The sequence below is a fragment of the Variovorax sp. J22R115 genome (assembly GCF_030317005.1).
Classification (GTDB): domain Bacteria; phylum Pseudomonadota; class Gammaproteobacteria; order Burkholderiales; family Burkholderiaceae_C; genus Variovorax.
The window spans coordinates 1-111,843 of record NZ_JASZYM010000002.1 but is presented as its reverse complement, the minus strand read 5'-3'; the positions used below and the strand labels follow the sequence as shown (position 1 = coordinate 111,843).

Here is a 111,843-nt window from a genome sequence, read left to right as displayed (position 1 = left end):
CGCGCCGAGGCCGAGCGCAGCCTCACGCAGGCCTACGAGCTCGATGCCGCCAATCCGGTGATCGGCTACAACCTGGCGTCCGTCCTGGCCCAGCGCGAGGAATGGTCGCGTGCGCAGTTCTACATTCGCCGAGTCAACAACAGCCCCTCGGCCAGCGCCGAGACCTTGTGGCTCGGCATCAAGATCGAACGCCAGCTCAACAACCGTGAGGCGATTGCACAGCTGGCTGGCCAGTTGCAACGGCGCTTCCCCCAGTCGCGGGAGGCGATTGCGTACGAGCGCGGGAATTTCAATGATTGAGCGGGCGAGTGAATTCGGGGCTTCCGCAGCGGTGCCTCTGGTCGCCGGTGACAGCACTCACATGACGGCGGGCGACATGCTGCGCGAAGCGCGCGAGGCACACGGGCTGCACATCGACATGGTGGCGGCCGCACTCAAGGTGTCGCCGCAGAAGCTCGCGGCATTGGAAGCCGACGACATCGCGTCCTTGCCGGATCCGGTGTTTGCGCGGGCGCTTGCGGCGAGCGTGTGCAGGGCCCTGCGAATCGATCCGGCGCCGGTGCTGGCCAAGCTGCCGGGTGCCTTGCGCCCGGGTCTCGCAGACGCCGATCAGACGATCAGCCGGAACCTCCGTTCGGCTGCGCCGCGTTCGGGCGCAGGATCCAACTGGCTGCCGCCCTCGCGGCCCCTGTTGATCGTTGTGATGCTGCTGTTGGCTGGCGCTGCCGTCCTGTTCTGGTTGCCGCAATCGATCTTCGACCGTGTCGGTGCGTCGATTGCACAACTCACCGCCTCGGAAGCCAGCGACCCCAACGCTTCGACGGGTTCGCCCGCTCCGGCCGGCACCGCGACCGAGGCCGTCGCACCCGCTGCGCAACCCGTGTTGCCGCCGCCCGCGGAAATCGCCCCGGCCGAGCCGGCAGCCGCGGCCTCGGACTCGGCCGCCAGCAACGACTTAATCGTGTTCGTCGCGCGCGAGGAATCGTGGATCACCGTGACCGAATCGGGCGGCAAGCAATTGCTGCGGCGCACCGTCAAGGCGGGCGAAACGGTCGGGTTGAACGGTACTTTGCCGCTGCAGGTGGTCGTCGGCCGTGCTTCGGGCGTCGACGTGCGCGTGCGCGGCAAGGCCTTCGACCTCGCGCCCGTCACGCGTTCCGGAGGTGTGGCACGCTTCGAGATCAAACCCTGAGGCCCCAGACACCATGACGGACATCATCGACTCCATCGGCTGCCTCCCGATCGAACCCGCCGCCCCCAAGGCGCGCCGCAGCCGCCAGGCGAGCGTGGTCTGGGGGCCCCGTAGCGTCACCGTGGGAGGCGATGCGCCGGTGCGTGTCCAGTCGATGACGAATACCGACACGGTCGACGCGATCGGCACGGCCATCCAGGTCAAGGAACTGGCACTTGCCGGATCCGAGATGGTGCGCATCACGGTGAACACGCCCGAGGCGGCGGCGCAGGTGCCGTATATCCGCGAACAGCTCGACCGCATGGGCGTCGACGTGCCGCTGATCGGCGACTTCCACTACAACGGTCACCGGCTGCTCACCGACTATCCGGCCTGCGCCGAGGCGCTCAGCAAGTACCGCATCAATCCGGGCAACGTCGGCAAGGGCGACAAGCGCGACCGCCAGTTCGGCCAGATGATCGACGCGGCCATGCGCTGGAACAAGCCGGTGCGCATCGGCGTCAACTGGGGCAGCCTCGACCAGGAATTGCTGGCCAGCCTCATGGACACCAACAGCCGGCGCGCCGAACCCTGGGACGCGAAGCAGGTGATGTACGAGGCGCTCGTGACCTCGGCCATCGATTCCGCGAAGCTCGCCGAGTCGATGGGCATGAATGGCAACCAGATCATTCTGAGTTGCAAGGTCAGCGGCGTGCAGGACTTGATTTCGGTCTACCGCGAACTCGCGAAGCGCTGCGACTACACCCTGCACCTCGGCCTGACCGAGGCCGGCATGGGCACCAAGGGCACGGTGGCGTCGGCCACGGCGCTGTCGATCCTGCTGCAGGAAGGCATCGGCGACACGATCCGTGTCTCGCTCACGCCGCAGCCGGGCGAATCGCGTACCCAGGAGGTGGTGATTGCCAACGAGATCCTGCAGGCGCTGGGCCTGCGGGTGTTCGTGCCGAGCGTCACCGCGTGCCCGGGCTGCGGCCGTACGACCAGTACCACCTTCCAGGAACTCGCCAAACAGATCGACGATTACCTGCGCATGCAAATGCCGGTCTGGCGTACCAAGTTTCCGGGCGTCGAGAACCTGAAGGTCGCCGTGATGGGCTGCATCGTCAATGGCCCGGGCGAGAGCAAGCATGCCGACATCGGCATCAGCCTGCCCGGCACCGGCGAAGCCCCCGCGGCGCCGGTCTTCATCGACGGCGAAAAGGCGCTCACGCTGCGCGGCGACAACATCGCCGGCGAGTTCCACCAATTGGTCGAAAACTATATTGAAAAGCGCTTTGGCAGCGAGTCCGCTGCACAGGTTGCCTGATCTCATCCATGGCTGAAAAACTCAATGCCGTCAAAGGCATGAACGACATATTGCCGCCCGAATCGGCGCGCTGGGAGTGGCTTGAGGCCACCGTGCGCGAGCTGATGGCGCGATATGCCTACCGCAACATCCGCACCCCGATCCTCGAACACACGGCGCTGTTCGTGCGCGGCATCGGCGAGGTGACGGACATCGTCGAAAAAGAGATGTACTCGTTCGAGGACAAGCTCAACGGCGAGGCACTGACACTGCGGCCCGAGAACACCGCGAGCGTGGTGCGCGCGGTCACCGAGCATTCGCTGCTGTACGACGGTGGCAAGCGGCTTTGGTACATGGGGCCGATGTTCCGTCACGAGCGTCCGCAGCGCGGCCGCTACCGGCAGTTCCACCAGATCGGTGCCGAGGCCCTGGGCTTTGCCGGCCCGGACGTCGATGCCGAACTGATCCTGCTGGCGAACGCACTCTGGAAGGCACTGGGCCTGACCGACGTGCGCCTCGAACTCAACAGCCTGGGCCAGCCTGCCGAGCGGGCGCTGCACCGGGCCCAGTTGATCGCCCACTTCGAGAAGCACGCCCACCAGCTCGACGAAGACGCCAAGCGCCGCCTGCACACCAACCCGCTGCGCATCCTGGACACGAAGAATCCGGCGATGAAGGACATCGTCGAATCGGCGCCGAAGCTGATCGACTTCCTTGGCGAGGAATCGCTGGCGCACTTCGATGGGCTGCGCGCCATCCTCGACGCCAACGGCATCGGCTACACCATCAACCCGCGCCTGGTGCGCGGCCTCGACTACTACAACCTCTCGGTCTTCGAGTTCGTGACCGATCGCCTCGGCGCCCAGGGCACGGTTTGCGCGGGCGGCCGCTACGACGACCTGATCGTGCAGATCGGCGGCAAGGCCGCTCCGGCTGTCGGCTGGGCGCTCGGTGTCGAGCGTGTGCTCGAACTCGTGAAAGAGCAGGGCACACAGGTCCCGATGCCGGTGCCCGACGTCTACGCCGTGGTGCCTGACACTGCCGCGATGCCCGTCGCTCTGCGCACGTTGCAGCAGTTGCGCGATGCCGGCGTGCGGGCGCAGATGCATGCCGCCACCGCCGATGGACTGGGCAGCTTCAAGTCGCAGTTCAAGAAGGCCGACGCCAGCGGAGCAGCCTACGCACTGATCTTCGGTGCCGATGAGCTCTTGCGCGGTGAGGTCACCGTCAAGGCGTTGCGGGATGGCAGTGGTGCGCAAAGTACCCGGCCGCTCGCCGATGTGCCCGCATGGGCCGCCACCCTACAATCCTCGGCTCCCAACAACTGACAGCGCATGGCCACCCATCTCGACCTCGAAGAACAGGAACAGCTCGACCAGCTCAAGCATTTCTGGAACACCTACGGCACCCTGATCACCTGGGTCGTGCTGCTTGCAGCCGGCGCCTTCGTGGCGTGGAACGGCTGGCAGTATTTTCAGCGCACCAAGGCCGTGCAAGCGTCCGCGCTCTATGACGAAGTCGAGCGCAGCGCGCAGGCCGGCGACACCGCCCGCACCGAACGCGCTCTCGCCGACATGAAGGACAAGTTCGCCGGCACCGCCTATGCGCAGCAGGCCGGTCTGCTGGCCGCGAAGACCTTGTACGAGAAAGGCAACTTGGATGGCTCGCGCGCCGCGCTAGCCTGGGTGGCGGAGCATGCGGTTGATCCCGGCTACCAAGCCGTCGCCAAGCTGCGCCTCGCGGCCGAGTTGCTCGAAGCCAAGTCGTATGACGAGGCGCTCAAGCAGCTCTCGGGCGATGTACCCAAGGAATTCGAAGCGCTGGTCGCGGACCGCAAGGGCGACATCTATCTTGCTCAGGGCAAGCGTGACGAGGCGAAAGCCGAATACCAGAAGGCCTGGGCCGCTTTCGAGCCGCGCACGGACTATCGCCGTCTCGTCGAGATCAAGCTCAATGCCGTTGGCGTCGACCCGAAGAGCCTGGCTGCTGCCGGCGCTGCTTCCCCAGCCAAGACCAAGCCATGAATTTCAAGCGTTACCTGCCTTCTGCGCCCGTTCTGCGCTCAGGCGCTGCAGTGGTATTGATTGCCGCACTGGCCGCCTGTTCCGGTACATCGAGGCCCAAGCCCGCCGAACTTCCCGCCAATCCGGCGCTGATGGGCGTGCGCCAAGCCTGGAGCGTGCGCATTCCGGCGGTGGAATTCCCCCTGTCGACGAATGTCAGCGGTGACCTCGTCGCGGTCGCGAGCAGCGACGGCACGGTGGCCGTGATCGACGCGCGCGCCGGCCAGGAAGTGTGGCGCGCCAAGGTCGGTGAGCCCCTGGCAGCCGGTGTGGGCAGCGACGGATCGATGGTCGCCGTCGTGACGGCCAACAGCGAGCTCGTCGCCCTGCAAGGCGGTAAGGTGCTGTGGAAGCAGCGCCTGACGGCCCAGGCCTATACGCCGCCGCTGGTGGCTGGCCGCCGCATCTTCGTCCAGGCCGCGGATCGCACGACCAGCGGCTGGGATGGGCAGAGCGGCCGCCGCCTCTGGTCGCAGCAGCGCCCGGCAGAGAATTTGGTCTTGAAGAAGCCCGGCGTGCTCCTCGCCGTCGGCGACACGCTGGTGACCGGAGTGGGCGGCCGGCTGGTCGGCATCAATCCTGCGAACGGCACCTCGCGGTGGGAGTCGTCGATTGCCGCACCACGCGGCACCAACGACGTTGAGCGCCTCGTAGATCTGACAGGCTCCGTGAGCCGCATCGGCGACGTCGTCTGCGTGCGCGCCTACTACGCCAACGTGGGCTGTGTCGACGCCTCGCGCGGCGCGCTCCTCTGGACCAAGCCGGCCGTGAGCGCCGAAGGCCTGGGGGGCGACGACCGCTATGTCTTCGGCACCGAGGAGAACGGCACCGTCATCGCTTGGCGCCGCTCCGACGGCGAGCGCGCCTGGCAGCAGGCCGACCTGCTCAAGTACCGCATGCTGACCGCTCCGCTCGCGGTCGGCCGCTCGCTGATCATCGGCGACAGCACCGGCCTGGTGCATGTGCTCTCTCGCGAGGACGGTTCGCAACAGACTCGCCTTACGCCCGATGGATCAGCCATCGCTGCAACGCCGGTTCTGGCGGGCAATACGGTCGTGGTCGTCACCCGCAATGGCGGTGTGTTCGGCTTCCGGCCTGAGTAATCACGTGAAAGGACGCCTTCAATGAAGCCGGTCATTGCACTGGTCGGGCGTCCCAACGTCGGCAAGTCGACCCTGTTCAATCGCCTGACGCAGACGCGCGACGCCATCGTCGCCGACTTTGCAGGCCTGACGCGCGACCGTCACTACGGCAATGGCCGGCAGGGCAAGCGCGAATTCATCGTGATCGACACCGGCGGCTTCGAGCCTGACGCGGGCAGCGGCATTTTCAAGGAGATGGCCAAGCAGACGCGGCAGGCGGTGGCCGAAGCCGACGTGGTTATCTTCGTGGTGGATGCGCGCGAAGGGCTGTCGGCCCAGGATCACGACATCGCGAACGAACTCCGCCGGCTAGGGAAGCCCTGCGTGCTCGTGGCCAACAAGGCCGAAGGCATGCACGACGGCACCAAGCTGGTCGACTTCTACGAACTGGGCTTCGGCGAGGTGTATGGCATCTCCGCGGCGCACGGGCAGGGGATTCGCGACCTGGTCGAACTCGCGCTCGGGCCACTCGACCTCCCCGAAGAGGACGAGGCCGAGGAAGAAGAGGCCAACAAGGCGATCAAGCTGGCTGTCGCCGGCCGTCCCAACGTCGGTAAGTCCACGCTGATCAACACCTGGCTCGGCGAAGAGCGGCTGGTTGCCTTCGACATGCCCGGCACCACGCGCGACGCCATCATGGTGCCGTTCGAGCGCAACGGGCAGCGTTTCGAGTTGATCGATACAGCGGGGCTGCGCCGCAAGGGCAAGGTGTTCGAGGCGATCGAGAAGTTCTCGGTGGTCAAGACACTGCAGGCCATCGAGTCCGCGAACGTGGTCCTGCTGCTGCTCGACGCGACGCAGGGCGTGACCGACCAGGATGCCCATATCGCAGGCTATATCCTGGAGAGCGGCCGCGCGGTCGTGATCGCCATCAACAAATGGGATGCGGTGGACAGCTACCAGCGGGAGCAGATCCAGCGCCAGATCGAGACACGCCTGCCGTTCCTGAAGTTCGCTGCGCTGCATTTCATTTCGGCCGTCAAGCGGCAGGGGCTCGGCCCGGTCTGGCAGGCCATCGTGCAGGCCCACAAGTCCGCGACGCGCAAGATGTCTACGCCGGTGCTGACGCGCCTGTTGCTGGAAGCGGTTCAATTCCAGGCGCCGAAGCGCTCGGGCATGTTCCGGCCGAAGATGCGTTATGCGCACCAGGGTGGTATGAACCCGCCAGTGATCGTTATTCACGGCAATTCGCTGGAGCACGTCACTGACGCCTACAAGCGCTTCCTGGAAGGCCGGTTTCGCAAGGAATTCGATCTGGTCGGCACGCCCTTGCGCATCGAACTCAAGACTTCGCGCAATCCGTACGCCGACAAGGACGAGTGAACGGCATTCTTGCGGCTTGGCCGCCAATAGCGTCCAAAGAGCAGCATCGGCAGCCGAAGTTCCGGCTTTTAACTGCCGTTTTTTTACAAGGCCATTGGACTTTCTTGCTGCAGCGCGGAAACGCTGTGTTAAGGTGATCAGTCCAACAACTACTCTTGAACACGGAGAATATCGTGAGCAATAAAGGGCAACTTCTACAAGACCCCTTCCTGAACACCTTGCGTAGAGAGCACGTGCCTGTTTCGATCTATCTGGTCAACGGCATCAAGCTGCAAGGTCAGATCGAGTCGTTTGACCAGTACGTCGTGTTGCTTCGCAATACGGTGACCCAGATGGTCTACAAGCATGCCATCTCCACCATCGTGCCGGGTCGGGCCGTCAACTTCTCGGCTGCCGAGAACGACGACACTGCCGCCTGAACGGCACGGAGCGCGGCGGTTCGTCCGCCGCGCTTTTTCCAATTTTGACTCCGCTTGTCTGAACTGATTCCCCGCAAGGAAGGCGCCGTCGTTCTTGTCGGCGTGGACTTCGGGCTGCCCCATTTCGACGGCGAACTCGAGGAACTCGGACTGCTTGCGCAGACCGCGGGCCTGGAGCCGGTCGCTCGCCTCGTGTGCAAACGCAAGGCGCCCGACGCGGCATTGTTCGTCGGAAGCGGCAAGGCCGACGAAATCCGCGAACTCGCCGAACTGCATCGCGCGAGCGAAGTCGTCTTCGACCAGGCCCTGAGCCCGGCGCAGCAGCGCAACCTCGAGCGCCAACTCGGTGTCGCGGTCTATGACCGCACCTTCCTCATCCTCGAAATCTTCGCCCAGCGCGCGCGTTCGCACGAAGGCAAGCTGCAGGTCGAGCTGGCCAGGCTGCAATACTTGAGCACGCGCCTCGTGCGCCGGTGGTCCCACCTGGAGCGTCAGCGCGGTGGCATCGGCACGCGCGGCGGCCCCGGCGAAACCCAGATCGAACTCGACCGCCGCATGATCGGCGAAGCCATCAAGCGCACACGCGAGCGGCTCGCCAAGGTTCGGCGGCAGCGCGGCACCCAGCGGCGGCAGCGTGAGCGTCGCGACACCTTCAACATCTCATTGGTCGGCTACACCAATGCCGGCAAGTCTTCGTTGTTCAATGCGCTGGTCAAGGCCCGCGCCTATGCGGCCGACCAGCTCTTCGCGACGCTGGACACGACGACGCGCCATTTGTACCTGGGCGACGCACGCCGGAAGGTGTCGATCTCCGACACGGTCGGCTTCATTCGCGACCTGCCTCACGGTTTGATCGACGCCTTCAGGGCCACTTTGCAGGAGGCCGTCGATGCGGACCTGCTGCTGCACGTGGTGGACGCGTCCAATCCCCATCATCCCGAACAGATGGCCGAAGTGCAGGGCGTGCTCAAGGACATCGGTGCCGACACGGTTCCGCAGCTCCTGGTCTTCAACAAGCTCGACGCTCTTGAAAGCGCGCAGCACCCCCTGCATCTCCAGGACGAGATCGACGTCGACGGCGTGCAAGTGCCTCGCATCTTCCTGAGTGCCCACACCGGCGAAGGCGTTCCGGCGTTGCGCGCCGAACTCGCCCAACGATCGCGCCTGCTGTCTGAAGACATGACCCCAGAAGCCAGCGCCGAATTGCACGATGCCGCCAACTGATTGGGCACAATCCCCGTCACTGACTCAAGAACAGAATCGAATGAATGCAAAGCCAGTGTGGAGACGGTTTTCCGGCATGTTCAACCTGAACGATGGCCGGTGGGGCCGGGGTGACGACTCCTCGTCGAACGGCGACCGTCCCGCCGCCAACCGTCCCGACGGCGAGCCTCCCGCTCCGCCGCCTTCGGGTAACAACAATCGCCCGCGCGGCCAAGGCCCGAACCAGGGGCCACCGGATCTCGATGAACTCTGGCGCGACTTCAATCGAAAGCTCGGCGGCCTCTTCGGCGGCGGGCGCGGCGGCGGCGACAACAACCGGCCGAACGGTGGCAACGGTGGCGGCCTCAAGCCCGACATGAAGAACGCGGGCTTCGGCCTCGGGCTGGTTGCGGCAGTTGCAGTCCTGATCTGGCTGGGCACCGGCTTCTTCATCGTGAACGAAGGCCAGCAGGCCGTGATCACGCAATTCGGCCGCTACAAGGCGACCGTGGGCGCCGGTTTCAACTGGCGGCTGCCGTATCCGATTCAGCGCCACGAGATCGTCGTCACCACGCAGATCCGTTCCGTCGACGTCGGCCGCGACACCATCGTGCGCTCGACCGGCCTGCGCGAGTCCGCCATGCTGACCGAGGACGAGAACATCGTCGAGATCAAGTTCGCCGTGCAGTACCGCTTGAGCGACGCCCGTGCCTTCCTCTACGAGAGCAAGTCGCCGGCCGATACCGTGGTGCAGGTGGCCGAGACAGCCGTCCGCGAGGTGGTCGGCAAGATGCGCATGGACGCTGCGCTCGCTGACGAGCGTGACCAGATTGCGCCACGCGTGCGCGCGCTGATGCAGACCATCCTCGACCGCTACAAGGTCGGCGTCGAGGTCGTCGGCATCAACCTGCAGCAGGGCGGGGTGCGTCCCCCGGAGCAGGTGCAGGCGGCATTCGACGACGTGCTCAAGGCCGGCCAGGAACGCGAGCGCACCAAGAACGAAGCGCAGGCTTACGCGAATGACGTGGTTCCGCGCGCGACGGGTACCGGCTCGCGTCTCAAGGAAGAGTCCGAGGCCTACAAGGCGCGGATCGTTGCACAGGCGCAAGGTGATGCGCAGCGCTTCAGTTCGGTGCTCTCCGAATACCAGAAGGCGCCGCAGGTCACGCGCGACCGCATGTACACAGATGCCATGCAGCAGATCTACAGCAGCACGACGAAGGTGCTGGTCGACTCGAAGCAGAACTCGAACCTGCTCTATCTGCCACTCGACAAGCTGATGCAGTTCTCCGGTCAGAACGCGGCTGGTACGCCGGTGGACGCTGCCAATCCCAATGTCGCGGGCACGGCCGCACCACAGTCGTCGGTGATTCCGGTTGCCCCATCCGCAGGCGACGCGCGCGCCCGCGATGGCCGCTCGCGCGACCGCGACGTGCGCTGAGGACACAAGAATATGAACAGAATCGGATTCATCGTCTCGTCGGTCCTGGTGGCGCTCGCGCTGCTGAGTTCGACCCTCTTCGTGGTCGACCAGCGCCAGTTCGGCGTGGTGTACGCGCTCGGGCAGATCAAGGAAGTGATCACCGAGCCGGGCCTGAACTTCAAGCTCCCGCCGCCGTTCCAGAACGTGTCGTACATCGACAAGCGCTTGCTGACGCTGTCGAGCCTCGACCCCGAACCCATGCTCACCGCGGAAAAGCAGCGCGTGGTGATCGACTGGTACGTGCGCTGGCGCATCACCAATCCGTCGGAGTACATCCGCAACGTTGGCCTCGACGAGAACGCCGGTGCCGTGCAGCTCAACCGCGTGGTTCGCAACGCGTTCCAGGAAAACATCAACAAGCGTACCGTGCGCGACCTGATCTCCGTGCGCCGCGAGGCCGTCATGTCCGACGTGCAGCGCGAGGTACTGGCGGTGGTCAAGGGTGCCAAGCCGTGGGGCGTCGACGTCGTGGACGTTCGCATCACGCGGGTCGACTATGTCGAAGCCATCACCGAATCGGTCTACCGCCGCATGGAAGCGGAGCGCAAGCGCGTCGCCAACGAACTGCGCTCTACTGGTTTTGCCGAGGGCGAGAAGATCCGTGCCGACGCCGATCGCCAGCGCGAAGTGATCGTGGCCAACGCCTATCGCGATGCCCAGAAGATCAAGGGCGAGGGCGACGGCCGTGCCGCCAGCATCTATGCCGACGCCTTCGGCCGCGACCCGCAGTTCGCGCTGTTCTATCGCAGCCTCGATGCCTACAAGCAAAGCTTCAACAAGAAGAGCGACGTGATGGTCCTGGATCCGTCATCGGACTTCTTCAAGTCGATGCAAAGCTCCGGCTCGACGAGCAATGCACCCCGTCGCTGAGGATGACAGCGCGCCTGCCTGCCGCCTGCTGAGATCGGATCGTCGTGAACGTCGATACCTTCTGGAGCGCGCTGGCGCTCGTCCTGGTGATCGAGGGGCTGCTGCCTTTTCTCTCGCCCGGCGGCTGGCGGCGCGGCTTCGGCCAACTCATGCAGTTGCGCGACGGGCAACTCCGCTTCTTCGGTCTTTGCAGCATTCTTTTGGGCCTGGCGCTCCTCTGGGTATTGGGGTGACGCGGTCCCGGTAGAATCCCGGTTTAACCACGCCCCCGATCCCCATGTCCGCCTGGGTCCTCCCGGATCACATTGCCGATGTGCTGCCTTCCGAGGCGCGCCACATCGAAGAACTTCGACGCGAACTGCTCGATACCGCCCGTGGCTATGGCTACGAGTTGGTCATGCCGCCGCTGCTCGAGCACCTGGAATCCCTGCTGTCCGGCACGGGCGAGGCGCTCGGCCTGCAAACCTTCAAGCTGGTCGATCAGTTGTCGGGGCGCAGCATGGGCTTGCGCGCCGACACCACGCCGCAGGTCGCGCGCATCGATGCCCACCTTCTCAATCGCGCGGGTGTGACCCGGCTCTGCTATTGCGGCCCGGTCCTGCACACGCGCCCCGATCGTCCCCATGCAACGCGCGAGCCGCTGCAGTTCGGCGCTGAAATCTACGGCCATGCCGGGCTCGAAGCCGACACTGAAGTCCTGCGCCTGGCGCTCGATTGTCTGCGAGCCGCCGGCGTCACCGGGCCCGCGCAAAGTCCGGTCATCGTCGACCTGGCGGACGCGCGCATCGTGAGCTCTCTGTTTGCCGGCATGCCGGTCGATGCCGCCGTCATTGCGCGTATCCATGCGGCCCTGGCGGCCAAGGACGCCAGCGCCCTGCGAGAACTCACGGCCAACTTCCCCGCGCCGTCGCGTGAGGGTCTGCTGGCGCTCGTCCAGCTGTACGGTGACGCGTCCGTGCTCGACGAAGCTGCCAAGGCCCTGCCGGACTCTGCCGGCGTTCGTGCCGCGCTGTCTGACCTGAAGCAGCTGGCTGGCCACCTCGAAGGCGCCAGCGTCAGTTTCGACCTGGCCGACTTGCGTGGCTATGCCTACTACAGCGGCATGCGCTTCGGCATCTATACCGAGGGCGCCAGCGACGCCCTGGTGCGTGGCGGCCGTTATGACGAGGTGGGGGCCGTGTTCGGCCGCAACCGTCCAGCGGTGGGCTTCAGCCTCGACGTCCGCGAACTGGTCGGCGTGCTGCCCGCAAGGCCCCTGCGCGCCGCCATCCGAGCGCCGTGGAGCGATGCCGAGGCCCTCAACAAGACCATTACCGCCCTGCGCGGCGAAGGCGAAACCGTCGTGTGCGTCCTGCCGGGCCACGACAGCGAAATCGACGAATTCCATTGCGACCGCGAGCTCGTCGAGCGCGACGGCCAGTGGCGCGTTCAAGCCATCTGAATCCTGAAAAGCGAAAAATCATGAGCGTAACCACCGGAAGAAATGTGGTCGTCGTCGGAACCCAGTGGGGCGACGAAGGCAAGGGCAAGTTGGTCGACTGGCTGACGGAGAGCGCGCAGGGCGTCGTGCGCTTCCAGGGCGGCCACAACGCGGGCCACACGCTGGTCATCAATGGCGTCAAGACGGCGCTGCATCTGATCCCGAGCGGCATCATGCGGCCCGGCGTCAAGTGCTACATCGGCAATGGCGTGGTGTTGTCGGCCGGCAAGCTGTTCGAGGAGATCGAAGGGCTGGAGAAGGCCGGCGTCGAGGTCCGCTCGCGGCTGCGCATCAGCGAGGCCTGCCCGCTAATCCTGCCGTTCCACGCGGCGCTCGACATTGCGCGCGAGGCCTACCGCGAGAAGGGCGGCATCGAGAAGATCGGCACCACCGGCCGCGGCATCGGCCCGGCCTACGAGGACAAGATCGCCCGCCGCGCGCTGCGCGTGCAGGACCTGAAGCACCCCGAGCGCTTCGCGACCAAGCTGCGCGTGTTGCTCGACCTGCACAACCACGTGCTGACGCAGGTGCTGAGCGCACCGGCCATCGACTTCGACACCGTCTACGACGAAGCGATGCGCCACGCCGAACTGCTCAAGCCCATGATGGCCGACGTCTCGCGCGAGCTCAACGACGCCAACCGCGCGGGCGCCAACCTGCTGTTCGAAGGCGCGCAGGGCACTTTGCTCGACGTCGACCATGGCACTTATCCCTATGTCACCTCCAGCAACTGCGTGGCCGGCAATGCGGCAGCGGGGTCCGGTGTCGGGCCGGGCATGCTGCATTACATCCTCGGCATCACCAAGGCCTACTGCACGCGCGTCGGCGGCGGCCCGTTCCCGACCGAACTCGACTGGGAAAAGCCGGGCACCGTGGGCTATCACCTGAGCACCGTCGGTGCGGAGAAGGGCGTGACCACGGGGCGCAGCCGCCGCTGCGGCTGGTTCGATGCCGCGCTGCTGAAGCGCTCGGCCCAGGTCAATGGGCTGAGCGGCCTGTGCATCACCAAGCTCGACGTGCTCGACGGTCTCCAGGAACTGCAACTGTGTACTGGCTACCAGCTCGACGGCGAATACACCGACATCCTGCCCATGGGCGCAGACGAGATCGAGCGCTGCACACCCGTCTACGAGAAGCTCGAAGGCTGGACCGAGAGCACGGTGGGCGTCACGCAATACGAGAAGCTGCCCATCAATGCGCGCCTCTATCTGCAGCGCATCGAACAGGTCACGGGCGTGCCGATCCACATGGTCTCGACCAGCCCCGATCGCGATCACACGATCATGATGCGCCACCCTTACTTGGCCGACTGACCCCCACTCGCAGGAGACGATCTTTCATGTTGACCGAAGACGGCAAGCACCTTTACGTCAGCTACGACGAGTACCACAACCTGATCGAGAAGCTCGCGATCAAGGTGTACCAGTCGGGCTGGCAGTTCGACACCATCCTGTGCCTGGCGCGTGGCGGCATGCGCCCCGGCGACGTGCTCTCGCGCATCTTCGACAAGCCCCTGGCGATCATGTCGACCAGCTCGTACCGCGCGGACGCCGGCACGATCCAGGGCCATCTGGACATCGCGCGCTACATCACCACGCCCAAGGGCGAGATCGCAGGCAAGGTGCTGCTGGTGGACGACCTCGCGGATTCCGGCCACACGCTCCACGCCGTGGTCGAGAACCTCAAGAGCAGCTACAAGCCCATCACCGAGTTGCGCAGCGCGGTGATCTGGACCAAGGCGCTGTCGACCTTCACGCCGGACTATTCGGTCGAGTTCCTGCAGACCAATCCGTGGATCCACCAGCCCTTCGAGGGCTACGACTCGCTCGGCGCCGAGAAGCTGATGGAGAAATGGTCGGTCTGAAGGCCGCGGCCTTCGTGCTCACTTGAGCATCTCGGTATAGCGCCGCTGCATTTCGTCGGTCGGCACATCCTCGATGCTGTGGCCGACGTTCCAGCGGTGACCGAAGGGATCGAAAAACGACCCTGAGCGCTCGCCGTAGAACTGATCCTGCGCCGCCATGTGCAGCGCGGCGCCGGCTTTCAGCGCGCGTTCCATCACCGCGTCCGCATCGTCGACGTGCAGATGCAGGGTGACAGGCGTGGCGCCGATGGTCCTGGCGCCGCGGATGCCGTATTCAGGAAACTCGTCGCACAGCATCAGCGTCGTGCTGCCGAACTCCAGCTCGGCATGCCCGATGCGGCCGCTGGGCTCGGTGAGCCGGAATTTCTCCTTCGCGCCGAATACCTCGCCATAGAACGCGATGGCCGCAGCCGTGTCGTGCACGCAGAGGTAGGGGAAGAACTCATGGATGGTCATCGAAGCGTCCTCATCAAAGGTCTGGAGGCGATTCTGGGCTGGCCGGGCGCGGGCGTCTTGAAGGAATTTGACCCTCAAGCGCGCACGTGGTTCGGCGAACTGGGCGAAGCCCGGCGATAGGCCTGCGGCGTCATGCCGGTGATTTCGAGAAAGTCGCGATTGAAATGCGGCTGGTCGCTGTAGCCGGACTGAAGGGCGAGATCGGCCCAGGGCAGGGTGCCCCGGGCGGGCTCCGCTGCCATCACCCGCTGGAATCGCAGGACGCGTTCGAGCCGCTTGGGTGGCAGGCCGGCGGCGTCCCTGAACAAGGCGATGAAGCGCCGGTGGCTGTAGCCGCTGGCATCGACCAGATCGCTCACCATGGCGCCGCCTCCCAGCCGAAGCAGGGCCTGCGCGACGGCGGGGTGCATCGCGCGCGGCTGCGGCTCCAGTCGTTCGTTCAGCAAGTCTTCCAGGACGGTCAGTCGGGCCGCAGGCGTTCCGGCCTCGTGCACCCGCTCCAGCGCCTCCGACGCCTGGGCGCCCCAGAGCGCGTCCAGCGGTGTGTGGCGCTCGGCCAGTTCATCTGCCGGCATGCCGAACAATGCCCTTGCGACGCCGGGCCGGAACTGCACGCCCACCGAACCGGTAGCGACAGACACATCGCGCGCATAGAAAGCAGACCTGGCACCGCCCACGATCGCGTAGCCCACCGTGTATCCGACCGAATCCACCGCATCGACGAAGAGCCGAAGCGGCGGCCCCGAGAGCCGGAACACCAAGTGCATGTCACCTGTCGGCAACACGTGTTCCCGCAGGGACGCTTCGCCCGCCGCCGCGCCGACCGGACCGGGATCGGCCGCCCACATCGACCGGACGAACGGTCGCAGCGAAGGTCTGGGTACGCGCGTCAGCAGCATCGGCGCATTGTGTGCCGACCGGCCGATCCGGTCGACTAGCATGGAGGCATGCGCAAGCCCATCACCGACCTGATTCACCATCCATACACCCCGCCGGCGAACTTCGCAGCGCCCCAGCGCGGCGTGTACAAGGCCTCCACCGTCTTCTTCGCCGACGTCGCCGCGATGCGCGCGAGGGACTGGAAGACCAAGGCCGGCTACACCTACGGCCTGCACGGCACACCGACCACCTTCACGCTCGAGGAGCGGCTCGCCACGCTGGAGGGCGGCACTGAGTGCCTGCTGGTGCCCAGCGGCCTCGCTGCGATCGCGCTGGTCTCCTTTGCGCTGCTGAAGGCCGGTGACGAGGTGCTGATCCCCGACAACGCCTACGGCCCCAGCAAGGCACTGGCGAACGGCGAACTGGCGAATTTCGGCATCACCCACCAGCTCTACGATGCGATGAATCCGGCGGATCTCGCCGACAAGCTGTCGAGCCGCACCAAGCTGGTCTGGGTGGAGGCCGCCGGCTCGGTCACGATGGAATTCCCGGACCTGCCCGCACTCGTGGGCGTCTGCCGCGCTCGCGGCATCATCACGGCGCTCGACAACACCTGGGGCGCCGGTCTGGCCTTCGCGCCCTTCGATTTCAACGGCAGCGGGCAGGGCGTCGACATTTCCATCCACGCACTCACCAAGTACCCGAGCGGCGGCGGCGACCTGCTCATGGGTAGCGTGGTCACGCGCGACGAGCGCCTGCATCGCGCAGTCAAGCTCACGCACATGCGCATGGGGTTCGGCATCGGCGTGGGCGATGTCGAGACCCTGTTGCGTTCGCTGCCCAGCATCGCGCTGCGCTACCAGGCGCACGACCACAGCGCGCGCGAACTCGCCCGCTGGCTCGAAGGGCGCGCGGAAATCGCACAGGTGCTGCACCCCGCGCTCGAAAGCTCTCCGGGTCACGCGCACTGGCTGCGTCTCTGCGGCGCCACCGATCTGGCCGCCGGCCTGTTCTCGGTGGTGTTCGACGAGCGCTACGGCACCGAACAGGTCGATCGCTTTTGCGACAGCCTGGAACTTTTCCGGCTCGGCTATTCGTGGGGCGGACCGATCAGCTTGGTCGTGCCATACGACATCGGCCTGATGCGCGACGCCAGCGTTGCGAAGTGGCCGCACAAGGGCACGCTGGTCCGATTTTCGATCGGCCTGGAGGATGTCGGAGACCTTCGCGCCGACCTCGAACAGGCCCTTGCGGCACTCTGAGAGCCGGCGGTTATCGCGTACAGTCGGACCACGTGCAGTCACCCTGACTGCCTCGCCCGAAGGAGAAGCAGTGGCAACACCAAATTACGGCTATGAAAAGCGCCAGAAGGAATTGGCAAAGAAGAAGAAGAAGGAAGACAAGCTGAGGGAGAAAGCCAACCGCAAGCTCATGCCCAGCAGCGATGGGCTCGCCCCGGGCGATCCGGAAACCGACGTGGCCTCGCTGGAACGCGATCCGCCGACGGTCCCGGAACTACCCACGAAGAACGGCTGAGCAGCCGTTTTCAGCAACGATCCAGAAGAAGCCGCCGCGGCCCGGGCCTGCGGCGGCTTTTTATTTGGCTCTGTCGGGCCGTCACTTGGGCAGCAGCTTGCGCAGCGTTGGCCACACGTTGTCCAGCATGCGCGGCTGCGCGGCCGCCGTCGGATGGATCCGGTCGGCCTGGAAGAGCATTGCTGCGTCCGGGCTGTCCGCCACCCCCTTGAGAAGAAAGGGCACGAGCGGTGCCTTGGTCGCGCCCGCCACCTTGGCGAAGAGCGTCTCGAAGCGCCGCGTGTAGTCGCTGCCGTAGTTGGGCGGCACCTGGATGCCCACGATCAGCACTTGCGCGCCCACGGCCTGCGCGGCCTTGGTCATCTGCAGCAGGTTGTCCTCCGTGCTGGCCAGCGGCAGGCCGCGCAGCGCGTCGTTCGCGCCGAGTTCGAGCACTACGTGCGTCGGCTGATGCTGCGCGAGCAGGTTGGGCAGCCGAGCCCGGCCGCCGGACGTGGTGTCGCCGCTGATGCTGGCGTTGATCACCGTGGCCGCCACCTTCTGATCGACCAACCGCTTTTCCAGCAGCGGCACCCAGCCTTCGCCGCGCTTGAGCCCGTATTCAGCAGAAAGCGAATCGCCGAGGATCAGAATCACGGGCCGTTTGGCGGCGGCAGCCTGGGCCTGCGCGGCGATCCATGACCCTCCGCTGCCGGCCAGCGCACCACTCAAGATAAAGTGACGTCGATTCACCACGCGAAACCTTTCAATGTCCTCAATCCAAATCGATGGCCGCTCCGAACCCATTGTTGCCGTCGAGCATGTCTTCAAGTCCGTCACCGACTCCACCGGAACGCTGGACATTCTGCAGGACATCCATTTCACGCTGGGCGCGAAGGAGACGGCCGCCATCGTCGGCGCTTCGGGCTCGGGCAAGAGCACGCTGCTGTCGATCGTCGCAGGCCTGGACACGCCCACCCGCGGCACGGTGAAGCTCGCCGGTGAGGATCTGTTCGCCATCGACGAAGACGAACGTGCGGCCCTGCGCGCGCAGAAGGTCGGCTTCGTGTTCCAGAGTTTCCAACTGCTCGGCAACCTGAGCGCGCTCGAGAACGTGATGCTGCCACTCGAACTGGCCGACCGCAAGGATGCCCGCAAGGCCGCGACCGAGATGCTCGGCCGCGTCGGCCTGAGTCAGCGGCTCGGTCACTATCCCAAGGTCCTGTCGGGCGGCGAGCAGCAGCGGGTGGCGCTGGCGCGAGCTTTTGTCGTACAGCCCGCATTGCTCCTCGCCGACGAGCCAACAGGCAGTCTCGACTTTGCAACCGGCGAGCAAGTGATGAAACTGATGTTTGATCTGAACCGTGAACTGGGCACTACCCTCGTGCTTGTCACGCACGACCGGGGTATCGCCGAGCGGTGCGAGCGGCGGATCACGATCGAGGCCGGCCGCGTGGCGCTCGACGGTCACGGCGCCTGAGCGCTTTTTCGGACGGCGGGCCGCGTGAATGGCCTCCACGCATTGCAAGAGGAATTGCCATGCAGAAGCCGCGACCCGGTATTGACGAAGAAGACGACACCGCCTTCGGTGGACTGGCGCCCCGCAGCGGGCCGCGCACTGAAGTTCATTACGCCCGCTACGGTGGCGCCGGCAAATGGGTGGCTGCGATCGTTGCCGCGGTCGTGGTCCTGCTGATCCTGCTCTACATCACCGATCGGCTCTGAACTCGATACCCCGGGGCTCGATAATCCCCCGATGTCTTCCCCCAAAGTGATCTTCGGCTTCCATGCCGTGGGCGTGCGTATCAAGACCGCGCCGAAATCGGTGATCGAGGTGCTCTTCGATGCAAGCCGGCGCGATGCCCGCATGCGGCAGTTCGTTGCCCGCGCGCAGGAGGCCGGCGTCCGGCTGATCGAGGCCGATGGCCTGCGCCTGGCCAAGCTCGCCGGCAGCCATGGCCACCAGGGTGTGGCCGCGCGCGTGGAGCCCATTCCCCAGACTCATTCGCTCGATGAGTTGCTCGAAGGGCTGGAGGCCGCCGGCACCGTGCCGCTGCTGCTGGTGCTCGACGGCGTGACCGATCCGCACAACCTCGGCGCCTGCCTGCGCGTGGCCGACGGCGCGGGTGCTCATGCGGTGATCGCGCCCAAGGACCATGCCGCCGGCATCAACGCGACCGTCGCCAAGGTGGCGAGCGGAGCCGCCGAGACCGTGCCGTACTTCATGGTGACCAATCTCGCGCGCACGCTCGGCGAACTCAAGGAACGCAACATCTGGTGCGTCGGCACCAGCGACGACGCGCCTGGCACGCTCTACCAAAGTGACCTGAAGCGTCCGCTGGCGATGGTGCTCGGCGCCGAGGGCGAGGGCATGCGGCAACTCACGCGCAAGACCTGCGACGAGCTGGTGAGCATCCCGATGGCTGGTGCGGTCGAAAGCCTCAACGTGTCGGTGGCGAGCGGGGTGTGCCTCTACGAGGCGATGCGCCAGCGGCGCGCCTGAGCTAGTTTCGCGGTGTTCGATGCAGCCGACGCTCACCTACAACCCGCATTCCTCCGCGCCGCAGCTGCGGCTGCCGCCCGGTGCTTGTGACGCGCACGTCCACGTGTTCGGGCCGGCAGCGCGCTTCCCCTTCGCGGAAGGCCGCAGCTTCACGCCCGCAGATGCCCCGAAGGAAACCTTGTTCGCGCTGCACCGGCACCTGGGCATCGAGCGCTGTGTGATCGTGCAGTCGCTCTGCCATGGCTACGACAACCGCGTGGTGGAGGACGCGATCGTGGCCGGTGGTGGCAACTATCTCGGCGTGGCACTGTTGCCTCTGGGTGTGGCCGACGAAGAACTGGCGCGGCTCGCGTCCGTCGGGTTTCGGGGCGTGCGCTTCAATTTCGCGAGGAATTCGGCCGCCGATTTCGACGTGGAAGGCGTCGTTGCGTTCAGCCGGCGTCTCGAACCATTTGGCATGCACCTGCAGGTGCATTTCGAGCGCGGGCTGATCCATGAACTCGCTTCACCACTCGCGCGCAGTGCCGTGCCGGTGGTGGTCGATCACATGGCGCGCGTCGATGCTTCGGCAGGGACCACGGACCCCGACTTCGTCGCACTGCATGCGCTGATGCAGAACCCGCTGTTCCGCGTCAAGGTGAGCGGCGTGGACCGCATTTCTCGTGCAACGGACTACGCCGATGGCGCAGCGATCGCACAGAGGCTGGTTCGCGAGTTTCCAGAGCGCTGCCTGTGGGGCACGGATTGGCCGCATCCGCTTCACGATCATGTGCCGGACGATGGCGCTCTCGTCGACGCGCTCTTGCGCATTGCGCCCGATCCCGACGAGCGGGAGCGCCTGCTGGTGGGCAACCCGCGAGACTTCTATCGTTTCGACGGTCTTTGACGACTAGAGCAGAGTGAAGAAGCGCATGACCACTTGCGCCGGACGTCGAACGCCGACGCCGACGAACATGCGCTCGCCGATCCAGCGGAGCGAAGGTGACGATGTCTCGAAGCGTGGGTTGCAGCGGAAATAGATCTGACCGGGGTCCACCGGCTCGCCGCGCAGGAGCTTCGCCATCGCTTCCGGGGGCGCGGCGCGAACGGCATGGTTCTGCACGTAGATCAGATCACCTGCATCGGTCTCGAGCCCATAGCGGGCATCCAACTCGGACAGGGTGTCGCTGACGATCAACTGAAAGTCGGTGCCACCTGGAATGACTCGCGCCGTCCAACCATTCCCGCGTGCAGAGCCGCCGGTGATGGGCACTAGCCGGCGCATGCCGCGCGGCCCTTGGCTCAGCACCTGCGGTGCGCCGACTTCGACTTGAAGGTCGGCGAAGTATTCGAGCGAGGGTGGGGCGAGCGGGTCGGTCGGATTCATCCGCCGAGGGTAACGCCAATGGCGTGGTTGGGAATCAGGAAGGGTCCTTGCCCCGGGTGCGGCCCACCGCGCTGAAGATCCCGATGCCGAGCACGATCAGCGTTCCGATGCCGATGTAGAGCGTCGGGACACCCGCGACCGATGCACCCCAGATCAGGCCGGCCAGGAAAATCAGGAAACCGATCATGTAGAGGGCAAAAGACATGTTCTCTCTCCGAAACTGCGAATCGGGCCAGTCTCCATGACCCCGATGGCCGCAGCGGCGGTCTGGGCCGCCAATCCGTGTCGGAGCGTGCCTACCGCTGGGCGGCCGTCTCGGCGCTCGCCGCATCGAGCGCCGCGATGGTTTCGGGCGCCAGTTGGAGACTCGCTGCGGCGATCAGCTCGTCGAGTTGCTTCATCGAGGTGGCGCTCGCAATGGGCGCCGTGATGGAGGGGCGCGCGATCTGCCACGCGATCGCCACTTGGCCCTGGGTGGCGCCGTAGGCGTGAGCGGCCGCGTCCAGCGCATCGAGGACGCGAAGACCGCGCGGGTTCAGGTATTTCTTCGTCGTGTTGACGCCGCGCGCGCTCTTTGCAGCATCCGCCTCGGTCCGGTACTTGCCCGTGAGAAAGCCGGCCGCGAGCGCGTAGAAGTTGATGACGCCGATGCCGCGTTCGACGCACAGCGGCTCCAGTTCTTTCTCGAAGACATCGCGGTCGTACAGGTTGTAGAGCGGCTGCAGGCTCTCGTAGCGTGGCAGGCCCTGCTTCTCGGCCACATCCAGCGCTTCGGCCAGACGGGGCGCGCTGAAGTTCGATGCGCCGATCGCCCGCACCTTGCCGGCCTTGATCAATGCGGCAAAGGCCTCGGCAGTGTCTGAAAACGGCGTCTCCGGGTCGTCGTCGTGCGACTGGTAGAGGTCGATGTGATCGGTCTTCAGGCGCCTGAGCGACGCATCGACAGCCTCACGGATATAGGCGGGAGAGAGGCCCTTCTTGCCTTCGCCCATCGGCTTGCCGACCTTGGTCGCCAGCACGATGCGATGGCGTTTGCCGGTCTGCCGGAGCCACTTGCCGATGATGGTTTCAGATTCGCCGCCACTGTGGCCCGGCACCCAGCTCGAATAGACGTCCGCCGTGTCGACGAAGTTGAACCCGGCGTCGACCCAGGCGTCGAGCAGACGGAACGAGAGCGTCTCGTCGACAGTCCAGCCGAAGACATTGCCGCCGAAGGCGAGCGGAGAGACTTGCAGGCCGGAGCGGCCGAGCGGACGAAACTGCATGAGTGGATTCCTCGAAGGTTCGGATCAGACGACGCCCAGGGCGCCGAGCAGGGCGCCGGCGCCGAGCAACCACAACAGATGGATGCGGGTGCGCCACACGATAAACGCCGAGACGCCGGTCAGCAGCCAGAGGTGCCAGGCGGGCGCGTCGCCGGAATGGTTACCTGAGGCCAGCACCCAGCCGGTCGCGATCAGCAGGCCGACCACGACCGGCGCCATGCCCTGCTTGAACGCCCGCACCCCGCGCCGCTCGCGGTTGCGATGGCCCCAGCGGGTCGCGAAGTAGGTCAGCGTGGTGCTGGGCAGCATGATCCCGACCATGGTGACAGTCAGGCCGAGCAACCCGAGCAGCCACGCATGCGGACCGGCGCCGATGCCTCCGCCAGCGTTGAGCCCGACGTTCCAGCCCATCAGCGCGACGAACAGCACGTTCGGCCCCGGAGCGGCCTGGGCAATGGCGACCGAAGAGCTGAACTGCGCGTCCGTCAGCCAGCCATGCTGCGCCACCAGGTAGCGTTGCATGTCGGGCACGGTGGTGATGGCGCCACTGATCGACAGGAGGGAGAGCATGAGGTACTGGCCGAAGAGAGCCAGCCAGTCATGCCAGTGCATCACGATCGTCATGGGCTGATCTTTCGCCAGGTCCAGACGCAGGTCACGCCGCCGACGGCGAGCAGGACCCATCCGAGTGGGACTCTTGCGAAGGCGATCGCGCCGAACACCAGCGCTACCAGGCCGAGGCACACACCGAAGCCCAGCGGATGCCTGCGCAGCGCCGGGATCAGCTTGATGCCGGTCGCGGCGATCAGGCCGCCGGCCACCGCACCCATGCCGCGCAGTGCACCGGCCACCTGCGGATTGCCAGCGTAGTGCGCGTAGAGCACCGCCAGGGTCAGGATCACGCCGAGCGGCACGACCAGCATGCCGGCCACCGCGCAAATGGCGCCGCGCAGGCCGAAGTAGCGGTCGCCAATCATCAGCGCGAGGTTCACCACGTTCGGCCCCGGCAGCACCTGGGCCACGGCCCAGTCCTCGAGAAATTGATCGGGCGTCAGCCAGCGCTTCTTCTCGACCATCTCGCGCTGCACGACGGCGAGCACGCCGCCAAATCCCTGCAGGGCAAGCCAGGTGAATGAAACGAAAAGGTCTCGCGGGGACTGGGGTTGCGGTCGGTCGGGTGCCGATGCCGCGCTGGGAAGGGGCGGGTGCATTGCGGGCGATTATCGTAGGCAAGGCGCGCCGGCGTTGCCGCGCTCCGCTCGACTTGCGCGGCGGGGCCATGCTGCGACACTGCGCCAATGAATGCAGCACGCGCGCTCTTCGATCTCTGCAAGCAGTCCTTTGCGTCCTGGCGGGCGGACTACGCCCCCAGCATGGGCGCGGCACTGGCCTACTACACCGTTTTCTCGGTGGCGCCGCTGCTGCTGATCGTGATCTCGGTCGTGGGCCTGGTGTTCGGGCGCGAAGAGGCGCGCGGTGAGATCTTCGAGCAGCTTTCGGGGCTGATGGGGGCCGAGGGGGCACGCGCGGTGCAGATCATGCTCGAAGCGCTCAACAAGCCCAGGCAGGGCATCGTCGCGACGGTGATCGGCGTCGCCCTGCTGCTGGTCGGCGCGACCACGGTCTTCGGCGAACTGCAGGACGCCTTCGACCGCATCTGGCGTGCACCCGCGAGGGAGGACGTCAACGGACTGCTCGACCTCATGCGCGCGCGGCTGCTGTCCTTCAGCATGATCATGGGTATCGGCTTCCTGTTGATCGTCTCGCTGGTGGTCAACGCGGCACTGGCGGCGCTTGGCGAATGGTGGGCGCCGGTCTTCGGCGGCTGGGCCACGCTGGCGCAGAACGTCAACTCCGTGTTCGGCTTCGTGATCGTCACGGTGGGCTTCGCGATGATCTTCAAGGTCATGCCGCGCGTGAGAGTGCAATGGCGCGACGTGTGGATCGGCGCGGTGGTCACCGCCGTGCTGTTCACCATCGGCAAGTACCTGATCGGCTTGTACATCGGAAAGACCGGCATCGCCTCGGGCTACGGCGCGGCCGGTTCGCTGGTGGTTCTGCTGGTGTGGGTCTACTACTCGGCGCAGATATTCCTGCTGGGCGTGGAGTTCACCTGGGTCTACGCGCACGCCTACGGTTCTTTCAAGGGACGGCCGCGGCCGGCGGCCAGGGCGTCGCCGACGCGCGCTGAGCAATCCACCTGATCAGCCGGTGAAGCCGCCGTCGTCGAGGAACTTCTGCTCTTCGGCCGTCGTGCGGCGGCCGAGCACCGCGTTGCGATGCGGAAAGCGGCCGAAGCGCGCAATGATGTCTCGGTGCAGCACCGCGAAGCGCTGCGTATTGGCATCGAGTGCGGCATTGAGTGCGACCGAACGCTCCTGGTCCGCCAGCGATTCCGAATGCATGAAGGGCAGATAGAAAAAAGGCCGAAGCGTCGGCTCGACCTGGCGGTCCAGGCCGGCATCGATGGCGGCGCTCGCGATGGCCCGGGCTTTTCCGTCGGTGGCGAACATGTGGCCGCTGCCGCGCCAGGTGTTGCGAGGAATCTGGTCGAGCAGCACGAGCAATGCCAGCGCACCCTCGGCATCGGCGGCCCAGGGGTCGAGCGCACCGGTCGCGGCGGCGTGGTGGGCGGCTTCGAAGCGCGATTTGCACTCGGTGTCGAATGCATCGTCCTTGTCGAACCAGCGGTCGGGGCCAGCGTCTCGCCAGAACCGGACGACGTCGTGGGCGGAGGGAAAGGCGTTCATGGCGTCAGGATCATGCCACCGCATCCCGCAAGACGGGTTGCTGGCCGACAGCGCCACCCCGCAATGCTTTTTATCCTGTGGGATTGCCAACTACATGGAGATGCCTCATGACCCGATATGGCGCCACTTTGCGCATGGCCCTCGTGGCCGGCGTTGCGACCGCCGCTCTGGCGGGCTGCGGAATGATGTCCAAGTCCAATACCGCGACCTTCAGCGGCAGCATGAACGCGGCGAGCCAAGTGCCGCCCAACATGACGCGCGGCAGCGGTCTCGCCGAGGCGACGCTCAACAAGGACACGAACGTCCTCAAGTACAAGATCACCTACGACGGCCTGAGCGGGCCGGCCACGGCGGCGCATTTCCATGGACCGGCCGCTGCCGGCGCGAACGCAGGTGTGGTGCTGCCTTTCGCCAATGCGGCGAGCCCGATCGAGGGGCAGGCCACGCTCACCCCGGCCCAGGCGGCTGATCTGTTGGCGGGCAAGTGGTACGCCAACATCCACACGGCGGCCAATCCGGGCGGCGAGATTCGCGGGCAGATGCTGCCCAAGATGTAGTCCTCCGGAGAGAGGCGGGAACGGTGGCCCATGGTGTCCAATGGACGTCATGGGAACCACAGCAAATGCCAAGTATTCCGCCTCGCGCCCGTCCGGCCCCCGCGTCGACATCACCAGCGCCCGCAAGGCGCTGGTGCTCCAGGGCGGCGGCGCGCTGGGCGCGTACCAGGCCGGCGTCTACGCGGGCGTTTTCGAGAAGCACAAGGCGCTCGACTGGGTGGCCGGTGTTTCGATCGGCGCCATCAACGCCGCGCTGATCGCCGGCAATGCGCCCGAAGTGCGCGTGCAACGGCTTCGCGAATTCTGGAACATCGTTTCTTCGGGCCCGGCGCAGCGCGTGCCGGCGTGGTGGAGCGACCGGGCGATGTTCAACCAGTGGAGCGCCACATCGGCGGCGGTCTTCGGCGTGCCCGGCTTCTTCGAGCCGCGCCGCAGCCCCGCGCTGCTGCTCGGTGGCGCGGCGCCGGTGCTGAGCTATTACGACACCGGGCCATTGAAGTCCACGCTGGAGCGGTTGGTGGATTTCGATCGCCTCAACCACCCCGAGATCCGCTTCAGCGTGGGCGCAGTGAACGTGCGAACCGGCAATTCCATCTATTTCGACAACACCGTCCAGCGCATCGGCCCGGAGCACATCATGGCCAGCGGCGCGCTGCCGCCAGGCTTTGCGCCGGTGCACATCGACGGCGAGGATTACTGGGATGGCGGCATCGTCTCCAACACGCCGCTGCAGTACGTGCTCGACATGCATCCGCGCAGCGAACCGCTGATGGTGCTGCAGGTCGACCTGTTCAGCGCCCGCGGAGCCATGCCGCGCACGATCGCCGAGACATTGGAGCGGCAGAAGGACATCACATATTCGAGCCGCACCCGTATGAACACCGACGCGCTCGCCTCGAACCTGAATCTCCAGCAGGCGATCGCGGACCTCATCAAGAAGCTGCCCGCGCCATTGCGCAAGGACGCCAGCGTGCAGGCGGTGTGCGATCAGCTCTCGCACAAGCCGATCGAGATCGTGCATCTGATCTACCGCGACAAGCCCTACGAACTCGAATCGAAGGACTACGAGTTCTCGCGCGCTTCGGTCGATGAGCACTGGGAGGCGGGCTGGCGCGACATCTGCAACACGCTGGACCATCCGGAATGGCTCAAAAGCGCTTCGCAGGCCAATGGCGTCACCACCTTCGACCTGACCGAGCCCAACGCCCGGCGCGTTCGCCGTCCGATGAAGCTGCCGCACATTCCGGCCGGCGCCTAGCCGGCAGATCAGGTTCGTTTAAGTCTCCCGCGCCAATCTGCTGCCATGGGCACGCAGCTTGCACGCATCCTCCAACCTCCGTCACGCAAAGGAATCTCCATGCAACTCAAGGACAAGGTCGCCTTCATCACCGGCTCGGCCAGCGGCATCGGCAAGGAAATCGCCATCGTCTTCGCCAAGGAAGGCGCCAGGATCGTGATTGCCGACCTCAACAAGGAAGCAGCCGACGCCACCGCCGCCGAACTCAAGGCGACGGGCGCGCAGGCGATCGGCGTTGGCGTCGACGTCACCAGCGAAGAGCAGGTCAACGCATCCGTCGAGGAGGCCGCCAAGGCCTTTGGCGGCATCGACATCCTGATCAGCAATGCGGGCATCCAGATCGTGCATCCGGTCGAGGAGTTCAGTTTCGCCGACTGGAAAAAGATGCTGGCGATCCATCTCGACGGCGCCTTCCTCACCACCAAGGCCTGCCTGAAGCACATGTACGCGCAGGGCCGCGGCGGCAGCGTGATCTACATGGGCTCGGTGCACTCCAAGGAGGCATCGCTGCTCAAGGCGCCCTACGTCACCGCCAAGCACGGCCTGATCGGACTGGCGAAGACCGTGGCGAAGGAGGGCGCAAAGTACGGCGTGCGCGCCAACGTGATCTGTCCCGGCTTCGTGCGCACACCGCTGGTCGAGAAGCAGATCCCGGAGCAGGCGAGGACGCTGGGCATCACCGAGGAACAGGTCATCAAGAACGTGATGCTCAAGGAGACGGTGGACGGCGAGTTCACCACCACCGACGACGTGGCGCGCGTTGCGTTGATGTTCGCTGCGTTCCCGACCAATGCCCTGACCGGTCAATCGCTGGTCGTGAGCCACGGTTGGTTCATGCAGTGATCGCGGCAGGGGTACTAACCCTGAATTTCATGCCGGCTGAATGACAGCTTGACGGCCTAGGATTCCATCAACGGGCGCGATGGTGCACCCGACAGAACACGGAGACCCCAGGCCATGGCGACATCTCTTCATTTCATGGGCCGGCGCGCGGCCATCGCGGCGACGGCGTTGCTGCTGGCCGCTTGCAGCGGCCTCGGCACCCAGCCCGCGGCGACGGACGTCCATGTGATGACCTCGGGCGGCTTCACCGCGGCCTACAACGACCTGCGCCCCGGCTTCGAGAAGGCGAGCGGCCGCACGGTGAAGACCGCCTATGGCGCCTCCATGGGCAATGCGGACGATTCGATCCCTAGCCGGCTGGCGCGTGGTGAGCCAGCCGACGTCGTGATCCTCGCGCGGCCGGCGCTCGACGCACTGGTGGAGCAGGGCAAGGTCGTGCCCGGCAGCCAGGTCGACCTGGTGCGCTCCAGCATTGGCTTTGCGGTCAAGAAAGGTGCCCCCAAGCCCGACATCAGCACGGTGGACGCGCTCAAGCGCACCCTCATTGCCGCGCCCTCCATTGCCTATTCGGCGAGCGCCAGCGGCACCTACTACGAGACCGAGATGCTGAAGAATCTGGGCATCGAGGCGCAGGTCAAGCCCAAGAGCAAGCGCATCCTGAGCGAGCGCGTAGGCACCGTCGTCGCGCGCGGCGATGCGGCGCTCGGCCTGCAGCAGGTGAGCGAGTTGCTGCCCATCGAAGGCATCGACTATGTCGGACCCTTGCCGGCGGAAGTGCAGCGCGTCACCGTGTTCTCGGCTGGCGTCGCGAGCGCGTCGAAGCAGCCCGACGCAGCCCGCGCACTGATCCGCTACCTGAATTCACCGGAAGCCGCGCCGACCATCGCCAAGACGGGTCTCGAACCGCTGGCCGCTCCCTGAGTCGTCATCGAGGCAGCAGGCGCGCTGGCTTCGCCTTCACGATCGCTGAAGACCTCTTGCCCCGGGCGCACTGGCGCTCGGGACGCGGGCTGCCTAAAGTCGCTCCTCTCACGAGGAGACAACGCATGACGACGCCCGGCACTCTGGCCTTTCCTTCCATGAAGAACCGGTGCTCGCCCGCCGAATGGCAAGCTCGGATCGATCTGGCTGCCTGCTATCGGCTGATCGAGTTCTACGGCATGGCCGACATGATCGCCAACCACATCTCGGCGCGGGTGCCGGGGGAGGACGGCGCCTTCCTCATCAATGCCTACGGGATGATGTACGAGGAGATCACGGCGTCGAGCCTGATCAAGGTCGATCACGACGGCAACATCCTTTCCAAGCCGGATTTCGGCGATCTGGAATACGGCGTCAACAAGGCCGGCTACGTGATCCACAGTGCAGTGCATGCCGCGCGGCCGGAAGTCGCATGCGTGATCCACACCCACAGCTGGGCATCGATGGCCGTGTCGTCGCTGGATTGCGGACTGCTTCCGCTGACACAGACGGCCATGCGCTTCCTGAAGATCGGCTATCACGAGTACGAGGGCGTCGTGCTCGATACCGCCGAGCAGGCGTCGCTGGTCGCCGATCTGGGCCAGTCCGAGGCGCTGATCCTCCGCAATCATGGCGCGCTCGTCGTCGGAAACACTGTCGGCGAGGCCTTCAACTGGATGCATCGGCTGGAACTGGCCTGCCGGTCGCAGCTCGCGGCGATGGCCTGCAACAGTCCCTTCCGCCCGGTGCCGCCTGCGGTGCTGGAAGCGACCTGGAAGAACTACCAGCCTGGCACGCGCCGCCCCTACGGCGTCATGGAGTGGCCCGCCTTGCTGCGCAAGCTGGACCGGATGGACCCGAGCTTTCGCGACTGATTCATCGTAAAAAAGGAGACATCCCCATGAGCCCAATCCCTCCCGCCACCGTCTCCGATCGACCAACCCGCGCCGCGTGGCAGCCGAAGCGACGCGGCGCAGCGCTGGCGATGGTCGCGCTGTCCGCGTCGTTGATGGCCCCGCCCACGTTCGCGCAGGCGTACCCGGCCAAGCCGGTGCGCATCGTCATCGCGTTTTCGGCGGGCGGCACCACCGACATCCTGGCCCGCTCGGTGGCGCTGAAGCTCGGCGACCAGCTCAAGCAGCCTTTCGTGATCGACAACAAGCCCGGCGGCGGCGGCAACATCGGCACCGAGGCGGTGGTGCGCTCGGCGCCGGATGGCTACACGCTGATCGTCAACTCGGTCGGCCCGATCGCGGTCAACCAGACGCTCTACAAGAACCTGCCCTACGACCCCTTGAAGGACCTGGTGCCGATCGTGCAGATCGCCGACGTGCCGAACGTGCTGGTGGTCCATCCTTCGGTGCCGGCCAACACCTTCGAGGAATTCGTCGCGTACGCCAAGGCCAACCCGGGCAAGCTCAACTACGGCTCCACGGGCACCGGCACCTCCTCGCACCTGTCGAGCTTCATGCTGAGCCAACGCATTGGCACCGAGACGACCCACGTCCCCTACAAGGGTGCCAACGCGCTCAACGACCTTCTCTCCGGGCGCCTGCAATTCATGTTTGCCACGATCCCTTCGGTGATCCAGCACATCCGCGCCGGCAAGCTGCGAGCGCTGGCCGTCTCCAGCGACAAGCCCTCGCGCTCGCTGCCCGGTGTTCCGACCGTGGCGGAAAAAGGCTTCCCCGGCTTTGCGGCAGGGTCGTGGTTCGGCTTCTTCGCGCCGAAGGGCACGCCGGAATCGGTCATCGTGCTGCTCAACAAGTCAGTCAACGATGTCCTGCCTTCGCTGGAAGAGCAGATGATCCGCGAGGGCGCCGATCCGGTGGGCGGTACCGCGGCGCAGTTCGGGCAGTTCACCCAGCGCGAATACGAAAAATGGAAGGTGATCGTGCACGAGTCCGGCGCCACGCCGGAATGAGCGACGACCCCACGATGGCCCCGCTGCGCATCCTGCTGTCGGATGCTGCGCGAGAGCGCGTCGGGGCCGCCATTGCATCGGTGATGGGGTCGCGCGCGCATTGCTTCGTCGCACCGCGGCCGGGCATCGACGCCGATCTCGCCTTCGTGACACGCGACGTCACGGGCCTGTCGACCAAGCATGCCGTGCTGCCCGCAACGCAGGTGTTCTACGACGCGATGCTCGGTTCACCGGGCCTGCGCTGGGTGCACGTGCACTCGGCGGGCGCCGACCGGCCTGTCTACGTGGCGCTGCATGCCCGTGGCGTGGCGGTCAGCACTTCATCGGGCGCCAATGCAGCCGTGGTGGCCCAGACTGCGCTGGCCGGACTTCTGGCGTTGGCACGGCGCTTTCCCCAGCTCATGCGTGCTCAGCGCGAGCGCACGTGGGCGCCGCTGATCGGCACCGGCATGCCGCGCGACCTTGCAGGGCAGACCGCGGTGATCGTCGGGTGGGGGCCGATCGGCCAGCAGATCGCGGCCTCGCTCCGGCTGCTGGGCCTGCGCGTCTCCGTGGTTCGCAGCAGCGCCGAGCCTGCGGCAGCGGACGTCGAGACGCTGGCCTTCGAGGATATAGGGCACGTTCTCCAGCACGCCGACTGGCTGTTGCTGGCCTGCCCGCTGACGTCGCGGACGCGAGGCTTGATCGACGCCAGTGCGATCGCGCTATTGCCGGATGGGGCGCACCTGATCAATGTGGCGCGCGGCGAGTTGGTCGACGAGCCGGCGCTGATCGAGGCGCTCGCCGGTGGGAAGCTCGGCGGCGCCTTCCTCGACGTCTTCGCACACGAACCGCTGCCGCCGGAATCTCCCCTGTGGGGCTTGGACAACGTGATCGCCACACCTCACAGCGCGGGCTTTTCGGACGGCAACGCGGCGAGGGTGACCGAGCTTTTCATCGACAACCTCCGGCGCTGGCTGGCCGGCCAGAAGCTGCACAACGAGGTTGCCTGAGAATCGCCGGCGGCGTCAGGCTGCCGGTGGTGCGAACTTCAGCTCCCAGGTCTCGCCGACCAGCTGCAGGCCGAAGCCTTCGTAGGGCTCCGATTTGACCAGCCTGAAGCCGCGTGCCGCATAGATGCCTCGTGCCGCGGTGAGGCAGCTGTTAGTCCAGAGCACCATCTTCTTGTAGCCCTTGTTGCGTGCAAAGGCGATGCATTCGTCCGTGAGCCGTGCGCCCAGGCCCAGCCCGCGCGCCTTAGGGCTCAGGATCAGCATGCGCAGTTGCGCCGTCGTGGGCGACTTGCGCACCACGAACACGGCCCCGACACGCTCGCCGTCGAGTTCGGCGATCCAGCAGCGCTCCCATCCGGGCTGGAACTTGCGCAGGAATTGGCTGGCGATGTCGGCCACCAGCGCTTCGAAGTCGCTGTTCCAGCCGTATTCGCGTGCATAGATCTCGCCGTGCTGTTGCACGACCCAGCCCATGTCGCCCGGCCCCGGGTCGCGCAGGACAGCGGCCTTCGTCTTCGTCGGTGCGGCCGTGGCCGGGTCCAGCAGGTTTTGCACGGTTTGCATGGCTTCGATCAATTGCAGCCTTTGCGGCGGGGGGAGCGGTGCGAGGAGGGCGGCAGCCTCGTCGCGCGACTTCTGCTGCAGCGGTGCGAAGGCCTGGTGCCCGCCCTCGGTCAGGCGCAGCAGACTCTGCCGCGCGTCGCGTGGATCGGGATCGCGTCGGAGCCAGCCATTGGCTTCGAAGCGGCGCAGGATGCGGCTGAGGTAGCCGCCGTCGAGGTGCAGATCCTTGCCGATCTCGCTGGCCACGGGCGCTTCGCGGTGCGCGAGTTCGTACAGCACGCGCACGTCGGTCAGCGACATGTCGCTGTCGAGATACGGGTTGAGGACGCCGATGCAGCGGGTGTAGAAGCGGTTGAACTGGCGGATCGCCTTGATGGCGGCGACCCCGGGCAAGGTGATGGGAGCGGTCGACATGCTTGCCATTGTCATTTAAATAATTGACAAAAGCAACTAATAGGCAGAACCGCCTGCTTGTGTCCTTTACCCTTTAGGGCGACAGCACCACTGGAAAACCCTAAAATCTAAGGTTGCCCACCACGGGCCCACCCGGCCCGCAGGCCTGCGCGGCACCCTTGCCGTCCTATCCCCGATGAACGCCCCCGTCGACGTCTCCTTTTTCGCTCGTGCCGCCAAGCCGCTGACCAGCTACCGCAAGTACTGGGCAGCTCGTTTCGGCACGGCCAAATTCCTGCCGACGTCGAGGGCCGAGATGGATGCGTTGGGCTGGGACAGCTGCGACATCATCGTCGTCACTGGCGATGCCTACGTGGACCACCCGAGCTTCGGCATGGCCGTGATCGGCCGCATGCTGGAGGCGCAGGGCTTCCGCGTCGGCATCATCGCGCAGCCCGACTGGCAGAGTGCCGACCCCTTCAAGGTACTGGGCAAGCCGAACCTGTTCTTCGGCGTGACCGCCGGCAACATGGATTCGATGATCAACCGCTACACGGCGGACCGGAAGATCCGCAGCGACGACGCCTACACGCCCGGCGACGTCGGCGGTCACCGGCCGGACCGCGCGGCCATCGTTTACTCGCAGCGCTGCAAGGAAGCCTGGAGTGACGTGCCGATCGTGCTCGGCGGCATCGAAGGGTCGCTGCGCCGCATCGCGCATTACGACTACTGGCAGGACAAGGTGCGCCGCTCGATCGTGGTGGACGCCAAGTGCGACCTGCTGCTCTACGGCAACGCCGAGCGCGCCATCGTCGAGATCGCCCATCGGCTGGCCGCGCGCGAGCCGGTGCACCAGATCACCGACGTGCGCGGGACGGCCTTCGTGCGGCGTGAGACGCCCGAGGGCTGGTTCGAGATCAACTCCACCAGCGTCGACGAGCCCGGCCGGGTCGAGGCGCACGTCAATCCGTACCTGATGGTGTCGGACCAGGCCAAGGCCAACGGCGCGACCTGCGCCAAGGAAGACGAGGCGCAGGCTGTCGCGCAGGCGGCCGAGGCAGCTGGTTCGGTCAACCTCGCGATCAAGCCGCTGAAGTTCGTTCCCAATCCAGCCCTGCAGAGCCGCGAGCGCATCAAGGTGCCGCCACGTGATCGTTCGGTGATCCGCTTGCCTTCGTACGAGCAGGTACGCGCCGATCCGGTGCTCTACGCCCACGCCAACCGCGTGCTCCATCTGGAGACCAACCCCGGCAACGCGCGCGCCCTGGTGCAGGCCCACGGCGAAGGCACGACCGCCCGCGACGTCTGGATCAATCCGCCGCCCATTCCGCTCACCACGGCCGAGATGGACCACGTGTTCGACCTGCCGTACGCGCGCAGCCCGCATCCGCGCTACGCCGACGAGCAAGGCAGCCACGACGGCGCGACCAAGATCCCGGCCTGGGAAATGATCCGCTTCAGCGTGAACATCATGCGCGGCTGCTTCGGCGGATGCACCTTCTGCTCGATCACCGAGCACGAGGGGCGCATCATCCAGAGCCGGTCGGAAGAATCGATCATCAAGGAGGTCGAGGCGATCCGCGACAGCGTGAAGGGCTTCACCGGCACCATCTCCGACCTCGGCGGCCCAACGGCCAACATGTACCGCATCGGCTGCAAGTCCCCCGAGATCGAATCGGCCTGCCGCAAGCCGAGTTGCGTGTATCCCGGCATCTGCCCGAACCTCAACACCAACCACGATCCGCTGATCAAGATCTACCGCCGGGCGCGCGCGCTCAAGGGCATCAAGAAGATCCTGATCGGCTCCGGCCTGCGTTACGACCTGGCCGTCCAGTCGCCGGAATACGTGAAGGAGCTTGTGCAGCACCACGTCGGCGGCTACCTCAAGATCGCGCCCGAGCACACCGAGCAGGGCCCGCTCACCAAGATGATGAAGCCCGGCATCGGCAGCTACGACAAGTTCAAGCAGATGTTCGAGAAGTTCAGCGCCGAGGCGGGCAAGAAGCAGTACCTGATCCCGTACTTCATCGCTGCGCATCCGGGCACCAGCGACGAGGACATGATGAACCTCGCAATCTGGCTCAAGAAGAACGGCTTCCGCGCCGACCAGGTGCAGACCTTCTACCCGTCGCCGATGGCCACCGCGACGACGATGTACCACACCAACAAGAATCCGCTGCGCAAGATCACGCGCGACAGCGAGACGGTGGACATCGTGCGCGGCGACAAGCGCCGTCGCCTGCACAAGGCCTTTTTGCGCTACCACGATGCCAACAACTGGCCACTGCTGCGCGAAGCGCTCAAGTCGATGGGCCGCGGCGACCTGATCGGCAATGGCAAGCACCACCTGATCCCGACCTGGCAGCCGCTCACCGACGGCAGCTACCAGAGCGCTCGCCGCAAGAACTCGACCACCGTCGCGCTCACGCCGGTGAAGCCCGCCAAGGGCCGCATCCTCACGCAGCACACGGGCCTGCCGCCGCGCGAGACCGGGGCGGGTCGCACCAGGCCTTCCGCCGGCAAGCCGATCCGCAAGAGCCGTTGAGCTGACCGGATTGCCGCGCCGGCCACCGCTGCCTCGCGGTGTATGGTGTCGGCATGAGCAAGTTTCTGGTCGCGCTTTCGCAGTGGTGCCGTATCGGTCTGTGGCTATCGCTCTGCGCGATGGCGTCGGGCTCGCAGGCGGCGACTCTGGAAGCCGGATCGGCGCAAGCCATGCGGGAGCTGCATCGCAAGCTCGGCGATCAGCTCGCCCAGAGCCCATTGAAACGGCCTGTCGTCCTCGACTCCACCGAAACCGATGGCGGGCTCCAGGGCGACGTCTATGCGGTCGTCGATCATTCGCTCGAAGACGTGCGCCGGGCGCTCGAACGTTCATCGCAGTGGTGCGAGATGCTGATCCTGCACATCAACAACCGCCGTTGCCGCGCGGAGCATGGCGCCACCGGCGAGAAACTCACACTCAGCGTCGTGCCGCGTTATGACAAGCCGATCGAGCAGGCCTTCGAGCTGGCCTTCGTCCACCGCGTTGCAAGCGCCACGCGCGACTACCTCCTGGTCGACCTTTCCGCTGAATCGGGGCCGATGGGCACCAGCCACTATCGCGTGCTGCTCGAGGCCATGCCGCTCGGCAATCGACAGACCTTCCTGCACTTTGCCTATGCGTACGACCACAACATGGTCGCGCGCCTGGCGACGATGGCCTACCTCGCGACCTTCGGCAGCCACAAGATGGGCTTCACGGTGGTGGGGAAGACGTCGGACGGCGGCCCCGAATACATCCGCGGCCTGCGCGGACTCGTCGAGCGCAATGCGATGCGCTATTTCCTCACGCTCGAAGCCTATCTCGATGGCTTCTCGGTCCCGCCGCCGGAACGGGCCGACAAGCGCCTGAATAGCTGGTTCCAGGCCGTCGAGAAGTATCCGACGCAACTCCACGAGGTCGATCTCGAGACCTATCTTGCAGTCAAGCGTGAGGATCGGCAGCGAGATGCCGGAACGGCGCGCTGAACGCTCAGCGCAGAACCAGCACCGGTGTATGCGAATGCGTCAGCACATGCAGCGTTTCGCTGCCCATCAGCAGGCGCTTGATGCCGCGGCGCCCGTGCGAGGCCATCACGATGAGGTCGCACTTGTGCACGCGGGCGGCTTCGATGATGGCTTCGGACACGAGCTCCGATTGCATGACGATCGCCCGGGTGCTCTTCACGCCCTTCGAGTCTGCGGCGGCCTTGACGGCATCGACCACGCGCTGCGCTTCGACGTCGGCCTGCTCGCGCAGGCGCGTGACCTCCATCTGGCTCATCAGCATCGAGCCTTCGAAGTAGCTGGCGGGGTAGTGGTGGACCACCTTGACGGCGATCAGCTCGGCCTGCGTCAGGAGAGCCAGGTCGATGGCGCTGGTGACGGCCAGTTCCGACAGATCGGATCCGTCGGTGGCGACGAGGATGCGTTCATACATGGCGACGCTCCCGGGCGAGAGAGACCCGCCCCCGCTTCAGATTAGTGCGCGAACGGGCGTTGAGCAAGGCGTCTGCAAGCGTCTAGGCGGGGTCGCCTAAGGCCAACAGCCGCGGATCGAGGGCGGTGCCCAGCCTCGCGGGCGTTGGTCCTTTTGGGGAACAATCGCCGGATCTTGGCCCGTCGTGTCGATCCCTACAGCCTTCGATTGTTCGTCTCTGCAGCGCGGGCAGGATCGATCGTCCGCGCCGCCGAACAGGAGCACATCGCGCCGTCCGCGCTGAGCAGGCGGCTGGCCGATCTGGAGCATGCTTTCGGGACGCCGCTCCTGATACGGTCGCCACGTGGCGTCACGCTGACGAACGCCGGCCGACTGGTGCTGGCGCGCGGCGAGAAGATCGACGAGGACTTGCAGGCGCTCGTGCGGGAAGTGCAGACCGAAGGCGACGAAGTGCGTGGGGCCGTGCGCCTCTACGCCAACATGTCCGCAGTGATCGGTTTCCTGCCGGAGCGCTTGCGCGCCTTCATGGCGGCTTATCCCCAGGTCGAAGTCTCGCTGCAGGAGAACGACACGCGCGACGTCATCCGCGCCTGTCTCGACGATCGTGCCGACGTCGGGGTCGGCGTCGACATGGCGGTGCCGCCCGGCCTCGAGTCCTGGCCCTTTGCCATGGACCCGCTGCAGGTGGTGCTGCCGGCCGGCCACGCGCTGGCAAAGCACAAGGTGCTGAGCTTTGCGCAGGCGCTCGAACTCCCGTTGATCGGCGTCCATCAGGGCGGGGCGCTCGATCGCTCGATGCACGAACGCGCCGCCGCGCTGCACCGCCGCTTTGCGCCGACCGTGTCGGTCAGCAGTTTCGACGCGGTCTGCCGCATGGTCGAGGCCGGGCTCGGCATCGCCGTGATTCCCGGGAGCGCAGCCGCGGCCTATGCCGGCAGCCCACGCTTCGTGCGGCGACCGCTCGACGAGCCCTGGGCGGCACGCGCGCTGCGCATGTACGCGCTGCGCAAGACGCCGCGGCCTGGCGCGGTGGGCGCCCTGATCGAGAGCCTCCGGGGGTAAGCGGCGATCTCGCATTTCGCGGGAACCCGTCTGCCGCATCGGCGCTTTGCAGCACGCAGCGCGCCCGCGAGAATTCGGCATGCCAGCCATTTCGCCCACGAGGTTCCCCGCGATTCAGTTCGCGCCAGCCATCCTCTTTCTGAGCCAGTCGGCCGACGTGGTCACTCGCAGCCTGCAGGGCGAATCGATCTCGCTCGACGAGGCGCGTCCCTTGCGCGACGACGTCTCGACCGACGAGATCACGCCGCTGCCGATCCTCACGCACTACGACGACAAGCTCGGGCGCTACCCCTACATCGGCTTCAGGGCGGGCGACGATGCAACGCCCATCGGCACCGATGCGATCCGCACCAGTGGTGTCGAGGTCGTGGTGAGCGGCAAGCGCTATGGCAAGGGCTCCTCGCGCGAGCACAGTCCGGCCGCGGAAAAGCTGGCCGGCGTACGGCTGGTGATCGCCGAGAGCTTCGAGCGCATCTATCGCCAGAACGCGGACAACATCGGACTTTTCACGTCGACCGATTTCAGCCTCGTCGAACGCATCCAGGCAGGAGAGGCGATCCCTCTCGCGGATCTCGTCGCGGGTAGGGATGCGTTGGCGGCTGCGATCCTCCGGAACGGTGGATTGCTCCGCTTCGGCCAGCAGCACATGCGCGACATCACCGTCGCGCCCGAGGTGGCTGACACGCGCCCGCGCACGCTGTTCGAGAAGATCGTGGCGCGCCATGCGCTGGCGACCGATCTGACCGAGGCGCATCCCGCGCCGGGCGATGGTGCCTTCGTGCGGGCCGACTGGCGCTTCATTCACGAGTACTACACCGGCATGGCCGCGCACATGTTGCACACCACTTTCGGCCGCCCGCTGGTGCTGTACGAGCCGGGCTCGATCATCGTGTTCGAGGACCACACTTCCTACGTCGAGGAAAGCCCCGCGCACGTGCGCGGCGGGCTGGTGCCCAACGTGCACCGCATGGTCGAGGCGCAGCGCGAGTTCGCGGCCGCCTACGCGCTGCGCTCGCATCGCACACTGAGCGAGGCCGAGGCGGCGTCCGACGATGGCAGCAACGTCGCAGGCATCTCGCACGCGATGGTGGCCGAGCACTATGCGCTGCCGGGGCAAGTCGTCGTCGGCACCGATTCGCACACGCCGCACAGCGGCGCGCTGGGCTGCGTCGCCTTCGGTGTCGGCACGACCGATATGGCCAATGCCTTCGTCACCGGTGCGGTGCGCCTGACCGTGCCGCAGTCGCTTCGCATCGTGCTGGAGGGGAGGGTGCCGGCCGGCGTGACGGCGAAGGACATCGTGCTGCACCTGCTGTCGCAGCCGATCATCCGCAGCGGCGGTGGCGTGGGCAAGGTGTTCGAGTTCTGCGGCGAGGGCATCGCGGCGCTCTCCACCGACGAGCGGGCCACGCTCACCAACATGACGGCCGAGCTCGGGGGCTTCACCGGCATCGTCGCCCCTGATGCGGAAACCGTGCGCTTCCTGCGTGAGCGGCGCGGCATCGACTTCGCGCTCGAGCCCTGGATGCACAGCGACGAGGGCGCCGAGTACGCTGAAATCCTTCGCATCGATTGCGCCGGCGTGCCTCCGATGGTGGCCCGCCCCGGCGACCCGGGCAACGGACTGCCGTTGGCGGAGGTGCAGGCGCCGGTCCGCATCGACATCGCCTACGGCGGGTCATGCACCGCCGGCAAGCGAGAGGATTTCGATCACTACCACGCGGTGTTGCGCTGGGCTGCCGATCGAGGACTCCGCGTTGCGCCGCATGTGGAGCTGTTCCTGCAGTTCGGCACCACGGCCGTTCGCGATCACTGCATTTCCCAGGGCTACATGGATGCATTCGACAAAGTCGGCGCGCGCATGCTGCAGCCTTCGTGCGGTGCTTGCGGCAACTGCGGGCCCGGTGGCTCGACGAACGGGGATCAGGTCACCGTCAGCGCGATCAACCGCAACTTTCCGGGGCGCGGCGGGCCAGGCCAGGTCTGGCTCGCGAGCCCACCGACCGTGGCGGCCAGCGCGATCGCCGGCGAGCTCGTGTCCTTCGAGACGCTGCAACAGCGGCAGGCCTGAATCCGGCCAGGGCTGACGTTCCCGCATGCCGCCAGGCATGACTCGCCATTTGGGCGCACGCAGCACGGGCACAATCCGCGCCATGAGGCAATGGTTGCGTACGCAAGGTGGCTGGTGGCTCGCATGGCTGCTGGTCACCGGCGTCGGTGCGGTCTGGATCGCGCGCGCCGAGATCCAGCAGTTGAACGAGGATTTCGAGGTCAACGGGCGCATTGCGCATCGCCTGATGAGCCAGCAGGTCGTGCAGTACGACGCGGTGCTCGCGACCCTCGCGTTGCTGGAGCCCGTGCCGGGTGCCAACCAGCCCGAGCGTCGGCTGCCGTCGGTCTATCCCTCCATCCTTGGCGTGCTGCGGCGCGAGACGGGCACGGATTGGTCCGATCCGCAGCTGGCCCAGGCCGAAGCCAGGTCACGCGAACTCCGGCGCCCTGAACTCGCGACGAGTGACTTCGCCAGCGGCCGCTATCGGCTCGTGACCGGCTCGGTGCCGACGAGCTATGCGCTGGACATCGACCTCGCGACGGCCGTGCCTTGGCGCGATTGGCCGATGGATCCGAAGACCAGCCCGGTGCGGGTGACACTCGAGCGGACAGGGCAGTCTTTCGTCGTGCAGCCGGGCGATTCGACCGCGCGCAACGGCTGGCGCTTCGATTTCCGCAAGGCGCTGGCTTCCGAGAGCCAGTCCTTCGACCTCGTGGCGGAGCGCGTCGTGTCTTGGCGGGAACTGCCCTGGGTCCTGATGGCCGCATGGGCGATCGCGGCGGGTGTGGTGCTCGCCGGGGCCTACACCTTGCTGCGCCAGCGCATCGCGCGGCAGCGTGCCGAAGAGCTGCTGCGGCTCGGCCAGGTGGCGCGGCTCAACGCCCTGGGCGAACTGGCGGCCGGAATGGCGCATGAACTCAATCAGCCACTGACTGCGGTGCTTGCAAACACGCAGGCCGCCCAGCGCCTGCTGAATGACGACCCGCCTGAACTGGCGACCGCGCGAACGGCGATGCGGCAAGCTGCGGAGCAGGCGCGTCGCGCCGCGGACGTGATCGGCCGTCTGCGTCGCGTGATCGCGCGTCCGGACCGCCACGCCGAGACGCGGCCCGTGGTGTTGCAGGAGGCCCTGCGCGGCGCATTGCACCTGCTCGCGCCCGAATTCGATCGGCGCGCGGTAGGGCCGGCCTTCGACGACGCGGCCCACGCGCCGGTCACGGTGCATGCCGATCCGGTCGCACTCGAACAGATCGTGCACAACCTGCTGATGAATGCGCTTCAGGCGCTGGAAGACGTGCCCGCAGGCGAGCGCGGCCTTCGAATTTCAGTCGACCGTGAAGGCGGGCACGGCGTACTGGCGGTGACCGACAACGGACGCGGTATCGCGCCGGAATCCTTGCCGCGCATCTTCGAACCCTTCTTCAGCACGCGGGACGGCGGCCTGGGGCTCGGACTCAGCCTGTGCGAGACGCTGGCCGTCGGCATGGGCGGCTCGCTCGCCGCCGAGGCCGCATCGCCGCGCGGCGCCCGCTTCACGTTGCGGTTGCCGCTGGCGAACTCTTCCTCGACGGAGCGGCGCGCATGAACGAACCGCTGTCACCGCTGATCCACCTGATCGACGACGACCTCGCGGTGCGCGAGAGCCTCGCGCTGCTGATCGGCACGGTGGGCCTTCGCACGCACGCCTGGGCGGACCCGCAGGCCTTTCTCGACGGCTTCGACCGCAGCAGCATCGGCGCGATCGTGCTCGACGTGCGCATGCCCGGCATCAGCGGGCTGACGGTGCTCGACACCTTGATCGCGCAGGGCGTGGACCAACCGGTGATCATGCTCACCGGTCACGGCACGGTGGAGATGTGCCGGCGCGTCTTCAAGGCTGGCGCGGCGGAGTTCCTCGAGAAGCCGGTGGATGACGAGCAGTTGCTCGAAGCCTTGCAGCAGGCGGTGCGGCAGCACGTCAACTCGCGCGAGCGGACGCAGGCCGACCAGGCCGCGCGCGATCGCTATCTGCAGCTTTCGGAGCGCGAGCGCGAAGTGCTGGGCTTCATCGTGGCGGGGCTGACCAACAAGGAGATCGCCCGCGCTCTGGCCCTGTCGCCGCGAACGATCGAGACGCACCGCGCCAATCTGTTCGGCAAGCTGGAGTGCGACTCGCTGGCGCAACTGATCCGGCGATACGCCGCATTGGTCGACACTCCGTAGTTTTACGGAGCGGCGGGCGTAGCCGTACGAATGGTCCCGGGGCCGAGCTATTTCTACAGTTGCCATGCGGTCGGCGAAATGCCGGCGCAAGCAACCCAATCACCTCTGGAGAACTCCATGCATTCGACCCTTCGTCTCGGCGGCCTCGCCGTTTTGCTCGCCGCTTCCGCGATGACAGCGCAGGCGCAAACCCAGGCACCGAGCCCGGCCGTGCGCGCTGAAAAGAACATGTCGCTCGAACTCGCGAACCAGATCGCCGCCGCCAGCGTTGCGGCCTGCGCCGCCAATGGCTATGCCGTGGCCGCGACCGTGGTCGACCGCTCGGGCACCGTGCGCGCCGTGCAGCGTGCCGACAACGCCGGTTCGCACACGCTGGGCGCCAGCGAACGCAAGGCCTGGACCTCGGCATCGGCCAAGTCGCCGACGCTCGCCATGATGGAGAACGCGCAGAAGAACCCCGCCGCGGCGAACCTCGTGAACATCCCCGGCTTCCTGCTGCTCGGCGGTGGGGTGCCGGTCAAGGTCGGCAATGAAGTGATCGGAGCCGTGGGCGTCGGCGGCGCGCCAGGCGGCCATTTGGACGAGCAGTGCGCCAACGCCGCACTCGACAAGGTCAAGGGCCAACTGGGCTGATCGCCATGAAGGCCGCGCTGTACCGATCGAGCCTTGCCGCCGCTGTTGCGGCGCTGCTGATGTCGTCCGGCGGCGTGGCGCTGGCGCAGGTGCCGCCGACGGCTGCCGAAGTCCAGGCCTACCAGGGCCTGCACCAGGCCGCGTGGCGAGGCGAGATGAGCAGGCTCAAGGCGCTGATCGCGGCCGGTGCAGATCTGGATGCTCGCGACAGCCTCGGCCGCACGCCCCTGCACGTGGCGACCTATGCGCGCCAACGCGAAGCCATCACCGCGCTGGCAAAGGCCGGAGCGAACCTCCAACGCCTGGAAGACGACCGCTATGACGCCGTCACCATCGCTGCAGTCGCGGATGACGTGCCCACGCTCGCGCTGCTGCTGTCGCTCGGCGCAAGCGCCGGGCAGACCACGAGCCGCTACGACGGCACCGCACTCATCGCGGCGGCCCACCTCGGCCATGACGAGGTCGTGCGGCGCCTGATCGCCGCCGGCGCACCGCTGGACCACGTCAACAACTTGCACTGGACCGCCCTGATCGAATCGATCGTGCTCGGCGACGGCGGGCCGCGCCACCAGCGCACGCTGATCGCGCTCGTCGATGCGGGCGCCAATCTGCAGCTCGCAGATCGGCAGGGCAACACCCCGCTGCAATTGGCCAAGGCGCGTGGCTACAACGCCATGGTCGAAAAGCTCAAGGCCTCGGGCGCAAAGTAGGGCGGCTCGGGGACAATCGGGCGATCCTTTTCGCAGGACTCGCTCCATGTACACACCGCCCCAGTTCAACTCCACGGACCGTGCGACCGCCGCGGAGTTGATGCGCGCGCATCCCTTCGCGACGCTGATCTCGAACGACGACGACGGACTGCCCTACATCACGCACTTGCCGCTGGTGCTGGACGATCGCGGGGAGGACGGTTTCGCGCTGCTGGGCCATTGCGCCAAGCCCAATGCGCACTGGCGTTACCTGCGGGCGCGGCCCACGGCGGTCGTGAGCTTTCTGGGGCCGCATGCCTACATGTCGCCTTCGGTCTACCCCGACCTGGCCCGTGTTCCGACCTGGAACTACCTCGCAGTGAATTGCACGGTCGAAGCCCGGCTGATCGAAACGCCTGCCGAGAAAGACGCCTTGCTCAAGCGCCTGATTGGCCAGCACGAGCCAGCGTACGCACAGCAATGGCGCGATCTCGGCGAGGAGTTCCAACTCAAGATGCTCAACGGCATCGTCGGCTTCGAACTGCGCGTGACGGCGCTGCAATGCAAGCTCAAGCTCAACCAGCACCGCAAGGAGGCGCACGCCGCCATGCATGCGCAATACAGCGTGGGATCGCCTGACGAACAGGCGCTGGCCGGCTGGATGAAGCGGCTCGGCATGAACGTCTCCGACACGCAAGCTGCGGAGGAGACCTGAGATGCGTGTCATCGGATTGATCGGTCTCGTTCTGGCGCTCGTCATCGTCGGCTTGCTGGTCAAGAAGCAACTCGGCGGCATGACCGCACCCGCACTGTCGACCGGCCCGGCACCCGCAGGCAGCGCGCCGGCCGGCGATGCCCGCGCGCAGAGCCAGCAAATTCAGCAGCAGTTCAAGCAATCGCTCGACGCCGCGATGCAGCAGCGGCGTCCCGTCACCGATGACAACTGACGATCACTGGATGGCTCTCGCGCTGGCGGAAGCGAGACAGGCAGCCGAAGTCGGCGAAGTGCCTGTGGGTGCCGTGCTGGTGAAGGATGGCGTGCTGATCGCCAGCGGCCGCAACGCACCCGTCTCGCTGCACGACCCGAGTGCGCATGCCGAGATCAACGCACTGCGAGCGGCGGGTGCCGCGCTGGGCAATTACCGCCTCGATGGTTGCGAACTCTTCGTGACATTGGAACCCTGCGCAATGTGCGCCGGTGCCATGCTGCACGCGCGGCTCGCCCGCGTGGTGTTCGGCGCTGCGGACCCGAAGACCGGCGCGGCGGGATCGGTGATCGATCTGCTCGGGCAGCCGCAGTTGAATCACCACACGCGGGTGCAAGGAGGTGTTCTTTCGGCCGACTGCCAGGCGCTTCTGCAGAACTTCTTCCGCGACCGTCGCAGCGCGGCACGCGAGGCGGCCGAGCCCTTGCGCGACGATGCTCTGCGCACGTCGGCCGATCGCTTCAGCGCGTTGGCCGACTACGCGTTTGCTCCGCATTACATGAGCGATCTTCCGAGCCAGCAAGGCTGGCGCATGCACTATCTGGACGAAGGACCGCAGGATGCGCAGGCCGCCTGCCTGTGCCTGCACGGGCCGGGGGAATGGAGCTACCTGTTCAGGCACCTCTTGCGTGTGCAGGGTCTGCGCGTGCTGGCGCCCGACCTGATTGGCTTTGGGCAAAGCGACAAGCCCAAGCGCGAGGTCGTGCATCAACTCGCGTGGCATCGCGACGTGCTGCTCGAATGGCTCGATCGCTTGCAGCCGGGGCCGCTGGCACTCGTGCATAGCGAGAATGCTTCCGCGCTGGCGTCGCTCCTGGCTGAGGCCGCGCCCGAACGCTTTCCCTTGGTGATGGTCGCGCCGGATGGTGGCGGATCCGTGTCCGATGCATGGCGGGCACCCTTTCCCGATCGCGGCTACGAGGCCGCCTTGCGCGCGCTCGGACCTGTTCCGAAGCGAGTCTCCGGACCCACGGCCGCACAGGCGGCCCAGTTGGCAAAGGATGCAATGGGATACTTCGCCCCGTGAAAAAACACATCTACATCTATTCGCCCTCCAGCGCTGTGCGCGACAAGGCTGCGTTCAAGCGCGGCGTCAAACGGCTCCAGGCGCTCGGTCATGAAGTCGAAGTCGACGAAGCGGCTCTTGCAACACACCAGCGTTTCGCGGGCGATGACGCCACGCGACTGGCCGCGATCTCACGCGCTGCGGCCAGCGGCGCCAACGTGGCGCTCATTTCGCGCGGCGGCTACGGGCTCACGCGCATCCTCGACGCGATTCCGTACAAGGCCGTGGCCAAGGCCATTCACCACGGCACCGAGTTCGTCGGACTCAGCGACTTCACCGCCTTCCAGAGCGCACTGCTGGCCAAGACCGGCGCCGTGACCTGGGCGGGCCCCGCGGTCGGCGAGGACTTCGGCGCCGAAGCCGGGGCCGACGACATCATGGAAGCCTGCTTCGACGATCTGTTGAGCGGGCGAGGCGAGGGCACTGGCTGGCGCATGCCGGCGCGCGACAGCGCCGATCTGCCCAAGCTCCGCAGCATCCACGACGCCGTCCTCTGGGGTGGCAATCTCTGCGTGCTGACGAGCCTGCTCGGCACGCCGTACTTCCCGGCGATCGACAAGGGCGTGTTGTTCCTGGAGGACGTCAACGAGCACCCCTATCGCGTCGAACGCATGCTCGATCAGCTGCGCCATGCGGGTGTGCTCGGGCGTCAGAAGGCGGTGATCCTGGGGTCCTTCACCGGCACGAAGAAGGTGCCGCACGACCGTGGATTCAGCCTGCAGACCGTGACGGCGCGCCTGCGCGAGTTGATCAAGCCCCCGGTCCTGACCGGGCTGCCCTTCGGTCACGTGTCGACGAAGGTGCTCCTGCCAGTCGGCGCGAAGGTCGAACTGGCGGCCGATGGGCGCGACGTCTTCATGGTCTGGGGACATCGGCACGCCCATTGAGCGTGCCGGGAGGGCGCGGCCGCGAGGGCGGCGCGCCAGCTCAGGTGATGATGCGCTGGTGGGTTCTCGGACCCATCGTGCCGGGCAGGCCGCCCTTGAACAGGCGGTTGATCTGGCGCATCTGGCGCCTTGCCGCCACTTCGCCGTCGACGGCGCTGAGTGCTGTCAGCACATCCTGACGCAGATACCAGAGCGCTTCGAGATCACCCGCGAAGCGGACGCGTTGGGCAACGCGCTGGATCGAGTGACCACCGTGCACTTGCAAGAGGGACAACATGGCGGTACGGATCTGGCCCATCTGACGATCCGCGGAACGGCGGAGGCCGAGCCCGGGAAGAGACAGAAAGCGGAAGAACCTGCTGAGGGACACCATGGAGGTAAAGGCGTGTTGCCGAAAGCCTTGATGGCCGCTACGTTAAGGCGACGTCCTCTGCGGCACAAGTGTCGACACAATTATTCATGTTTAAAAACAACATACTTCACGAATCAGTTCGCGTATTGGTGGAAGAATTGATACCTAAGTGTTACTTTTAAAAATGAAACTTGGTGTTCCTGTTGTCACGAAATGAAAAAGCAACAGCTTTCCCCGCTTCCTGCGCGATTTGAGCGTTTGCGACAGGGTTTCTCTGCTGCTTTGCCATAATCGAACAGCGAGAGCTACCAAAAACTGCACAACATGGGCGCCAATTCCACAGTCGTATTTGCTGACTTGACGGGGAGCACCAGGGTTTTCGAGGCCATGGGGAACGCCCGTGCGACCGAGACGGTGACGCGCCTGACCCAGTGGATCGGCGGCGTGTGCGAATCCCATGGCGGACGTGTCGTGAAATCGCTGGGCGATGGCGTCTTTGCCATCTTCGCCAACGGCGTGACTGCCACCCGGGCCGTGCTGGAAATGCAGCGCAATCATCAGAAGCGCTTGCAGACCTGGCCGGCGCCCTTGCGCATGGAACTGCAGATCGGTGTCGCCAGCGGCGAAGTCGTCGAAGTCGACGGCGACTGTTACGGCGACGCAGTCAACCTGGCATCGCGGCTCAGCGATCTGGCCGGCCCCGGCCAGATCTGGGCTACCGAGTCGGTCATCGAGCAGTTGCTTGAGGGCGAAGTGCGCCATCGCAACCTGGGGCCGATCAATATTCGCGGCAAGGTCGAGATGCCCGTCGTCCACCGCGTCGACTGGCAGGACGAGGTTTCCGAGTTCCTGACGATGCCTGCCGCGCTGATCCAGCCGGCGCGTGCGGCGGATTCGTCCTTCGGCCAGATCGAACTGGCATGGCTCGACGTGCGTTCGATGTTTCGCGCGGCTGAATTGCCCATTCACCTGGGGCGGGTCGACGAGGCGCAGTTCGTCGTCAACGATCCACGGGTGTCGCGCCTGCATGCGCGCATCGAAGCGCGGCACGGCAGTTGTGTGCTGGTCGATGTCAGCACCTATGGCACCTGGGTCCGCTTCCACGGCACCGCGGGCGCCAGCGGCGAAATCGCGCTGAGGCGCGACGAGTGCGTGCTGCACGGCAGCGGCGAGATCGGCCTGGGCGCACCGCTCAGCGATTTCAGCGCGCCGACCATCTCGTTCAACACGACCGGTGGCAATGTGCTGCTGGCTCGTCGCGACGTCCGCTGACACGCCTCTCGCCTGCGAGGTTCGATGGATGGCCGACCGGGCGGCGCACCGGCTGTCGAGAGCCTTGTTCGATCCAGCTATATCGAACTGAAGATTGCTTCGTTGTCTTGTCATGTGTCTTGCCCAGAATGCGAGGCTCATCGATACGCCCTACAAGACACGAACCATGAGCTCGCTCTCCCCATCGATCCATCCTGCACAGCGCGTGATCGGCGTGACCGCCAAGGCCTGGGGCATCGCCCCCGCATCGGCGCATGCCATCGCGCGCCGTGCTCACCATGGCTATGTCTCGGTCCGCGCGCTGCGACGACTTGCAGTGGCTTCCGCATCGACAGGGTCGCTCACCATTGCCCATTCATGGTGAGTGGAACTTGAACTTGGATATTTGCGCCATTGGTCGATACTGACGGCCTGTTCTTCCATCTCGCAGGCCGCAGATCATGAACACCCGCACATCGCTGAGTCCGCTCCTCGTGCCCGATATGCGCACAGACCACATCGTGGGATCCGGCGCATCGCAGGTCACCGTGGTCGAGTATGGCGACTTCGAGTGCCCGTCGTGCCGGCAGGCGCACCCGGCGGTGAAGATTCTTCTGGCGCACTTCGGCGACAAGGTGTGCTACGTGTTCCGCCACTATCCATTGCGCGAGGTTCATCCGCACGCGGAACTGGCGGCGGAGGCGTCCGAGGCGGCGTCGGCGCAACACAAGTTCTGGCCGTACCACGATCTTCTGTTCACCCATCGGCAACATCTCGACAAGCCGCACCTTTTCGAATTCGGCGAGCAGCTTGGCCTGGATATGTCCCGCTTTCGCAATGAGGTCGAAGACCACGTCTACCTGCAGCGCGTGCAGGAGCAGGTCGACAGTGGTCGCCGCGTTGGGGTGCGCTCGACGCCGGCCTTCTACGTCGACGGCGTCGGTACCGACGTGACGTTCGGGCTGCAGCATCTGCACGAGGCGGTCGACAAGGCCCTGCTCGCCTCCGCAGCGTAGCCTCCCACGGCCGACCTCAGGCCGGTTCGAGTACCTGGAGCACGCGGCCGTCACCTATGAATGACTCGCCGACCAGCATCCGAAACGCGGTGTCTGCCGGAAACCGAGGCAGCGCCAAGGCGGGCGCGAGAAATTCCACTTCGAGTGTCTGAGCCGTTCCGCGGCGAAAGGCTTCGCCGGGCCGTACCCACCACCTGGCAGAGAAGGCCTCGTTGTCGACGACGAGCGCGCAGCGATGCTCGCCCTCGGCGACCGGCGTGTCGTGGGAGGGCAGCTTCGGTTGGCGCAACGTGAGTTCGACGCGCGCGTGCGGTTCGAAGGCGCGTCTTTCGTCGAAAGGCGAAGGCGGCGGCGCAGCCGGGCGCCGGATCCGCGCGATGAGCCAGGCAATGACGTTGCCGATGATCGGCACCCACAGCAGCATCAGCAGTGTGCCGATGTCGCGCAGGGTAGATCCCGGCGCCGCGAAATGCCGCATGACGGCGCCCCCGATGGCGACGCACAACAGGATGATGACGATGAGTCGGCGTCTGAATTGGATGGTGGTCATGGTGGATGGGTAGCTTAGCGGGGTGCTGCCGGCCTGCCGATCGGCCGGTGCTTATTCCAGAGGCAATGCGGCGGAAACCCGCGCCAGGTCAGGCTGCGTGCGAGGGTCTCCCGCTACTACGCACAGTGTTATCCACAGAATTGCGGCACAACTCAGGTGAGAGTCAGCTTGGCCGTCCGATTCATGCGGTTTCCGGTTGACCCACCCCTCTGCCTCCAGCTCCGCAAACAGCGGAGTCAGCGACTGGAGCTTGACGCCTTCGCGCGCGCCACTCTGCGGAGTCCGTAGGGGGTTGCGTCACGCGATCCAGGCGTGACGGGGTCAGTCCCTCGGCTTCAACGCGATGCGCTCCCATTTGATGCAATATGTTGTCGCATTAATGAAGGCGAAAGAAAGTGCGATTGGCCAGCATCATGTGGGCTTTGTCGTTAGATTGGTTAGGGATAACCATGATTTTTGTCATCGAAATTGATGCGCTCAAGATCGACGAATACTATAGAATACGTAAACATATTGACGTATTGGCTCTGTTTTTAGGGGCCGCCGTATAGGACGATAGCAAGCTTCAAACCTGATGGAGAACCTCATGCAAAGATTCGAAGGCAAGACAGTGGTGGTCACCGGTGGTGGTGGCGGTATCGGCGGCGCGACATGCCGTCGCTTCGCCCGCGAAGGCGCGAAGGTGGCCGTGTTCGACATGAATGTGGAAGCCGCCGAGAAAGTCGCGGCGCAGATTCGCGACACGGGCGGGCAGGCGCAGGCCTTCCGCTGCGACATCACCGATCGCGCCAGCGTCGACAAGGCGGTGGAGGCCACGCAGCAGGGCCTGGGCCCGATCGACGTGCTGGTCAACAACGCCGGCTGGGACGTGTTCAAGCCCTTCACCAAGACCGAGTCGGCGCAGTGGGACAAGCTGATCGCGATCAACCTGACCGGCGCCCTGCACATGCACCACGCGGTGCTGCCCGGCATGGCCGCGCGCAAGGCGGGGCGCATCGTCAACATCGCATCCGACGCGGCGCGTGTCGGCTCTTCGGGCGAAGCGGTGTACGCCGCCTGCAAGGGCGGACTGGTGGCGTTTTCCAAGACCATCGCCCGCGAACATGCGCGCCATGGCATCACGGTCAACGTGGTGTGCCCGGGGCCGACCGACACCGCGCTGTTCGCCGACTACAAGGAAGGCGCCGGCAACCCCGAGAAGCTGATGGAGGCCTTCACGCGCTCGATTCCGCTGGGCCGCATCGGCCAGCCCGAGGACCTGCCGGGTGCCATTCTCTTTTTCGCCAGCGACGACGCCGGCTTTGTCACCGGCCAGGTGCTCAGCGTCTCCGGTGGCCTGACCATGAACGGCTGATCGCCTTTCCATACACCCCCAAGGAGAACACCATGGAATTCGAAGACATCCTCTATGAAGCCCGCAACGGCGTGGCCTGGATCACGATCAACCGGCCCGAGAAGATGAACTCGTTTCGCGGCCAGACCTGCGACGAGCTCATCAAGGCGCTCAACCGCGCGGGCTACGACAAAAGCATCGGTGCCATCGTGCTGGCGGGTGCGGGCGACCGCGCCTTCTGCACGGGCGGCGACCAATCTGCGCACGACGGCAACTACGACGGCCGCGGCACCATTGGCCTGCCGATGGAGGAATTGCACGACGCCATCCGCAACGTGCCCAAGCCGGTGATCGCCCGCGTGCAGGGCTTCGCCATCGGCGGGGGCAACGTGCTGTGCACCATCTGCGACCTGACCATCGCCTCCGAGAAGGCCATCTTCGGCCAGGTCGGCCCGAAGATGGGATCGGTCGATCCGGGCTATGGCACCGCCTTCCTGGCGCGCGTGGTCGGCGAGAAGAAAGCACGCGAGATCTGGTATCTGAACCGCCGCTACAGCGGTGCCGAGGCGGTGGCCATGGGCCTGGCCAACGCCGTGGTTCCGCACGAGCAGCTCGACGCCGAGGTGCAGAAGTGGGCCGAGGAGATCTGCGAGCGCAGCCCCACCGCCATCGCGATCGCCAAGCGCAGCTTCAACATGGACACCGCGCACCAGAGCGGCATCGCCGGCATGGGCATGTACGCGCTGAAGCTCTACTACGACACCGAAGAGTCGCGCGAGGGCGTCAATGCCCTGAAGGAAAAGCGCAAGCCCGACTTCCGCAAGTACGTGAAGTAGGGCGCTTCCCCGCTGCCGCCCCAAGGAGACGATATGAACCCCTACATCGACGAAGACCTCGCCGCGCTGGCTGAACATGCGCGACGCTTTGCTGCCGGCCGTGTCGCGCCGGGCTTTCTGGAACGCGACAGGACGCGCGTGCTCGATCGTGCGTTGATGCGCGAAATGGGCGAGATGGGATTCATCGCGCCCGAGCTGCCCGAAGAGCACGGCGGGCAGGGCATGGGTTGCCTGGCGGCCGGCGTGATCCACGAAGAGATTGCGCGAGCCGATCTCAGCATGTCCTACGTCAACCTGCTGGCTTCGCTCAATGGGCAGATCCTTGCAGAGCATGGCCGGCCGGAAGTGGTCAAGCCCTGGCTGCAGAAGCTCACGCGCGGCGAGGCGCTGTTCGCCATCGCGCTCACCGAACCGCGCGGCGGCTCGGACGCGGCCAACCTGCGCCTGAGAGTCGAGCGCGTGGGCGACGAGTACGTGATCAACGGCGAGAAGACTTCCATCTCCGCAGCCGACCAGGCCGATGCGGCCGTGGTGTTCGGCCGCACGGGGTCGATCGAATCGGCCGCGCACGGCGTGACCGCACTGCTGGTGCCCCTGGATCTGCCGGGCGTGACGCGCAACCGCTTCGACTGCCACGGCCAGCGCGCCATCGGCCGCGGCTCACTGTTCTTCGAGAACGTGCGCGTGCCCGTGAGTCATCGCCTCGGCCACGAAAACAAGGGCTTCGTGCAAGTGATGCAGGGCTTCGACTTCTCGCGCGCGCTGATCGGCCTGCAAGTGCTCGCGGTGGCCCGCGTGGCGCTCGAGGAAACCTGGGAATACGTCGCCCAGCGCGAGGCCTTCAGCAAACCGCTGTCCGCATTCCAGGGCGTGTCGCATCCGCTGGCGGATTTCGACACGCAAGTCGAAGCCGCTCGCCTGCTGTGCCTGCAGACGCTCTGGCTGAAGGACAAGGGTGCGCCGCACACGGCCGAAGCCGCGATGTGCAAGTGGTGGGCGCCCAAGCTGGCCTACGACGTGGTGCACCAGTGCTTGCTGATGTTCGGCCACGGCGGCTACGACCGCGGCGTGATGGAGCAACGACTGCGCGATGTGCTGGGCTTCCAGATCGGCGACGGCACGGCCCAGATCATGAAGACCATCGTGGCGCGCACCCGTGCCGGCCGCAGCGCCGTGCCCGCCTGAAGCGCCACCCACCCCGCCAACGAAAGAGGAGACAACCATGGAATTCGACGCCGTACTGCTGCCCCCGCGCCGCGCCCGGATGATTGCGCAGGGCCTGTGGCACGACCGCACCATCAACGACGACCTCGACGCCTGCGTCGTGAGTTGTCCCGACAAGCTCGCTCTGACCGCACTGCAGGTGGAGGACGGCGTCACGACCCGCTTCACCTACCGCCAGATGGCTCAGATGGCCGACCGCATCGCGGTGGGATTGGGCCGCCTGGGCGTGGGCCGCAATGACGTGGTGGCCTGCCAGTTGCCCAACTGGTGGCAGTTCACGCTGACCTATCTGGCCTGCTCGCGGCTGGGCGCCGTCATCAATCCGCTGATGCACATCTTTCGCGAGCGCGAGCTGTCTTTCATGCTCAAGCATGGCGCGGCCAAGGTGATGATCGTTCCGAAGACCTTTCGCGGCTTCGACTTCGAGCGCATGGTGGCCGGGCTGCAACCGGGGCTGCCCGACCTGAAGCAGATCGTGGTGATCGGCGGCGCGGGCTCCAACAGCTTCGAGGCGCTGCTCAGCGGTCCGGCCTGGGAGGACGAACCCGACGCGCAGGACATCCTCGCGCGCAGCCGCCCCGGCCCTGATGACGTGACGCAACTGATCTACACCTCCGGCACCACGGGCGAGCCCAAGGGCGTCATGCACTCCGCCAACACTACGATGGCGAACATCATGCCCTACGCGGAGCGCCTGCATCTCGGCGCCGACGACGTGGTGCTGATGGCCTCGCCCATGGCGCACCAGACCGGCTTCATGTACGGGCTGATGATGCCCATCATGCTGAAGGCCGGCGCCGTCCTGCAGGACATCTGGGAGCCGAAGCAGGCCATTGCGCTGATCCGCGAGGAGAAGGCGAGCTTCACCATGGCCTCCACGCCGTTCCTCACGGACCTTGCAAAGACGGTGACGGAATCCGGCTCCGGCGTGCCGAGCCTGCGCGTGTTCCTGTGCGCGGGCGCACCGATTCCCGGCCCGCTGGTCGAGCAGGCGCGCCAGGCCCTCGGTGCCAAGATCGTATCGGCATGGGGCATGAGCGAGAACGGTGCCGTCACCCTGACCCAACTGGGCGACGATGACGAGCGCTCCATCCACACCGACGGTTGCCCGTTGCCGGGCGTGGAGGTCCAGGTAGTCGACGTTGATGGGCAAGCCTTGCCGTCGGGCGAGGTGGGCCGGTTGATGCTGCGCGCCTGCTCGAACTTCGGCGGCTACCTGCAGCGACCGAAGCTCAACGGCACCGACGCGGATGACTGGTTCGACACCGGCGATCTCGCTCGCATCGACGCGCGGGGCTACATCCGCATCACCGGCCGCAGCAAGGACGTGATCATTCGCGGCGGCGAGAACATCCCGGTCGTCGAGATCGAGTCGCTGCTCTATCGGCATCCGGACATCGCCATGGCTGCCATCGTGGCCTATCCCGACGAGCGGCTCGGCGAACGCGCCTGCGCGGTGGTGGTTCCCCGGCCTGGAAAGAGTGTCGATCTGCCCTCGATCGTGGATTTCCTGAAGGCCCAGAAGGTGGCGATCCAGTACATCCCGGAGCGGCTCGTCGTGCGCGACGTCATGCCGTCCACGCCATCCGGAAAGATCCAGAAATTCAAGCTGCGCGAACTGCTGCGCGAGAACGCGGCCTGAGCGGCAGGCGCATCGCTTCCATCACCACAACGGAGACAAGACATGGATTTTCATTTCACTGCGGCCGTGCGCCGGAGTCTGGTTCGGGCCGCCATCGGCATGGGCATGCTCGGCGCGGCCTGCGCGATCCAGGCGCAGACGGCGGGCAACTGGCCCGCCAAGCCCATTCGCGTGGTTGTCGGCTTCGCGCCCGGCGGCAGCACCGACGTGATGGCGCGCATCCTCTCGCAGGCGCTGTCCGAATCCCTGGGCCAACCCGTGGTCATCGACAACAAGCCCGGTGCCAGCGGCAACATTGCGGCTTCGGAAGTGGTGCGCGCCGCACCGGACGGACAGACTTTCCTGATCGCACCCACCTCGGTGGAGACAGCCAATCCTTCGCTTTTCAAGTCGACCCTGCTGCCGTCGCGCGACCTCATGCCGGTCGCGAGCGTCGGACGCACGCAGATGTACCTGGTCGCCAAGCCGCAGATGGCCGCGAAGGACGTGCGGGATCTCGTCGCACTGGCGAAGGCCAAGCCGGGCACCTTGTCCTATGCCTCGGCCGGCGCGGGCACGCCGCCGCACCTGGCCTGTGAACTGTTCAAGCAGGCGACCGGCACCTACATCACCCACATTCCCTACCGCGGCGCGGCGCCTGCGCTGCAGGACGTGCTGTCGGGCCAGGCCGACTTCGTCTGCGACCCGGGGATCGCCTTCCCGCACATCCGCACCGGCAAGGTCAAGCTGCTGGGCATCGTGAGTGCCAAGCGCTCGCCTTTCTTCCCCGACGTTCCGACCGTGGGCGAGCAGGGCTTCCCCGGTGCCAATCTCGACATCTGGTTCGGCATGTGGGCGCCCAACGGAACCTCTCCCGACATCGTGGCCCGCATGAACCGCGAGATCGGCAAGGCGCTGTCGCAGGCGGCCGTCAAGTCGCGCTACGGCGACCTGGGCGCCGAGCCGGTCGCCATGGACACAGCCGACTTCCGCAAGATGCTGGCCACCGAGGGCACGCTGCTGTCCGGGCTGATCAAGGAACAGAAGATCGTCGTGGACTGACCCGGGAGCAAGCCGCCATGCAAGAGCAACCCATCCTCGCGGAGACCCGTGGCCGAGTCGGTGTCATCACGCTGAACAGACCGCAGCAGATGAACGCGCTCGACGATGCGCTGATGGATGCGCTCGGCGCGGTGCTGCTGGCCTTCGATGCCGATGCCGGCATCGGCACCATCGTCATCACGGGCAACGCCAAGGCCTTCGCGGCCGGCGCCGACATTGCGGCGATGGCGGACTGGAGCTACATGGACGTCTTCCAGGGCGACTTCATTAGCCGCAACTGGGAAACCATCCGCCGCGTTCGCAAGCCGGTGATCGCGGCGGTGGCCGGCTTCGCGATGGGCGGCGGCTGCGAACTGGCGATGGCCTGCGACCTGATCGTCGCGGCCGAATCCGCCCGGTTCGCGCTGCCGGAGATCAAGCTGGCGATGCTGCCCGGCGCCGGCGGCACCCAGCGCCTGCCCCGCGCCATCGGCAAGGCGAAGGCCATGGACATGTGCCTGTCCGGCCGCATGCTGGATGCAGCCGAAGCGGACCGCTACGGCCTGGTCTCGCGCGTGGTGCCCGACGAAAGATTGCTTTCCGAAACCATCGACCTCGCGACCCGCATAGCCGGCTTCTCTCTACCGGCGCTGATGGCAATCAAGGAGTCCGTGAATCGTGCCTGGGAGGCTTCACTCACCGAAGGCATCGGCTTCGAGCGCCGGCAACTCCATGCGCGCTTCGCCAGCGAGGACGCGCACGAGGGCATGCACGCCTTTCTCGCCAAGCGAGAACCGGTATTCAGGCACCGCTGACGCTACCACTTGGGATGCACCGGCGCGAACACCGGGCGGAACAGATAGCGGCGTGCGATTTCGCTGTAGCCGCGGTAGTAGAAATGTCCATTGCCAGCCAGCACGGCGGCACGATGGCGCCGGAAATGCACCGGGATTTCGTACCAGGGCATCGTAGGCGCGCGGTGGTGCACGTGGTGCAGGTTGTTGTAGAGGTAGAGCAGGCCGAAGAGCAGGTTGGATTCGACGATCGCCACGCGCTCGTGCGGCGTGTCGCTCCAGCGGTGTTCCGTGAAGGAGCGCAACGCGCCGAGCATCATGCCGGGGTAGACGAAGCAGATCAGGTATTTGCCGAGGCTCATGCCGCAGACTTCGATCACGTAGTACAGAACCGGCGCCACGCTCAGCGCATGCACGAGCCAGATCCCGACGTGTGAGAAGTCGCCGGCGTAGATGCGTCCGACCTCGCCGCGAACCAGCTTGTAGAGCCGCAGGACCGGGCCCAGCACCACGCGGAAGGCGAGGGTCTGGTTGGCCTGGTAGATCCACCGCCATGCTGCGCCGTAGCCGGCCCACGCGGGCGCAGAGTGGTAGGCGCTCTCGGTGTCGCGCTCAGGGTGGGTCAGGTGAAAGTTGACGTGGTGTGCGCTGTGTCCGCGGTTGTAGAGGGGGTAGGGCAGCCACAGGTTGATCGGCGGCCAGACGCTCGCCCATCGCAGCCATTGGGGCAGGTGGCGCATCGCATGAATGCTCTCGTGCTGGAGCGAGAAGTGCAGTTGCGCCAGATAGCCGCCGAGCACGAACAGCAGCCAGCCCGGCAGCGCGCCGTGCGAGGCGACGAGCGCCGCCCAGGCAGCATAGATCGCGACGGCGAGGATCAGCGTCGGGACTTCGTAGTGGCGCCACCAGGGTGCTGCACGCGCAGCGCGGGTGGAAGGAGCAGGAATGTGCGCGGTTGTCATGGGTCGTCCGATGCGGCGCGATGATAGGAAGGCCACCGACATCCGCATGCGCCCATTCCGCATGTCCATATGCGCAAAGCTTTGTTCGCAGCAGCGCGTGGACAACCTAGATTCGTCGGCTTTCACGCCCCGCGCGACGCCCGACCCATGAACCTTTCGAATCGCCGCAGCCTGCTTTCGGAGCTTGCGCTTGCCCTGTCTTCCAGCTTCGGCTTTGCCGCGGACAACTATCCGAACAGGACCGTCAAGCAGGCGGAGATCCAACCCAATTGAGCGATACCGGAATTTCGCCCCAGGCGCTGCGCGACCTGCTGCTCGGTCCGACCGAGTTGGCGCTTCTGGATGTGCGGGAGGCGCGCTGGTTCAACGCGGGCCATCCCAACCTGGCGCGACTTGCGCCCTTGAGCGTGCTGGAACTGCAGATCGATGCGTTCGTTCCGCGGCGCGGCACCGACGTCGTCATCTATGACGCGAACGATGCCGATGACGGTCCTGCGGCCGCGGCGGCGGCCTTGCTGTGTCGGCTCGGATATTCCGGGGTACGGCGGCTCGCGGGCGGGCTCCAGGCCTGGAAGGCCACGGGCTATCCGGTCATCAACGGCTACAACACGCTGGTCAAGGCCTTCGGCGACGGCGTGCGGCAGCGCTACGAAACGCCGGTGCTGCCTCTGGCCGAACTGGAGGCGCGGAGGCGCAGCGGCAAGCCCACCACCGTGATCGACGCACGCCCCAGGGAAGAGTACGAGTTCCTGTCGATCGAAGGCGCGCGCAGCTACTCCGGCACCGAGCTGGCGCTGCGCCGTTTCGCGCACGGCGACCCGGAGCACCTATGGGCCATCAACTGCTTCAGCCGCACGCGCGGAATCATCGGCACCACGACGTTGCGGCTCCTCGGACGCGCGCCCGATGCGGTCTTCGTGGAAGACGGCGTGATGGCCTGGGGATTGCGCGGCGCCCCGGTGGTCCAGAACGCAGTGCCGGTCGACGACGTGCCGGCGGAGGAGCCCGCCGTGCTGCGTGGGCTCGCCGAAGATCTGCGATCGCGCTACGGCCTGAAGTGCATCGACGCTAGCGGACTGGGGCGGCTGCGGGCCGAGTCCGGCAGGACCCTCTACGTCTTCGACGTGCGTCCGCTCGCTGATCCTGCCAAAGCCGCCGCGTGCGACGCGCGCCACGTGCCTGGCGGGCAGCTGCTGATGCACTTCGAGAACCTCGTGGGCACGCGCAACGCGCGCATCGTGCTCGTCGATGATGCTCATCTGCTTCGCGCTTCCGTCACGGCTTTCTGGCTGACGCAGTTGAACCAGGCCGAGGTTCATGTGCTGGAGGGCGAGTTGCCGACAGCGATGCCTGTCCGGGCCCCGCATGAGGCGGCCCCCGATCAGGTGCCGGACGCACCGGCGGCGCTCGACGCCGATCCGCTCGCGCACCTGCTCGACGCTGGATTGGCGCAAGTCGTCGATGTCGGCCCGAGCATGGACTACGAGCGCGGGCATCTGCCCGGCGCGTACTTTCTCCTCCCGGCCTCGTTGACTCCGCTGGAGGTGCTCTTGCCATCGGATGCCGCCATCGTGTTCACCTCGCCTGATGGCGCAGCCGCCCGGCTGGCGGCGCGCGACGCACGGCGACGCTGGCCCGAGGCCACGGTGGCCTGGCTGAAAGGCGGTACGCAGGCCTGGCAGGCTCGCGGCCATGCGGTCGAGTCCGAGATTCGCGCGTCCCGGCTGCTTACCCCATTCGACGATGACTGGGGTTCCGTCATGCGCGTCTTCGGCCCGCGCCGGGACGCGGTGTGGGACGCCTACCTGCAGTGGGAACGCGGCCTCGGCTCCCGAGTGGCCAGGGATTCGACGGTGCAGTTTCGCTTCCTCCGCGAACCTGTTTCGCGCTGATCGGCGGCGTGGCAGGGCGTTGGCGGTGCGCAGATGGCGCCGAGCGGCGCTTCCGTCGCCACGCCCGGTAGCATCACGCGATACTGCTGCGGTCCGATGACGCCAAGCTCGATCGCCGTGCCTACATTGCCGGGCATGACACCGCTCATCACAACTCATTCTGGCAATCCCCGGTCCTTCTCGCGCGTCGCGGTCGAGCGGCGAACAGGCGGTTGGCTCGAACTGGTGGTTCTTGCGCTCTCCATTCCCTCGGTCGCTCTGCAGGACTGGCGGACACGCAGAACGGCCGGCACGGCGGACCCGGTTGAAGAGCTGGACGAAGCGGAATGGGAGGAAACCGCGGCACCGGCGAGCGAAGCCCCGATTCCCCAGGACTGGCTCTTCTGGAGCTTCTTCATGTGCACCGCGATCGCAGCGTTGCCCCTGATCGGCATTCGCTGGACCACGCCGGATGTCGCGTCCATCGCCTGCGCCTTCGAAGACGCCATCCTGTTGGCGCTGCCCGTTGTCATCCCGCTGCCGTTCCTCTTCATGGGCTGCGTGGGTGCGCTGACCTTTCATTCGGCATCGCGAACTCCCGCGGCATTCGGGATCTTCGGCGTGGCGCTGGCGATTGCACTCGCAGCGGCGCACGCCTTGCTTGCCTAGGCCGCAGGCGCAAGGCCGGGCCGCTAGGGCCCCACCATCCCCCGAACCTTGTTCGCCAGCGCCGTGATCTCGAATGGCTTCGTCATCACCTCCATTCCCCGTTCAAGATGGCCGTTGCCCACGGCCGCGTTCTCGGCATAGCCGGTGATGAAAAGCACCTTCAGCTCCGGCCGCGTGACCCGCGCCGCGTCGGCCACCTGGCGGCCGTTCATGCCGCCGGGCAGGCCCACGTCGGTGATCAGGAGATCGACGCGCGCCCGGGACTGCAGCAGCCGCAATCCCCGCGAACCTTCGTCTGCCTGAATCACCCGATAGCCGGCCTGTTCGAGGACTTCGGCGACGAGGATCCGGATGTTCGCCTCGTCCTCGATCACCAGCACGGTTTCGCCGTCGCCGCGCTCGACGGACTCCTGCGCGTAGCGGGGCTCATCCTGATCGGGATCGCCGAGGTGCCGCGGCAGGTACAGGCACATCGTGGTGCCCTTGCCCAGTTCCGAGTAGATGCGCACCTGGCCGCCGGACTGCCGCACGAAGCCGTAGACCATCGACAGCCCCAGGCCCGTGCCCTGGCCGATGGGCTTGGTGGTGAAGAAGGGGTCGAAGCAGCGCGCCTTGATTTCAGCTGACATGCCCGCGCCGGTGTCCGTCACGCACAGTGAAACGTATTGCCCCGGCGGCAGTTCGCGCTCCGCCGCCGCGCGGTCGTCGAGCCATTTGTTCGCCGTCTCGATGGTGAGGCGGCCACCGTCGGGCATGGCATCGCGCGCATTGATGCAAAGGTTCAGCAGCGAGTTTTCGAGTTGCGGCGAATCGACCTTGGTCGGCCAGAGGCCTCCGGCGCCGATCACCTCGACCTCGATGCCCGGCCCCATGCTGCGGCGGATCATCTCTTCCATGCTGGCGACCAGGCGGTTGACGTCGGTCGGCTTCGGGTCGAGCGTCTGCCGGCGCGAGAAGGCCAGCAGCCGCTGCGTCAGGGCCGCGGCGCGGCGCACGGACGCCTGGCCCATGGCGATGTAGCGCTCGACACCGTCGACCTTGCCCTTGGCGAGCCTCGCCTCGAGCACCTGCAGGCTGGCGCTGATGCCGCCGAGGAGATTGTTGAAATCGTGCGCGATGCCGCCGGTGAGCTGGCCGACGGCTTCCATCTTCTGGGATTGGCGCAGCGCCTCCTGTGCCATGTTGAGCTCGATCTGGGCATCCTTTTCGGCAGTGATGTCGCGGCCGCTGCAGTAGTAGCGGCCTTCCTCGGGCACCCCCGTCCATGACAGCCACCGGTACGTGCCGTCCTTGCAGCGATAGCGATTGACGAAGTTCACGACCGGCGTGCCGTCCTTGAGCTTGGCGAAGCCGTCACGCGTCGTCCGGAGGTCATCGGGGTGGAGCAGATCGAAGATGGGTGTGATCCGCAGTTCGTCCTCGGTCCATCCGAGCACCGCTTGCCATGCGGGATTGGTTTTCTCGAACACGCCCTCGCCGTCGAGTACGCCCAGCAGGTCCGACGTGAGCTGCCAGAAGAGGCTGCGTCCGTGAGACCGCTCTTCCACCTGGCGCTCCAGGTCGGCATTCAGCGTCCGCAGCAGGGCCTCGGTCGCGCGCAGGCGCTCGCGCTCGCCGTTCAGGCGCCGCTCTGCCTGGACCTTGGCCGTGGTCTCGACCACGACGGCCATCACGCCTGCGGGCATGCCCGCTTCGTCGAGCAGGGGCGAATAGTCGAGGTTCATCCAAGCGGGTTCGGCGCGGCCGTTTCTTGCGAGGGTGAGTTCCTGGTCCTGGTAGCTCAAGGTCCCGCCCGCCAGACCGACCTTCATCACGTTGTCGTTGAAGTCGGCGACCTCGGGCCATCCCTCCCGGACGTTGGACCCGAGCAGCAGGGGATGCCGGTTGCCGGCGAAGACGGAATAGGCGTCGTTGTAAATCATCACGCCCGCTTCACCCCACAGCATGACGATGGGAACGACCGATCGCAGCATGAGCGCGGTCGCGGTCATCACGTGCGGCGGCCACCGCTCGATCGGACCGACGCCGGTCGTGCTCCAGTCATGCCGGGCGATCAGTTCGCCGAGCCGACCGCCGCCCGCGAGAAAGGGCAGGGGCTCTCTCATCGGATGCCCTCGTGCTCGGCAACGGAGCGGCCGTTGCGCGACCACACCTGCAGCAGGAAGTCATCCTCCTCGTGGCGCGCGATGCATGCCAGTCCCAGCGCAGCCAGCGCCGCATGCACGGCGTCGGTCGACAAAACGCGCCCCTTGAAATCCGGCCGCCAGTCGCAGGCGACCAGCGTTCCTTCGACCGTCAGCGAGTGCCGGCAGCAACCCGCCAGGCTTCGCATGGCGGACTCGTCGAGAAAGTAGCCCAGCTCGCTCAGCACGATGAGGTCGAAGGGCCCGGCATCATGCGGCCAGTCGTCGGGGAGTTGGTGCCGCTCAATGCGCACGTTGCGCAATCCGCGTGTGCGTTGGGTTGCGATCTCCGTCGCGCGCTCGGAGAAGTCGGCGGCCAGCAACTCGTCGCAGCGCTTCGACAACGCGACGGTGAGTTCGCCGATGCCGCAGCCGGGCTCGTAGGCGTGCTCGTAGCGCTGCCGAGGCAATGCGGCCAGCAGGAGATTGCGCTTCCGCTCTTCGTACCAGCGGGTGCGCAACTGGTAGGGATCGTCGCTGCCGCCGTAGAGCCCGGCGAAATACGATTCTTGGTCCTGCATGGTGCTCACGTGAACATCACCTCGAAGGGCCGGGCTGCGCGCTCGACCGTGGTGGAGCGCAGGATCGGTGCGGCGCCCGTGGAAGCGTCCGGCTCCAATTGGCTCTTGAAGCACTGTACCGCTTGGCGCTTGCGACTCACCGCGTCGGCGTCGAGGTCCACCCGGATGGCGCGATGCCAGGGTAGCCGCTCATCCCCCGGTGCGGCCCAGTGCCACGCCCACACGGGCACTTCGACCAGTCGCGCCCCGGTGCGAGCTGCCGCGAACGCGCAGGCGTGACCGGTGGCCTCGTGGTCGGGGTGGCCGTCCTGTCGCCAGGTCGTGAAGATCACGTCGGAGCGATCCAACATCGGCAGCAGCCGTTCCGCCAGCTGGCCGCGCTGATCCCGCAGGTCGCCGTCGGGCATGCCGAGGCGCATCGGCTCGACCTGGATGCCCAGGCATCGCAGGGCGTCGCGGCTCTCCTGGGGGCGCACCCTGACCAGCCGGTCGGCGGGCCAATCGGCGGAGCCACGATGGCTGGCGGTGCCGTCCGTCACCGCGACGACGCAGACGGAGGTTCCGCTGCGGGCAAGCTGCGCCAGCAGGCCGCCGACCGAGAGCACCTCGTCGTCCGGGTGCGGCGCCACCACCACCGCGCGGGCGCCGTGAGGAACCAGTTGCTCGGACGTCGTCGCCCGAAGGTGCCGTAAGCCGGGCCATGCATTCCAGTCGGATTCCGAGGTGCCTTGCCCGCGAATGGGGCGATCGGTCACAGCATCCATGGTGGGGTGTCTCCGTGCAGGTTCTGTTGGCCCAGTGCGGCGAGGTCGCGCTCCGCGTGGCTTTGTCGCAGGAACACCGGCAGATCGGCCATGGCGCGCGCGAAGCGTGGGTTGCGACACATCGGGCCGGCGCCCACCGCGAGACCCGCGTGGTGCATGACCTCGTTGGCGGCCTGCTCGACCACGAGCCGTGCGCGCAGGGCATGGCGTCGCGCGTCGTCCTTTGGATGCGCATCGATCCAGGCGGCGGTCTCGCGCAGCACAGCGGCACCGGCAGCGAGCGCCACGTCGATGGCGCCCAGGTGCGCGAGCCGATGCGCGTCGGGCGCGTGGCCGCTCGACTGCCACGTTATGCGCGCGATGCCGAGCGCGCCGCCGAACCAGCAGGCCGCGATGCCGGCGCCGCCTTGCCAGAACCCGGGGCGGTTCACGTAGTCGCCGGGACCGCCGATCTGCGCCGCATCGACGTGGTCGAAGCGAACATCCACGCTCCCGCTCGCCGCCATGCCGACGGCGTGCCAGCCATCACTGGTCACCGTGACGTCCGGCGGCGCGATGGTGACGGCGGCCAGACAGGGCTCGTCCGCGGCATTCCAGCAACTCACCACCGCATGTGTCACGGTCGCGGCGCCCGAACACCAGGCCTTGGTGCCGGTGAGGCGCACCTGGGGCGCATCGGGCGCGTGGAATCCGGCCAGGTCTTCTGCCGGGGACACGGCATTCATCGCCAGTCGCGCATCGGGCGGCTCGGCACACCAGGTGCCCCAGCGCGATCCCTGCGGCGAGGTGGGCGCGCCCAGTTCCTGCAGGATCGCGAGCGCGTCGGTGTGGCCCTCGAACAGCTTTACCAAAGAAAGATCATGGGCCGCCACCTCGGCCAGCACTCGCCAGCGCGCGAGCGTCCGGCCTGCACCCGGCAGCGGAAGCTGGTCGAGCCGGTTGTCGACCAAGTGGGCGAGCGTGAGCCCCGTTCCGTGTTGCTGCTGTAGTCGCGCCAGGGCGTCGTCGGTGACCGGGGCGAGCATGCGTGAAGGCGGAGTGATCGATGGGGCGGGAGGATGAAATAGCCCGGCGACGGTATGCGAAGTGGCCAGCGCGCTTCGTCAGCGCACGCCGCCGACTCGTGTAGGAGACGACAGCTCAGGGCTCGACCAGGAAACTGGCCAGCAAGGGTGCCGCGCCTTTCAGCAGCGCGAACTCGTCGTCGGGCAGCGGCAGCGCTGCCGTGTCGAAATGGCTGAGCGTGCCCCAGATTTCGCCGCTGGGATTCAGGATCGGCACGCTGTGGTACGAAAGCGCGATGCTCGGATAGGAGTAGCCCCGCAGCCTCGTGTCGGCTGCCGAGTTGTCGGTGCGGAACTGGCCGTCGCGCACGACGAATTGGCAGTAGCTGCTGTCGAACGGAATGGCCGCGAGGTATTCGGGTCGCAACTTGCCCGCCTTGTCATGCAGGAGCACGTTCTTCAACGTGAGGCCCGAAAGGCGGTAGATGGCGCTGTACCGGTGCAGAACGCCCTCATTCAGAAAGGCGAGGCCGTTGGACGGGCCTTCGGCGTCCAGGATGGAAGAAAGCGTCTGCAAGGTGCGAGGCAATCCCATGCGGCATTATGGGCTTGTCAGCGCCGGCAAGGCCGTCGGGTTCAGCTGCTGGACGATCGCGTGCAGCAGTGCGTCGGCAAAGCCGCCGCGGGCTCTGGCCTCGCGTCGGGAACTGGTCACGACCCGCGGCTTGGCGCTCCACGCGATCTTCGCGCCCGAGGCTTCGAGCGCGCGCACGAGGTCCACGTCCTCGCTGCAGCCCAGGTGCCGGAATCCGCCCGCCCGCCGATACGCCGGTGCAGAGACGCCCAGGTTGGCGCCATGGATGTGCTGGTGTCCGTCCCGGTCATCGTAGGTGTGGAGGAAATGCCGGCGCAGGAGGTCGGCATGGACCCCGTGCTGCGACCAGTCCTCCACGCCGACCGTGCCGCAGACGGCATCCGCATCGAGCGAGAGTTGATCGGCCAGCCAGCCGGGCGACACCACCGTGTCGGCGTCGGTGAACGCAAGCCACCGCGCACCTCGCGCGAGCAGGACCTCCGCACCTACCGCGCGGGCCACGCCCACGTTGCGGGCACGCACGCTGATGGTGATGGCGCCCGCGCGGGCGGCCAACACGCCCGTGGCGTCGGTGCAGCCGTCGATGACGACGACGATCTCGACCGGTTCTCCGCCCAGATCATGATGGAGCGCTGCACGTCGCGCCGCTCCGACGCAGTCGGCAATCGTGTCCTGTTCGTTGTGCGCCGGGATGACGATGCCGAGCATGTGTGGTTGTTCTTGGTTGTTGCGAGTGGGCTCTCTCGTGAATGCGGCAAACGTAGGTCGACCGGCGCGCGAATCGCGTCGGTAGAGAAATGAAAGGCGCGTAGGGCGCCGCCGGAAGTTCAGAAGGGAATGTCTTTGGACATTGCGCAGGCGCGGCCGGCGTGGCTGGCCGCGGTGCGGTTAGCGGCCGGGCGGTGCGTGCGCCTTGTCGCCGGAGGCCAGTTGATCGCGCACGGCGGTCACATGGGATCCGACTTTCGCCAGGGCATCGTTCAACGTTGCCTCGGTGCAGTGGAATTGGGCGCACCAGTACTGCAGCTCGACGGGGTCCTGGGCGTTGACGCGGCCTGGGTCCAGGGGCTTGAAGTGGCTCAGATCGACGGTCATGTCCGCTCCTTCAGGTGTCCGCAACCAAGTCTTATAGGTCGTGGGCCGGCCGCATACAAGCGCGAGACATCGACATCGGCAACCCCGCGTAACACAGGGTTCATTCTGGAGGCGTACGCTTCGGCACAGACGGCCTGCCGGCGCTGGTAGAGGTCGCTTCGGCACCCACCCGTCAAGGGCGGTTCCTCGATGCCGGCGGCTGTCTTTGCCCCCTTTTCGGTGCCCAATCCTGAGGCACCGTGTTGGAAGCCAAGTCTGGAGTCGATTCCCGACGTTCTTCAGGGTGTTGTCCACAGGTCTGTCCACGGGGCTGGTGGAGAACCTTGGGCGGCCATCCCGGATCGGCAGGACGCCGAGCTATCGATCGGAGCCCGTCTCGTCTGGAACGCCCGCCAGGTCCGCAAGCCACACCGCGGCCTCCGAATCGCTCGGTGCGCGCCAGTCGCCGCGCGGCGAGAGCGATCCGCCCGAGCCGACCTTCGGCGCGTTCGGCACGCACGAGCGCTTGAACTGGCTGGTCTTGAAGAAGCGGTACAGAAAGGTGCCGAGGTGTTTGCGGATCTGGGCGATCGAGTAGGCGTTGCGTTCGGTTTGCAGCTCGTCCGGCCAGCCGCCCTTGTCGCGGTCATGCCATGCCGTGTAAGCCAGGAATGCCACCTTGGAGGGCTTGAAACCATAACGCAGGGTGTAGTAGAGATGGAAGTCCTGGAGCTCGTAAGGCCCGACGAAGTCCTCGGTCCTTTGTCCCGGCTGCCGCGTGGCATCCTCCGCCGAGCCCGCTTCGTGCGGCACCAGCTCCGGGCTGACCTCGGTCGCGAGGATCGCGTGCAGCACCTCGCTGCCGGCCGGGCCGATCTTCCCGTTCTGTGCGACCCAGTGCACCAGATGCTTGATGAGCGTCTTGGGCACGCTTGCGTTCACGTTGTAGTGCGACATGTGATCGCCGACGCCGTAGGTGCACCAGCCGAGTGCGAGTTCGCTCAGGTCTCCCGTGCCCACCACGATCGCCCCGTGGAAGTTGGCGAGCCTGAACAGGTGGCTGGTCCGTTCGCCAGCCTGCACGTTCTCGAAGGTGATGTCGTACTGCGGCACGCCTTCGGCGAACGGGTGTCCGAGATCTTCCAGCATCTGGTTGCAGCTCGGCCGGATGTCGATCTCGCGCGCGGTGCAGCCGATCGCGTCCATGAGCTGATGCGCCTGGACCCGGGTCCGGTCGCTGGTGGCAAAGCCCGGCATCGTGAAGCCGAGGATGTCGGCTCGCGGCAACGACAGCCGGTCCATCGCCTGCGCACACACGAGCAGTGCATGGGTCGAGTCGAGCCCGCCCGACACGCCGATCACCAGCTTCTTGATACCGGTGGCCTCCAGTCGCTGCACGAGGGACTGAACCTGGATGTTGAAGACCTCCATGCAGCGCTCGTCGCGATGGCGCGCATCCGCCGGCACATAGGGGAAGCGCTCCACGTTGCGCATCAGCGCCGGCGCCGGCATCGATCTCGGCACGGTGCAGTCGAACTCCACCGTGCGCCAGCCGGCCAGCGCCTGCTTGTGCCGCTGCACCGACACGCCGAAGGAGTTCTGCCGCATGCGCTCGCGCGAGAGGCGTTCGAGGTCAACGTCGGACATGATCATGTGCGACTGGTTGCTGAAACGCTCGCTCTCGGCCAGCATCTCGCCGCTCTCGTAGATCAGGGCCTGCCCGTCCCAGGCGAGATCGGTGGTCGATTCCCCGATGCCGGCCGACGAATAGAGATACGCGGCGAGACAGCGCGCCGAATGCAGGCTGACCAGCCGGTGGCGGTATTCGGACTTGCCGATCGTGATGTTCGAGGCGGAGAGATTGACCAGCACCGTGGCCCCGGCCAGCGCCGCGTAGCTCGATGGCGGGATCGGCACCCAGACGTCCTCGCAGATCTCCACGTGCAATTTCAGGAGCGGCAGTTGGCGGGCCTGCACGATGACGTCGGTGCCGAAGAGAACGCGCTGGCCGCACAGGTCGATCTGGTCGGAGAGGGCGCTGTCGGCAGCGCTGAATTGGCGGGCCTCGTAGAACTCGCCGTAGTTGGGCAGATACGTTTTGGGCCACACGGCGAGGATGCGCCCACCGCCGACTGCGACCGCGCAGTTGTAGAGCCTGTGGTCCACGCGCAGCGGCAATCCCACGATCGCCAGCGCACCGACCTGTTTAGATGCGGCGACCACGGTCGCAAGCGCGGCTTCGCAGCCATCGAGCAGCGCGGCCTGGTGGAAGAGGTCGTCGCAGGTGTAGGCCGAGAGGCCCAGCTCGGGAAACGCGACGACCACCGCACCCTTTGCGCTGGCCTCGCGGTAGAGCGCCACTGTTTCGCTGGCGTTGAACACCGGATCGGCGACCCGGTTGCGCGGCACCGCCACCGCCACTCTCGCGAAGCCGTGGGCATAGGGATCGAGAAACTCGGGCAGCGTGGTCATGAAGCTTTCCTGAACGAAGGTACTCCCGCGATGTCGTAGACGGCGGAGGAGTCAAGCTTGCGGGTCCCCAGCCTACAACGCGGACGTGACTTTCCGTCCAAGAATGTTCTTTTGTGTTTAGTGAACGGAAGCACCATGGAAGCCAAGTCCTGGATTGCGGCGCTCAAGGAAGCCGACGCCAATCGACCGGATCTGCCCGGCGAACATCTCATCGTGCTCGGCGTCGGCCTGTTGCTGTTGATGGCAACGGGGCACAGCCGCACGCTCATCGGCAAGGCGCTGATCGGGGCCGCGGCCGGCGCGTTCATCGGACGCGCTGCCAGCGGGACCGGCGGTGTGGCGCTCTTGAAGTCCAAGGTCGACGAGGCGCTGACCCGCTGCAGGCTATAGGCCGGCGCGCGTTCAGCGCGCGCGCTTGACCAGTGCGCCAGGGTCGCTGCGCGGAGCCCGCTTGGCCGGCTTGCGCGGACCCAGGTTCGCGAGCAGCGGTTGCGGCTCACCTGAAGGCGCCTGTTGCGCGACCGGATCGAGAACCGCACCCATGCCCTTCGAAAAGTCGAGGCATGCGCGATCGAAGGCGGCCAGCGCCTCGAAGTATTCGCGCCGGGCGGATTTGGCGGTCATGAGTCAACCCTGTTCGAGAAGCCACTGCTCCCGTGTCTGAAATGGACAAATACCGAGGTTTTTGTCTTACAAGTCTGCGAAGGCCGTACGAAGACAAGAGTACACAATGTGAAAACCTCCTTCACTTGGTTGGAGCGATGGGATGAAGTTTTGCGAAGCGTGCCACACGGCGAACAAGGACCGTGCCAGATACTGCTGTGGTTGTAAAGGCAGGTTTTCGGGCGTGCGCTTCGCGGCGAACACCTCGGCCAGCACGACACCCGGTTCGCTCGAGGCCTCATCCACACCGCCGGTGCCTACACGAACGCTGAACCGTGCCGACCCATCGCGCAGCCAGCTAGGCAAGCGCACAGGCTTGCGCGTGCTGTTCCTGCTGCTGCTTTTGCTGGGGGCGTTCGCGTACTGGTATTCGAGTCAGCTTGCCGCTGGCTGGTCGACGATCGAGAACGCCGTCTCTTCCTCTGCCGCCTCTCTCACATCCCGGATCGATTCGCTGCGAGAGTCGCTCGCTTCGGAAGAGGTGTCCATCGTCGAGACGGAGGTACAACCCACGGTAGCCGCCAGCTCCCGTGAGCCTCCCGTACCGCGGCCCGAACCGGCAACCGTATCGCAGCGACGCGGCGACGACAGTTCCTCCAGGCCGAGAAGCAGCGACACCGTGAACGCATTCGAATCGGGACGCAAGGCCCCACGCGCCGCGGCCGTCGAACGCGTTCAGCCTCCGGTCGTGATGGGTTCGGCCTTCCAGGAGCCGGCGCCTCTTGCGCCGACGGACACGCCGGCGGTGGACATCCCTGCGACCGCGCGCGTCGCCACGGAGCCAAAGGAAAAGGCGTGCTCCGAAACGCTCGCCGCATTGGCCTTGTGCCCGAAGTGACGAAGTCCGAACGCACGCCTTCCGTGGCGCTTACTTCCTTCGGCATATAGGCCGTCGGCTGCATTGAGTTTCCGCCTGGGGTAGCCCACGATGGCGCCCTTCGTTCGGCAGCGCCGTGCAAGGCGCACCGCCTAGGAGGAATGCCGCCATGGCCTGGCAGTCGCTCGCCAATCGCCTTTCGACGCTGCCGCGCGTGCTGGCCGGGCCGGTGCTGCGAAGGGTCGCGCCGCGCAGCGTCAGCGTGTGGCTGGCGATGCGCGCGGGCGGCGACGTCACGCTCACGGTGTTCGATGCGCTCGACGCGACCGTGGCTTCGGGCCATCGCCACACCGTTGCCGTCGGCACGCAATTGCACATCGTGTGCGTCACGGCGGTTCCGGATGCCGGCGCGCCCGACCTCGTGGAAGGCGTGATCTACCGCTACAAGCTCGCGTTCGCCTTCGATGACCAGCAGGCCATGGACCTGCCCACAGCCACGGGCACGACCACGCTGCCCGCCGCTTTCGCTTACGTGCCCTTCGGCCTGCCGAGCTTCTGCCTGCCGCCCGCGTCGCTCGAGGACCTGCGCCTGCTTTGCGGCTCGTGCCGCATTCCGCACGGCAACGGCAGGGATGCCTTTTCGGTGGGCGACAAGCTGTTGGCGCAAGCCGCGTCCAACCCGATCGCGCGGCCGCACCAGTTGTTGCTGACAGGCGACCAGATCTACGCGGACGATGTCTCGGCCTCGCAGCTGATGGTGCTCTCCGATGCCGCCCATGTGCTGCTCGGCTGGAAGGAACAGATTCCCTACGACGTCGCGGGCAGCAAGGCGGACGTGGACAAGCTCTTGCCCTTCCTGCGCCGCGATCCGCTGGAGGCCGCAGGTTTCACTTCGGAGGACCTCGACGGGCAATTGCTGTCGCTCGGCGAGTACCTGTGCATGTACATCATGGTGTGGTCCGATGTGCTGTGGCCCGCCGACATGCCGATCTTCAGCGATGTTGCCGATGCCACGCGCGTGGTGCTCGGCGGCGATGCGATCGCATTCAGCCACTGGTTCGGCAAGCGCGTGAAAAAGGGCCACCATTTCGGCATGGACCGCGAAGCGAAGAAGCTCGCGTTGTTCCGCCAGGACCTCACCGACGTGCGCCGGATGCTGGCCAACATCCCGTGCTACATGATCTTCGATGACCACGAGGTCACCGACGACTGGAACATGACGCGCGACACCTGCAAGTCGCTCTACGGCCATCCGCTCGGCCTGCGTGTGGCGCAGAACGCGCTGGTGGCCTATTCGCTGTGCCAGCACTGGGGCAACGTGCCGGAGGTGTTCGAGGACCCGGCCGCGGGCGGCGCCAAGCCACCGGGCAAGGCCTTGCTCGACCTGCTGGACGGCACCACCGATGCCGGCGACTACGAGGCGAAATCGCCTGCGCTGCGCAAGCTGGTGGCGGTGCACGACGAGACTTTGCTGGCGACTCGGCCCGCGAATGCCACGTTCCATGAGGCGGACGAGCTGGTCTACAACTACACGGTCGAAGGGCCAGGCCACCAGATCATCTTCACCGACTCGCGCTCTTGGCGCTCCTTTCCCACGGGCCGGGTCGGCGGCGGCGTGCTGATGCCGGCTGATCAGCTGGTGCAGCAGATCGTGAACACGCCGCCGGCGGGCGAGCGCATCGTGATCGTCGTGATGACCACCAACGCGCCGGCCGTGGAGCCGATCCGCTCCGCGGCGCGCCACGATGGAGTCGCCAATTTCTTCGAACATTTCCCCGATGTGTACGAGGCGTGGGAGTTGCCGTCCATCCACTTCGACCGGCTGATGGCGAGCCTGACCGAGAAGCTGCCGAAGGTCGACGGTACGCGGACCGGCGCGCTGGCCATGATCTCCGGCGACGTGCATTTCAGCTTCGCGACCCGGCTGCTCTACAAGGCCGCCACGCGCCTGGGGGACGTGCAGCCCCAGCCGGTGAAGGCGGTGATCGCGCAACTGGTGGCAAGCTCGTTCCGCAAGGAGACCGACAGCACGCTCGGCTTTCATCGCGACGGCTACGCCTACACGCCCAACCCCATTGCGTGGCTCATGATCCCCAAGACCACGCCGCAGGGCTACGTGGGCTGGAACGTCGCGCAGGGTTCGGAGAAGGTGGTGGGGCAGCGCGGCCTTCACCCCGCAGGCACATTCGTGCCGCTGTTCACCATCGAGCTCGACCAGCCGACCCTGCCCACCGAGCCGGACGGCTTCTTTCTCGGCAATGCGATCGACCCCCAGACGCCACCCGACTACAGCTACCGCCTCGACTACCTGACACCGCCCGAGGTCAGCGTCCCCGTGGACACGACGCCGATTCCGACGCCGACCGCGGGCAGCACGCCCGACCAGCGCAAGATGGCCGCCGAGGCGCTGCGGCTCGCGGCCACGAAGTACCGCATGTACAACGCCGGCGGCGCGGTGAACAAGGTCATCGGCACCAACAATTTCTGCGAGATCACCTTCGACTGGCATCCGACCAACGTCAGCCTGCGCCGCCTGCACCACACCGTGCGCTGGCGCAAGGACAAGGACAGCGAGCTCCAGCTCAGCGACTACGTGGTGAGCCTCGATCCCGACGACTCTGCATTCGCGGAATTCGTGCCGCGCGCGATGCCATGAGCGCCGCCCGGCCGCCCGAAGGCGCTCGCACCGCAGTGCGAAGCACGGAGGTTGCCCGATGAGCGCCACCTTCTTCGAATCACTCTCGAGCGGACTCGCGAGCCTGCTCGACCCGGTGATCCAGGTCGTCGAGGAGCCGGCCTTCCTCCAGCGCCTGCTGGCCGAGCTGGGCGTGCCGCCCGACTCGGACAGCAACACGCTGCTGGAGGCGCTCGCGGCCGTCGCGGAGTTGAGGCATCGCATCGATGCGCTCGCAGCGCAGGAGGCGCCGTCCTTCGATGCGATCGCCGCCGTTCTGGACGCGGCCGCCGAGGCCTTCGAAGCCTTGCGGCGTCTCGAACAGCAGGGGCCGCTGGCCTCGCTCGAGGGCCTGGGTCGCGAACTGGTCGACCTGCTGGTGATGGCCTTTCTCGAAAGCCGCGTTCCAGCCGCACGGCCGACGGCGGCGCTGCTGACGCTGCTCGAACCGGCCGACGAGCGCCAGGGCAACCCGCCGCTCGTGCAGGGCGGTCGCCTGGTGCGCGACAGCTACCGGCTCGACCGCTGGCACCTCGACCGCTTGCCGTCGCTGCTGAAGGATCCGATGGCCGTGTTGCGCGCCGAGTACGGCAATGCAATGCAGACCGCGGCCGATGCGCACGCCATGGCCGACAAGCTGTTCCCGCGGCTTGTGCGTCTGCTGCGTGCGCTTGGCGTCACTTGCCGCTACGGTTTCGATCCCGACGATGCCGTCGCGCTCGGCGATGCCGGCCCGCTGATGGCGCATGCGCTGATCGTGTACGTCGACGATCCGCTCTACGGCGCGGCGTCCGAGTCGGGCGTCGTCCTCTCGCTGTCGCCGGCGGAGCAGGGTGATCTGGGCCTGGTTATCAGCCCCTTCGGCGCGATCGCAGTGCAAGCGAGCGCCGGGCCCTGGAAGATCGCGGCCGCTCTCACCGCGGGCATCGACGTCGTCGCGTGGGGCCGGCACGGTGTGACGCTGCTTGCGAGCCCGGGCACCGTCGAGGCGAAGGGCAGCGCATCGGCGACGCTCGAGACGATTGACGCGGGGCCGGCCTACGTGATCGGGCAGCCCGACGGCGCGCGCATCGAAGTCGGCGGTGCGCGGATCGGACTCGAAGTCGCTCTGTCGGAGTCGCACGCATCGCTGGCCGTGTCGGCGGACGTGACGAAGGCGATGGTGGTCATCGCCGCCGGCGACGGTGATGGGTTTCTCAGCGCGATCCTTCCCGCCGGTGGCCTGCAGGCCGAGGGCGATCTCGGCATTGCGTGGTCGAGCGACAAAGGCCTGACCCTGCGCGGCAGTGCGGCGCTCGAAGCCTCCGTGCCGGTCGGCTTGTCCTTCGGCGGCGTGACGCTCTCCGCACTGACGCTGGCCTTGCGGCCGCAGGATGCCGACGTCGCCGCCGAGGTGTCGGCCAGCGTGTCGGCCTCCATCGGGCCGTTGACGGCGGTGCTCGACAGCATCGGCATCGCCGGCCTGCTGAGCTTCCCGTCCACGGGTGGCAACCTCGGCGTCGCGAATCTCGCTCTCGGCTTCAAGCCGCCCAGCGGCGTGGGCCTGTCGGTGGAAGCGAGTGGCGTGCTCACGGGCGGTGGCTTCCTGTTCCATGACGAAACGCAGAAGCTCTATGCGGGCGTCATGCAGCTGTCGTTGCACGAGACCATCACGCTCAAGGCCTTCGGATTGATCGCGACGCAGATGCCCGACGGCAAGCCGGGCTTCTCGATGATCATCTTCATCACTGCCGAGGACTTCCGGCCGATCCCGCTCGGCATGGGGTTCACGCTGCAAGGCATCGGCGGCATGGTGGCGGTCAACCGCACCTTCGATCAGGACGTGCTGCGCGCAGGATTGAAGAACGACACGCTCGGCACACTGCTGTTCCCGCGCAATCCGGTCGCCAATGCGCCGGCCATCATCCGCTCGCTGGCCAGCGCGTTCCCGGCGCTGCGCGGCAGCTACCTGCTCGGGATCCTGGCGCGCATCGGCTGGGCCACGCCCACGCTGGTGTTGCTGGACTTGGCGCTGATCCTGCAGTTCGGCGCTCGCTCGCGCCTGCTGGTGCTGGGCCGCATCAGCTCGATGCTTCCCTCGCGTGACAACGACCTTCTGCGGCTGAACCTCGATGCGATGGGCGTGCTCGACTTCGACGAGGGCACGGCCTCTATCGATGCCGTGCTCGTCGATTCGCGGCTGGTGCACAAGTTCGCGCTGACCGGCGCCATGGCCTTGCGCGCGCGCTGGACCTCCGGGCCGGGCGCGGGCTTCGTGCTCGCGGTGGGGGGCTTGAACCCTCGCTTCGCGCCGCCGGCCAACCTGCCGAAGCTCGACCGCATCGCCATCGCGCTGAGCTCGGGCAACAACCCGCGCATCACCTGCGAGGCCTACTTCGCGATCACCTCGAACACCTTGCAGTTCGGCGCGCGGGCGCAACTGCATGCGGCCGCCTACGGCTTCAGCGTCGATGGCGACATCGGCTACGACGTGCTGATCCAGCTCGTGCCGCTGCATTTCCTCGCCGACTTTCATGCGTCGGTGCAACTCAAGCGCGGCTCCAGCAATCTCTTCAAGGTCTCGCTCCAAGGCGAACTCGAAGGGCCGCGTCCGCTGCGCGTCAGTGGCAAGGCTTCGTTCGAGATCCTCTGGTGCGACTTCACGGTGCGCTTCGACAAGACCCTGATCGACGGCGAGAAGCCGCCGCTGCCGCCGGCCGTGGATGTGCTCGCGGAACTGAAGAAGGCGCTGACCACGCCGCAAAGCTGGACCACGCTGGGGCCAGCCCATGCCAGCCATGGCGTGGCGCTGCGCAAGCTCGCCGCCACGGGCGGGGGCGGCGGTGCGATCGTGCTGGATCCGCTCGGGCGCCTGGTCGTCAGGCAGCAGGTCGTGCCGCTGAACACCTCGCGCGACGTCGATTCGTTCGGCGGCGCGCCCGTGGCGGGTGCCCGGCGCTTCACGGTCACGGCGACGCTGAACACGCAGCCGCAAGGCGGCGGCCCGGTGCGCGACCAGTTTGCGCCCGCGCAGTTCTTTGCCATGAGCGACGACGAGAAGCTCGCGGGCCCGTCTTTCGAGGAGATGGATGCGGGGCTGGTCTTCGGCAGTGAAGCGGTCAGCTTCGATGCGGCGGAAGTCGTCGCGGCGCCCCTGAAGTACGAGTCGATCGTGATCGACGACATGAGCGCGCCGCCGAAGCCGCCCGCGCCGCCGTTCGTCATGAGCTTTGCGCAGCTGCGCTTTCACAGCCGCACCGGCGCGGCCGCGCGGGCACCAGTGCGGGCCATCGGCTTGGCTCGCTTCCGCCGGGGCGAAGAAATCGAAGCCGAACCCTCACAGGCCGTGGAGGTGGAAGCGCCCCGGTGGGCCATCGTTCCATTGGCCGACGGCGCGCCGCCACCGGTCGATGCAACGCTGCGGACCTGGAGCGAATACCGCGCCGCGCTGGACACGCTCAACCGCGGCGGCGCCCGGTGGCAGGTGGTGCCGCTGCACGAGTTGCAGGCCTAGCGAACGCAGCAGGAGACGATCGATGCCAAGTTCCGATCCCGCAGCCAACCTGAGCCTCCTGCCATGGGTGCGCCAGGGCGCCGCCGCGAGCATCACCACGCCCGATTCGCTCGGCGCGGGCCAGCACGCGGTGGCCGATCTGTCCGCCGTGCTGTCGGTCAACGGCAGCGCCGCGCCGCCGGTGACGGTGCGGCTGCGCGGTCCGGCCGACGTGGTGGGCATCGACGCCAACCAGATCGTGCGGCGCGATCCACGTCCGGGCAGCATCGACTTCGAGCCCAACTACTTCGCGGCGATCGAGTTCGACCGGCCCGACTTTCCATGGCTCTTCACACCGGCCCGCGCCGATGCGACAGGCAAGCTGCGGCCCTGGCTCAGCCTGGTGGTGGTGCGCAAGCAGGACGGTGTGTCGCTGGGGCCCACCGTCGATGCGCCATGCACCGCGCTGCAGATCGCCGCACCCGCGAGCCTTGCCGCGGAGCTGCCGGACCTCGTCGACAGCTGGGCGTGGGCGCATGCGCAGGCCGCAGCGCGTGACGCGGCGCAGGTCGGTGGGGCGCTCGCCGGTTCGCCGGCCTTGTCGCTGTCGCGCCTGCTGTGCCCGCGCATCCTCCGCGCAGACACCGACTACATCGCCTGCGTGGTGCCCACCTTCGAACTCGGGCGCAAGGCGGGGCTGGGCTTGCCCATTGCGGACACCGACCTTGTCGCGGCCAACGCGCTCGCGCCGGCATGGACGCCAACGCAGAAACTGCCATTCCTGCTGCCGGTCTACCACCACTGGGAATTCCGCACCGGTCCGGGCGGCGATTTCGAATCGCTGGTGCGCCGGCTCAAGCCGCAGCCGGTGCCCGAGGGCTTGGGGCGCAGGCCCATCGACATCAGCCAGCCGGGCTTCGGCCTGCCGGCGGAGTTTCCGCCGCACGTCGATCTGGGACTCGAAGGGGCACTGCTGCCGATGGAGACGCCCGACACTCCGGCGCCGTGGTCCGAGGAAACGGCCTTGCCATTCCAGACCACCCTGGCCGGCATCATCAACGCGCCGGGCCTGAGCGAAGTGGCCGACCCGGATGCCGATCCGCTGCTTGCGCCGCCCGTCTATGGCCGCTGGCATGCCGGGCGCGCGACGGTGGCGCGCGGCGTTCCCCGGTGGCTGGACCAGCTCAACCTCGACCCGCGTTCGCGCACCGTGGTGGCGTTCGGCACGCGAGTGATCCAGACGCATCAGGAACCGCTGATGGCCGCGGCCTGGGAGCAGGCGGCCGATCTGCAGCGCGCCAACCAGAGGATGCGGCAGCTGCAACTGAGCCTGGCCGTCGGCACCAGCCTGCACGCCCGGCACTTCGCCAACCTCGGCGCGGAGACGCTGCTGCGCATCGGCTCGCCGGCCCTCGCGCGCATTCGCACCATCGCCGCCGACGAGACGGCGCCGCGCACGCTGGTCGCGCGGATGGAGGGCAAGGCGCTGCCGCTCGCGGCCACCAGCCCGGCCATGCGCCGCATCGGCCGCGAGCGCGGCCCGTTCACACGGCGCATCGCAGCGCAGGGCCTGACGCGATCGACCACCATGACGTGGGTCGCCAAGCTCAATCTCGGCATGACCTTCTCCGCGCCGGACGCGACCGATCAGGCCACGGTGGATGCAGTGCGCATCCGGCTGCCGAACGTGACGATTCGCCCCTTCCGCGACGTGACGAAGACACTGATCGACGGCCTGGTCGGGCGGCCCAATTTCCAGGTCATGGCCGAGGGCGCGCCCGTCAACGTGCCGAGCATCTCCGTGATGATGGTGCTGCCTGACAGCCCCTCCGCACACAACTTCCGGCTCGCCGCGAGCGAGCACCTGGGCCGCATCGATCCCGGCCGCTTCAAGGCCATCTTCGCCCCGGCACCCGGGATGGCGATGGATGAGTTGAAGGAGACAGTGCTGGCGCAGACCCGCCCGCGCCAGACGCTGGTGGCGCTGGCGCGCGCGATGGTCTCGGTCGGCGCCGGCGCGGTGCCGCCGGTGGACACGCCCGCGAGCGCCGCGGTGGGCATCGACACCATCATGGCCGCGCCGACCTTCCGCCAGCCGATGTACGAGCCGCTGCGCGACCTGTCGCAGGAACTGCTGCTGCCGGGTTTGCAGACCGTGCTGCCCGACAGCGTGATCGGCCTCAAGACCAACCGCCGCTTCGTCGAGGCCTACATGGTCGGGCTCAACGTCGAGATGGCGCGCGAGTTGCTGTGGCGCGGCTTCCCGACCGACCAGCGCGGCACCTGCTTCAACCAGTTCTGGGACGTGCGCGGCGCGCCGGAGCCTCGTCCGGACATCGGACCGCTGCACTTGTGGGCCGATCGCCCGCTGGCCGATCCGGCCACCGCGCCGGTGCGGGAGCAGTTTGTCATGCTGATGCGCAGCGCGCTGCTCCGGCGCTATCCCAACGCCATCGTCTTCGCCGTGCCGGGCGTGATGGATGCGAACGGCGTGCGCTCGCCGAGCGAGGACGCGGCGGTTGAAGTGCAGCCGGCCTTCAGCGGCAGCATGCAGCCGGACGTGTCCTTCTTCGGCTTCGACTTCACGGCCGCGCAGGCGACCGGTGCCGACGGAAACGCCGGCTACTACATCGTGATCCAGGAGCACCCGACGGAGCCGCGTTTCGGCCTCGACGAAGACACACCGACGGACAGCGCCAGCCACCTGGGCGTGGCGGGCGGACCACCCGCCGGACTGCCGCTGGAAGGCCTGCAATGGGGGCGCAACGGCGCGCACATGGCCGGCATCGTGCGTCAGCTTCCGGTGCGCATCTCGATCCATGCCTCGCAGCTCGTCAAGCACTGAGCGATCGCACCATGGCCACTGTCACAGGCTTCTCCGCTGCAACCTTCTTCAGGAGCAACCTGAAGCTCGCCGCCGCGGCGCACCCGCAGTTGCCGGCGCTGATGGGCGACACGCTGTGCCCGAGCGACCGGCCGCTGGCGCTGCTGCCCGTGCGGCTCGAGACGCGCTTCTTCGCGCAGCCCGATGGCGGCAGCGAACTCCGGGTGCGCATGTATCCCGACAAGATCCACCTCGACTCGCATGAGCCCGAACTGCTGCCGGGCGAGCGGGAGTGGGGACGGCACTACTGGGAGCAGGACTGGCGTGCAGGGCCCGACGCCGCCGCGCGCGCCGATGCGTGGCGGCAGCTGGCCGATCGCTTCGGTGCCGCGCGCGCGGCGTGGATCGCGCGCGTGCTGGAGCCTCGCAATGCCGCCCAGCGCCCGAAAGCGGCAGTGCCCGCGGCCGATCCCTTGCCGGACGCACCGCAATGGCCGGAGGTGTCGGTGGTCTCGGACGGCAAGGACGCCGCATGGCGGCGCGCGCCGATCGCCCGGCTGCTGCCGGATCGCTGGATCGCCATCGTGCAGTCGGGCGGCCTGCCGGTGATCGCGGTGAGCGGCGGCGACATTCGACGTCCGCTGGCGACGGGCCCCGATCCGCAGGCGCCTGTGACGGAGGTGCCGGACGATCAGCTCGCCGTCGACGCCGGCATGCGCTGGATGGTCGATTTCGAGGAAGCCGAGAGAGCCGGCATGGCGTTGCGCATCGCGATCCCGGCGCCCCTGCTGGCCGCGGGACTCGACAGCCTGTTCGTGCTCGGCACCGCATCGACCACCGCGACGGACACCGCGGCGCAGCTGGCCTCGTTGCTCGACGCCCATCACTACACCGATGGCGCCGAGTTCCTGCGTACCGGCACGCCGACCAACAACTCGGCCGACCGGCGGGCCGGCTACGACTCGTCCGACCCGGGCCGCATTCAGAGCTTTGCCAGCGAGGTCGCTTTCGAACCGTCGACGCTCGCTGCCGCATCGAATGCCGTGCGGCTCGGCGCCGCGCTGGGCCTGCCCGCCGGACAGGTATCGCCGGTGCTTGGCCGTCTGCCGCTGGCGGCGGGACAGCAGGACACCGACATGCGCGCGATGAACAACGCGCTCTGGCCGGCCGGATGGGGCTACTTCCTGAACAACCTGGCGGGGCCGGACGGCAGCGGCCTCACGCTCGAACACATCGCGTGGGCCCGTGCCCATTTCCTCGACCATGTGCGAAGCGCCGGGCCTTACCCCAGCCTGCGCGTCGGCCGCCAGCCCTATGGCATCCTGCCCGTCACCTCCCTCGACCAGTGGCACCCGCGCACCGGCGAGGAGGGCGCATTCGCGCGCGACCTCTGGCTGCGAAACGTGTTGCAGCAACTGCGTGACGGCGCCTGGCGACCGCAGTTGGGCGACGCTGCGCGCGTCGGCCGCCGGCAGCCGGCCGATCCCGATGGCGACCTGGCCGACGTGATGCGCACCGATGCCGTCTCGTGCAGCTACAGCACCCGCGCCGTGCTCGGCCGCCACTACCTGCAGCACCTGCGCGCCTTCCTGTTCGAAGACCTGCAGGGCAACGGCTTCATTCCGATGCAGGAAGCGATCGCGACCGGGCTGCTGCAGCGCCTCGGCTTTCCGTGGCGCCCCCGGCTCACGCGTGCCGTCCACGCAGACCTGGGCTACGACGTGACTTCGCCGCTGGTGCAGGCGGGCGAGGTCTCGCCCTGGCGCAAGCTGGAGCCCGACTACATCGGCGCATTGCTGGCCGCATCCGGCATCGATGCATTGATCGCCATGCGGCCGGACCCTGCCAACCCCGATAGCACGTCGCCCCTGCTGCAGACGTTGCTGCGCCATGCACTGCTGCGTGAACTGGCGGAGGCCACCGCCCTGATCGCGGCCGGCTCGCCCGGCAACGATCTGTCTGCCTTGCTGCGTGATCCGGAGCTGATCGACCTCGTGGTCGGTGCCGGGCCGACGCTCACCTGGAAGCGCCAGCTCGACCTCCAGGTGCCGGCCGTGACGGGCGACCGCACGATCCGCCAGTTCCTCGAAAGCGCGGGCAGCTTCGATCAGCCCGCGCTCGCGTCGCTGGGCGCCTTCCGCGACAGCCTGGCCTGGTTGCGCACGCTGGACAGCGAGTCGCTGCAATTGCTGATGCAGGGCACGCTGGATCTTTCGTCGCACCGGCTCGATGCGTGGATCACCTCTTTCGCAAGCAAGCGGCTCGCCGCGATGCGCGCAGAGTCGCCGCAAGGCATTTACGCGGGCGGTTACGGCTGGGTCGAGAACCTGCGGCCGACGCAGGCCTCGTCCGCCGCGCCCGTCACGCCGCCGGCCGGCGAGCCGGGGCCGCTCTTCGCGTCGCCGAACGACAGCGGCTTCATCCATTCGCCCTCGATGACGCATGCCGCCGCCGCGGCGCTGTTGCGCAATGCGCACCTGGGCGCGACCGGCGTCCCGAAGGAAGAGGGCGCCTTCGCGATCGATCTCACATCGCGCCGCGTGCGGGAAGCAACCCAACTGCTGGAAGGCGTGCGTCAGGGGCAGCCGTTGGGCGCATTGCTCGGGTACCGCTTCGAACGCAGCCTTCATGACCTGTCCCTCGACCGCTTCATCGCGCCGCTGCGCGACTTCGCGCCGCTGGTCGCGGGCAAGCTCGAGCCGAAGACGCAGCCCGTGGAAGCCATCGCGGCGAACAACGTCGTCGATGGCCTCGTGCTGCACAGCCGCTGGCGCACTGACGGCCGGCCGGTGAACGCGCTGCTGCAACAGGCGGGCGCCAACGCCGACGAGTTGGACAAGATGGTCCGCGAACTCAATGCCCTCGGCGATGCCATCGACGGACTGGGCGACGCCTTGACCGCCGAAGCCGCCTACCAGATGGCGCGCGGCAACACTTCGCGCATCGCCAGCACGCTGGCCGCCATCGCGCACGGCGACGCGCCTGCACCCGAGCTGGAGGTGGCGCGCATTCCGCGCAGCGGCATTGCGCTCACGCACCGCCTGCTGATGGTGTGGAGCGGAAAGCCCACCGCGACCACCGGTTGGGCTGCGGCATCGACCTCGGCGCGCGCGAGCGCCGAACCGATGCTCAACGCCTGGGCCGCCAGGCTACTGGGCGACCCGCGCAGGGTGCGATGCGTGATCGAGCGCATCGACGGCACGAGCGGTGCCGTCGCGGAGACACGCGTGCTGCGCCTGAGCGATCTTCAACTGGCGCCGCTCGACGTGGTTTACGGCGTGGAAACCGTGGCCGGTCCGCGCCGCACCGACACCTCGCCCGACGACGTCGAGCAGCGCCTGCTGTACTTGGCTCGCCATCAGGAGGGCGGCTTCGGCCCGCAGGCGAACCTGCGCATCCAGCATGCGCGGCCCGCCGATCTCGCGGGCGCGGAGCTGACGCTGCTCGGCGTGCTGGAGCAGGCCCGCGCCGCGCAGCGCCTGCTCTCGAACGCGCGCGGCGCCGATGCCGAGGACCTGAACCCGCCGGAACGCGCCGCCGCGGGGACGCTCGACCTCGCCGAGTTGGAAACCCGCGCAGTGAAAGCCGAGAACGCTCTCACTTCTGCCCACAAGGCACTCGACGCCCTGGTGAAGAAGGGCGCGGCGAGCACGGCCGACGCGCTGCGCACCGCCATGCTGAAGCTCGGCAGCTTCGGTCTGTCGCCCGCCGTGCCAGCCATCGCGGCGGGCGACGATGCGCCGTCGCGCGAGGCGTTGCTGCAGCAGGCGGCAGCCCTGCTCAAGCAAGCCAGGCCGCGCCTCGACCAGGGCGCGAGCCTGCGTGCCGCAGCCGCAGCCGCAGCTGTATCGCCCGAGCCGCGCACGCGGCGCGACCGATTGATCGAGCGCATGCGGGCCGTGTTCGGCGCAGCCTTCGTGGTGCTCCCACGCTTCACGTGCCACAACGCGGCCGCGTCGGAGCTGGCATCCGCGCTCGCGGCGACGGCTCTCACGCAGGGCGGCGACCCGTTGGCCGCACACACGTGGTTCACGCGCAGCGCACGCGTGCGCGATCCGTTGGCTCGCCTTGCCGCCTGCCTGCGTGGCGCCGAGGTACTGAACACAGGCGAGCGTCTGAACCTGCGGGTGGCGCAATTGCCCTTCGTCAGCGGCGAGCGCTGGGTGGGCTTGCCCTGCAAGCCGACCGCAGAGCCGCCCTCGGGCAAGCTATCGCTGGTGCTGCAGCTGCCGGCCACGCTCGACACTGCGTTGCCGTTGTGCGGCCTGGCCGTCGATGAATGGATCGAGGTCGTGCCCAGCCGTCGCGAGACCACCGCGATCACCTTCCAGTACAACCCGCCGGACGCCTGCGCGCCCCAGAGCGTGCTGCTCGCCGTGCCGCCGGTGCCGGAAGAGGCGTGGACCATCGCCGGCCTGCACCGCGTGCTGGCCGAGACGCTGGACCTGGCCAAGCTGCGTGCCATCGACGCCGAGGCGCTGGCTGGCACGGCCCAGTACCTGCCCGCGCTCTACCTCGCCTTCAACGCGAAGGACGACGTGGTGTCCACCGACGCCGCGCCGCTGACGCGATAGCTCTTCATCCAGCGCCCGGACACGCCATGCCTGCCAAGCCCAAGCCGCCCACCGACGCCGTCGCTGCGCCGCCCAAGCCGCGCCTGCCCAGGCAGCCGCCCGAACCACGCGAGCCGCCGGACCCACCACCGCCGCGTCCGCCGCGCCCCCCTCCGCCTCCGAGGCCACCGCCCCCGCCGCCGCAGCCCCCACCCCCGCCGCCGCCCACCGGCCCCACCACGGCGTCGATCACGAGCTGGACCCGGATTGAGCCGCATTGCCGCGACGAGGCCATGTCGACCGGCACCCACGCACGGGCGTTCGATCCGCTGTGGTTCCTGGCGCGGCAGTGGCAGGTCGGCGAATTCCAGGCCGAGGACGCGGGCTCGCCCGTGCAGGCACGCGTGCGCGCCACCAGCGCCATGCTGTCGCGCTGCCACCTCGGCGAGTTGAAGCACGACACGCGGATGCAGGCGCCGCCCTATGACCCGATGGGCACGCCGCTGGAGGTGCACGTCGAGCGCCGCCGCATGCGCCCGGTCGATTCGAACGACCCCCGCATGCTGACGCTGGCGGTCGAAGCCGGCCTGCAGTTCCTGCGCATGCTGGAGTTGCAGCCCTTGTCGAAGAGCTATCGCGCGGCCTTGATCGCGCGCTTCGCGCTGCAATCGTTGCCCGCGGCGCCGGTCGATGCCGACCCGGTCGACGAGGCCACGTCGCGCTTCGTGCAGACCATGACCGGGCGCGCGCCCGATGCACGCCGGCTTGCCGACGCCTTCCGCAACGGCGGCGCGGCGCAGGTGGTGCTCGAAACGGCCTTGAAGATCGCCGTCGCCGACCGCGCCGAGGTGCAGCAGGCGGCGCTGGCCTGGCTGGCCTGGTACGACGCACTCGTGAACGAGCCGGCTCCGACCGCCGATGCGGCCGGCGATGCCTGGCAGCCATCGCGCCTGGAATACGCGGTCTCGGTGGCCGCCCGTCTTTCTGATCGTCCCGAAGACGAGATCGCGCTGACCGCCGCCGAGTTCGACGATGGCCGGCTCGACTGGAGCAGCTTCGATCGCAACCTCGAAGTCCGCATGGGCACGGACGGCGATCGCAAACTGAGCAGCGTCGTTGAGACCACCGTGCCCGCACCCGTCGGCTTCCGGGGCGCACCGGCGGCGCGCTTCTGGGAAATGGAGGACGCACGCATCGCCTACGGGCTGCTGCCGGTGGGGCCGACCGACCTCGCGCAACTGATGGTGATCGAGTACGCCGGCAGCTACGGCAATGACTGGTTCGTCGTGCCCCTGACGCTGCCCGTCGGTTCATTGACGCGCGTGGACTCGCTGGTCGTGACCGACACCTTCGGCGTGCGCAGCCTGCTGCGGCCCCTCGGCGATCCGGCTTTGCCGCGGCCCTACTGGTCGATGTGGCAACTGGGCTGCCTGCGCCGGGCGGGCGAGGCGCCCATCGACTCGCCGCAGACGAATCTCTTCTTCCTGCCGCCCTCGCTCGGCCGCGTGATCGAAGGCGGCGTGCTCGAGGACGTGCTCCTGATGCGCGACGAGATGGCCAATCTCGCATGGGCGATCGAGCGCAGTACGGAGAGTCCTGTGGAGGAGGCGGTGCAGCGCATCGAGAACGACGCGGGGCCGGCACCGCCACCCGCCCGTGCCGATGGATCGCTGCGTTACGTGCTGTCTTCGACGGTGCCTGCCAACTGGATCCCGCTGTTGCCCGTGCAACTCGCCGGCGAGGGCGGCAAGATCGTCCAGCGCCTGCGGCGTGGCGCCGTGCTGCAACCGGACGGCTCGATGAAGATCCATCCCGCGCAGGGCACGGTACTCAATGCGGGCACCCAACTGCTGCTCTATGACGAGGAGGTGCCGCGCGAAGGTGCGCACGTGATCCGCTCCCGGCGAATGGCGCGATGGACCGACGGGTCCACGTGGATGTGGACCTCGTTCCGAAGGCAGGTCGGGCGCGGGGAAGGATCGAGCGGCTTGCGCTTCGATCAGGCGGAAGGGGAGGGAGAAGGCGACGCCTAGCGTCAGTGTCGTCACAGTGCCAGCGAACCCTGCCGAATCGTCAGCCAAGTGGGCAAAACGCTGCAACCTTGCGGCTACCGTCTGACACGCGCCCTGCGCACACTGGCTTGCATCAACCGAGGATTTCCCGATGCAAGCCCGTCACTACCCCAGCACCGTCTACCTCAGCGCCCCCGAGATGATTCGCCTCGTCCGGCGCAAGGGCCTGTCCGACTGCATTGCAGGGGTGGCTCATCGCATCGAGTGCGAGTTCCTGCGATGGAACGAGTTCGACAAGAGCGCGCGACTGGCCAGCCATTCGGACGTCGGCGTGATCGAACTGATGCCCATCGCCGACGCGGAACTGTTCGCCTTCAAGTACGTCAACGGCCACCCGAGCAATCACCGGTATGGCCTGCCGACGGTGATGGCCTTCGGCGTGCTCGCCGACGTGCGCACCGGTGCGCCGCGCTTCCTGTCGGAGCTGACGCTGACGACGGCCATCCGCACCGCCGCGATGTCTGCGGTCGCCGCCCGCAAGCTGGCGCGGCCGGGGAGCCGCAGCATGGCGCTGATCGGCAACGGCGCGCAAGGCGAATTCCAGGCGCTCGCGTTTCGCGATCTCGTGGGCATTCGCGAACTTCGCTTGTTCGATACGGATCCGGCCGCCAGTGCCAAGCTCGCCGCCAACCTCGACGGCCTGGGATTCCAGATCCGCATGTGCGGCAGCACGGCCGAGGCGGTGCGAGGCGCCGACATCGTGACCACCGCGACGGCCGACAAGACCAACGCGACCATCCTCACGCCCGAGATGATCGAGCCCGGCATGCACATCAACGCGGTGGGCGGCGACTGCCCGGGCAAGACCGAACTGCATCGGGGCGTGCTGGAGCGCGCGTCGGTGTTCGTCGAGTTCGAGCCGCAATCGCGCATCGAAGGCGAGATCCAGCAGATGCCTTCGGACTTCGCGGTCACCGAGTTCTGGCAGGTGCTCGCAGGCCATCGGCCGGGGCGTGTCGATGCCGCGGAGGTCACGGTGTTCGACTCGGTCGGCTTCGCGCTGGAGGACTTCGCGGCGCTCGCCTTCATGCGCGAGACGGCCGAGGCGCTGGGCCTGGGCGAGATCCTCGACCTGATGCCCGAGACGGCCGACCCGAAGAACCTGTTCGGCGTCTTGCGGGTCAGGAGTGGCAGCGAAGACACGCGCGAAGTCACGATGGCGGCGCTCCACTCAGTGCCGATGTGAAGAGCCGCTTGCCCCGGGACCGGAGCAGCGTCACCAGACGCTGCGCGGCCGGCGACAGGTAGCCCTCCCTGCGATAGGTGACGCCCAGGTGGCGTCGCAGCGTCGTCTCCTTCAACGGGACCTCGCGCAGCACGCTCTTGGCGCCGCTCGCGTTGAGCGTGTGGCGCGACAGGAAGCTCAGCAGGTGCGTGCGAGCGATGAGTCGCGGCAGCAGCGGGATCGAGTTGGCATCGATCTGCGCCGTCGGGGTCGGCAAGCCGCGCGAGCGGAAGGCGGCGTCCAGCCACTGCCGGCTCACGATGGTGTTCACCGGCAGCACCCAGCGCCAGGCGAGCAGCGATTCCATCGTGATCCGCGGCAGCGCGAACACCGGGTGATCGGGACTGGTCGCGACCACCACCACGTCCTCCACGATCGAGTGCGTCACGAAGTCGTCGTCGTGCTCCGGCATCAGTCCGATGAGCAGGTCGATCGCGCCTTCGCGCAGCCGCTCGCGCAGCGCGATGCTCGGCGCGACGGTGATGTCGATGGTGGTCTCGCTGGCTTCGGCCAGCAGCAGGCTGCAGATCTCGGGCAGCACGTGGTCGGCCGCGATCGGCCCGCTGCCGATGCGCACGTGGCCGGCGTTGCCCTTGGCGAAATCACCGACCTCGCGCAGCGCTTCTTCGGTCGCGCCGCGCAGCACGCGGGCGCGCGCCAGCAGCACTTCGCCCACGGGCGTGAGCCGGATGCCGCGGCCCTTGCGTTCGAACAGCACGGCTCCGAAGGCTTCCTCCAGCCGCTGCACCGCCTTGGTCAGCGCGGGCTGGGTGCGGCCCAGCTTGTCGGCGGCCTGCCCGACGTGGCCCAGTTCGGCCACGGTCTCGAAATACTTCAGGTCTCGAAGTTGGACGTCCATTCATAGCTCCGAGGAATCAATGGATGAACATTATCGAATGGACGGAATGGGTTGGAGTTTTCAGAATTCGCTCTACCAACAGGAGACATTCCATGACACGTCGATACCGTTTGCTGGCAGGCGCCGCTTTCGCACTGCTCGCCTGCAGCAGCTTTGCCCAGACCCCGTGGCCCGCAAAGCCGATCAAGCTGGTGGTGCCTTTCCCGCCCGGCGGGGGCACCGACTTCGTGGCGCGCCTCGTCGCCGAGAAACTGACGACCCAGGCCGGCTGGGTGATCGTGATCGACAACAAGCCCGGCGCGGGCGGCAACATCGGGCTCGACGCCGTCGCCAAGGCAGCGCCCGATGGCTACACCATCGGGCTCGGGCAGACCGCCAATCTGGCGATCAATCCCGCGCTCTACGCAAAGATGCCCTTCGACCCGCTGAAGGATTTCGCACCGATCGCCTCGGTCGCATCGCAGCCGGTGGTGTTGATCGTGAACGCATCGTCGCCCTACAAGACCCTGGCCGATGTGGTCGCCGCATCCAAGGCCAAGCCCGAATCGCTGCGCATCGGCCTGGCCGGCAACGGCACCGTGGGCCACCTGGCCGGCGAGATGCTGGAGCGCCGCGCGGACATCAAGGTCCTGAACGTGCCGTACAAGGGCGCAGGCCCGGCAATGACCGACCTGCTCGGCAACCAGGTGGAGCTGAACTTCGCGAACACGCCGGTCGCGATTCCCCAGCTGAGCGGCGGCAAGGTGCGTGCGCTGGCCATCAGCGCGCCGCAGCGCCTGAAGAGCGTGCCGCAGCTCGCCGCCGTGCCGACCGTCGCCGAGCAGGGCTACCCCGGCTTCGATGCGATCACCTGGACCGGCCTGGTCGCACCCGCCGGCACGCCGCCGGCGGTGGTCGAGCGCATCAACATCGAGGTGCAGAAGATCCTCAAGCGCCCGGACGTGATCGAGAAACTGGCGCTCGAAGGCAGCACCGCCGCCGCCGAGGGCACGCCCAAGCAGTTCGCCGACTACATCCGCAGCGAACACCAGAAATGGGGTGCGCTGATCCGCGAAGCCAACATCAAGCTCGACTGAGCAGCGACAGGACATCACCCAGTGAACCCCACCATCCTGGTCACGGCGCCCAAGCTGGCGAAGGCCGGCGCCGACCTCCTGGCGCAAGCCGGCGCGCGCGTCCTCTACCTTTCCGATCCCAGCGTGGAAGAGGTCGAACGCATCATGACGACGGAACCCGTCGATGCGGTCATCTCGCGCACGGTGCAGCTCACTGCCCGAGCGATCGCGGCGTGCCCCACGCTCAAGGTCATCTCCAAGCATGGCGTCGGCGTCAGCAACATCCACGTCGATGCAGCCACGGCGCGCGGCATTCCGGTGTACGTGACGTCGGGCGCCAATGCGCAGTCGGTGGCCGAGATGACACTGGGGCTGATGTTCGCCGCCGCGCGCCGCATCGGCTGGATGGACGCCGAACTGCACGCGGGCCGGTGGTCGCGTGCGCAGGATGGCGTCGAACTGCACGGCAAGACGCTCGGACTGGTCGGCTTCGGCCAGATCGGCCAGCGTGTCGCCACCGTATGCCTGGCGCTCGGCATGGACGTGGTGGCCTTCGACCCGGCGCTGGCCGACGGCAAGAGCCCGGTCGATCGCGTACGGCTGGTGCCGTCACTGGACGCGATGCTGCCGCTCGTCGACGTGTTGAGCCTGCACGTGCCTCTCAACAAGCACACCCGCAACATGGTGGGCGCGACGCAGCTTGCGGCGATGCGGCGCGGCGCGATCCTCGTCAACACCGCGCGCGGCGAAGTGATCGACGAGCCGGCGCTGATCGACGCGCTGCAAAGCGGCCAGCTGCATGCGGCCGGCCTCGACACCATGGCGACCGAGCCCCTGCCCGCGGGCAGTCCGCTGGCCGCACTGCCAAATGTGGTGCTGACACCGCATGTCGGCGGCTCGACGCCGGCTGCGCTCGCTGGCATGGCGAGCGGCGCCGCGCGCAACGTGCTCGGGTGGCTTCAGGGCCAGCCGGTCGATGCATCCGCCTGCGTCAATCCCCAGGTCTTTTCCTGAACCCCAACGTCTTACGTCCCCGGAGATTCCATGAGCAACGAAACCGCCGTCCAGTGGCCCGCCGGCTACCGCATCCATCCCCGCGCCGAAGGCCCCGCTGCCGATGTGGTGGCAGCGTTCCGCGTCATCCCGGTCGCGGCGATCGGCGATGCGATGAGCCGCAACATCGGCACCATCGGCCTGCGCCCGTACCACGCCCGGCTCGACACCGTGCTGTGCGGTCCGGCCGTCACGGTGCGCGTGCGGCCCGGCGACAACCTGATGATCCACAAGGCGCTGATGATGGTGCAGCCCGGCGACGTGCTGGTGATCGACGGCGGCGGCGATGTGTCGCAGGCATTGGTCGGCGGGCTCATCCGCACGACCTGCCTCTTCAAGCGGCTCGGCGGTCTCGTCATCGATGGCGCGGTGCGCGACCTGGGTGAATGGGCGGAGGAGGGCATGCCGATCTTCGCCCGCGGCCACACGCACCGCGGCCCGAGCAAGGACGGCCCCGGCGAGATCAATGTTCCGGTCTCCTGCGCCGGCTTGGCCGTGCTGCCTGGCGACCTGATCGTCGGCGATGCCGATGGGGTTATCGCCATCCCCGCGGCCGAGTGCGCCGACGTCCTCGCTCGAAGCCGCGCGCACCTGGTCAAGGAAGCGAAGATCCGCGCCGACAACGCCGCAGGCAAGTCCGACCCCGAGCGCTTCGACGCGACCTTGCGCGCCAAGGGCTTGCCGGTGTGAGTGCCGCCGTGACGCCCTCATCGTCCAGCTTGGAGCACGTGGCGGCGCCGAGTTCGTCCGCCCCGGCTGGCGCAGGCGCGCAGAAGCTGCCGCGCAAGCTGCGCCGCATCCTGTCGCTGGACGATTTCGAGCACGCGGCACGGCGCTTCCTGCCCGGGCCCATCTTTGCCTACGTATCGGGCGGCTGCGAAACGAACCGCTCGCTGCGTGCCAATCGCAGCGCCTTCGAGGGCTTCGCGTGGGTGCCCCGCATCCTGACCGACACCTCCGCGCGTACGCTCGCCACGCCCTTGCTCGGCCGACAGTACGCGGCGCCATTCGGCATCGCACCCATGGGCATCAGCGCGCTGTCGGCCTACCGCGGCGACCTCGTGCAGGCGCAGGCGGCCGCGGCCGCCAACGTCCCGATGATCCTGAGCGGCACATCCCTGATCCCGATGGAGGAGGTCGCACGCGCCAATCCGGCAGCCTGGTTCCAGGCCTACGTGCCTGGGGAGCCGGAACGCATCCTCAAGCTGCTCGAACGGGTGGAGCGCGCCGGCTTCGGCACGCTGGTCGTCACGGTGGACACGCCCGTCTCGGGCAACCGAGAGAACAACATCCGCGCCGGCTTCTCGACGCCGCTGCGTCCGAGCCTGCGCCTCGCGTTGGATGGCATCACGCATCCCGGCTGGCTTTGCAAGACGGCACTGCGCACGCTGCTGTCACATGGCATGCCGCATTTCGAGAACTCGCAGGCCACGCGCGGCGCGCCTATCCTCTCGTCCAGCGTGATGCGCGACTTCGGCGCGCGCGACCACCTGAACTGGGAGCACTTCGCGCTGATACGCCGGCGCTGGAAGGGCGCACTGGTCGTCAAGGGCATCCTCGACCCGCGCGATGCGCTGCAGGCGCGCGAGCACGGTGCGGACGGCGTCATCCTGTCGAACCACGGCGGCCGGCAGCTCGATGGCGCGGTGTCACCGATCCAGGTGCTGCCGGCGGTCGTCGACGCGCTCGGCAAGGACTATCCCGTGATGATCGACAGCGGCTTTCGTCGTGGCAACGACGTGCTGCTGGCACTGGCGCTGGGCGCGAAGTTCGTCTTCGTCGGGCGGCCCTTCAACTACGCCGGCGCGGTGGCAGGGCAGGCCGGTGTGGAGCACGCCATCGGCATCCTGGCGTCGGAGATCATGCGCAACATGGCGTTGATCGGGGTTCCGAGTCCCGCGGGCGTGTCTCGCCAGAATCTGTTCGGAAGCGCGCCGTAGCCGCAACGGCGCCCCCTATCTGCGCAGTTGCATCGACACCGAGAACCGGTCCGCCGGATGCACCGAGACGGAGATCTCGAAGACATCGCCCTCGGCGTCGAAGTAGCGGCGAACGATCTTCAGCGCGGTCGTGCCCATCTTCACCTGGAGCCTCCCGGCCATGGCGCCATCCGTGATCGTGAACGCGCGCACGTCCTGATGGATCTCCGCGATATGCCGGTCATACCGGTCTTCGATCAGTGAACTGATCAGCGAGTCGGGCGAGGCCTTGACCACCTCGGCGATGTCGGCGTAGCCGGGATCGATGTAGACGTCGGTCCAGCCGATCGGCAGCGCGTCCTCGTCGCCGACCATCCGCAGGCTCGAGATGCGCAGCCAGGGCGCGCCGTCCGCGCAGCCCAGCTCCCGGGCGAGTTCGCCCGTCACGGTCGTCTGCTCGATCTCCTGCACCACGCGCTGGTGCTCGGCGCCAAACTGCACCAGATCGTCGACCGATGCCAACGAAGGCCGGAATCGGGGCCTCGGCTTTGCGGAGACCACGCGCGTGCCCACGTTCTTGCGCCGCGACACCAGCCCCAGGTCCTGCAGCTCTGCCAGTGCGGCCCGCACGGTGTGCCGGCTGGTGCCGTAGTGCTTGCAAAGCTCCAGTTCGGTCGGCAGCAGCGTCCCTACCGCGAAGTGCCCCGACGTGATGCCTTCGGTCAGGTGGCGGGCGATGTTGGAGAAGTTGGCCTTCTGCGGGGCCGGTTCGAGAGCGTTGTTCATGGGCTTAAGGGTATACCCCATTCCGAAGTTATGTCCGAACATATTACAGTGAAGATATGTCCGGACATATCGGTGTCCGTCCCACACCACTTCACGAGGCCTCCATGTCGACACCTTCACTTCCCATGGCCAGCACGGTCGTTGATTCCATCCTGTTCCGCGATGCATTCGGCACGCAGAAGATGCGGCAACTCTTTTCGGACGGCGCCCTCATCCAACGCTACATCGACGCGGAGGTCGCATTGGCGAGGGCCGAGGCCCGCTGCGGTGTCATCCCCGCGGAAGCGGCCGAAGTGATTGCGCGCGAATCCAGGATCGATCGCATCGACTTCGACCACATGCGCCACGAGACCGACATCGTGGGCTATCCGATCCTGCCGCTGGTTCACCAGCTGGTCGGCATGTGCGGCGAATCGGGCCGTTACGTGCACTGGGGCGCGACCACGCAGGACATCATGGACACCGCCGTCGCGCTGCAGGTGCGCGATGCGCTCGACAGCGTGGGCGAGGACATCCGCGAACTGCGCGGCATCCTGGCTGCACTGGCGAAGAAGCACCGCGACACGCCGATGGCGGGCCGCACCCATCTGCAGCAGGCACTGCCCGTGACCTTCGGCTACAAGGTGGCGATCTGGCTGGCCATGTTCGACCGCCACCAGCAGCGCCTTGCCGAACTGCGGCCGCGCGTCGCGGTGGTCGAGTTCGCGGGCGCCGCCGGCACGCTGGCATCGCTCGGCGACAAGGGATTCGAAGTGCAGAAGGCGATGGCCGAGGAACTGAAGCTCGGCGTGCCGGCCACCACATGGCACGTGGCCCGCGACGGCTTTGCCGAGGCGGTGAACCTGCTGGCGATCATCACAGGCTCGCTCGGCAAGATTGCGCTCGACATCATGATCATGGCGTCGACAGAGTTCGCCGAGGTGTACGAGCCCTTCGTCAAGGGGCGCGGCGCGTCGAGCACGATGCCGCAGAAGCGCAACCCGATCTCGAGCGAGTTGATGCTGGCCGCTTCCAAGGCGGTGCGCCAGCACGCTGGCCTGATGGTCGACGCGATGGTGCAGGACTTCGAGCGCGCCACCGGTCCGTGGCATGCCGAGTGGATCGCGATCCCTGAGAGCTTCATCCTCACATCCGGGGCCTTGCATCAGGCCAAGTTCGCACTCGGCGGCCTGATCGTCGACGAGGCCCGCATGGCCCACAACCTCGGCATCACCAAGGGCCTGATCGTGGCCGAGGCCGTGATGATGGGCATGGCCCCGCACATCGGCCGACAGCAGGCACACGACGTCGTCTACGACGCCTGCCGCACCGTGAACGAGAAGGGCGGCACCCTGGCCGAAGCGCTGGCGGCCCTGCCGGAAGTCACGAAGCACTTCGACCGCGCCACCATCGATCGCCTCACAGATCCCGCCAACTATCTCGGCCTTGCGCCGCAGATGGTGGACCGCGCGTTGGCGCTGTCCGCCGACATCGCCATGCGTGCACCCGCCGCTGCCCACTGACCACCACTCAAGGAAATCATCATGAAGTCGAACTGGAAACTTGGCGCGCTCGCGCTGGCCTTTGTTGCAGGCAGTGCGTTCGCGCAGGCCTACCCGGCGAAGCCGGTCACATGGATCGTGCCGTTCGCCGCAGGCGGACCGACGGATGCACTCGCGCGCAGTATTGCCGAGCGCGTGGCGCGTGAGATCGGGCAGCCGATCGTGATCGACAACGCGCCCGGCGCAGGCGGCACGGTCGGTGCCGCCAAGGCGTCGCGCGCCGCTCCCGACGGCTACACCATGCTGGTCGGCCACATGGGCTACATGGGCGCCGCGCCGGCCCTGTACAAGAAGCTCAACTACGACCCGGTCAAGGACTTCGCGCCGGTGTTTCGCTTTCCGGATACGCCGCTGGTGCTGATGGTCCGCAAGGAGCATCCGGCCAAGGACATCAAAGCGCTGGTCGATTTCGGAAAGGCCAACCCGGACAAGCTGTTCATCAGCAATGCGGGCGTCGGCTCCAGCTCGCACCTGATCGCGGCGCTGTTCGCGTCCACCGCGGGCATCAAGATCTCGCAGGTTCCCTATAAGGGCGCCGGCCCCGCGCTGATCGACGTGATTGGCGGCCAGGTGGATGGCATCTTCGACCAGACCAACACCGCCTTGCCGCAGATCAAGGAGGCCAAGGTGCGTCCATTGGCGGTGACATCGAAGGTCCGACTCCCGCAATTGAAGGATGTGCCGACGTTGGCAGAGACCGTGCTGCCCGGCTTCGAGGCATCGACGTGGTACGGCGTCTACGCCCCCAAGGGCACGCCGCAGGCGGTGCTGGACAAGGTGCAGGCGGCTTACCAGAAGGTGATGACCGACAAGGCCTTCACCGACAAGATGGCGGAGCAGGCGATCCAGTTGCTGCCCGCCGAGCAATACACCGGCGCGGCGCTGGGCAAGCACACGGAAAGCGAGGTCGCGCGATGGAAGTCGGTAGCGGCCAAGACCAACATCTCGCTGGACTGATCATGGGCGCCGCACGCATCGAGAGCGATGCCTTCGGCCCGGTCGAGATCCCCGCCGACCGCTATTGGGGCGCGCAGACGCAGCGCGCACTCGGCGTCTTCGAGGTCGGCGAGGAGCGTTTTGCCGTCTGCCTGATCCGCGCCTTCGGGCTCCAGAAGATGGCGGCTGCGCAGGCGAACCTGCGTTGCGGAACGCTCCCGGCCGAGCTGGCTGGGCCCATCGAGGCCGCTGCCGCCGAATTGCGCGACGGGCGCTTCGATGCGCACTTTCCGCTCACGGTCTGGCAGACCGGCTCCGGCACCCAGACCAACATGAATGCGAACGAGGTGATCGCGAACCGGGCGAACGAGTTGCTGGGCCAGCCGCTGGGCACCCGATCGCCGGTCCATCCCAACGACCACGTCAATGCATCGCAATCCTCGAACGACAGTTTCCCCACCGTCATGCACGTGGTCACGGTCCTGGAGCTGGAACAACGGCTGAAGCCATCGCTCGTCTTGCTGCGAGACAGCCTGCAGCGGCGTGCCGAGGCCTTTGCCGATGTCCGAAGGATCGCGCGAACCCACCTGATGGACGCAGTGCCCATGACGATGGGACAGGTCTTCGACACCTTTGCACGCCAGGTGGCCCACGGGGTCGACCGGATCGACGCCGCGATGCCACGGCTCCTGCGGTTGCCGCAAGGCGGGACGGCCGCCGGCACGGGACTGAATGCGCCACCCGAATTCGACGTGCTCTTCTGCGAGGCGATCAGCGCGCTCACCGGACGGAAATTCCTGTCCAACCCCTCGAAGTTCGAAGGCATGGCCGCACACGATGCGTTGGTCGAAGTGTCGGGCGCGCTCAACGTCATCGCGACTTCGCTGATCAAGATCGCGAACGATGTGCGTTGGCTCGGGTCAGGTCCGCGTTGCGGCCTGGGTGAGTTGAAGATTCCGGACGACGGCCTGACGAGTTCGATCATGCCGGGCAAGCGCAATCCGACGATCGCAGAGGTACTGGCGCAGGCCTGCATGCAGGTCGTGGGCAATCACGCGACCATCACCATGGCCAACGCATCGGGCAACTTCGAACTGAACGTCGCCAAGCCTGTGATCATCGCCAACCTGCTGCAGTCGATTCGTGTGCTGGCCGATGCAACGCGCGTTTTCGCCCAACGGCTGGTCGAAGGCATCGAGGTGGACCGTGCGCGGCTTGCTGGCAACGTCGAGAACGCGTTGCTGCAGGTGACGGCGCTGAACCCGCTGCTCGGCTACGACAAGGTGGCGAAGATCGCCGCCACGGCGCTCGCGCAGGGACTCACCCCTCGAGCGGCTGCGTTGTCACTTGGTTTCGTGGACGAGGCGACCTACGACCGGGTGGTGGGAGCATCGACGCGATAGCGAGCGCTGCGGCGCCGTCCTGCTCAGGCGGTGTCGGCACGTTGGCGCGGCAGGAAGTTCATCGCGACGCTGCCCGAACTGCCCGCGCGGACGACACGGTGGATGAAGTCGAGCTTCTCGATCACCGGCGGGACGATGATGAACGGATAGCTGTCGTGCGCGCCGAGGCTGCGATCCATGGCATTGATGAACTGGGAGACCGGCAGCCACTGTTCGACGACGGCGTCCGGGATGGATTCGGCCTGCAGATCGAGATTGCGCACTTTCAGGGCAGGTCCACCCGGCAGGGCCAGATCCAGCCGCGCACCCCAGGAGGCGGCGGTTTCCAGGCCGTCCACCATGTGCAGGTAGTGGGCCCAGGTTTCCGCCCAGTCCTCCCACGGGTGCGAACTGGCGTACACGCTGATGAAGCGCAAGGGCCAATCAGCCACCGGCGAGGCGTAGTGCGTTTTCAATGCCTGCTCGTAATCCGCACGTTCGTCGCCGAACAGAGCCCGGTACTCGTCGATCCACGGAGTCCCTCGCACCAGCCGATCCCAGTAGTAGTGGCCGATCTCGTGCCGGAAGTGGCCCAGCAGCGTCCGGTAAGGCTCATGCATCGACATGCGGATGTGCTCGCGTCGCGCATCGTCGGCTTCGGCGATGTTGAGCGTGATGACACCCTCGTCGTGGCCGGTCAGGACGCGCTCCTTCGGGCTGGCCTCCTCGAGGAACTCGAAGGACAGGCCATTGGCCGGATCCTCCAGCTTGTTGGGCGTCGGCAGGACCAGTTCGACCAGCGTATAGAACAGGCGGCGCTTGGCCTGTTCGAGCGCGGCCCAGTAGCCACGGTTCTCCGGTTTGGTCAACGCGGGAATGGTGTGTGTGGTGCGGCACGACAGGCAATGCTCGTGTGCACTTCCGGCGGGCACCATCCAGTTGCACACGCTTTCATTGCGGTTCACGCAGGGGCGGTAGTCGGCACCCGGGTGGCCCAAGCGGCGCCATGAATCCTCGTCGGTCACCTCGAAGGCGAGCATGAGTTGCTCGTCCGGCGCGTAACCCAGTACCGCGCCGCAGGTTTCACAGCTCAGGTTCTCGAAGAAAACGCGATTGCTGCAATTCGAACAGGTCAACTGCTTCATGGGATCTGCGCTCTGAATGTTGCAACGCAGCATTGTCGACTTCGCCGCGCAGGCCATCGCCAAGGACGTCCGCCCGCCCGAGCGTGGGACAAGGTGCCGTGCCATTGTTGCGGCGTCGTCCTACCGAGCTTGCTGACGCCCGTGTCGCGCCAGAAGGATGGCCGAGGTGCACACTCCAGCGGCCTTGCATTTCTTCCGCCATCGACCCGAGACCTGTGCAGCCACCCTTATGAAGCCACTGCGGAGCCGTACGAAAGCCATTTTCTGGACGCTCGTCCTGTCGGTTGCCGCGACGGTTCTGGTGCTCGCATTCACCGGTGGCGAAAAAAAGCTCGACGAGCAGGTGACCCGTGAATACGCGCTGCACGACGCGCAGTACCAGCGTGCACTGGGCGTCATGCTGGGGCCGCCCATCACGGAAGGCAATCGCTTCGAGGCGCTTCACAACGGCGACCGGATCTTCCCGCCCATGCTGGCCGCGATTCGAAGCGCACGGCAGAGCATCACCTTCGAAACCTACATCTACTGGTCGGGCGACATCGGGCGCGCGTTTGCCGATGCGTTGGCCGAGCGGTCGCGAGCCGGCGTCAAGGTGCACGTGCTCCTGGATTGGGTGGGCAGCGCGAAGGTGGACGAGGATTTCGTGAAGGAGATGGAAGACGCGGGCGTGCAGATCCGCAAGTTCCACAAGCCGAACTGGTACGACATCACTCGAATGAACAACCGCACCCACCGCAAGCTCCTGGTGGTCGATGGGCGTATCGGCTTCACCGGCGGCGTCGGCATCGCCCCCACCTGGACAGGCAATGCCCAGGACGCGGATCACTGGCGCGATTCCCACTTCAAGGTCGAAGGACCGGTGGTCGCCCAGATGCAGGCCGTCTTCATGGACAACTGGATCAAGGTGTCGGGCGACGTGCTGCACGGCGAGCGCTACTTTCCGGCGATCGCCAGGATGGGCAGCGGCCGGGCCCAGATGTTCAGCAGTTCTCCCTCTGGGGGGAGCGAGAGCATGCACCTGATGTACCTGCTGTCCATCGCCGCGGCGACGAAGACCATCGATCTCGCCAGCGCCTACTTCGTTCCGGACGACTTGACCGTTGGCGCATTGGTCGCTGCGATGCAACGCGGCGTGCGGGTACGCATCATCACGCCGGGGCCGATCATGGATTCCCAGACCGTGCGCGGGGCGTCACGGGCCGCCTGGGGTCCGCTGCTCGAAGCTGGCGCGGAGATCAGCGAATATCAGCCGACCATGTTCCATTGCAAGGTCTTCACTGTCGATGGGCTCCTGGTCTCGGTCGGGTCGACGAACTTCGACAACCGATCGTTCCGTCTCAACGACGAGGCGAACCTCAACATCTACGACGAAGCATTCGCCGCGATGCAAGCGGTTCAGTTCGAGGCAGACCTGAAGCTTTCGAAGCGCATCACGCTCGAAGCGTGGCGCGAGCGGCCGTTGTCGGAGAAGGCGTTGGAGCACCTCGCCTCGTTGCTCTCTGCGCAACTCTGAGGGGGTGCGGCCTCTGCAACCTAGTCGACGGGCTGAGCGGGGATCGACGGCAGGAAGAGCGGAAGCACCAGGGCCGCGCTTTGCAGAAGGGCGTACTCGCCATCCGGCAGCGAATGGCTTTGCACGTCGAAATGACACAGCGTTCCGATGAGCTCGCCTGTCGCGCCGACGAGCGGCACGCCGTGATAGCTGACCATCACGCCCTGGTACGGATGTCCGTCCAGTCGCGAGTCGGCGCCGGAATCGTCCGTGAGAAAGGCGCCGTCGCGAAGGACGAACTGGCAGAAGCTCGTCTCGAAAGGAACGATCGCCAGGAACTCCGGCCGCAGTTCGCCTTGCTTGTCGTGCAGATAGACGTTCTGCAAGGTGCTCCCATGCAGGCGATAAACCGCCGAGTACCTGTGCGGAACGGCGGCGTTCAAGAAGGCGAGGGCGGCTTCGGGTCCTGCTGTTCGCAAGGTTGCCGTGAAGACCGAGATGTCGCGGTCAGGGGACATGGTGGCGATTCAGGAGGTCCGCTCGCGCGCGTCGTTCTTCAGATCGCGGATGGGATCGTGGTCTGGCTGTTCCTGCGTCGCATAGTAGGTCTCGTCCGCACGATTCCACGCCGCTTCCGCAGCCGGGCGGGCTTCGGCCCAATCGAGCCTGGAAGCGCCGCGGCGGCTTTCCCATTCGGATGCCAACTCGGGCTCTGCGGCGCTGAAGTCGGCGCCCCGAAGGCTACGCCCGGTCCAGCCCGCTTCATAGGCCGGACCGTAGTCCTCCCACGGCCGGCTTGGGTCGTGGTACAGCTCCTTGGCGTAGTTCTCGCGCCAATACGTTTCCTCGGCGGTCGGGTTCACGCCTTCGGCTACGGCCTTGCCGCCCAAGCCACCCGCGACCGCGCCGGCCACGAGGCCGACCGCCGTTCCTACGGGGCCGGCGAGCGAGCCGGCGGCAGCCCCGGCGATCGCACCGCCTGTCGCGCCCAAGCCAGTGCCTATTGGATGGGCGCCAGGTGCGCCGGTGATCGGATCGCGGTTGGGTGAGCCGTTGCCGAGTTGGCCGTCATCTGTTGCCATGCTGTCTCCTTGATAGCCCGAAGGGGCGAAAAGAAAAGAGAAAACTCTTCGACGAAGAGAACACGGGTCACGGTAGGCATGCCCTCGACCCCATGGAGTCATCGACATCGTCCAGCGCGTGTAGGGCAAAACCGCTGGTCGCCATGGCTAGCGTCGACGAGCGATCTTTCGCTGATGCCTGGTCCAGCGCGCAACCAGCGCATTGCCGATCGTGACGGCCGCGAGCAACACCAACTGCCGGCTGAGGAGCCGGGTGGCCTGCGCCACGCGCCGATCGACCTCTCGCTGCGCGGCCGCGGTCCGGGCAATGCCTGCGTAGTCCGGTAGCGGCTCCCTGATCGCCCGAGCCGGCGTCGCCACGACGGGACCTGCACCCGCATCGGCTTTCGCGTCCGCCGCGCTTCCATCCATCGCCCTGGCCCCTGCCAGCGAGCCATGCGAATCCGCGTAGGCCTTGGTGAATTCCGCGCCGAGCAGAAAAATCTGCGCAGCGTAGTAAACCCATGCCACGAGCACCACCAACGAGCCCGCGGCGGCGAAGGATTCGCTGACCCCGCTCTTGCCCAGATAGAGGCCGATCAGCAGCTTGCCGAGCTCGAACAACAGTGCGGTGACGAACGCCCCGATCCAGACATCGCGCCAGCCGATGGCAGCGGTCGGCATCAACTTGAAGATCATGGCGAAGAGCAGCGTGAAGATGCCGATCGAAATCAACTCATTGCTGCCCTGCAGAAGGATCTCCCAGCCCGGAAGCAATCCGCCAAACCAGGTGTCGAACGCTGCAAGGCCCGCGCTGACCGTCAGCGAAACGATCAGCAGGAAAGCCAGGCCGAGGATGAGCCCGAACGACAGAAGGCGCGCCCGCAGCACGGCCCACACGCCGGACGGCTTCTCCCGCTCCGGTACATGCCATATGCGATCCAACGCACTCTGCAATTCGGCGAACACCGTCGTGGCGCCGACCAGGAGCACGGCGACACTGATGGCACCAGCGACGAGGCCCCTCTCCGGCTCGCTCGCACTACGCAGCAATGCTTCGACCGCCGTGGCGCCGTCCTGACCCACCAGTCCTCCAATCTGCGCGACGATCTCTCCCTGCGCGGCATCGCGGCCGAATACCGCGCCCGCAATGGCGATGACGATGACCAGTAGCGGCGCCATGGAGAAGATCGTGTAGTAAGAGATCGCGGCGCCCATGCTCGGAGCGAAGTCATCGATCCAAGCCATCGCCGCCTTCCGGCAAAGACCGAGAAATTCCTTCGGCTTCATGCTGGGCCCCTCAATGTTGAGCGCTCCCTGGTACGACGCTACTGCTCCCAAGCTATGGATGCGGTCGTGGCAAAGCCGGAGCCTACGGTTTGCCTCCGATACCGGCGGTCAGTGTTCACGGACGAACGCTGTCAGGAACTCTCTGCAGTCTCTGTTTCTTATGTCGTGAGACATTGACAATCGACTTGGGCCGATCTACCGATGCATTGCTGGCCCCCCATCGGCCCTTGTGGTTTAATCGCATGATTACATTTGGTTTGTTGACAATAGAGTCGCGACCACAGCAACTGGGCATTCCTAATGACGACAAAGACCATGGCTGCCTCAGAGACGCAGCCCGCACGCGCCAAGCAGCCGCTCCGGCAATTGATGACGCTTCCGGAGCAGATCGCCGAACGCATCTTCACTGCCATCGCCGACGGCGAGTACGAGCCGGGCGAGCGCATTCGCGAAGAGGCTCTCGCCGAACAGTTCGAGGTCAGTCGCGGCCCGGTGCGTGAGGCGTTGCGCATCCTGGAGAAGGACTCGGTCGTTCGCATCCTGCCCAACCGGGGCGCGCACGTCACGCAACTGTCGACCAAGGAGGTCGCCGACATCTTCGAGATCCGCCGCAAGCTGTCGGCCGCGATGGTCGCCAGGCTGTCCGTCGAGGAAGCGGCGCGTGTCGCGGCGATCATCGATGCGGACGTCCGCGCACTCGACGCGCTGGCGCAGACCGATGGTGGGGGCGCCGAATACTTCCAGACATCGTTCCGGCTCAGCCGCGTCTTGCGCGAGTCTTGTACCAACGAGCGTCTCGCCGAGATCCTCGCTTCGCTGTCGCGCCAGACATTGCGCTATACCCAGCTCGGCCTGGCCACGCCGGCACGGCGCAAGGAATCGGCCCGCAACTGGAAGGCCATGCAGAAGGCCTTGAAGGCGGGCAACGTGGATGTGGCCGCTGATGCCGTCGAGAAACTGATCGAGGATTCGAAGCGCGAGGCGATGAAGCAACTCGAAGTGCGCCAGGGCGGCGTAAGCAGCGACTCGTAAAGCCGCCGCAGCCAGAATCCAGGAACCCCGCGGAACCGGCTTCGCCGGTCCGCTGGGGTTGCCCCCGGAAGGGGGTGTCCGAGCCACACGAAGTGGGCGAGGCTGGGGGCGATCAAATGCCCAGGATCATGACCATATAGGCGGACATCACCAAGCCACCTGCCTGGAGGAGGCAGTTGTGGGCATTCGGCACCTGGCGCTCGCCGCAATCGCCGCGCAACTGGCGCACCGACTCGATCATCAGCGGCATGCCGAACATGCCGCCATGGTTGAAGGACAGGCCGCCGCCGGAGGTGTTCATCGGGAATGCGCCGCCCGGGGCGATGCGTCCACCTTGCACGAAGGCGCCGCTCTCGCCGCGCTCGCAGAAACCCAGGGCTTCGAGTCCGACCAGCACGTTGATGGTGAAAGCGTCGTAGATCTGCACGAGGTCGATGTCGGAATGGCTGACTTCGGCGCGCGCCATGGCCAGGCGGCCCATCTCGGCGAGCACGCCGTTGTCGATCCAGTCGTCCGTGCCGAAAGGCGTGGCGTGCTGGATGTACCGCTCGGCAAAGCCCTGCACCAGAACCGGCTTGCGGGGCAACTCCTTTGCGCGATCGGCCCGCACGAGCACGATCGCACCGGCGCTGTCCGTCACCTGGCAGATGTCGAACTTGCGCAGCGGGTCCGCGATCATCGGAGCTGCCAGATAGTCCTCCATCGACAGCGGCGAGCGCGCAATGGCGTTCGGATGGAGCTGCGCCCAGCGCCGAGCCGCCAACGCCACTTCGCCCAGGTCCTCGGCGCGCGTGCCGTAGCGGTGCATGTGCAGGCGAGCCTGCATCGCATAGAAGCCGATCGGGCTCAGCATGCCGTAGGGCTGAATGAACTGCCCAGGCGGCATGCGCGCATCCTGCGCATGGCCTCCGCGGGAGCGGCTGCGGTCCAGCCGCTGCGTACTGCCGTAGGTGATCAGTGCGGCGTTGCACAGCCCGGCCTCCATCGCCGCCATCGCGTGGGCGACGTGAGTCAGGTTCGACTGGCCGCCGACGACGGTGCTGTCGACGTAGCTCGGCTTCAGGCCCATGTACTCCGTCACGAGCAGGCCGGCCGCACGGTCATCCCAGTGGGCGAACACGCCGTCGATGTCGGTGGGCTTCAGTCCCGCGTCCAGGATCGCCTGCCGCGCTGCCTCGCATTGCAGCGACAGCGCAGTGTCTCCAGGCTGGGCCTTGCCCATGCCGGCTTCGCCGACGCCGGCAATGGCGTAGCGGCCACTCAGAGCTTTGGGGTCCATGTCTGTCCTTAGACCCGTGCCGATTCGGCGGCGAGTTGGGCTCGAACGTCCTTTTTCAACACTTTCCCGACCGGGCTGCGGGGCAGGGTGGGCCAGAACACCACCTGCTTGGGCGTCTTCAGGCTGCCGAAGCGCTTCTTGCACATCTCGACGATCTCGTCGGCCGTTGCGCTGGTGCCCTGCTTGAGTTCGATCACCGCGGTCAGGCGTTCGCCCCAGTCGGCATCGGGCACGCCGACCACGACGCAGTCCTGCACGGAGGCGTGGCCCCAGATCACCTGCTCGATCTCGCTCGGATAGATGTTGAAGCCGCCGGAGATGACCATGTCCTTCTTGCGGTCCACCACATACAGGAAGCCGTTCTCGTCGAACACGCCGATGTCGCCCGTGTGGTGCCAGCCGAAGGCGCGCGCCTCGGCCGTCGCCTCCGGGTTGTTGTAGTAACCGGGCGAGACCAGATCGCCGCGCGCGACGATCTCGCCGCGTTCGCCGGTCGGCACGATGTTGCCCTCGTCGTCCATCAGCGCCACCTCGCAGGCGCCGGATGGGCGGCCGGCGGAGGCGAGGTGCTTGTCGAGTTCGGGGTCGTTGTGCACGAAATGGTCCTTGCGCGACAGGCAGGTGATGACGCCGGGCACCTCCGACTGGCCGTAGCTCTGCATGAACACCTGGCCCCATCGGGCGAGGCCTTCGCGCAGCTTGTCGACCGACATCGGTGCGGCGCCGTACAGAACGTACTCCAGCGAGGAACAGTCGCGCGTGGCTACGTCGGCGTGGGCGAGCAGGCGATAGATCATGGTGGGCGGCAGGAAGATGTGCGTCACCCGCTCGCGCTCGATCGCTTCCAGGATCACACCCGGGTCGGCCGACGGGGCGATCACGTTGCGCGCGCCGAAACGTGCCAGCGCGACCATCGTCGCACCGGCCGCATGCGTGAGCGGCGCGACGACCAGATGCACCGGATCCTTGCGAGGCGGCGTGAACTGGTTGGTGATCCGGTAGGCGGTCTCGAGCGACCGGTGGCTCTGCATGATCGCCTTCGGCCGGCCCGTCGTGCCCCCGGAGGACTTGATGAGCGCGATGTCATCGGGTTCGCGTCGCACCGTCACGCGCCGGCCGGCGAAGTTCTTCACCCACTGCGCAATGTCATCGCCGTCTTGCTCCAGCGGTTCCGTCAGGCCGATGACGCGCTTGAGCGTCGGGATCTCGTTCTTCATGCGTTCGAGGTGCGGCGCGTACTGCGGGTGGCAGATCAGCACCGCGATCTCGCAGAAGCTGGCGAACCAGATGATGTCCTCGATCGGATCGCGTGCGTTGAGCGGCACGAACACCGCGCCGCTGCGCATCACGCCCAGCATTGCCGGCAGCACGATCGGGTGGTTGGGCGACAGCACGCCGACATGGGTGCCCGGCTGCACGTCGCGCACCAATGCGGTGGCGACGGCGTGCGATGCGCCTTCAGCCTCGCTGTAGCTCATCTTCACGTCGCCGCCTTGCACGAAGACGCGGTCCGGAAATGCCGTTGCGCCGGCGTCGAAGGAATCAATGATCATGTTGTCTCCAGTATTCAGAAATGGTCGGGGCGGCCGGTGCCTTCGGCGGCGGCCAGGTCGCCGCCGGTGAGCCGGAACATCGGCAGGGCGATCTCGCTGCTGATGCGCTCGAAGCACACCTGCACCGGGGCGCCGACGGCTAGGTGGTCCAGGTCCGAAGCGACGATGCCGGCCAGCATGCGTACACCCTCGTCGAGTTCGATCATCCCGATCGCATAGGGCGTACGCGTTTCGAACGCCGGGTGCCCGGCGACGTGGCACACGGTGTAGGTGTAGACGTGGCCGGAGCCGCTGGCCGGCACCCATTCAATCTTCTCCGACAGGCATTCCGTGCAGAAGCGACGTGGATAGAACTGGTGGCGCGCGCAGGTCGGGCAGTACTGGATCTTGAGCGTGCCTTCAAACGCCGCGTCCCAGTACTGCGCGGTCTCGGCGGTGGGGATCGGCATGGGGCGCGCCGGGGTCGGGTTCATCGGCTTTTCCTCTGTTTCGCCTGCGGTCAGGGCCATGGGGTTGGTCTCCGTTCGGACGGGTGTGCCGCCTCGTTGGCGCAGCACTTTGCTGCAAAGCCTCGATTAAAGCATGGGCACATTCAGCTTGTCAACAATCGGAATGTCGAGTAAAGTTCGTTCATCGGCGCTCCGCCGCCACAACACGAGGCACCCCGCACATGACCACGCAGACAAAGATTCGCTCCGAGATCACCGGCACCGTATGGAAGATCCTGGTGAAGCCAGGCGACGTCCTCCTGGCGGACGACACCCTGATGGTTCTCGAGTCCATGAAGATGGAAATCCCCGTGGTGGCCCCCGAGGCCGGCCGTGTGGTCGAGATCCTCATCGCCGAGGGCGCTCCTGTGCGCGAAGGCCAGGAAATCGCAGTCTTCGAAGAGGAATGAGCGCCATGAGGAACCAAAGCGCTGACAAGGGGGTATCCGCATGAGCCTCACATTCGCACCGGCCGACGCGGCCGTCAATGCCGCCGCTCCCGGCGCTTCCAGCCACGGAGAACAGCGGGCTGAACTGGACGGCCGGATCCGCACCGCGCTCGCCATGGGAGGCGCGGACAAGCTTGCGCAGCGGCGCGCCAGCGGTCACCTCAACGCACGCGAGCGCATCGATCAACTGCTGGACGCCGGGTCTTTCAGCGAAACCGGCATGCTGGCTGTCTCAGTGTTGCCTGCCGACCGCGAAAGCTCGCCCGCCGACGCCAAGATCACCGGCACCGGCCGTATCGAAGGGCGACGCGTGGCCGTCGTGTCGAACGACATGACCGTCAAGGGCGCGTCGTCGTCGGCCGTGAACATGCGCAAGATCGCACGCCTCAAGGACACGGCCAATCGCAGCGGCATGCCGTTGATCTTCCTCGGCGAATCCAGCGGTTCCCGGGTGCCCGACAGCCTGGGCGCCGAGGCGATGGCTGCGGCCGGCCAGGACCCACAGCAGTACTGCCGCCGCCGAGAGACACCATGGGTCAGCGCCGTGCTCGGCCCCTGCCTCGGCTCATCGACCTGGTACACCTGCCTGTCCGATTTCGTGGTGATGCGCAAGGGGGCGTTCCTCGCGGTGTCGAGCGCGAGAGTCACCTCGCTCGCGATCGGCGAAACCGTGGATCCCGAAGAGCTGGGTGGATGGAGGCTGCACGCCGAGCAGACCGGCCTGGTGGACAGGGTCGTCAGCAGCGACGCGGAAGCATTGGCGGAAATCCGCCGCTTCCTCAGCTACCTGCCGTCGCACGCGGGTGCCCGTCCACCCCGCCTTTCGGCGGCCGAGGCGATCGCGCCCGATGCCGACAAGCTCGTCGAGCTCGTGCCCTCCGCGCGCAGCAAGACCTACGACATGCGCAAGGTGATTGCCGGCATCGTCGACGAAGGCAGCTTCTTCAACCTGAAGGACCGTTTCGGCCGCGCCGCCGTCACCGGCCTGGCACGGCTCGATGGCGAGAGCGTGGGCATCGTCGCCTCGAACCCGATGTTCAAGGGCGGCGCGATGGACCCGGAAGCCTGCCGCAAGGTCACGGCATTCCTGGTGATGTGCGATTCCTTCAACATCCCGGTCCTCTTCCTGGTCGATACGCCGGGCTTCCTGGTCGGCATCGAGGGCGAGCGCAAGGCCGCTCCGGCGCACATCATGAACATGATCCATGCCGTGCAGCTCTGCAATGTGCCCAAGCTGTCGGTGATCTTGCGCAAGAGCTACGGCCAGGCCTACATCAACATGGGCGGCGGCCGCAACAGCGACGCGGTGGCCGCCTGGACCAGCGCCGACGCCAGCTTCATGGATCCGCAGATCGGCGTCAGCGTGCTCTACGGCATCAAGCGCGAGGACGACCCCGAGCGCTTCGACCAACTGAAGGTCGAACTGGCACGCGACACCTCGGCCTACGCGCTGGCCGGCGCCTTCGGCGTGCAGGCGGTGATCGCGCCGCAGCAGACCCGCGCCTGGCTCATCGACGGGCTGGCCACGCACCGGCGCGACCGCAACGGCGGCATCGGCGAGCACGAGATGCGCTCGTGGCCGACCTATCTCTGAGCAAGAACCTACATAACCAAGAGACAAGCCCAAATGAATCCCGCACTGTCGGCCGCCGACACCCGCATCGCCCCCAACGAACCCCGGCGCCTGTCGCGCGTCTACGTGTGGGCCGTCTTCGCGCTCACCTTCGGACTGATGCTGTCCGACTACCTGTCGCGCCAGGTCATCGGCGCCGTCATGCCGGCCCTCAAGGCGGAGTGGGGCCTGTCGGACTCGCAACTCGGCATGCTCGTGAGCGTGGTTTCGCTCACCGTCGGTGTGCTGACCGTGCCGATCTCGCTGATTGCGGATCGCTGGGGGCGAGTCAGGAGCATCACCCTCATGGCCGTCGTGTGGTGCCTGGCGACCATCGCCTGCGGTCTCGCTCAGAGCCACGCGCAACTGCTGACGGCCCGCGCCTTCGTAGGGCTCGGTGAGGCGGCCTACGGCGCCGCGGGGGCCGCGTTGCTCGCGCATGTGTTTCCCGCAAAGCAGCGTGCGGCGGTGCTGGGTGCATTCCTGTCGGCGAGCCTGTTCGGCTCAGTGCTCGGTGTCGTCCTCGGCGGAGCCATAGCCGCCGAGTCCGGCTGGCGCATGGCCTTCTTCGCCGTTGGCGCGCCGGGCCTGGTGCTGGCGCTGATCTATCCCTTCGTCGTGCGCGACTACAAGACCGCCCCCTTGCCCAAGGACGCCAGCGCCACGTCGAAGGGAATGGGCCTTGGCCGGATCGCGCGCGAAGTGTTCGCATCGCGCTCGGGAAATTTCGCCTACCTCGCGAGCGGACTGCAGATGGCGATGCCCGGGATGCTTATTGCATGGCTCCCGACCTACTTCGTCCGCTTCTACGGCATGGACGTGAAGAAGGCCGCGCTGATGGCGGGCGTCGCAGTCCTCGCGTCGGGCGTCGGGATGATCTTCGGCGGCGGTCTGGCCGACCGGCTGAGCGTCAGGCATCCCCGGCGCCGTGCGCTGGTGCCTGCCGGCTATTCGGCGCTGACGGCGCTGATTCTGATCGTCGCCTTCTCGCTGCCGCCAGGCCCGCTGGGGCTGGGCCTGATCTTCCTCGGCGCCTTGTTCGCCGCGGCGCAGGGCGGCTGTTCCGCGGCCATTGCCTGCGATGTCACGCACCCCGGCGTGCGCGCGACGGTCGCCGCCACGATGACGCTGACCAACAATCTGATCGGCCTGGCGCCCGGGCCGCTGATCGTCGGCGTCCTGTCGGACGTGCTGGGCCTCCAACGCGCGCTGACGCTGGCACCGTTGCTGGCGCTCGCGGCTGCAGTCTTCTTTGTCCTCGTCTCTCGCAGCTACGAGTCTGACGTGGCACGCCAGCGCGCCGGGGCCGCGCGGGAAGCGGCTTGAGCGCCGATTCACGACCTTTGGCCGACATTCCCGCCGCCATTCCAACCGCGAGTTCCACCCCATGAACCTTTCCCTCACGCTCACCGGCTGGCGACAGCCCGCACGCACCAACTTCCACGGCGTCCTGATGTCGGTGGTGGTGGCCGTCGCGGCGATCTCGCTGGCCGAGCACTACCACGTATCCGCCATGCTCTTTGCCTTGTTGCTCGGCATGGCGCTGAACTTCCTCTCGATCGAAGGCCGGTGCGTTCCGGGCATCCGGTTTTCCGCGAGCACGCTGCTGCGCATCGGCATCGCACTGCTGGGCGTGCGCATCACGCTGGCGCAGATCACGGCGCTGGGTGCCATGCCGATCGCCATGGTCGTGCTGTCGGTGGCGCTGACCATCGGCTTCGGCATCGTGCTGGCGAAGATGCTCGGCTACCGCAACCGCTTCGGCGTGCTGACGGGCGGGGCCGTGGGCATCTGCGGAGCCTCGGCAGCAATGGCGATTGCCGCCGTGATGCCGGCGCAGGCCGATGACAACGTGAAGGAGCGCGCCACCATCTTCACGGTCATCGGCGTCAGCACGCTCTCGACGGCCGCCATGGTGCTCTACCCGATGCTGGTCACCGCGCTCGGCTTCGGCGGGCAGCATGCCGGCGTCTTCCTGGGCGGCACGATCCACGACGTGGCGCAGGCGGTCGGCGCGGGCTACGGCATGTCGAAGGAAACCGGCGACGTCGCGACCATCGTCAAGCTGCTGAGGGTCGCGATGTTGCTGCCCGTGATCCTGGTCATCACGCTGTCCTACCGCAGGGCCCATGTCGCCGGCCCGTCGGGCGGGCCGAAGCCGCCGTTGCTGCCGTGGTTCGTGGTGGCTTTCGCGCTGCTCGTTGCCGTCAACAGCGCCGGGCTCATTCCTGCCGCACTGCAGCAAGCGCTGCAGACGCTCTCCACCTGGCTGCTGGTCATCTCGATGGCCGCGATCGGCATGAAGTCGCACCTGAAGGATTTCGCCACCGTGGGCCTGAAGCCGATCGTGCTGATGGTGAGCGAGACGGTGTTCCTCGCGGTCCTCGTGATCGCATTCATCTTCTTCACACGTTGAGGCCCCAAGTGCAAGATTTCGTCAAACTGGAAAGGCAGACAGAGCCCATGACCACCGCCCATGAAGCACTGCAGCGCCTTCGCGAAGGCAACGAGCGTTTTGCCTCCGAGGTTCACACCGGCGAGCGCTTCCTGCACCGCATGCGGCGCGCCAAGACCAACTTCGAGCAGAGACCCTTCGCGATCATCCTCGGCTGTTCGGATTCGCGCGTGCCCGTCGAGATCGTGTTCGACCAGGATCTCGGCGACCTGTTCGTCATCCGCGTCGCCGGCAACATCGCCGCACCTTCGCAACTGGGCAGCATCGAGTTCGCCGCGGCGGAATTCGGAACGCCCCTGGTCGTGGTGATGGGGCACTCGCACTGCGGCGCCATCCTCGGGACGCTGGAGCAGTTGCGCCGGCCGACCGAGGCCCGCTCGCCGCACTTGCGATTCATTGCCGATCGAATCCGGCCCGCGGTGGCCGACCTGCTGGCGCCGGAACTGGGCTACGACCGGGAGACGCTGATCCGGAAAAGCGTTCAGGCGAACGTTCGCCAGTCGGTCGAGCAATTGCGCCACGGTTCGAAGATTCTCGAGCGGCTGATCGAGAAAGGCCAGTTGCACGTCGTCGGCGCCGAGTACTCGCTGGAGACCGGCCGGGTCGAGTTCTTCGACGCGCTGCCCGATCCCGGATCGGTTCCCCAACATTCCCCCAACGATTGAATTCCAACAGGAGACACACATGACTTCCATTCTTCACCGCCGCCGCCTTGGCGCCACCCTGGCCGCCGCGCTTGCGTTGCTGGCCGCCCCTTCGGCTTTTCCGCAAGCCCCTTCCGACAAGGCGGTGCGCATCATCGTGGCCGGGCCGCCCGGCGGCTCGTTGGAGGTCGTCTCGCGCCTCCTGGCCGAAGGCTTGCAGAAGGAGATGGGCAAGTCGGTCATCGTCGAGACCAAACCCGGCGGCGGCGGGGCGGTGGCAGTGAACGACCTGATCCAGTCGCCGCACGACGGCAACACGATGCTCGTTTCGCTCGACGCGATAGTCAGCGAGATTCCCCACATCGTGAAGCTGCGCTTCGACATGGCCAAGGAGGTCAAGCCGTTGGCCGAATTGGCGCGCGGCGGGCTCGTGTTGGTGGGCAATCCGTCCGTCCCGGCGAAGAATCTCGCCGAACTCATTGCCTACGTGAAGGCCAACCCGGGCAAGGTGAGTTACGCGTCCTATAGTGCCGGCACTGTCTCGCATGTAATGGGACTGCAGCTCAACAAGGCAGCCGGGATCGACATGTCGCACGTCGGCTACAAGGGCTCGCCCCCGGCACTGGTCGACGTGGTGGGCGGGCACGTGCCGCTGATGTTCGCCGGGATCCCGAACGCGATTCCGCTGATCAAGGGCAACAAGATCGTTCCCTACGCCGTGAGCGTGCCTCAGCGTTCGCCGAACCTGCCCAACGTGCCGACATTCACCGAGCTCGGCTATCCGCAACTCGAGGCTCTCGCCTGGGTGGGCCTGTTCGTCACGCCGGACGTTCCGGCCGCGGCGCAGGCCGGGCTGCGCGACGCGGCGCTGAAGGTGATGGCGCAACCCGCGACGCGCGAACGCCTGAGGGAGTTCGGCCTCGACGCGGGCCAGCCGCGGACTCCGGATGAGCTGACGAAGTCGCTGCGCTCGGACTACGAGCGCATCGGCGCCATGCTGAAGTCGATCGATTTCAAGCCTGAGTAAATCATGGACACGGTGCGCCGCAAGGCGTTGAAATTCGCCATCGCGGCCATCGCGGCCATCGGCGCCGCGATGGCCGCTCCGGGCTTCGCACAGCCTGCGGGCCCGATTCGCCTGGCGCTCATCGAGAGCATGAGCGGCCCCTTCGCCAACACCGGCGAGGCGGTGTTCCGCAATCTGCTGTGGGCGGTGGAGCGCGTCAATGCGCGCGGTGGGGTCAAGCTGCCG

108 protein-coding genes and 1 pseudogene (1 of these 109 only partly in view) are annotated in these 111,843 nt (G+C 66.8%); 77 read left to right on the top strand and 32 right to left on the bottom strand.

Annotated features, from left to right (window positions below; all coding sequences use genetic code 11):
- The 15 genes from pilW to QTI04_RS03385 all read left to right on the top strand — a co-directional run.
- On the top strand, positions 1 to 300 hold the 3' portion of the coding sequence (gene pilW, locus QTI04_RS03455; protein ID WP_286614222.1) for a type IV pilus biogenesis/stability protein PilW. Its footprint begins 531 nt before the window's first position; 300 of the gene's 831 nt are visible here — the last part of the coding sequence; its start codon lies beyond the left edge, outside the window; it ends in the stop codon at positions 298 to 300.
- Positions 293 to 1,192, top strand: coding sequence for a RodZ domain-containing protein (locus QTI04_RS03450; protein WP_286614221.1), 900 nt, complete (start codon positions 293 to 295; stop codon positions 1,190 to 1,192). Before pilW ends, QTI04_RS03450 begins: the two co-directional genes overlap by 8 nt.
- 13 nt (positions 1,193 to 1,205) lie before the next feature.
- Positions 1,206 to 2,498 (top strand): flavodoxin-dependent (E)-4-hydroxy-3-methylbut-2-enyl-diphosphate synthase, encoded by a 1,293-nt coding sequence (gene ispG / locus QTI04_RS03445; RefSeq protein WP_286597975.1) that lies wholly within the window; start codon positions 1,206 to 1,208, stop codon positions 2,496 to 2,498.
- 8 nt (positions 2,499 to 2,506) lie between these two features.
- Positions 2,507 to 3,805 (top strand): histidine--tRNA ligase, encoded by a 1,299-nt coding sequence (hisS, locus tag QTI04_RS03440; RefSeq protein WP_286614220.1) that lies wholly within the window; start codon positions 2,507 to 2,509, stop codon positions 3,803 to 3,805.
- A gap of 6 nt (positions 3,806 to 3,811) precedes the next feature.
- Entirely contained in the window at positions 3,812 to 4,501 is a 690-nt protein-coding gene (locus QTI04_RS03435; RefSeq protein ID WP_286614219.1) for a tetratricopeptide repeat protein, read from the top strand.
- Complete coding sequence (gene bamB / locus QTI04_RS03430; protein ID WP_286597979.1) at positions 4,498 to 5,643, top strand: outer membrane protein assembly factor BamB; 1,146 nt, start codon at positions 4,498 to 4,500, stop codon at positions 5,641 to 5,643. The genes QTI04_RS03435 and bamB overlap by 4 nt, the downstream gene beginning before the upstream one ends.
- Before the next feature lie 21 nt (positions 5,644 to 5,664).
- Positions 5,665 to 7,005, top strand: a complete 1,341-nt coding sequence (gene der / locus QTI04_RS03425) for a ribosome biogenesis GTPase Der (protein ID WP_286597980.1) — start codon at positions 5,665 to 5,667, stop codon at positions 7,003 to 7,005.
- A gap of 155 nt (positions 7,006 to 7,160) precedes the next feature.
- Positions 7,161 to 7,424 (top strand): RNA chaperone Hfq, encoded by a 264-nt coding sequence (gene hfq / locus QTI04_RS03420; RefSeq protein WP_177206561.1) that lies wholly within the window; start codon positions 7,161 to 7,163, stop codon positions 7,422 to 7,424.
- A gap of 54 nt (positions 7,425 to 7,478) precedes the next feature.
- Positions 7,479 to 8,648, top strand: a complete 1,170-nt coding sequence (hflX, locus tag QTI04_RS03415; RefSeq protein WP_286614218.1) for a GTPase HflX — start codon at positions 7,479 to 7,481, stop codon at positions 8,646 to 8,648.
- Between the two features lie 76 nt (positions 8,649 to 8,724).
- Positions 8,725 to 10,068: an FtsH protease activity modulator HflK gene (gene hflK / locus QTI04_RS03410; RefSeq protein WP_286597983.1), complete on the top strand. Its 1,344-nt coding sequence runs from the start codon at positions 8,725 to 8,727 to the stop codon at positions 10,066 to 10,068.
- Between the two features lie 12 nt (positions 10,069 to 10,080).
- A complete protein-coding gene (gene hflC, locus QTI04_RS03405; protein ID WP_286597984.1) occupies positions 10,081 to 10,980 on the top strand; it encodes a protease modulator HflC in 900 nt (299 codons plus the stop codon).
- A gap of 44 nt (positions 10,981 to 11,024) precedes the next feature.
- Positions 11,025 to 11,213 carry a DUF2065 domain-containing protein gene (locus tag QTI04_RS03400; protein ID WP_286597985.1) on the top strand — a complete coding sequence of 63 codons (189 nt, stop codon included), beginning with the start codon at positions 11,025 to 11,027 and terminating at the stop codon, positions 11,211 to 11,213.
- A gap of 44 nt (positions 11,214 to 11,257) precedes the next feature.
- A complete protein-coding gene (locus QTI04_RS03395; RefSeq protein ID WP_286597986.1) occupies positions 11,258 to 12,421 on the top strand; it encodes an ATP phosphoribosyltransferase regulatory subunit in 1,164 nt (387 codons plus the stop codon).
- 20 nt (positions 12,422 to 12,441) lie between these two features.
- Positions 12,442 to 13,773, top strand: a complete 1,332-nt coding sequence (locus tag QTI04_RS03390) for an adenylosuccinate synthase (RefSeq protein WP_286614217.1) — start codon at positions 12,442 to 12,444, stop codon at positions 13,771 to 13,773.
- A gap of 26 nt (positions 13,774 to 13,799) precedes the next feature.
- Positions 13,800 to 14,324 carry a phosphoribosyltransferase gene (locus QTI04_RS03385; RefSeq protein WP_286568368.1) on the top strand — a complete coding sequence of 175 codons (525 nt, stop codon included), beginning with the start codon at positions 13,800 to 13,802 and terminating at the stop codon, positions 14,322 to 14,324.
- A gap of 18 nt (positions 14,325 to 14,342) precedes the next feature.
- Here the strand turns inward: QTI04_RS03385 and QTI04_RS03380 are convergent, their stop codons facing one another.
- A complete protein-coding gene (locus QTI04_RS03380) occupies positions 14,343 to 14,780 on the bottom strand; it encodes a VOC family protein (RefSeq protein ID WP_286614216.1) in 438 nt (145 codons plus the stop codon).
- Positions 14,781 to 14,854: 74 nt separating this feature from the next.
- The gene (locus tag QTI04_RS03375) at positions 14,855 to 15,679 is read right to left on the bottom strand and encodes an AraC family transcriptional regulator (RefSeq protein ID WP_286614215.1); all 825 of its coding nucleotides are present in this window, start codon (positions 15,677 to 15,679) and stop codon (positions 14,855 to 14,857) included.
- 48 nt (positions 15,680 to 15,727) lie between these two features.
- On the opposite strand from QTI04_RS03375, the gene QTI04_RS03370 reads away from it, so the two are divergent.
- Both QTI04_RS03370 and QTI04_RS03365 read left to right on the top strand, forming a co-directional pair.
- The gene (locus QTI04_RS03370; protein WP_286614214.1) at positions 15,728 to 16,921 is read left to right on the top strand and encodes a PLP-dependent transferase; all 1,194 of its coding nucleotides are present in this window, start codon (positions 15,728 to 15,730) and stop codon (positions 16,919 to 16,921) included.
- Between the two features lie 70 nt (positions 16,922 to 16,991).
- A complete protein-coding gene (locus QTI04_RS03365; RefSeq protein WP_286507677.1) occupies positions 16,992 to 17,195 on the top strand; it encodes a hypothetical protein in 204 nt (67 codons plus the stop codon).
- A gap of 81 nt (positions 17,196 to 17,276) precedes the next feature.
- On the opposite strand, the gene QTI04_RS03360 is transcribed toward QTI04_RS03365, so the two are convergent.
- Positions 17,277 to 17,927 carry an arylesterase gene (locus tag QTI04_RS03360; protein ID WP_286614213.1) on the bottom strand — a complete coding sequence of 217 codons (651 nt, stop codon included), beginning with the start codon at positions 17,925 to 17,927 and terminating at the stop codon, positions 17,277 to 17,279.
- Between the two features lie 16 nt (positions 17,928 to 17,943).
- Between QTI04_RS03360 and QTI04_RS03355 the strand changes: the two genes are divergently transcribed.
- The 4 genes from QTI04_RS03355 to QTI04_RS03340 are packed head-to-tail and all read left to right on the top strand — an operon-like array spanning position 17,944 to position 20,563.
- A complete protein-coding gene (locus tag QTI04_RS03355) occupies positions 17,944 to 18,654 on the top strand; it encodes an ABC transporter ATP-binding protein (RefSeq protein WP_286597992.1) in 711 nt (236 codons plus the stop codon).
- Positions 18,655 to 18,713: 59 nt separating this feature from the next.
- Positions 18,714 to 18,899, top strand: a complete 186-nt coding sequence (locus QTI04_RS03350) for a hypothetical protein (protein WP_286597993.1) — start codon at positions 18,714 to 18,716, stop codon at positions 18,897 to 18,899.
- A 31-nt stretch (positions 18,900 to 18,930) separates the two neighbouring features.
- Positions 18,931 to 19,677: a 23S rRNA (guanosine(2251)-2'-O)-methyltransferase RlmB gene (gene rlmB, locus QTI04_RS03345; protein ID WP_286597994.1), complete on the top strand. Its 747-nt coding sequence runs from the start codon at positions 18,931 to 18,933 to the stop codon at positions 19,675 to 19,677.
- Between the two features lie 19 nt (positions 19,678 to 19,696).
- On the top strand, positions 19,697 to 20,563 hold the full coding sequence (locus QTI04_RS03340) for an amidohydrolase (protein WP_286614212.1): 867 nt from the start codon (positions 19,697 to 19,699) through the stop codon (positions 20,561 to 20,563).
- A gap of 3 nt (positions 20,564 to 20,566) precedes the next feature.
- On the opposite strand, the gene QTI04_RS03335 is transcribed toward QTI04_RS03340, so the two are convergent.
- The 5 genes from QTI04_RS03335 to QTI04_RS03315 all read right to left on the bottom strand — a co-directional run bounded on the left by QTI04_RS03335 (position 20,567) and on the right by QTI04_RS03315 (position 23,519).
- Positions 20,567 to 21,043, bottom strand: coding sequence for a DUF3237 domain-containing protein (locus QTI04_RS03335; protein ID WP_286614211.1), 477 nt, complete (start codon positions 21,041 to 21,043; stop codon positions 20,567 to 20,569).
- A 34-nt stretch (positions 21,044 to 21,077) separates the two neighbouring features.
- Positions 21,078 to 21,248, bottom strand: coding sequence for a hypothetical protein (locus QTI04_RS03330; RefSeq protein ID WP_286597997.1), 171 nt, complete (start codon positions 21,246 to 21,248; stop codon positions 21,078 to 21,080).
- A 91-nt stretch (positions 21,249 to 21,339) separates the two neighbouring features.
- Complete coding sequence (locus tag QTI04_RS03325; protein WP_286597999.1) at positions 21,340 to 22,308, bottom strand: aldo/keto reductase; 969 nt, start codon at positions 22,306 to 22,308, stop codon at positions 21,340 to 21,342.
- A 24-nt stretch (positions 22,309 to 22,332) separates the two neighbouring features.
- The gene (locus QTI04_RS03320) at positions 22,333 to 22,932 is read right to left on the bottom strand and encodes a chromate transporter (RefSeq protein ID WP_286598001.1); all 600 of its coding nucleotides are present in this window, start codon (positions 22,930 to 22,932) and stop codon (positions 22,333 to 22,335) included.
- Positions 22,929 to 23,519, bottom strand: a complete 591-nt coding sequence (locus QTI04_RS03315) for a chromate transporter (RefSeq protein WP_286598003.1) — start codon at positions 23,517 to 23,519, stop codon at positions 22,929 to 22,931. Before QTI04_RS03315 ends, QTI04_RS03320 begins: the two co-directional genes overlap by 4 nt.
- An 87-nt stretch (positions 23,520 to 23,606) precedes the next feature.
- Here QTI04_RS03315 and QTI04_RS03310 point away from each other — a divergent pair, with 87 nt between their 5' ends.
- Positions 23,607 to 24,512: a YihY/virulence factor BrkB family protein gene (locus QTI04_RS03310; RefSeq protein WP_286598004.1), complete on the top strand. Its 906-nt coding sequence runs from the start codon at positions 23,607 to 23,609 to the stop codon at positions 24,510 to 24,512.
- On the opposite strand, the gene QTI04_RS03305 is transcribed toward QTI04_RS03310, so the two are convergent.
- Positions 24,513 to 25,058, bottom strand: a complete 546-nt coding sequence (locus QTI04_RS03305; protein ID WP_286614210.1) for a DUF924 family protein — start codon at positions 25,056 to 25,058, stop codon at positions 24,513 to 24,515. It lies immediately after the preceding gene.
- 107 nt (positions 25,059 to 25,165) lie between these two features.
- On the opposite strand from QTI04_RS03305, the gene QTI04_RS03300 reads away from it, so the two are divergent.
- The 7 genes from QTI04_RS03300 (at position 25,166) to QTI04_RS03270 (ending at position 31,631) form a co-directional block, all read left to right on the top strand.
- Positions 25,166 to 25,615, top strand: a complete 450-nt coding sequence (locus tag QTI04_RS03300; RefSeq protein ID WP_286598007.1) for a CHRD domain-containing protein — start codon at positions 25,166 to 25,168, stop codon at positions 25,613 to 25,615.
- A gap of 49 nt (positions 25,616 to 25,664) precedes the next feature.
- A complete protein-coding gene (locus tag QTI04_RS03295; protein WP_286598009.1) occupies positions 25,665 to 26,873 on the top strand; it encodes a patatin-like phospholipase family protein in 1,209 nt (402 codons plus the stop codon).
- A 99-nt stretch (positions 26,874 to 26,972) separates the two neighbouring features.
- Positions 26,973 to 27,755, top strand: coding sequence for a 3-hydroxybutyrate dehydrogenase (locus tag QTI04_RS03290; RefSeq protein WP_286614209.1), 783 nt, complete (start codon positions 26,973 to 26,975; stop codon positions 27,753 to 27,755).
- Positions 27,756 to 27,869: 114 nt separating this feature from the next.
- Positions 27,870 to 28,676 (top strand): substrate-binding domain-containing protein, encoded by an 807-nt coding sequence (locus tag QTI04_RS03285; RefSeq protein ID WP_286598012.1) that lies wholly within the window; start codon positions 27,870 to 27,872, stop codon positions 28,674 to 28,676.
- Positions 28,677 to 28,801: 125 nt separating this feature from the next.
- On the top strand, positions 28,802 to 29,590 hold the full coding sequence (locus QTI04_RS03280; protein WP_286614208.1) for a class II aldolase/adducin family protein: 789 nt from the start codon (positions 28,802 to 28,804) through the stop codon (positions 29,588 to 29,590).
- A gap of 110 nt (positions 29,591 to 29,700) precedes the next feature.
- Positions 29,701 to 30,639 carry a tripartite tricarboxylate transporter substrate binding protein gene (locus QTI04_RS03275; RefSeq protein ID WP_286614451.1) on the top strand — a complete coding sequence of 313 codons (939 nt, stop codon included), beginning with the start codon at positions 29,701 to 29,703 and terminating at the stop codon, positions 30,637 to 30,639.
- Positions 30,636 to 31,631 carry a D-2-hydroxyacid dehydrogenase gene (locus tag QTI04_RS03270; protein ID WP_286614207.1) on the top strand — a complete coding sequence of 332 codons (996 nt, stop codon included), beginning with the start codon at positions 30,636 to 30,638 and terminating at the stop codon, positions 31,629 to 31,631. The genes QTI04_RS03275 and QTI04_RS03270 overlap by 4 nt, the downstream gene beginning before the upstream one ends.
- 15 nt (positions 31,632 to 31,646) lie before the next feature.
- Here the strand turns inward: QTI04_RS03270 and QTI04_RS03265 are convergent, their stop codons facing one another.
- Positions 31,647 to 32,618, bottom strand: a complete 972-nt coding sequence (locus tag QTI04_RS03265; RefSeq protein WP_286614450.1) for a bifunctional helix-turn-helix transcriptional regulator/GNAT family N-acetyltransferase — start codon at positions 32,616 to 32,618, stop codon at positions 31,647 to 31,649.
- A gap of 166 nt (positions 32,619 to 32,784) precedes the next feature.
- Between QTI04_RS03265 and QTI04_RS03260 the strand changes: the two genes are divergently transcribed.
- Both QTI04_RS03260 and QTI04_RS03255 read left to right on the top strand, forming a co-directional pair.
- Positions 32,785 to 35,133 (top strand): YgiQ family radical SAM protein, encoded by a 2,349-nt coding sequence (locus QTI04_RS03260; protein WP_286614206.1) that lies wholly within the window; start codon positions 32,785 to 32,787, stop codon positions 35,131 to 35,133.
- 53 nt (positions 35,134 to 35,186) lie between these two features.
- Positions 35,187 to 36,098 (top strand): hypothetical protein, encoded by a 912-nt coding sequence (locus QTI04_RS03255; RefSeq protein ID WP_286614205.1) that lies wholly within the window; start codon positions 35,187 to 35,189, stop codon positions 36,096 to 36,098.
- Between the two features lie 4 nt (positions 36,099 to 36,102).
- Here the strand turns inward: QTI04_RS03255 and QTI04_RS03250 are convergent, their stop codons facing one another.
- The gene (locus QTI04_RS03250; RefSeq protein ID WP_286598018.1) at positions 36,103 to 36,549 is read right to left on the bottom strand and encodes a universal stress protein; all 447 of its coding nucleotides are present in this window, start codon (positions 36,547 to 36,549) and stop codon (positions 36,103 to 36,105) included.
- A gap of 174 nt (positions 36,550 to 36,723) precedes the next feature.
- Between QTI04_RS03250 and QTI04_RS03245 the strand changes: the two genes are divergently transcribed.
- The 10 genes from QTI04_RS03245 (at position 36,724) to QTI04_RS03200 (ending at position 46,127) form a co-directional block, all read left to right on the top strand.
- Complete coding sequence (locus QTI04_RS03245) at positions 36,724 to 37,611, top strand: LysR substrate-binding domain-containing protein (protein WP_286598020.1); 888 nt, start codon at positions 36,724 to 36,726, stop codon at positions 37,609 to 37,611.
- Positions 37,612 to 37,690: 79 nt separating this feature from the next.
- Positions 37,691 to 39,682 carry an aconitase family protein gene (locus tag QTI04_RS03240; RefSeq protein WP_286614204.1) on the top strand — a complete coding sequence of 664 codons (1,992 nt, stop codon included), beginning with the start codon at positions 37,691 to 37,693 and terminating at the stop codon, positions 39,680 to 39,682.
- 94 nt (positions 39,683 to 39,776) lie between these two features.
- Positions 39,777 to 41,249, top strand: coding sequence for an ATP-binding protein (locus QTI04_RS03235; RefSeq protein WP_336621869.1), 1,473 nt, complete (start codon positions 39,777 to 39,779; stop codon positions 41,247 to 41,249).
- Complete coding sequence (locus QTI04_RS03230; protein WP_286614203.1) at positions 41,246 to 41,866, top strand: response regulator transcription factor; 621 nt, start codon at positions 41,246 to 41,248, stop codon at positions 41,864 to 41,866. Before QTI04_RS03235 ends, QTI04_RS03230 begins: the two co-directional genes overlap by 4 nt.
- 117 nt (positions 41,867 to 41,983) lie before the next feature.
- Positions 41,984 to 42,499 (top strand): heme-binding protein, encoded by a 516-nt coding sequence (locus QTI04_RS03225; RefSeq protein WP_286614202.1) that lies wholly within the window; start codon positions 41,984 to 41,986, stop codon positions 42,497 to 42,499.
- 5 nt (positions 42,500 to 42,504) lie between these two features.
- Positions 42,505 to 43,209, top strand: coding sequence for an ankyrin repeat domain-containing protein (locus QTI04_RS03220; RefSeq protein ID WP_286614201.1), 705 nt, complete (start codon positions 42,505 to 42,507; stop codon positions 43,207 to 43,209).
- 46 nt (positions 43,210 to 43,255) lie between these two features.
- Positions 43,256 to 43,903, top strand: coding sequence for an FMN-binding negative transcriptional regulator (locus QTI04_RS03215; RefSeq protein ID WP_286598028.1), 648 nt, complete (start codon positions 43,256 to 43,258; stop codon positions 43,901 to 43,903).
- A gap of 1 nt (position 43,904) precedes the next feature.
- Positions 43,905 to 44,135 carry a hypothetical protein gene (locus tag QTI04_RS03210; protein WP_286598029.1) on the top strand — a complete coding sequence of 77 codons (231 nt, stop codon included), beginning with the start codon at positions 43,905 to 43,907 and terminating at the stop codon, positions 44,133 to 44,135.
- Between the two features lie 10 nt (positions 44,136 to 44,145).
- Positions 44,146 to 45,201 carry a tRNA adenosine(34) deaminase TadA gene (gene tadA, locus QTI04_RS03205; protein ID WP_286614200.1) on the top strand — a complete coding sequence of 352 codons (1,056 nt, stop codon included), beginning with the start codon at positions 44,146 to 44,148 and terminating at the stop codon, positions 45,199 to 45,201.
- Positions 45,198 to 46,127 carry an LD-carboxypeptidase gene (locus tag QTI04_RS03200; RefSeq protein WP_286614199.1) on the top strand — a complete coding sequence of 310 codons (930 nt, stop codon included), beginning with the start codon at positions 45,198 to 45,200 and terminating at the stop codon, positions 46,125 to 46,127. The genes tadA and QTI04_RS03200 overlap by 4 nt, the downstream gene beginning before the upstream one ends.
- A gap of 40 nt (positions 46,128 to 46,167) precedes the next feature.
- On the opposite strand, the gene QTI04_RS03195 is transcribed toward QTI04_RS03200, so the two are convergent.
- Positions 46,168 to 46,425 (bottom strand): hypothetical protein, encoded by a 258-nt coding sequence (locus QTI04_RS03195; protein ID WP_286568332.1) that lies wholly within the window; start codon positions 46,423 to 46,425, stop codon positions 46,168 to 46,170.
- A gap of 378 nt (positions 46,426 to 46,803) precedes the next feature.
- Here QTI04_RS03195 and QTI04_RS03190 point away from each other — a divergent pair, with 378 nt between their 5' ends.
- From QTI04_RS03190 to QTI04_RS03180, 3 genes are all read left to right on the top strand, one after another.
- Positions 46,804 to 47,751, top strand: a complete 948-nt coding sequence (locus tag QTI04_RS03190; RefSeq protein ID WP_286598032.1) for an adenylate/guanylate cyclase domain-containing protein — start codon at positions 46,804 to 46,806, stop codon at positions 47,749 to 47,751.
- A 166-nt stretch (positions 47,752 to 47,917) separates the two neighbouring features.
- The gene (locus QTI04_RS03185; protein ID WP_286598033.1) at positions 47,918 to 48,115 is read left to right on the top strand and encodes a hypothetical protein; all 198 of its coding nucleotides are present in this window, start codon (positions 47,918 to 47,920) and stop codon (positions 48,113 to 48,115) included.
- Positions 48,116 to 48,191: 76 nt separating this feature from the next.
- On the top strand, positions 48,192 to 48,746 hold the full coding sequence (locus tag QTI04_RS03180; RefSeq protein WP_286614198.1) for a thioredoxin domain-containing protein: 555 nt from the start codon (positions 48,192 to 48,194) through the stop codon (positions 48,744 to 48,746).
- A gap of 16 nt (positions 48,747 to 48,762) precedes the next feature.
- Here QTI04_RS03180 and QTI04_RS03175 read toward each other — a convergent pair whose 3' ends face one another.
- Positions 48,763 to 49,296, bottom strand: a complete 534-nt coding sequence (locus tag QTI04_RS03175) for a hypothetical protein (protein ID WP_286614197.1) — start codon at positions 49,294 to 49,296, stop codon at positions 48,763 to 48,765.
- A 586-nt stretch (positions 49,297 to 49,882) separates the two neighbouring features.
- Between QTI04_RS03175 and badH the strand changes: the two genes are divergently transcribed.
- From badH to QTI04_RS03145, 6 genes are read left to right on the top strand one after another with little or no spacing between them, the layout of a single operon-like run.
- Complete coding sequence (gene badH / locus QTI04_RS03170; RefSeq protein ID WP_286614196.1) at positions 49,883 to 50,650, top strand: 2-hydroxycyclohexanecarboxyl-CoA dehydrogenase; 768 nt, start codon at positions 49,883 to 49,885, stop codon at positions 50,648 to 50,650.
- A gap of 32 nt (positions 50,651 to 50,682) precedes the next feature.
- Positions 50,683 to 51,465 (top strand): 2-ketocyclohexanecarboxyl-CoA hydrolase, encoded by a 783-nt coding sequence (badI, locus tag QTI04_RS03165; RefSeq protein ID WP_286598039.1) that lies wholly within the window; start codon positions 50,683 to 50,685, stop codon positions 51,463 to 51,465.
- A 33-nt stretch (positions 51,466 to 51,498) separates the two neighbouring features.
- Positions 51,499 to 52,650 carry a cyclohexanecarboxyl-CoA dehydrogenase gene (gene aliB, locus QTI04_RS03160; RefSeq protein WP_286614195.1) on the top strand — a complete coding sequence of 384 codons (1,152 nt, stop codon included), beginning with the start codon at positions 51,499 to 51,501 and terminating at the stop codon, positions 52,648 to 52,650.
- Positions 52,651 to 52,687: 37 nt separating this feature from the next.
- Entirely contained in the window at positions 52,688 to 54,331 is a 1,644-nt protein-coding gene (gene aliA, locus QTI04_RS03155; RefSeq protein ID WP_286614194.1) for a cyclohexanecarboxylate-CoA ligase, read from the top strand.
- 42 nt (positions 54,332 to 54,373) lie between these two features.
- Positions 54,374 to 55,372 (top strand): tripartite tricarboxylate transporter substrate binding protein, encoded by a 999-nt coding sequence (locus QTI04_RS03150; protein ID WP_286614193.1) that lies wholly within the window; start codon positions 54,374 to 54,376, stop codon positions 55,370 to 55,372.
- Positions 55,373 to 55,389: 17 nt separating this feature from the next.
- Positions 55,390 to 56,166, top strand: a complete 777-nt coding sequence (locus QTI04_RS03145) for an enoyl-CoA hydratase (RefSeq protein ID WP_286614192.1) — start codon at positions 55,390 to 55,392, stop codon at positions 56,164 to 56,166.
- Between the two features lie 2 nt (positions 56,167 to 56,168).
- Here QTI04_RS03145 and QTI04_RS03140 read toward each other — a convergent pair whose 3' ends face one another.
- Positions 56,169 to 57,107 (bottom strand): fatty acid desaturase, encoded by a 939-nt coding sequence (locus tag QTI04_RS03140; RefSeq protein WP_286614191.1) that lies wholly within the window; start codon positions 57,105 to 57,107, stop codon positions 56,169 to 56,171.
- 147 nt (positions 57,108 to 57,254) lie between these two features.
- Here QTI04_RS03140 and QTI04_RS03135 point away from each other — a divergent pair, with 147 nt between their 5' ends.
- The 3 genes from QTI04_RS03135 to QTI04_RS03125 all read left to right on the top strand — a co-directional run bounded on the left by QTI04_RS03135 (position 57,255) and on the right by QTI04_RS03125 (position 59,647).
- The gene (locus QTI04_RS03135) at positions 57,255 to 57,380 is read left to right on the top strand and encodes a hypothetical protein (RefSeq protein ID WP_286614190.1); all 126 of its coding nucleotides are present in this window, start codon (positions 57,255 to 57,257) and stop codon (positions 57,378 to 57,380) included.
- Complete coding sequence (locus QTI04_RS03130; protein ID WP_286614189.1) at positions 57,377 to 58,999, top strand: rhodanese-like domain-containing protein; 1,623 nt, start codon at positions 57,377 to 57,379, stop codon at positions 58,997 to 58,999. Before QTI04_RS03135 ends, QTI04_RS03130 begins: the two co-directional genes overlap by 4 nt.
- Positions 59,000 to 59,134: 135 nt before the next feature.
- The gene (locus QTI04_RS03125; protein ID WP_286614188.1) at positions 59,135 to 59,647 is read left to right on the top strand and encodes a hypothetical protein; all 513 of its coding nucleotides are present in this window, start codon (positions 59,135 to 59,137) and stop codon (positions 59,645 to 59,647) included.
- Positions 59,648 to 59,670: 23 nt separating this feature from the next.
- Here QTI04_RS03125 and QTI04_RS03120 read toward each other — a convergent pair whose 3' ends face one another.
- The 8 genes from QTI04_RS03120 to QTI04_RS03085 form a co-directional block, all read right to left on the bottom strand.
- A complete protein-coding gene (locus tag QTI04_RS03120; protein ID WP_286614187.1) occupies positions 59,671 to 61,752 on the bottom strand; it encodes a PAS domain-containing sensor histidine kinase in 2,082 nt (693 codons plus the stop codon).
- Entirely contained in the window at positions 61,749 to 62,351 is a 603-nt protein-coding gene (locus QTI04_RS03115; RefSeq protein ID WP_286614186.1) for a bifunctional 2-polyprenyl-6-hydroxyphenol methylase/3-demethylubiquinol 3-O-methyltransferase UbiG, read from the bottom strand. Before QTI04_RS03115 ends, QTI04_RS03120 begins: the two co-directional genes overlap by 4 nt.
- A 5-nt stretch (positions 62,352 to 62,356) precedes the next feature.
- Entirely contained in the window at positions 62,357 to 63,115 is a 759-nt protein-coding gene (locus QTI04_RS03110; protein WP_286598053.1) for a PIG-L deacetylase family protein, read from the bottom strand.
- Positions 63,103 to 64,140, bottom strand: a complete 1,038-nt coding sequence (locus QTI04_RS03105; RefSeq protein ID WP_286614185.1) for an acyl-CoA dehydrogenase — start codon at positions 64,138 to 64,140, stop codon at positions 63,103 to 63,105. Before QTI04_RS03105 ends, QTI04_RS03110 begins: the two co-directional genes overlap by 13 nt.
- 115 nt (positions 64,141 to 64,255) lie before the next feature.
- Positions 64,256 to 64,714: a GAF domain-containing protein gene (locus QTI04_RS03100; protein ID WP_286614184.1), complete on the bottom strand. Its 459-nt coding sequence runs from the start codon at positions 64,712 to 64,714 to the stop codon at positions 64,256 to 64,258.
- Between the two features lie 6 nt (positions 64,715 to 64,720).
- The gene (locus QTI04_RS03095) at positions 64,721 to 65,422 is read right to left on the bottom strand and encodes a glycosyltransferase family 2 protein (protein WP_286614183.1); all 702 of its coding nucleotides are present in this window, start codon (positions 65,420 to 65,422) and stop codon (positions 64,721 to 64,723) included.
- Positions 65,423 to 65,602: 180 nt separating this feature from the next.
- Positions 65,603 to 65,809, bottom strand: a complete 207-nt coding sequence (locus QTI04_RS03090; RefSeq protein WP_286598057.1) for a DUF3606 domain-containing protein — start codon at positions 65,807 to 65,809, stop codon at positions 65,603 to 65,605.
- A gap of 357 nt (positions 65,810 to 66,166) precedes the next feature.
- The gene (locus QTI04_RS03085) at positions 66,167 to 68,260 is read right to left on the bottom strand and encodes an NAD(+) synthase (protein WP_286614182.1); all 2,094 of its coding nucleotides are present in this window, start codon (positions 68,258 to 68,260) and stop codon (positions 66,167 to 66,169) included.
- 135 nt (positions 68,261 to 68,395) lie between these two features.
- Between QTI04_RS03085 and QTI04_RS03080 the strand changes: the two genes are divergently transcribed.
- On the top strand, positions 68,396 to 68,650 hold the full coding sequence (locus tag QTI04_RS03080; RefSeq protein ID WP_286614181.1) for a hypothetical protein: 255 nt from the start codon (positions 68,396 to 68,398) through the stop codon (positions 68,648 to 68,650).
- A gap of 12 nt (positions 68,651 to 68,662) precedes the next feature.
- On the opposite strand, the gene QTI04_RS03075 is transcribed toward QTI04_RS03080, so the two are convergent.
- Complete coding sequence (locus QTI04_RS03075) at positions 68,663 to 68,884, bottom strand: hypothetical protein (RefSeq protein WP_286614180.1); 222 nt, start codon at positions 68,882 to 68,884, stop codon at positions 68,663 to 68,665.
- Between the two features lie 223 nt (positions 68,885 to 69,107).
- Between QTI04_RS03075 and QTI04_RS03070 the strand changes: the two genes are divergently transcribed.
- From QTI04_RS03070 to QTI04_RS03040, 7 genes are all read left to right on the top strand, one after another.
- Complete coding sequence (locus tag QTI04_RS03070; RefSeq protein ID WP_286614179.1) at positions 69,108 to 69,761, top strand: hypothetical protein; 654 nt, start codon at positions 69,108 to 69,110, stop codon at positions 69,759 to 69,761.
- Between the two features lie 148 nt (positions 69,762 to 69,909).
- Positions 69,910 to 72,396 (top strand): hypothetical protein, encoded by a 2,487-nt coding sequence (locus QTI04_RS03065; protein WP_286614178.1) that lies wholly within the window; start codon positions 69,910 to 69,912, stop codon positions 72,394 to 72,396.
- Positions 72,397 to 72,454: 58 nt separating this feature from the next.
- Complete coding sequence (locus QTI04_RS03060) at positions 72,455 to 75,907, top strand: DUF6603 domain-containing protein (RefSeq protein WP_286614177.1); 3,453 nt, start codon at positions 72,455 to 72,457, stop codon at positions 75,905 to 75,907.
- A gap of 22 nt (positions 75,908 to 75,929) precedes the next feature.
- A complete protein-coding gene (locus tag QTI04_RS03055) occupies positions 75,930 to 78,731 on the top strand; it encodes a hypothetical protein (protein WP_286614176.1) in 2,802 nt (933 codons plus the stop codon).
- An 11-nt stretch (positions 78,732 to 78,742) separates the two neighbouring features.
- A complete protein-coding gene (locus QTI04_RS03050; protein WP_286614175.1) occupies positions 78,743 to 83,284 on the top strand; it encodes a hypothetical protein in 4,542 nt (1,513 codons plus the stop codon).
- A 26-nt stretch (positions 83,285 to 83,310) separates the two neighbouring features.
- The gene (locus QTI04_RS03045) at positions 83,311 to 85,296 is read left to right on the top strand and encodes a hypothetical protein (protein ID WP_286614174.1); all 1,986 of its coding nucleotides are present in this window, start codon (positions 83,311 to 83,313) and stop codon (positions 85,294 to 85,296) included.
- Between the two features lie 130 nt (positions 85,297 to 85,426).
- A complete protein-coding gene (locus QTI04_RS03040) occupies positions 85,427 to 86,521 on the top strand; it encodes an ornithine cyclodeaminase (RefSeq protein ID WP_286614173.1) in 1,095 nt (364 codons plus the stop codon).
- Here the strand turns inward: QTI04_RS03040 and QTI04_RS03035 are convergent.
- Entirely contained in the window at positions 86,487 to 87,419 is a 933-nt protein-coding gene (locus tag QTI04_RS03035) for a LysR family transcriptional regulator (RefSeq protein WP_286598072.1), read from the bottom strand. The two genes, QTI04_RS03040 and QTI04_RS03035, sit on opposite strands and share 35 nt — an antisense overlap.
- Before the next feature lie 92 nt (positions 87,420 to 87,511).
- Between QTI04_RS03035 and QTI04_RS03030 the strand changes: the two genes are divergently transcribed.
- The 4 genes from QTI04_RS03030 to QTI04_RS03015 are packed head-to-tail and all read left to right on the top strand — an operon-like array spanning position 87,512 to position 91,467.
- Complete coding sequence (locus QTI04_RS03030) at positions 87,512 to 88,495, top strand: tripartite tricarboxylate transporter substrate binding protein (RefSeq protein WP_286614172.1); 984 nt, start codon at positions 87,512 to 87,514, stop codon at positions 88,493 to 88,495.
- Positions 88,496 to 88,516: 21 nt separating this feature from the next.
- Entirely contained in the window at positions 88,517 to 89,488 is a 972-nt protein-coding gene (locus tag QTI04_RS03025) for a hydroxyacid dehydrogenase (protein WP_286614171.1), read from the top strand.
- A 30-nt stretch (positions 89,489 to 89,518) separates the two neighbouring features.
- Positions 89,519 to 90,217 carry an RraA family protein gene (locus QTI04_RS03020; protein WP_286614170.1) on the top strand — a complete coding sequence of 233 codons (699 nt, stop codon included), beginning with the start codon at positions 89,519 to 89,521 and terminating at the stop codon, positions 90,215 to 90,217.
- A 29-nt stretch (positions 90,218 to 90,246) separates the two neighbouring features.
- Positions 90,247 to 91,467, top strand: a complete 1,221-nt coding sequence (locus QTI04_RS03015) for an alpha-hydroxy acid oxidase (RefSeq protein WP_286614449.1) — start codon at positions 90,247 to 90,249, stop codon at positions 91,465 to 91,467.
- A 15-nt stretch (positions 91,468 to 91,482) separates the two neighbouring features.
- Here the strand turns inward: QTI04_RS03015 and QTI04_RS03010 are convergent, their stop codons facing one another.
- Positions 91,483 to 92,232, bottom strand: a complete 750-nt coding sequence (locus QTI04_RS03010; protein ID WP_286614169.1) for a GntR family transcriptional regulator — start codon at positions 92,230 to 92,232, stop codon at positions 91,483 to 91,485.
- Between the two features lie 104 nt (positions 92,233 to 92,336).
- On the opposite strand from QTI04_RS03010, the gene QTI04_RS03005 reads away from it, so the two are divergent.
- From QTI04_RS03005 to QTI04_RS02995, 3 genes are read left to right on the top strand one after another with little or no spacing between them, the layout of a single operon-like run.
- Positions 92,337 to 93,734, top strand: coding sequence for an adenylosuccinate lyase family protein (locus QTI04_RS03005; protein ID WP_286614168.1), 1,398 nt, complete (start codon positions 92,337 to 92,339; stop codon positions 93,732 to 93,734).
- Positions 93,735 to 93,755: 21 nt separating this feature from the next.
- Positions 93,756 to 94,730: a tripartite tricarboxylate transporter substrate binding protein BugD gene (locus QTI04_RS03000; protein WP_286598080.1), complete on the top strand. Its 975-nt coding sequence runs from the start codon at positions 93,756 to 93,758 to the stop codon at positions 94,728 to 94,730.
- 2 nt (positions 94,731 to 94,732) lie between these two features.
- On the top strand, positions 94,733 to 96,112 hold the full coding sequence (locus QTI04_RS02995; RefSeq protein ID WP_286614167.1) for a lyase family protein: 1,380 nt from the start codon (positions 94,733 to 94,735) through the stop codon (positions 96,110 to 96,112).
- 23 nt (positions 96,113 to 96,135) lie between these two features.
- Here the strand turns inward: QTI04_RS02995 and QTI04_RS02990 are convergent, their stop codons facing one another.
- Positions 96,136 to 97,236 (bottom strand): putative zinc-binding metallopeptidase, encoded by a 1,101-nt coding sequence (locus QTI04_RS02990; protein WP_286614166.1) that lies wholly within the window; start codon positions 97,234 to 97,236, stop codon positions 96,136 to 96,138.
- A gap of 229 nt (positions 97,237 to 97,465) precedes the next feature.
- On the opposite strand from QTI04_RS02990, the gene QTI04_RS02985 reads away from it, so the two are divergent.
- On the top strand, positions 97,466 to 98,749 hold the full coding sequence (locus QTI04_RS02985) for a phosphatidylserine/phosphatidylglycerophosphate/cardiolipin synthase family protein (protein WP_286614165.1): 1,284 nt from the start codon (positions 97,466 to 97,468) through the stop codon (positions 98,747 to 98,749).
- Positions 98,750 to 98,769: 20 nt separating this feature from the next.
- Here the strand turns inward: QTI04_RS02985 and QTI04_RS02980 are convergent, their stop codons facing one another.
- The 3 genes from QTI04_RS02980 to QTI04_RS02970 all read right to left on the bottom strand — a co-directional run bounded on the left by QTI04_RS02980 (position 98,770) and on the right by QTI04_RS02970 (position 101,007).
- The gene (locus tag QTI04_RS02980) at positions 98,770 to 99,246 is read right to left on the bottom strand and encodes a GAF domain-containing protein (protein ID WP_286614164.1); all 477 of its coding nucleotides are present in this window, start codon (positions 99,244 to 99,246) and stop codon (positions 98,770 to 98,772) included.
- Positions 99,247 to 99,255: 9 nt separating this feature from the next.
- Positions 99,256 to 99,810, bottom strand: a complete 555-nt coding sequence (locus QTI04_RS02975) for a hypothetical protein (RefSeq protein WP_286614163.1) — start codon at positions 99,808 to 99,810, stop codon at positions 99,256 to 99,258.
- 147 nt (positions 99,811 to 99,957) lie between these two features.
- On the bottom strand, positions 99,958 to 101,007 hold the full coding sequence (locus QTI04_RS02970; protein ID WP_286614162.1) for a YihY/virulence factor BrkB family protein: 1,050 nt from the start codon (positions 101,005 to 101,007) through the stop codon (positions 99,958 to 99,960).
- A 387-nt stretch (positions 101,008 to 101,394) separates the two neighbouring features.
- On the opposite strand from QTI04_RS02970, the gene QTI04_RS02965 reads away from it, so the two are divergent.
- Positions 101,395 to 102,111, top strand: coding sequence for a GntR family transcriptional regulator (locus QTI04_RS02965; protein WP_286614161.1), 717 nt, complete (start codon positions 101,395 to 101,397; stop codon positions 102,109 to 102,111).
- A gap of 112 nt (positions 102,112 to 102,223) precedes the next feature.
- Here QTI04_RS02965 and QTI04_RS02960 read toward each other — a convergent pair whose 3' ends face one another.
- Genes QTI04_RS02960 through QTI04_RS02950 form a run of 3 tightly spaced genes read right to left on the bottom strand, consistent with a single transcriptional unit; the run spans position 102,224 to position 105,452 of the window.
- Complete coding sequence (locus QTI04_RS02960; protein ID WP_286598091.1) at positions 102,224 to 103,390, bottom strand: acetyl-CoA acetyltransferase; 1,167 nt, start codon at positions 103,388 to 103,390, stop codon at positions 102,224 to 102,226.
- 8 nt (positions 103,391 to 103,398) lie between these two features.
- The gene (locus QTI04_RS02955) at positions 103,399 to 104,943 is read right to left on the bottom strand and encodes a class I adenylate-forming enzyme family protein (RefSeq protein WP_286614160.1); all 1,545 of its coding nucleotides are present in this window, start codon (positions 104,941 to 104,943) and stop codon (positions 103,399 to 103,401) included.
- A 14-nt stretch (positions 104,944 to 104,957) separates the two neighbouring features.
- Positions 104,958 to 105,452 (bottom strand): Zn-ribbon domain-containing OB-fold protein, encoded by a 495-nt coding sequence (locus QTI04_RS02950; protein WP_286614159.1) that lies wholly within the window; start codon positions 105,450 to 105,452, stop codon positions 104,958 to 104,960.
- Positions 105,453 to 105,613: 161 nt separating this feature from the next.
- On the opposite strand from QTI04_RS02950, the gene QTI04_RS02945 reads away from it, so the two are divergent.
- The 7 genes and pseudogenes from QTI04_RS02945 to QTI04_RS02915 form a co-directional block, all read left to right on the top strand.
- The gene (locus QTI04_RS02945) at positions 105,614 to 105,841 is read left to right on the top strand and encodes a biotin/lipoyl-binding carrier protein (protein WP_286598119.1); all 228 of its coding nucleotides are present in this window, start codon (positions 105,614 to 105,616) and stop codon (positions 105,839 to 105,841) included.
- 40 nt (positions 105,842 to 105,881) lie between these two features.
- Positions 105,882 to 107,474: an acyl-CoA carboxylase subunit beta gene (locus tag QTI04_RS02940; protein ID WP_286614158.1), complete on the top strand. Its 1,593-nt coding sequence runs from the start codon at positions 105,882 to 105,884 to the stop codon at positions 107,472 to 107,474.
- A gap of 33 nt (positions 107,475 to 107,507) precedes the next feature.
- Entirely contained in the window at positions 107,508 to 108,818 is a 1,311-nt protein-coding gene (locus QTI04_RS02935; RefSeq protein WP_286614157.1) for an MFS transporter, read from the top strand.
- 61 nt (positions 108,819 to 108,879) lie between these two features.
- Positions 108,880 to 109,908: a YeiH family protein gene (locus QTI04_RS02930; RefSeq protein WP_286614156.1), complete on the top strand. Its 1,029-nt coding sequence runs from the start codon at positions 108,880 to 108,882 to the stop codon at positions 109,906 to 109,908.
- A gap of 47 nt (positions 109,909 to 109,955) precedes the next feature.
- The gene (locus QTI04_RS02925; RefSeq protein WP_286614155.1) at positions 109,956 to 110,612 is read left to right on the top strand and encodes a carbonic anhydrase; all 657 of its coding nucleotides are present in this window, start codon (positions 109,956 to 109,958) and stop codon (positions 110,610 to 110,612) included.
- Positions 110,613 to 110,631: 19 nt separating this feature from the next.
- Positions 110,632 to 111,618 (top strand): tripartite tricarboxylate transporter substrate binding protein, encoded by a 987-nt coding sequence (locus QTI04_RS02920; protein ID WP_286614154.1) that lies wholly within the window; start codon positions 110,632 to 110,634, stop codon positions 111,616 to 111,618.
- Positions 111,619 to 111,687: 69 nt separating this feature from the next.
- A pseudogene (locus QTI04_RS02915) lies at positions 111,688 to 111,843 on the top strand (branched-chain amino acid ABC transporter substrate-binding protein); the annotation flags it as partial.

Excerpts from the sequence above, each read along its gene's own strand:
- QTI04_RS03450 (WP_286614221.1), top strand. The coding sequence starts at position 293 with ATGATTGAGCGGGCGAGTGAATTCGGGGCTTCCGCAGCGGTGCCTCTG.
- ispG (WP_286597975.1), top strand. The coding sequence starts at position 1,206 with ATGACGGACATCATCGACTCCATCGGCTGCCTCCCGATCGAACCCGCC.
- hisS (WP_286614220.1), top strand. The coding sequence starts at position 2,507 with ATGGCTGAAAAACTCAATGCCGTCAAAGGCATGAACGACATATTGCCG.
- QTI04_RS03435 (WP_286614219.1), top strand. The coding sequence starts at position 3,812 with ATGGCCACCCATCTCGACCTCGAAGAACAGGAACAGCTCGACCAGCTC.
- bamB (WP_286597979.1), top strand. The coding sequence starts at position 4,498 with ATGAATTTCAAGCGTTACCTGCCTTCTGCGCCCGTTCTGCGCTCAGGC.
- der (WP_286597980.1), top strand. The coding sequence starts at position 5,665 with ATGAAGCCGGTCATTGCACTGGTCGGGCGTCCCAACGTCGGCAAGTCG.
- hflK (WP_286597983.1), top strand. The coding sequence starts at position 8,725 with ATGTTCAACCTGAACGATGGCCGGTGGGGCCGGGGTGACGACTCCTCG.
- hflC (WP_286597984.1), top strand. The coding sequence starts at position 10,081 with ATGAACAGAATCGGATTCATCGTCTCGTCGGTCCTGGTGGCGCTCGCG.
- QTI04_RS03395 (WP_286597986.1), top strand. The coding sequence starts at position 11,258 with ATGTCCGCCTGGGTCCTCCCGGATCACATTGCCGATGTGCTGCCTTCC.
- QTI04_RS03390 (WP_286614217.1), top strand. The coding sequence starts at position 12,442 with ATGAGCGTAACCACCGGAAGAAATGTGGTCGTCGTCGGAACCCAGTGG.
- QTI04_RS03385 (WP_286568368.1), top strand. The coding sequence starts at position 13,800 with ATGTTGACCGAAGACGGCAAGCACCTTTACGTCAGCTACGACGAGTAC.
- QTI04_RS03380 (WP_286614216.1), bottom strand. The coding sequence starts at position 14,780 with ATGACCATCCATGAGTTCTTCCCCTACCTCTGCGTGCACGACACGGCT.
- QTI04_RS03375 (WP_286614215.1), bottom strand. The coding sequence starts at position 15,679 with ATGCTGCTGACGCGCGTACCCAGACCTTCGCTGCGACCGTTCGTCCGG.
- QTI04_RS03370 (WP_286614214.1), top strand. The coding sequence starts at position 15,728 with ATGCGCAAGCCCATCACCGACCTGATTCACCATCCATACACCCCGCCG.
- QTI04_RS03355 (WP_286597992.1), top strand. The coding sequence starts at position 17,944 with ATGTCCTCAATCCAAATCGATGGCCGCTCCGAACCCATTGTTGCCGTC.
- QTI04_RS03350 (WP_286597993.1), top strand. The coding sequence starts at position 18,714 with ATGCAGAAGCCGCGACCCGGTATTGACGAAGAAGACGACACCGCCTTC.
- rlmB (WP_286597994.1), top strand. The coding sequence starts at position 18,931 with ATGTCTTCCCCCAAAGTGATCTTCGGCTTCCATGCCGTGGGCGTGCGT.
- QTI04_RS03340 (WP_286614212.1), top strand. The coding sequence starts at position 19,697 with ATGCAGCCGACGCTCACCTACAACCCGCATTCCTCCGCGCCGCAGCTG.
- QTI04_RS03335 (WP_286614211.1), bottom strand. The coding sequence starts at position 21,043 with ATGAATCCGACCGACCCGCTCGCCCCACCCTCGCTCGAATACTTCGCC.
- QTI04_RS03330 (WP_286597997.1), bottom strand. The coding sequence starts at position 21,248 with ATGTCTTTTGCCCTCTACATGATCGGTTTCCTGATTTTCCTGGCCGGC.
- QTI04_RS03325 (WP_286597999.1), bottom strand. The coding sequence starts at position 22,308 with ATGCAGTTTCGTCCGCTCGGCCGCTCCGGCCTGCAAGTCTCTCCGCTC.
- QTI04_RS03320 (WP_286598001.1), bottom strand. The coding sequence starts at position 22,932 with ATGACGATCGTGATGCACTGGCATGACTGGCTGGCTCTCTTCGGCCAG.
- QTI04_RS03315 (WP_286598003.1), bottom strand. The coding sequence starts at position 23,519 with ATGCACCCGCCCCTTCCCAGCGCGGCATCGGCACCCGACCGACCGCAA.
- QTI04_RS03310 (WP_286598004.1), top strand. The coding sequence starts at position 23,607 with ATGAATGCAGCACGCGCGCTCTTCGATCTCTGCAAGCAGTCCTTTGCG.
- QTI04_RS03305 (WP_286614210.1), bottom strand. The coding sequence starts at position 25,058 with ATGAACGCCTTTCCCTCCGCCCACGACGTCGTCCGGTTCTGGCGAGAC.
- QTI04_RS03300 (WP_286598007.1), top strand. The coding sequence starts at position 25,166 with ATGACCCGATATGGCGCCACTTTGCGCATGGCCCTCGTGGCCGGCGTT.
- QTI04_RS03295 (WP_286598009.1), top strand. The coding sequence starts at position 25,665 with ATGGGAACCACAGCAAATGCCAAGTATTCCGCCTCGCGCCCGTCCGGC.
- QTI04_RS03290 (WP_286614209.1), top strand. The coding sequence starts at position 26,973 with ATGCAACTCAAGGACAAGGTCGCCTTCATCACCGGCTCGGCCAGCGGC.
- QTI04_RS03285 (WP_286598012.1), top strand. The coding sequence starts at position 27,870 with ATGGCGACATCTCTTCATTTCATGGGCCGGCGCGCGGCCATCGCGGCG.
- QTI04_RS03280 (WP_286614208.1), top strand. The coding sequence starts at position 28,802 with ATGACGACGCCCGGCACTCTGGCCTTTCCTTCCATGAAGAACCGGTGC.
- QTI04_RS03275 (WP_286614451.1), top strand. The coding sequence starts at position 29,701 with ATGGTCGCGCTGTCCGCGTCGTTGATGGCCCCGCCCACGTTCGCGCAG.
- QTI04_RS03270 (WP_286614207.1), top strand. The coding sequence starts at position 30,636 with ATGAGCGACGACCCCACGATGGCCCCGCTGCGCATCCTGCTGTCGGAT.
- QTI04_RS03265 (WP_286614450.1), bottom strand. The coding sequence starts at position 32,618 with ATGGCAAGCATGTCGACCGCTCCCATCACCTTGCCCGGGGTCGCCGCC.
- QTI04_RS03260 (WP_286614206.1), top strand. The coding sequence starts at position 32,785 with ATGAACGCCCCCGTCGACGTCTCCTTTTTCGCTCGTGCCGCCAAGCCG.
- QTI04_RS03255 (WP_286614205.1), top strand. The coding sequence starts at position 35,187 with ATGAGCAAGTTTCTGGTCGCGCTTTCGCAGTGGTGCCGTATCGGTCTG.
- QTI04_RS03250 (WP_286598018.1), bottom strand. The coding sequence starts at position 36,549 with ATGTATGAACGCATCCTCGTCGCCACCGACGGATCCGATCTGTCGGAA.
- QTI04_RS03240 (WP_286614204.1), top strand. The coding sequence starts at position 37,691 with ATGCCAGCCATTTCGCCCACGAGGTTCCCCGCGATTCAGTTCGCGCCA.
- QTI04_RS03230 (WP_286614203.1), top strand. The coding sequence starts at position 41,246 with ATGAACGAACCGCTGTCACCGCTGATCCACCTGATCGACGACGACCTC.
- QTI04_RS03225 (WP_286614202.1), top strand. The coding sequence starts at position 41,984 with ATGCATTCGACCCTTCGTCTCGGCGGCCTCGCCGTTTTGCTCGCCGCT.
- QTI04_RS03220 (WP_286614201.1), top strand. The coding sequence starts at position 42,505 with ATGAAGGCCGCGCTGTACCGATCGAGCCTTGCCGCCGCTGTTGCGGCG.
- QTI04_RS03215 (WP_286598028.1), top strand. The coding sequence starts at position 43,256 with ATGTACACACCGCCCCAGTTCAACTCCACGGACCGTGCGACCGCCGCG.
- QTI04_RS03210 (WP_286598029.1), top strand. The coding sequence starts at position 43,905 with ATGCGTGTCATCGGATTGATCGGTCTCGTTCTGGCGCTCGTCATCGTC.
- tadA (WP_286614200.1), top strand. The coding sequence starts at position 44,146 with ATGGCTCTCGCGCTGGCGGAAGCGAGACAGGCAGCCGAAGTCGGCGAA.
- QTI04_RS03195 (WP_286568332.1), bottom strand. The coding sequence starts at position 46,425 with ATGGGCCAGATCCGTACCGCCATGTTGTCCCTCTTGCAAGTGCACGGT.
- QTI04_RS03190 (WP_286598032.1), top strand. The coding sequence starts at position 46,804 with ATGGGCGCCAATTCCACAGTCGTATTTGCTGACTTGACGGGGAGCACC.
- QTI04_RS03185 (WP_286598033.1), top strand. The coding sequence starts at position 47,918 with ATGAGCTCGCTCTCCCCATCGATCCATCCTGCACAGCGCGTGATCGGC.
- QTI04_RS03180 (WP_286614198.1), top strand. The coding sequence starts at position 48,192 with ATGAACACCCGCACATCGCTGAGTCCGCTCCTCGTGCCCGATATGCGC.
- QTI04_RS03175 (WP_286614197.1), bottom strand. The coding sequence starts at position 49,296 with ATGACCACCATCCAATTCAGACGCCGACTCATCGTCATCATCCTGTTG.
- badH (WP_286614196.1), top strand. The coding sequence starts at position 49,883 with ATGCAAAGATTCGAAGGCAAGACAGTGGTGGTCACCGGTGGTGGTGGC.
- badI (WP_286598039.1), top strand. The coding sequence starts at position 50,683 with ATGGAATTCGAAGACATCCTCTATGAAGCCCGCAACGGCGTGGCCTGG.
- aliB (WP_286614195.1), top strand. The coding sequence starts at position 51,499 with ATGAACCCCTACATCGACGAAGACCTCGCCGCGCTGGCTGAACATGCG.
- aliA (WP_286614194.1), top strand. The coding sequence starts at position 52,688 with ATGGAATTCGACGCCGTACTGCTGCCCCCGCGCCGCGCCCGGATGATT.
- QTI04_RS03150 (WP_286614193.1), top strand. The coding sequence starts at position 54,374 with ATGGATTTTCATTTCACTGCGGCCGTGCGCCGGAGTCTGGTTCGGGCC.
- QTI04_RS03145 (WP_286614192.1), top strand. The coding sequence starts at position 55,390 with ATGCAAGAGCAACCCATCCTCGCGGAGACCCGTGGCCGAGTCGGTGTC.
- QTI04_RS03140 (WP_286614191.1), bottom strand. The coding sequence starts at position 57,107 with ATGACAACCGCGCACATTCCTGCTCCTTCCACCCGCGCTGCGCGTGCA.
- QTI04_RS03135 (WP_286614190.1), top strand. The coding sequence starts at position 57,255 with ATGAACCTTTCGAATCGCCGCAGCCTGCTTTCGGAGCTTGCGCTTGCC.
- QTI04_RS03125 (WP_286614188.1), top strand. The coding sequence starts at position 59,135 with ATGACACCGCTCATCACAACTCATTCTGGCAATCCCCGGTCCTTCTCG.
- QTI04_RS03120 (WP_286614187.1), bottom strand. The coding sequence starts at position 61,752 with ATGAGAGAGCCCCTGCCCTTTCTCGCGGGCGGCGGTCGGCTCGGCGAA.
- QTI04_RS03115 (WP_286614186.1), bottom strand. The coding sequence starts at position 62,351 with ATGCAGGACCAAGAATCGTATTTCGCCGGGCTCTACGGCGGCAGCGAC.
- QTI04_RS03110 (WP_286598053.1), bottom strand. The coding sequence starts at position 63,115 with ATGGATGCTGTGACCGATCGCCCCATTCGCGGGCAAGGCACCTCGGAA.
- QTI04_RS03105 (WP_286614185.1), bottom strand. The coding sequence starts at position 64,140 with ATGCTCGCCCCGGTCACCGACGACGCCCTGGCGCGACTACAGCAGCAA.
- QTI04_RS03100 (WP_286614184.1), bottom strand. The coding sequence starts at position 64,714 with ATGGGATTGCCTCGCACCTTGCAGACGCTTTCTTCCATCCTGGACGCC.
- QTI04_RS03095 (WP_286614183.1), bottom strand. The coding sequence starts at position 65,422 with ATGCTCGGCATCGTCATCCCGGCGCACAACGAACAGGACACGATTGCC.
- QTI04_RS03090 (WP_286598057.1), bottom strand. The coding sequence starts at position 65,809 with ATGACCGTCGATCTGAGCCACTTCAAGCCCCTGGACCCAGGCCGCGTC.
- QTI04_RS03085 (WP_286614182.1), bottom strand. The coding sequence starts at position 68,260 with ATGACCACGCTGCCCGAGTTTCTCGATCCCTATGCCCACGGCTTCGCG.
- QTI04_RS03080 (WP_286614181.1), top strand. The coding sequence starts at position 68,396 with ATGGAAGCCAAGTCCTGGATTGCGGCGCTCAAGGAAGCCGACGCCAAT.
- QTI04_RS03075 (WP_286614180.1), bottom strand. The coding sequence starts at position 68,884 with ATGACCGCCAAATCCGCCCGGCGCGAATACTTCGAGGCGCTGGCCGCC.
- QTI04_RS03065 (WP_286614178.1), top strand. The coding sequence starts at position 69,910 with ATGGCCTGGCAGTCGCTCGCCAATCGCCTTTCGACGCTGCCGCGCGTG.
- QTI04_RS03060 (WP_286614177.1), top strand. The coding sequence starts at position 72,455 with ATGAGCGCCACCTTCTTCGAATCACTCTCGAGCGGACTCGCGAGCCTG.
- QTI04_RS03055 (WP_286614176.1), top strand. The coding sequence starts at position 75,930 with ATGCCAAGTTCCGATCCCGCAGCCAACCTGAGCCTCCTGCCATGGGTG.
- QTI04_RS03050 (WP_286614175.1), top strand. The coding sequence starts at position 78,743 with ATGGCCACTGTCACAGGCTTCTCCGCTGCAACCTTCTTCAGGAGCAAC.
- QTI04_RS03045 (WP_286614174.1), top strand. The coding sequence starts at position 83,311 with ATGCCTGCCAAGCCCAAGCCGCCCACCGACGCCGTCGCTGCGCCGCCC.
- QTI04_RS03040 (WP_286614173.1), top strand. The coding sequence starts at position 85,427 with ATGCAAGCCCGTCACTACCCCAGCACCGTCTACCTCAGCGCCCCCGAG.
- QTI04_RS03035 (WP_286598072.1), bottom strand. The coding sequence starts at position 87,419 with ATGGACGTCCAACTTCGAGACCTGAAGTATTTCGAGACCGTGGCCGAA.
- QTI04_RS03030 (WP_286614172.1), top strand. The coding sequence starts at position 87,512 with ATGACACGTCGATACCGTTTGCTGGCAGGCGCCGCTTTCGCACTGCTC.
- QTI04_RS03020 (WP_286614170.1), top strand. The coding sequence starts at position 89,519 with ATGAGCAACGAAACCGCCGTCCAGTGGCCCGCCGGCTACCGCATCCAT.
- QTI04_RS03010 (WP_286614169.1), bottom strand. The coding sequence starts at position 92,232 with ATGAACAACGCTCTCGAACCGGCCCCGCAGAAGGCCAACTTCTCCAAC.
- QTI04_RS03005 (WP_286614168.1), top strand. The coding sequence starts at position 92,337 with ATGTCGACACCTTCACTTCCCATGGCCAGCACGGTCGTTGATTCCATC.
- QTI04_RS03000 (WP_286598080.1), top strand. The coding sequence starts at position 93,756 with ATGAAGTCGAACTGGAAACTTGGCGCGCTCGCGCTGGCCTTTGTTGCA.
- QTI04_RS02995 (WP_286614167.1), top strand. The coding sequence starts at position 94,733 with ATGGGCGCCGCACGCATCGAGAGCGATGCCTTCGGCCCGGTCGAGATC.
- QTI04_RS02990 (WP_286614166.1), bottom strand. The coding sequence starts at position 97,236 with ATGAAGCAGTTGACCTGTTCGAATTGCAGCAATCGCGTTTTCTTCGAG.
- QTI04_RS02985 (WP_286614165.1), top strand. The coding sequence starts at position 97,466 with ATGAAGCCACTGCGGAGCCGTACGAAAGCCATTTTCTGGACGCTCGTC.
- QTI04_RS02980 (WP_286614164.1), bottom strand. The coding sequence starts at position 99,246 with ATGTCCCCTGACCGCGACATCTCGGTCTTCACGGCAACCTTGCGAACA.
- QTI04_RS02975 (WP_286614163.1), bottom strand. The coding sequence starts at position 99,810 with ATGGCAACAGATGACGGCCAACTCGGCAACGGCTCACCCAACCGCGAT.
- QTI04_RS02970 (WP_286614162.1), bottom strand. The coding sequence starts at position 101,007 with ATGGGCGCCGCGATCTCTTACTACACGATCTTCTCCATGGCGCCGCTA.
- QTI04_RS02965 (WP_286614161.1), top strand. The coding sequence starts at position 101,395 with ATGGCTGCCTCAGAGACGCAGCCCGCACGCGCCAAGCAGCCGCTCCGG.
- QTI04_RS02960 (WP_286598091.1), bottom strand. The coding sequence starts at position 103,390 with ATGGACCCCAAAGCTCTGAGTGGCCGCTACGCCATTGCCGGCGTCGGC.
- QTI04_RS02955 (WP_286614160.1), bottom strand. The coding sequence starts at position 104,943 with ATGATCATTGATTCCTTCGACGCCGGCGCAACGGCATTTCCGGACCGC.
- QTI04_RS02950 (WP_286614159.1), bottom strand. The coding sequence starts at position 105,452 with ATGGCCCTGACCGCAGGCGAAACAGAGGAAAAGCCGATGAACCCGACC.
- QTI04_RS02945 (WP_286598119.1), top strand. The coding sequence starts at position 105,614 with ATGACCACGCAGACAAAGATTCGCTCCGAGATCACCGGCACCGTATGG.
- QTI04_RS02940 (WP_286614158.1), top strand. The coding sequence starts at position 105,882 with ATGAGCCTCACATTCGCACCGGCCGACGCGGCCGTCAATGCCGCCGCT.
- QTI04_RS02935 (WP_286614157.1), top strand. The coding sequence starts at position 107,508 with ATGAATCCCGCACTGTCGGCCGCCGACACCCGCATCGCCCCCAACGAA.
- QTI04_RS02930 (WP_286614156.1), top strand. The coding sequence starts at position 108,880 with ATGAACCTTTCCCTCACGCTCACCGGCTGGCGACAGCCCGCACGCACC.
- QTI04_RS02925 (WP_286614155.1), top strand. The coding sequence starts at position 109,956 with ATGACCACCGCCCATGAAGCACTGCAGCGCCTTCGCGAAGGCAACGAG.
- QTI04_RS02920 (WP_286614154.1), top strand. The coding sequence starts at position 110,632 with ATGACTTCCATTCTTCACCGCCGCCGCCTTGGCGCCACCCTGGCCGCC.